Source organism: Nocardiopsis kunsanensis DSM 44524 (genome assembly GCF_000340965.1).
Lineage (GTDB): Bacteria > Actinomycetota > Actinomycetes > Streptosporangiales > Streptosporangiaceae > Nocardiopsis > Nocardiopsis kunsanensis.
Map to the genome: position 1 here is coordinate 1 of NZ_ANAY01000021.1, position 111208 is coordinate 111208.

Annotated in this window: 86 protein-coding genes, 3 tRNA genes, 1 pseudogene, 6 CRISPR repeat arrays and 1 riboswitch; of the genes and pseudogenes, 27 read left to right on the forward strand and 63 right to left on the reverse strand. The window is 70.0% G+C overall.

Annotation, left to right across the window (positions count from 1 at the left end; genetic code table 11):
* Positions 1-232 precede the first annotated feature (232 nt).
* Positions 233-928 (forward strand): 2-phospho-L-lactate guanylyltransferase, encoded by a 696-nt coding sequence (gene cofC, locus D456_RS0114695; protein WP_017576945.1) that lies wholly within the window; start codon positions 233-235, stop codon positions 926-928.
* A 43-nt stretch (positions 929-971) separates the two neighbouring features.
* On the opposite strand, the gene D456_RS0114700 is transcribed toward cofC, so the two are convergent.
* From D456_RS0114700 to leuC, 3 genes are all read right to left on the reverse strand, one after another.
* Positions 972-1253: an HU family DNA-binding protein gene (locus D456_RS0114700; RefSeq protein ID WP_017576946.1), complete on the reverse strand. Its 282-nt coding sequence runs from the start codon at positions 1251-1253 to the stop codon at positions 972-974.
* 497 nt (positions 1254-1750) lie between these two features.
* The gene (gene leuD, locus D456_RS0114705) at positions 1751-2338 is read right to left on the reverse strand and encodes a 3-isopropylmalate dehydratase small subunit (protein WP_017576947.1); all 588 of its coding nucleotides are present in this window, start codon (positions 2336-2338) and stop codon (positions 1751-1753) included.
* Between the two features lie 83 nt (positions 2339-2421).
* Entirely contained in the window at positions 2422-3825 is a 1404-nt protein-coding gene (gene leuC / locus D456_RS0114710; RefSeq protein WP_017576948.1) for a 3-isopropylmalate dehydratase large subunit, read from the reverse strand.
* A gap of 156 nt (positions 3826-3981) precedes the next feature.
* Here leuC and D456_RS0114715 point away from each other — a divergent pair, with 156 nt between their 5' ends.
* Positions 3982-4668, forward strand: coding sequence for an IclR family transcriptional regulator (locus D456_RS0114715; RefSeq protein ID WP_017576949.1), 687 nt, complete (start codon positions 3982-3984; stop codon positions 4666-4668).
* 442 nt (positions 4669-5110) lie between these two features.
* On the opposite strand, the gene D456_RS0114720 is transcribed toward D456_RS0114715, so the two are convergent.
* The 6 genes from D456_RS0114720 to D456_RS0114745 form a co-directional block, all read right to left on the reverse strand.
* Positions 5111-5186: transfer RNA gene (locus D456_RS0114720), tRNA-Glu, on the reverse strand.
* A 118-nt stretch (positions 5187-5304) separates the two neighbouring features.
* Positions 5305-5377: transfer RNA gene (locus tag D456_RS0114725), tRNA-Glu, on the reverse strand.
* A gap of 63 nt (positions 5378-5440) precedes the next feature.
* A tRNA-Gln gene (locus tag D456_RS0114730) sits at positions 5441-5512 on the reverse strand.
* Positions 5513-5643: 131 nt separating this feature from the next.
* Positions 5644-7104, reverse strand: coding sequence for a glutamate--tRNA ligase (gltX, locus tag D456_RS0114735; protein WP_083904598.1), 1461 nt, complete (start codon positions 7102-7104; stop codon positions 5644-5646).
* Between the two features lie 46 nt (positions 7105-7150).
* Positions 7151-8152 carry a GDSL-type esterase/lipase family protein gene (locus D456_RS0114740; RefSeq protein ID WP_017576951.1) on the reverse strand — a complete coding sequence of 334 codons (1002 nt, stop codon included), beginning with the start codon at positions 8150-8152 and terminating at the stop codon, positions 7151-7153.
* A 167-nt stretch (positions 8153-8319) separates the two neighbouring features.
* Positions 8320-9120: a fumarylacetoacetate hydrolase family protein gene (locus tag D456_RS0114745; protein WP_017576952.1), complete on the reverse strand. Its 801-nt coding sequence runs from the start codon at positions 9118-9120 to the stop codon at positions 8320-8322.
* Positions 9121-9288: 168 nt separating this feature from the next.
* On the opposite strand from D456_RS0114745, the gene D456_RS0114750 reads away from it, so the two are divergent.
* Positions 9289-10092 carry a DUF3152 domain-containing protein gene (locus D456_RS0114750; protein ID WP_083904599.1) on the forward strand — a complete coding sequence of 268 codons (804 nt, stop codon included), beginning with the start codon at positions 9289-9291 and terminating at the stop codon, positions 10090-10092.
* 392 nt (positions 10093-10484) lie between these two features.
* Here D456_RS0114750 and cimA read toward each other — a convergent pair whose 3' ends face one another.
* The 10 genes from cimA to D456_RS0114805 all read right to left on the reverse strand — a co-directional run bounded on the left by cimA (position 10485) and on the right by D456_RS0114805 (position 23243).
* Positions 10485-12095, reverse strand: a complete 1611-nt coding sequence (cimA, locus tag D456_RS0114755; protein ID WP_017576954.1) for a citramalate synthase — start codon at positions 12093-12095, stop codon at positions 10485-10487.
* Positions 12096-12406: 311 nt separating this feature from the next.
* Positions 12407-13525, reverse strand: a complete 1119-nt coding sequence (locus D456_RS0114760) for a branched-chain amino acid aminotransferase (protein ID WP_017576955.1) — start codon at positions 13523-13525, stop codon at positions 12407-12409.
* 235 nt (positions 13526-13760) lie between these two features.
* Entirely contained in the window at positions 13761-14819 is a 1059-nt protein-coding gene (locus D456_RS0114765; protein ID WP_017576956.1) for a 3-isopropylmalate dehydrogenase, read from the reverse strand.
* A 639-nt stretch (positions 14820-15458) separates the two neighbouring features.
* Positions 15459-15941 carry a hypothetical protein gene (locus D456_RS0114775; RefSeq protein ID WP_152442579.1) on the reverse strand — a complete coding sequence of 161 codons (483 nt, stop codon included), beginning with the start codon at positions 15939-15941 and terminating at the stop codon, positions 15459-15461.
* Positions 15942-15969: 28 nt separating this feature from the next.
* The gene (locus D456_RS0114780; RefSeq protein ID WP_239643846.1) at positions 15970-17349 is read right to left on the reverse strand and encodes a hypothetical protein; all 1380 of its coding nucleotides are present in this window, start codon (positions 17347-17349) and stop codon (positions 15970-15972) included.
* A gap of 11 nt (positions 17350-17360) precedes the next feature.
* A complete protein-coding gene (locus D456_RS0114785; protein WP_239643847.1) occupies positions 17361-18773 on the reverse strand; it encodes a hypothetical protein in 1413 nt (470 codons plus the stop codon).
* Positions 18770-20764 (reverse strand): hypothetical protein, encoded by a 1995-nt coding sequence (locus D456_RS0114790; protein ID WP_026115897.1) that lies wholly within the window; start codon positions 20762-20764, stop codon positions 18770-18772. The genes D456_RS0114785 and D456_RS0114790 overlap by 4 nt, the downstream gene beginning before the upstream one ends.
* Positions 20761-21138 (reverse strand): hypothetical protein, encoded by a 378-nt coding sequence (locus tag D456_RS0114795; RefSeq protein WP_017576961.1) that lies wholly within the window; start codon positions 21136-21138, stop codon positions 20761-20763. Before D456_RS0114795 ends, D456_RS0114790 begins: the two co-directional genes overlap by 4 nt.
* Before the next feature lie 393 nt (positions 21139-21531).
* Positions 21532-22386, reverse strand: coding sequence for an ATP-binding cassette domain-containing protein (locus D456_RS0114800; protein WP_017576962.1), 855 nt, complete (start codon positions 22384-22386; stop codon positions 21532-21534).
* A 65-nt stretch (positions 22387-22451) separates the two neighbouring features.
* The gene (locus tag D456_RS0114805) at positions 22452-23243 is read right to left on the reverse strand and encodes a hypothetical protein (RefSeq protein ID WP_017576963.1); all 792 of its coding nucleotides are present in this window, start codon (positions 23241-23243) and stop codon (positions 22452-22454) included.
* Between the two features lie 149 nt (positions 23244-23392).
* Between D456_RS0114805 and D456_RS0114810 the strand changes: the two genes are divergently transcribed.
* From D456_RS0114810 to D456_RS0114835, 6 genes are all read left to right on the forward strand, one after another.
* Complete coding sequence (locus D456_RS0114810) at positions 23393-24001, forward strand: RNA polymerase sigma factor (protein WP_017576964.1); 609 nt, start codon at positions 23393-23395, stop codon at positions 23999-24001.
* 139 nt (positions 24002-24140) lie between these two features.
* On the forward strand, positions 24141-24938 hold the full coding sequence (locus D456_RS0114815) for a hypothetical protein (RefSeq protein ID WP_017576965.1): 798 nt from the start codon (positions 24141-24143) through the stop codon (positions 24936-24938).
* A 32-nt stretch (positions 24939-24970) separates the two neighbouring features.
* On the forward strand, positions 24971-25831 hold the full coding sequence (locus D456_RS0114820; RefSeq protein WP_017576966.1) for an ATP-binding cassette domain-containing protein: 861 nt from the start codon (positions 24971-24973) through the stop codon (positions 25829-25831).
* A 90-nt stretch (positions 25832-25921) separates the two neighbouring features.
* Positions 25922-26725, forward strand: a complete 804-nt coding sequence (locus D456_RS0114825; RefSeq protein WP_017576967.1) for an ABC-2 family transporter permease — start codon at positions 25922-25924, stop codon at positions 26723-26725.
* Between the two features lie 113 nt (positions 26726-26838).
* A complete protein-coding gene (locus tag D456_RS0114830) occupies positions 26839-27642 on the forward strand; it encodes an ABC transporter permease (RefSeq protein WP_017576968.1) in 804 nt (267 codons plus the stop codon).
* A complete protein-coding gene (locus tag D456_RS0114835) occupies positions 27643-28359 on the forward strand; it encodes an ABC transporter ATP-binding protein (protein WP_017576969.1) in 717 nt (238 codons plus the stop codon).
* Positions 28360-28450: 91 nt separating this feature from the next.
* Here the strand turns inward: D456_RS0114835 and D456_RS0114840 are convergent.
* The 13 genes and pseudogenes from D456_RS0114840 to gatB all read right to left on the reverse strand — a co-directional run.
* Positions 28451-28870: pseudogene (locus tag D456_RS0114840) on the reverse strand (ATP-binding cassette domain-containing protein); the annotation flags it as partial.
* A gap of 124 nt (positions 28871-28994) precedes the next feature.
* Positions 28995-29576, reverse strand: coding sequence for a flavoprotein (locus tag D456_RS24240; protein WP_017576971.1), 582 nt, complete (start codon positions 29574-29576; stop codon positions 28995-28997).
* A gap of 26 nt (positions 29577-29602) precedes the next feature.
* Positions 29603-31009, reverse strand: coding sequence for a lanthionine synthetase C family protein (locus tag D456_RS0114850; protein ID WP_017576972.1), 1407 nt, complete (start codon positions 31007-31009; stop codon positions 29603-29605).
* On the reverse strand, positions 31006-31197 hold the full coding sequence (locus D456_RS28040; protein WP_394297280.1) for a lantibiotic dehydratase C-terminal domain-containing protein: 192 nt from the start codon (positions 31195-31197) through the stop codon (positions 31006-31008). Before D456_RS28040 ends, D456_RS0114850 begins: the two co-directional genes overlap by 4 nt.
* On the reverse strand, positions 31122-32342 hold the full coding sequence (locus D456_RS0114860; protein ID WP_026115900.1) for a lantibiotic dehydratase family protein: 1221 nt from the start codon (positions 32340-32342) through the stop codon (positions 31122-31124). The genes D456_RS28040 and D456_RS0114860 overlap by 76 nt, the downstream gene beginning before the upstream one ends.
* Positions 32343-32455: 113 nt before the next feature.
* Positions 32456-34045: a phosphoglycerate dehydrogenase gene (gene serA / locus D456_RS0114865; RefSeq protein WP_020480251.1), complete on the reverse strand. Its 1590-nt coding sequence runs from the start codon at positions 34043-34045 to the stop codon at positions 32456-32458.
* A 237-nt stretch (positions 34046-34282) separates the two neighbouring features.
* Positions 34283-35278 (reverse strand): ketol-acid reductoisomerase, encoded by a 996-nt coding sequence (ilvC, locus tag D456_RS0114870; RefSeq protein WP_017576976.1) that lies wholly within the window; start codon positions 35276-35278, stop codon positions 34283-34285.
* A gap of 73 nt (positions 35279-35351) precedes the next feature.
* Positions 35352-35876: an acetolactate synthase small subunit gene (ilvN, locus tag D456_RS0114875; protein ID WP_026115902.1), complete on the reverse strand. Its 525-nt coding sequence runs from the start codon at positions 35874-35876 to the stop codon at positions 35352-35354.
* A gap of 18 nt (positions 35877-35894) precedes the next feature.
* Positions 35895-37721 (reverse strand): acetolactate synthase large subunit, encoded by a 1827-nt coding sequence (locus D456_RS0114880; RefSeq protein ID WP_272980394.1) that lies wholly within the window; start codon positions 37719-37721, stop codon positions 35895-35897.
* Between the two features lie 319 nt (positions 37722-38040).
* Positions 38041-38184, reverse strand: a complete 144-nt coding sequence (locus tag D456_RS27520) for a hypothetical protein (protein ID WP_017576979.1) — start codon at positions 38182-38184, stop codon at positions 38041-38043.
* A gap of 8 nt (positions 38185-38192) precedes the next feature.
* The gene (locus tag D456_RS25095; RefSeq protein WP_017576980.1) at positions 38193-38636 is read right to left on the reverse strand and encodes a hypothetical protein; all 444 of its coding nucleotides are present in this window, start codon (positions 38634-38636) and stop codon (positions 38193-38195) included.
* A 175-nt stretch (positions 38637-38811) separates the two neighbouring features.
* Positions 38812-41586 carry a putative bifunctional diguanylate cyclase/phosphodiesterase gene (locus tag D456_RS0114895; RefSeq protein WP_230479935.1) on the reverse strand — a complete coding sequence of 925 codons (2775 nt, stop codon included), beginning with the start codon at positions 41584-41586 and terminating at the stop codon, positions 38812-38814.
* A gap of 477 nt (positions 41587-42063) precedes the next feature.
* A complete protein-coding gene (gatB, locus tag D456_RS0114900) occupies positions 42064-43560 on the reverse strand; it encodes an Asp-tRNA(Asn)/Glu-tRNA(Gln) amidotransferase subunit GatB (RefSeq protein ID WP_017576982.1) in 1497 nt (498 codons plus the stop codon).
* 294 nt (positions 43561-43854) lie between these two features.
* Between gatB and D456_RS0114905 the strand changes: the two genes are divergently transcribed.
* Together D456_RS0114905 and D456_RS0114910 are read left to right on the forward strand one after the other, a co-directional pair.
* The gene (locus D456_RS0114905; RefSeq protein WP_017576983.1) at positions 43855-45009 is read left to right on the forward strand and encodes a Cys-Gln thioester bond-forming surface protein; all 1155 of its coding nucleotides are present in this window, start codon (positions 43855-43857) and stop codon (positions 45007-45009) included.
* 349 nt (positions 45010-45358) lie between these two features.
* Positions 45359-46570 carry a thioester domain-containing protein gene (locus tag D456_RS0114910; RefSeq protein ID WP_026115904.1) on the forward strand — a complete coding sequence of 404 codons (1212 nt, stop codon included), beginning with the start codon at positions 45359-45361 and terminating at the stop codon, positions 46568-46570.
* A gap of 171 nt (positions 46571-46741) precedes the next feature.
* Here the strand turns inward: D456_RS0114910 and gatA are convergent, their stop codons facing one another.
* The 7 genes from gatA to mnmA form a co-directional block, all read right to left on the reverse strand.
* Positions 46742-48244 (reverse strand): Asp-tRNA(Asn)/Glu-tRNA(Gln) amidotransferase subunit GatA, encoded by a 1503-nt coding sequence (gene gatA / locus D456_RS0114915; protein WP_017576985.1) that lies wholly within the window; start codon positions 48242-48244, stop codon positions 46742-46744.
* 3 nt (positions 48245-48247) lie between these two features.
* A complete protein-coding gene (gatC, locus tag D456_RS0114920) occupies positions 48248-48547 on the reverse strand; it encodes an Asp-tRNA(Asn)/Glu-tRNA(Gln) amidotransferase subunit GatC (RefSeq protein WP_017576986.1) in 300 nt (99 codons plus the stop codon).
* 151 nt (positions 48548-48698) lie between these two features.
* The gene (locus D456_RS0114925) at positions 48699-50723 is read right to left on the reverse strand and encodes a putative bifunctional diguanylate cyclase/phosphodiesterase (RefSeq protein WP_017576987.1); all 2025 of its coding nucleotides are present in this window, start codon (positions 50721-50723) and stop codon (positions 48699-48701) included.
* A 692-nt stretch (positions 50724-51415) separates the two neighbouring features.
* Positions 51416-53662 carry an NAD-dependent DNA ligase LigA gene (gene ligA / locus D456_RS0114930; RefSeq protein ID WP_017576988.1) on the reverse strand — a complete coding sequence of 749 codons (2247 nt, stop codon included), beginning with the start codon at positions 53660-53662 and terminating at the stop codon, positions 51416-51418.
* 107 nt (positions 53663-53769) lie between these two features.
* Positions 53770-54810 (reverse strand): methionine synthase, encoded by a 1041-nt coding sequence (locus D456_RS0114935; protein WP_040699393.1) that lies wholly within the window; start codon positions 54808-54810, stop codon positions 53770-53772.
* Positions 54811-54846: 36 nt separating this feature from the next.
* Positions 54847-55374 carry a DedA family protein gene (locus D456_RS0114940; RefSeq protein WP_017576990.1) on the reverse strand — a complete coding sequence of 176 codons (528 nt, stop codon included), beginning with the start codon at positions 55372-55374 and terminating at the stop codon, positions 54847-54849.
* Between the two features lie 261 nt (positions 55375-55635).
* On the reverse strand, positions 55636-56766 hold the full coding sequence (mnmA, locus tag D456_RS0114945) for a tRNA 2-thiouridine(34) synthase MnmA (protein ID WP_017576991.1): 1131 nt from the start codon (positions 56764-56766) through the stop codon (positions 55636-55638).
* Positions 56767-57087: 321 nt separating this feature from the next.
* Between mnmA and D456_RS0114950 the strand changes: the two genes are divergently transcribed.
* Together D456_RS0114950 and D456_RS0114955 are read left to right on the forward strand one after the other, a co-directional pair.
* Complete coding sequence (locus tag D456_RS0114950) at positions 57088-58269, forward strand: DUF695 domain-containing protein (RefSeq protein ID WP_017576992.1); 1182 nt, start codon at positions 57088-57090, stop codon at positions 58267-58269.
* Positions 58270-58945: 676 nt separating this feature from the next.
* The gene (locus tag D456_RS0114955) at positions 58946-60634 is read left to right on the forward strand and encodes a hypothetical protein (RefSeq protein WP_017576993.1); all 1689 of its coding nucleotides are present in this window, start codon (positions 58946-58948) and stop codon (positions 60632-60634) included.
* 42 nt (positions 60635-60676) lie between these two features.
* On the opposite strand, the gene D456_RS0114960 is transcribed toward D456_RS0114955, so the two are convergent.
* From D456_RS0114960 to D456_RS0115015, 12 genes are all read right to left on the reverse strand, one after another.
* A complete protein-coding gene (locus tag D456_RS0114960; protein ID WP_017576994.1) occupies positions 60677-62821 on the reverse strand; it encodes an NB-ARC domain-containing protein in 2145 nt (714 codons plus the stop codon).
* A gap of 217 nt (positions 62822-63038) precedes the next feature.
* Positions 63039-63738: direct repeats of the CRISPR family, unit length 29 nt; unit sequence GGGACCACCCCCGCGCGTGCGGGGAGCAC.
* A gap of 82 nt (positions 63739-63820) precedes the next feature.
* Positions 63821-64195, reverse strand: coding sequence for a type I-E CRISPR-associated endoribonuclease Cas2e (cas2e, locus tag D456_RS0114965; RefSeq protein WP_017576995.1), 375 nt, complete (start codon positions 64193-64195; stop codon positions 63821-63823).
* Positions 64192-65127, reverse strand: coding sequence for a type I-E CRISPR-associated endonuclease Cas1e (cas1e, locus tag D456_RS0114970; RefSeq protein ID WP_017576996.1), 936 nt, complete (start codon positions 65125-65127; stop codon positions 64192-64194). Before cas1e ends, cas2e begins: the two co-directional genes overlap by 4 nt.
* Entirely contained in the window at positions 65124-65798 is a 675-nt protein-coding gene (gene cas6e, locus D456_RS0114975; protein WP_017576997.1) for a type I-E CRISPR-associated protein Cas6/Cse3/CasE, read from the reverse strand. The genes cas1e and cas6e overlap by 4 nt, the downstream gene beginning before the upstream one ends.
* Positions 65798-66604: a type I-E CRISPR-associated protein Cas5/CasD gene (cas5e, locus tag D456_RS0114980; protein WP_017576998.1), complete on the reverse strand. Its 807-nt coding sequence runs from the start codon at positions 66602-66604 to the stop codon at positions 65798-65800. Before cas5e ends, cas6e begins: the two co-directional genes overlap by 1 nt.
* Positions 66604-67791 carry a type I-E CRISPR-associated protein Cas7/Cse4/CasC gene (gene cas7e / locus D456_RS0114985; RefSeq protein WP_017576999.1) on the reverse strand — a complete coding sequence of 396 codons (1188 nt, stop codon included), beginning with the start codon at positions 67789-67791 and terminating at the stop codon, positions 66604-66606. Before cas7e ends, cas5e begins: the two co-directional genes overlap by 1 nt.
* Positions 67792-67859: 68 nt before the next feature.
* A complete protein-coding gene (casB, locus tag D456_RS24260) occupies positions 67860-68606 on the reverse strand; it encodes a type I-E CRISPR-associated protein Cse2/CasB (protein ID WP_160166730.1) in 747 nt (248 codons plus the stop codon).
* A 12-nt stretch (positions 68607-68618) separates the two neighbouring features.
* Entirely contained in the window at positions 68619-70286 is a 1668-nt protein-coding gene (casA, locus tag D456_RS0114995) for a type I-E CRISPR-associated protein Cse1/CasA (protein WP_017577001.1), read from the reverse strand.
* A complete protein-coding gene (locus D456_RS0115000; RefSeq protein WP_017577002.1) occupies positions 70276-73200 on the reverse strand; it encodes a CRISPR-associated helicase/endonuclease Cas3 in 2925 nt (974 codons plus the stop codon). The genes casA and D456_RS0115000 overlap by 11 nt, the downstream gene beginning before the upstream one ends.
* Before the next feature lie 746 nt (positions 73201-73946).
* A CRISPR array of direct repeats spans positions 73947-76479; the repeat unit is 29 nt; unit sequence GGGACCATCCCCGCGCGTGCGGGGAGCAC.
* Between the two features lie 555 nt (positions 76480-77034).
* Entirely contained in the window at positions 77035-78135 is a 1101-nt protein-coding gene (locus D456_RS0115005; RefSeq protein ID WP_017577003.1) for a FecCD family ABC transporter permease, read from the reverse strand.
* A complete protein-coding gene (locus D456_RS0115010) occupies positions 78132-79319 on the reverse strand; it encodes a FecCD family ABC transporter permease (RefSeq protein ID WP_017577004.1) in 1188 nt (395 codons plus the stop codon). The genes D456_RS0115005 and D456_RS0115010 overlap by 4 nt, the downstream gene beginning before the upstream one ends.
* Positions 79320-79327: 8 nt before the next feature.
* The gene (locus D456_RS0115015) at positions 79328-80464 is read right to left on the reverse strand and encodes an ABC transporter substrate-binding protein (RefSeq protein WP_017577005.1); all 1137 of its coding nucleotides are present in this window, start codon (positions 80462-80464) and stop codon (positions 79328-79330) included.
* Between the two features lie 24 nt (positions 80465-80488).
* Positions 80489-80676: riboswitch (cobalamin riboswitch) on the reverse strand.
* 330 nt (positions 80677-81006) lie between these two features.
* Between D456_RS0115015 and D456_RS0115020 the strand changes: the two genes are divergently transcribed.
* The 4 genes from D456_RS0115020 to D456_RS0115035 all read left to right on the forward strand — a co-directional run bounded on the left by D456_RS0115020 (position 81007) and on the right by D456_RS0115035 (position 85073).
* The gene (locus tag D456_RS0115020) at positions 81007-81672 is read left to right on the forward strand and encodes a metalloregulator ArsR/SmtB family transcription factor (protein WP_026115906.1); all 666 of its coding nucleotides are present in this window, start codon (positions 81007-81009) and stop codon (positions 81670-81672) included.
* A complete protein-coding gene (locus D456_RS0115025; RefSeq protein WP_017577007.1) occupies positions 81659-82930 on the forward strand; it encodes an MFS transporter in 1272 nt (423 codons plus the stop codon). The genes D456_RS0115020 and D456_RS0115025 overlap by 14 nt, the downstream gene beginning before the upstream one ends.
* Positions 82931-83071: 141 nt before the next feature.
* Positions 83072-84256: a sensor histidine kinase gene (locus tag D456_RS0115030; RefSeq protein ID WP_239643849.1), complete on the forward strand. Its 1185-nt coding sequence runs from the start codon at positions 83072-83074 to the stop codon at positions 84254-84256.
* Between the two features lie 109 nt (positions 84257-84365).
* Complete coding sequence (locus D456_RS0115035; RefSeq protein WP_017577009.1) at positions 84366-85073, forward strand: response regulator; 708 nt, start codon at positions 84366-84368, stop codon at positions 85071-85073.
* A gap of 37 nt (positions 85074-85110) precedes the next feature.
* On the opposite strand, the gene D456_RS0115040 is transcribed toward D456_RS0115035, so the two are convergent.
* Genes D456_RS0115040 through D456_RS0115050 form a run of 3 tightly spaced genes read right to left on the reverse strand, consistent with a single transcriptional unit; the run spans position 85111 to position 87520 of the window.
* On the reverse strand, positions 85111-85860 hold the full coding sequence (locus D456_RS0115040; protein WP_017577010.1) for an ABC transporter permease: 750 nt from the start codon (positions 85858-85860) through the stop codon (positions 85111-85113).
* Between the two features lie 2 nt (positions 85861-85862).
* Positions 85863-86621: an ABC transporter permease gene (locus D456_RS0115045; protein WP_017577011.1), complete on the reverse strand. Its 759-nt coding sequence runs from the start codon at positions 86619-86621 to the stop codon at positions 85863-85865.
* Positions 86618-87520 carry an ABC transporter ATP-binding protein gene (locus D456_RS0115050; RefSeq protein ID WP_017577012.1) on the reverse strand — a complete coding sequence of 301 codons (903 nt, stop codon included), beginning with the start codon at positions 87518-87520 and terminating at the stop codon, positions 86618-86620. The genes D456_RS0115045 and D456_RS0115050 overlap by 4 nt, the downstream gene beginning before the upstream one ends.
* A 428-nt stretch (positions 87521-87948) precedes the next feature.
* On the opposite strand from D456_RS0115050, the gene D456_RS0115055 reads away from it, so the two are divergent.
* From D456_RS0115055 to D456_RS28135, 5 genes are all read left to right on the forward strand, one after another.
* Positions 87949-88791 carry a S1 family peptidase gene (locus D456_RS0115055; protein ID WP_017577013.1) on the forward strand — a complete coding sequence of 281 codons (843 nt, stop codon included), beginning with the start codon at positions 87949-87951 and terminating at the stop codon, positions 88789-88791.
* 184 nt (positions 88792-88975) lie between these two features.
* The gene (locus tag D456_RS0115060) at positions 88976-89209 is read left to right on the forward strand and encodes a hypothetical protein (protein ID WP_017577014.1); all 234 of its coding nucleotides are present in this window, start codon (positions 88976-88978) and stop codon (positions 89207-89209) included.
* A gap of 259 nt (positions 89210-89468) precedes the next feature.
* On the forward strand, positions 89469-89699 hold the full coding sequence (locus tag D456_RS0115065; protein WP_017577015.1) for a hypothetical protein: 231 nt from the start codon (positions 89469-89471) through the stop codon (positions 89697-89699).
* Between the two features lie 156 nt (positions 89700-89855).
* A CRISPR array of direct repeats spans positions 89856-90250; the repeat unit is 29 nt; unit sequence GGGACCATCCCCGCGTGCGCGGGGAGCAC.
* Positions 90251-90796: 546 nt separating this feature from the next.
* Positions 90797-91606, forward strand: coding sequence for a hypothetical protein (locus D456_RS0115080; protein WP_017577018.1), 810 nt, complete (start codon positions 90797-90799; stop codon positions 91604-91606).
* On the forward strand, positions 91603-92454 hold the full coding sequence (locus D456_RS28135; RefSeq protein ID WP_449289281.1) for a class F sortase: 852 nt from the start codon (positions 91603-91605) through the stop codon (positions 92452-92454). The genes D456_RS0115080 and D456_RS28135 overlap by 4 nt, the downstream gene beginning before the upstream one ends.
* 55 nt (positions 92455-92509) lie before the next feature.
* A CRISPR array of direct repeats spans positions 92510-92904; the repeat unit is 29 nt; unit sequence GGGACCATCCCCGCGCGTGCGGGGAGCAC.
* 193 nt (positions 92905-93097) lie between these two features.
* Here D456_RS28135 and D456_RS0115090 read toward each other — a convergent pair.
* The 4 genes from D456_RS0115090 to D456_RS0115105 form a co-directional block, all read right to left on the reverse strand.
* Positions 93098-94426: an enolase C-terminal domain-like protein gene (locus tag D456_RS0115090; protein ID WP_017577019.1), complete on the reverse strand. Its 1329-nt coding sequence runs from the start codon at positions 94424-94426 to the stop codon at positions 93098-93100.
* Positions 94423-96114, reverse strand: a complete 1692-nt coding sequence (locus tag D456_RS24270; protein ID WP_017577020.1) for an aldehyde dehydrogenase (NADP(+)) — start codon at positions 96112-96114, stop codon at positions 94423-94425. The genes D456_RS0115090 and D456_RS24270 overlap by 4 nt, the downstream gene beginning before the upstream one ends.
* Positions 96115-96184: 70 nt before the next feature.
* Positions 96185-97111, reverse strand: coding sequence for a 5-dehydro-4-deoxyglucarate dehydratase (locus tag D456_RS0115100; protein ID WP_026115908.1), 927 nt, complete (start codon positions 97109-97111; stop codon positions 96185-96187).
* Between the two features lie 91 nt (positions 97112-97202).
* A complete protein-coding gene (locus D456_RS0115105) occupies positions 97203-98102 on the reverse strand; it encodes a LysR family transcriptional regulator (RefSeq protein ID WP_017577022.1) in 900 nt (299 codons plus the stop codon).
* Positions 98103-98278: 176 nt separating this feature from the next.
* Between D456_RS0115105 and D456_RS0115110 the strand changes: the two genes are divergently transcribed.
* The 4 genes from D456_RS0115110 to D456_RS0115125 are packed head-to-tail and all read left to right on the forward strand — an operon-like array spanning position 98279 to position 102822.
* Positions 98279-99286, forward strand: a complete 1008-nt coding sequence (locus D456_RS0115110) for a Bug family tripartite tricarboxylate transporter substrate binding protein (protein WP_017577023.1) — start codon at positions 98279-98281, stop codon at positions 99284-99286.
* A complete protein-coding gene (locus D456_RS27530) occupies positions 99283-99939 on the forward strand; it encodes a tripartite tricarboxylate transporter TctB family protein (protein WP_017577024.1) in 657 nt (218 codons plus the stop codon). The genes D456_RS0115110 and D456_RS27530 overlap by 4 nt, the downstream gene beginning before the upstream one ends.
* Positions 99940-99963: 24 nt before the next feature.
* A complete protein-coding gene (locus D456_RS0115120; protein WP_017577025.1) occupies positions 99964-101634 on the forward strand; it encodes a tripartite tricarboxylate transporter permease in 1671 nt (556 codons plus the stop codon).
* Between the two features lie 60 nt (positions 101635-101694).
* Entirely contained in the window at positions 101695-102822 is a 1128-nt protein-coding gene (locus D456_RS0115125) for an L-talarate/galactarate dehydratase (RefSeq protein ID WP_017577026.1), read from the forward strand.
* A gap of 17 nt (positions 102823-102839) precedes the next feature.
* Positions 102840-103907: direct repeats of the CRISPR family, unit length 29 nt; unit sequence GGGACCATCCCCGCGCGTGCGGGGAGCAC.
* A 186-nt stretch (positions 103908-104093) separates the two neighbouring features.
* On the opposite strand, the gene D456_RS0115130 is transcribed toward D456_RS0115125, so the two are convergent.
* From D456_RS0115130 to D456_RS0115150, 5 genes are all read right to left on the reverse strand, one after another.
* Entirely contained in the window at positions 104094-106370 is a 2277-nt protein-coding gene (locus D456_RS0115130; protein ID WP_017577027.1) for a hypothetical protein, read from the reverse strand.
* Positions 106367-107149, reverse strand: a complete 783-nt coding sequence (locus D456_RS0115135) for an SDR family NAD(P)-dependent oxidoreductase (protein WP_017577028.1) — start codon at positions 107147-107149, stop codon at positions 106367-106369. Before D456_RS0115135 ends, D456_RS0115130 begins: the two co-directional genes overlap by 4 nt.
* Before the next feature lie 13 nt (positions 107150-107162).
* The gene (locus D456_RS0115140; protein WP_017577029.1) at positions 107163-108557 is read right to left on the reverse strand and encodes a sugar porter family MFS transporter; all 1395 of its coding nucleotides are present in this window, start codon (positions 108555-108557) and stop codon (positions 107163-107165) included.
* Between the two features lie 256 nt (positions 108558-108813).
* Positions 108814-109636: direct repeats of the CRISPR family, unit length 29 nt; unit sequence GGGACCATCCCCGCGCGTGCGGGGAGCAC.
* Positions 109637-109789: 153 nt separating this feature from the next.
* Positions 109790-110050, reverse strand: coding sequence for an acyl-ACP--UDP-N-acetylglucosamine O-acyltransferase family protein (locus D456_RS0115145; protein WP_017577030.1), 261 nt, complete (start codon positions 110048-110050; stop codon positions 109790-109792).
* Entirely contained in the window at positions 110050-110334 is a 285-nt protein-coding gene (locus tag D456_RS0115150; protein ID WP_017577031.1) for a hypothetical protein, read from the reverse strand. The genes D456_RS0115145 and D456_RS0115150 overlap by 1 nt, the downstream gene beginning before the upstream one ends.
* 553 nt (positions 110335-110887) lie before the next feature.
* Between D456_RS0115150 and D456_RS0115155 the strand changes: the two genes are divergently transcribed.
* Positions 110888-111154, forward strand: coding sequence for a GntR family transcriptional regulator (locus D456_RS0115155; protein WP_017577032.1), 267 nt, complete (start codon positions 110888-110890; stop codon positions 111152-111154).
* The last annotated feature ends 54 nt before the right edge of the window (positions 111155-111208 follow it).

A 111208-nucleotide genomic window follows, 5' to 3' on the forward strand; every position in this document is an offset into this window, starting at 1 on the left:
GGTCACTGGTCGCCTACGACCACTGACCAGGGCACACATTTCCCATCAACGATCTAGGCCTTGTCCGGCGGGGACCTCCCGTCGCGAGCGGCCCCGAACTGCACACCCGCAGCTCCGGTTCCGGCACCCGGGCGGGGAAGGACCCGGCCGACACACCCGGGGCCCCCGCATCGCGCAGGCCCCGACCGCCTACCCTCGTGTCCACCGTCGTCGCCGACCCCCGGGGGAGACCGTGACCGGCCGTGGAGAACGAGGCGAACGGACGCGCGGGACACGCTGGTCCCTGATCGTCCCAGTCAAGCATCTCGCCCGTGCGAAGTCGCGCCTGGCCCGTGCCACAGGCCCCCGCAGGGCCGAGCTGGCGCTGGCGATCGCCTGCGACACGGTGGCAGCTGTGTTGGAGTGCCCGACCGTGGAGCGGGTGCTCGTGGTCACCGACGACCCCCGGGCCGGTGCGGCCCTGGAAGGCCTGGGCGCGCTCGTGGTCGCCGGCGAGCCCGGGACCGGGCTCAACCCGGCCTTGGAGCACGGGGAATCGGCCGCAGGGCCCCTGGCGCCGGGTACGGGCCTGTGCGCGCTCTCCGCCGACCTGCCCGCGCTACGGCCGGCCGAGTTGGCGACGGTACTGCGTGCGGCTCAGCGGTACGGGCGTTCGTTCCTGCCGGACTCCCCCGGGGTGGGTACCACACTGTTGGCGGCCACCGCGGGCTCGTGTCTGCTGCCGGCCTTCGAGGGGGCCTCGCGCGCCCGCCACCTGCGTTCGGGGGCACGAGAGCTGCGGGTTGCCGGAGCGGGATCGGTGCGCAGGGACGTCGACACCCCTCAGGACCTGTGGGACGCCCGTGAACTGGGGCTGGGCCCGCGCACGCGGCGGCTGCTGGCGGAACTGGAGGGGCCCGGACACGACTCCGCCCGGGTGCCCTCGTGAGGCGACCCGGGCGGTGGCAGTCCTTCGCCGTGGGGCGGAGGGACTACTTCTTGTCCCCGTTGACCAGAGCCTTGAAATCGGCACCGGCACGGAACTTCGGGACGAAGCTGGCCGGAACATTGATCGTGGCGCCGGTGGCGGGGTTCCGCGCCGTACGTGCAGCGCGCTCGGACTTCTCGAAAACACCGAAGCCGGTGATGGCGACCTTGTCGCCGGAGGCCACGGTGGTCTGAATGGTCTCGAGCACAGCGTTGACCGCTTCGGTCGCGGTCTTCTTGTCTCCGAGACGATCGGAGATCGCGTCGATCAGGTCACGCTTGTTCATAAGGTTCCTCCGGTTCCCCCTTGCTCGCACGAAATTAGGGGAAGCAGAGGCCTTTACACAAATACAAACGCCCCGGGAGAAGGCGTGTCGAGGCCTTCCCGACCTGCACGGTCACTCCCTGTTGACAGTGGAACGCGCCCGGTACCCTCACCGGAGAGCCCCCTTTTATGCCCTTCTGGGAGCCCCAAATGCCTACGTATAACCGGATTCCGGGCTCCCGGGAGCGCGAAGACGGGGACTTTGGAGTAGTGACCGGCTACTCACTCCAAGTAAAGGTAAAATCTTTTGCGGATCGGCGTGCCGTGGGCCACAGAGCACGTGATCGCCGCACCAGGAGGTGATCCAGCACCCGGCGCCGCCCCCTTCTCCCCTCACTCCGGTCACTGTCCGAAAACAGTCGGATCAGGCTTTTCCTCACCATGTGTGACCACCCCCGGGACGACGACGGGGCACCCCGGAACAGTGCTCCGGCGATGCCCCGCGGACCTTCGGACGGGTCAGAGAGTGACCGGCGCCCAGGGCTTGCGCCCGGACTCGAACTCGGCGATCTCGTCGGTGTGGCGCAGGGTCAGGGCGATGTCGTCCAGCCCCTCCAGCAGACGCCAGCGCGTGTAGTCGTCCAGTTCGAAGGACTCGTGCACGCCGGGGGCGCGCACCTCGCGCTCGACCAGGTCGACGGTGATCTCGGTGCTCGGGTCCTCCTCCACGGTCCGCCACAGGTGTTCGACGACCTCCTGCGGCAACAGCACGGTCAGCAGACCGCCCTTGAGCGAGTTCCCGCGGAAGATGTCGGCGAAGCGGGACGAGAGCACGACCCGGAAGCCGTAGTCCTGCAGGGCCCACACGGCGTGCTCCCGGGAGGATCCCGTACCGAAGTCGGGCCCCGCGATCAGGACGGTCGAGCCCGCGTACTCGGGGCGGTTGAGGACGAAGTCGTCCTCCTTGCGCCACTCCGCGAACAGGCCGTCCTCGAACCCGGTGCGGCTGACGCGCTTGAGGTAGACGGCGGGGATGATCTGGTCCGTGTCGACGTTGCTCGCGCGCAGCGGCATCGCCCGACCGGTGTGGACGTCGAACTTGTCCATGTCGATGGTCTCCTGTTGGTTCTGGGGCCTGCGCTCGGTGCACCGCGCCTCGGCCCGCGGTTCGAGGGCTTCGCCGGCCCTGCCTACTGGGCCAGGTCGGCGGGTGAGGACAACGTCCCGCGCACGGCGGTGGCGGCGGCGACCAGGGGCGAGACCAGGTGAGTGCGCCCGCCGCGGCCCTGACGTCCCTCGAAGTTGCGGTTGGAGGTCGAAGCACTCCGCTCACCGGGAGCGAGCTGGTCGGGGTTCATGCCCAGACACATGGAACAGCCGGCCTCGCGCCACTCGGCACCGGCCTCCTCGAAGACGGCCCCCAGGCCCTCCTGGTTGGCCTCCTCCTTGACCCGCATCGAACCGGGCACGACGAGCATCCGCACGCCGTCAGCGACCTTGCGCCCGCGCATGACCTCCGCAGCCGCACGCAGGTCCTCGATGCGGCCGTTGGTGCAGGAACCGAGGAAGACGGTGTCCACGGCCACCTCGCGCATGGGGGTTCCGGCCCTCAGGTCCATGTAGTCCAGGGCCTTCTCGGCGGCGGCGCGCGCGGAGCTGTCCTCGAAGGAGGCCGGGTCGGGCACGGAGCCGTCCAACGGCACGCCCTGGCCGGGGTTGGTGCCCCAGGTGACGAAGGGGCTGATCTCGTCCGCGTGCAGGACGACCTCGGCGTCGAACTCGGCGCCCTCGTCGGTGGCCAGGCTCTTCCAGTACTCGACGGCGTCGTCGAAGTCAGCGCCCTGCGGGGCGTGCGAGCGGCCCCGGATGTAGTCGAAGGTGGTCCGGTCGGGCGCGATCATGCCCGCGCGGGCACCGGCCTCGATGGACATGTTGCACACGGTCATCCGGGCTTCCATCGACAGCGATTCGATGGCCTCGCCGCGGTACTCGATGACGTAACCCTGTCCGCCGCCGGTACCGATGCGGGCGATGACGGCGAGGATGATGTCCTTGGAGCTCACCCCCGGGTCGAGCTGCCCGTCCACGGTCACGGCCATGGTCCTGAAGGGCTCCATGGGCAGGGTCTGGGTGGCCAGCACGTGCTCGACCTGGCTGGTGCCGATGCCGAAGGCCAGGGCACCGAAGGCCCCGTGGGTGCTGGTGTGGCTGTCGCCGCAGACCACGGTCGTGCCGGGCTGGGTGAGGCCGAGCTGGGGGCCGACCACGTGCACGACGCCCTGGTCGATGTCGCCCATGGGGTGCAGACGCACGCCGAAGTCCGAGCAGTTCTTGCGCAACGTCTCGACCTGCTTGCGCGAGACCGGGTCGGCGATGGGCGCGAGGAGGTTCTGCGTGGGGACGTTGTGGTCCTCGGTGGCGATGGTGAGGTCGGGACGGCGCACGGAGCGGCCGGCCAGACGCAGCCCTTCGAAAGCCTGCGGGCTGGTCACCTCGTGCACGAGGTGGAGGTCGATGTAGAGCAGGTCGGGCTCGCCGTCGGCGCGTCGGACGACGTGCTCCTGCCAGACCTTCTCGGCCATCGTGCGTGCCATGGTCGATCGCCTCTCTCGCGTTCGGTTTCGCGGCTGCTCCTGTCGGGGCCACCTCGAGTACTGGAGGCCTGACTTGCGTTTCATATTTCGAGACGGCAATATCAAGCCATGGACAACTCTAGCTCATCCAGCGGCGTCGGTGTCCTGGACAAGACGATGTCGGTCCTCGACGCCCTGGAATCGGGGCCCGCCTCCCTGGCCCAGTTGGTGCAGATCACGGGTCTGGCCCGCCCGACCGCCCACCGTCTGGCCGTGGCACTGGAGCGCCACCGCATGGTCACGCGCGACAGTCAGGGGCGATTTGTCCTGGGTCCGCGCCTGGGCGAGCTCTCGATCGCCACCGGCGAGGACCGCCTGCTCGCGGTCGCCGCCCCCGTACTGGTCCAGTTGCGGGACCTGACCGGGGAGAGCGCCCAGCTCTACCGCCGCCAGGGCGATCTGCGCGTGTGCGTGTCCGCCTCCGAACGCAGCAGCGGCCTGCGCGACACCGTGCCCGTGGGCAGCGAACTCCCCATGAACGCCGGGTCGGCCGCCCAGGTGCTGCTGGCATGGGAGGACTCCGACCGGATCCGCCGCTCCCTCGTCGGCGCCCGCTTCACCGCCGCGAGCCTGGCCCAGGTGCGCCGACGCCGGTGGGCCCAGAGCGTCGCAGAACGCGAGCAGGGCGTGGCCTCGGTATCGGCGCCCGTGTCCGGCCCCGGCGGCCGTGTGATCGCCGCTGTGTCGGTCTCGGGCCCCATCGAGCGCCTGACCCGCTCCCCCGGCCGTATGCATTCACAGGCCGTGATGTCGGCCGCGGAGAAGATCAGCGAGTCGCTGCACAACTACGAGGGCACGTACTGACCGTCACCCGGCCCCTCACCGTCGGCACCGGGGGCGGCCCCGCGTGGAGGCCGCCCCCGGTGCCGTACCGACCGTCCGTGTCGGGACCAGCAGTCACGCTTCGTGGTCCCGGAACCGCATTCGAGGTCCGGAGCGCACCGGGTAAATCAGAACGCGAAGGAACATTCCTTCTTTTCGTTTTGTCCCGCACATTGCGTACCGCCCTTCTTTCTCTCGGACAGAACACACGAAGCGTGCCCGGCGAGCGCCCGATCAACGTTTCCGGCCGCCGTTCGCACAGAAGGGGCGGTGTTCCCGGCGCCTGTGTGGAGAGGACGTCCGGGGCCGGACGGAGGAGACGGCCGGATCGGCCCGGCACGCCGGGGTGCTGGGGCGCTGTCGGGGGAGGCAGGGCCGAGCACGGACACAAAAAAAGCCCCGCCCGATGGACGGAGCCTGCGTTTGGTACCCCCGAGCGGATTCGAACCGCCGTTACCGCCTTGAGAGGGCGGCGTCCTGGGCCACTAGACGACGGGGGCCCTGAGTTCGCCGTGTGACGACCGGTGAGTCATCATACCCGGTCGAACCGGACATCGACGCTGTGCGTCGATCGAGACAAGAAAACTCCCACGCTTTGGGAGCCACCCTTGCTCTCTGTACCCCCGAGCGGATTCGAACCGCCGTTACCGCCTTGAGAGGGCGGCGTCCTGGGCCACTAGACGACGGGGGCTTCATCCGGAGCCGTGGGCTCCGCGTTCGCATCACTCGAGCTCGGCCCGGGCGGTGGAACTTGCTGGGGTACCAGGACTCGAACCTAGACTAAGTGAACCAGAATCACTCGTGCTGCCGATTACACCATACCCCAGTGCTTTCGGGGGCCGGTCCGCTTCCGCTTCCCTGTCCCCCTCGGCGACGTCCCCAACTCTAGCGGACTTTCGGAGTGCTCGCGAACTGAATCCGGGGAGGCCGGCTGTGGCCCCGGCCACCCCGCGCCGATCAGCCCTCGGAGAGGTCTGCCTCGGCCTCCTCCGCACGTGCTTTCGCCAGGGCCGAAGCCACACGGGCGACCGTGCGCTCACGGCCCAGGAGCTCCAGGGACTCGAACAGCGGCAGCCCCACGGTCCGCCCCGTCACAGCCACCCGCACGGGCGCCTGCGCCTTGCCGAGCTTGAGGCCCAGCTCCGCGCCGGCCTCCTCCGTGGCTGCCTTGAGGGTGTCGGTCTCCCAGGACAGCGACTCGTCGGAGAAACGCTCCAGGGCGGCCTCGAGCATCGGCGTACCGATACCGGGCTTCATCGCCTTCTTCCAGCTCTTCTCCTCCGTCTCGGGCTCGTCGAGGAAGAGGAAGTCGACGTTGGGCACGATCTCCGAGAGCACGGCCACACGGCTCTGCGCGAGCGGGGCCACCTGCGCGAAGACGTCGCGGTCGAAGTTCTCCGGGGGCCAGGGGGCCTCCTCACCGGTCATCGTCACCCACGGCTCGCAACGCTCGATGAAGTCGGCGGTCTCCAGGGAACGGATGTAGTCGCCGTTGAACGCACGCAGCTTCTTCTCGTCGAAGAAGGCGCTGGAGCTGTTGACGTCGGCGATGTCGAAGAGCGGCACCATCTCCGACCACGGCATGATCTCGCGGTCGTCACCGGGGGCCCAGCCCAGCAGCATGAGGTAGTTGACCATCGCCTCCGGGAGGAAACCCTCCTCCTGGTAGGACTCCAGGGCGACCTTGTCACGGCGCTTGGACAGCTTCTTGCGCTGTTCGTTGACGATGACGGGCAGGTGCGCCCACACCGGCGGCTGCAGCCCCAACGCCTCCCACAGCAGCTGCTGCTTGGGGGTGTTGGACAGGTGCTCCTCACCGCGGATGACGTGCGTGATGCGCATCTCGACGTCGTCGACGACGTTGGCGAGCACGAACAGGGGACTGCCGTCGGCGCGTGCGATCACGAAGTCCTCGATGGAGGCGTGATCGAACTCCACCCGGCCGCGGATGCGGTCGTCGACGACGGTGGGACCCTCGTCCGGCACACGGAAACGCAGAGCCCGGCCGGGGCCCGGCTCCAGACCGCGGTCGCGGCAGAAACCGTCGTAGCCCAGGTTCGGGTTGTCGCGCCGTTCCTGGACCTGCTCACGGGTGCAGTCGCAGTAGTAGGCGCGCCCCTTGGTGTGGAGCTCCTGAGCGGTCTCACGGTGCTTGCCGGCGTACTCGGACTGGAAGTAGGGGCCCTCGAAGGCCGGGTCCTCGGCGCTGATGCCCAACCAGGACATGGCACGCACGATGCCGTCGGTCCATTCGGGCTTGTTGCGGGCGGCATCGGTGTCCTCCACACGCAACACCATCCGGCCGCCGGGGCTCTGCTGGGCGAGGGCCCAGTTGAAGAGCGCGGACCGGGCTCCACCGACGTGGAACATGCCTGTGGGGGACGGGGCGAAGCGGGTACGAATCGAAGTCTCAGTCACGGGCCCCAGGGTATCCGTGCTCCCCGGTCACCTGGGGTGTCCCGCTTCAGGGGGAGATCGGCAGCGGGCGCGGGTACCCCGGTCCGATCTCGTAACCGCGGGAGAGGACGTCGGCGAAAGCCGCGGCGATCTTGAGCTCACCGTCGGCGTTGGGGTGGGTGCCGTCGTAGGTGTCGGCGGAGGCCTCCCACTTCTCCTTGTTGGCCACGTCGAGGCTGATGACGGGCGAGGTCCGGGTGGACATGTCCTGGGCCACCTCCCGCACGAGCTCGTTGTAGGCGTACACACGCAGGGCGAAGCCTTCGTCGGAGTCGGCGAGCGCGATCGGCACCACTTCTGCCAGCACCACGCGCAGGTTCGGGTTGCCCGAACGTGCGGCCTCGACGTACCCCCTCAGGTTCTCCTCCATCTCCTCCATGGAGACCGGCCACAGCAGGTCGTTGACGCCGAGCATGGCGCACAGCACGTCCGGCTGATAGGTGCGTACCTCCTCCCCGATGGAGGCGGAGGCGTCGCGCAGGGTACGGCCCCACAGGGCGTTGTGCTCCTGGTCGAAGTCGGGGTCCTCGTACTCGGCCTCGCCGGGAGGGGCACCGCCCGGCCCGTCGGAGCCGCCGGTGTCCCCCTCCCCGGGGGAAGGGGCCTCCTCGCCGGGTCCCGTGCCGTCCGGGGGCGAGGGGGCGCCGGTGGACCCGGGAGAGGGCGCCACGGGGTCCTCCCCCTCGGTGGTGGGCACCGGCAGGATCATGTCCGGGGACGCCGGATCGCTGTAGGGGCCCACGAACTCGAGGCCGTCCACGTGCGGGGACAGATGGTTCCACAGGTGGTAGCGCCAGGTGCGGTCGCCGTCGGCGCCCTGGGTCATGGAGTCGCCGGAGAGCATGATCCGCCGGGGTTCGCTCACGGGGCGCTCCTCCGCTTCGTTCTGGGGGGCGCCGCTGTCGGCGCTGGTCGTCACCCAGTATCCGACAGCACCGACGATCAGTAGCACAAGCGCGACGGCTCCGCCGACCAGGAGCGGGCCGGTGCGGCGCTGGGGTCTGTTCATCCGTGTGGTGGGTGCCTACCTCGCGTGCGAGGCATAGGGGAGAGCACCCGTCTCCTTTCTCGGTTGCCCTAGGGGGAGTGCACCGGTTCGGAGGAGGCCCCGTGCGGAGGGACCGCGGAAGGCCGAAGGCACGGGGCGGCCGCGGCGGGCCACCCCGTTCTCCTGGGTCAGTCGCGGGAGACCACACGGTTGTCGATGGAACCCAGGCCCTCGATCGAGACCGAGACCTCCTGTCCCTCACGGACCGGGCCGACGCCGGCGGGGGTGCCGGTGAGCACCACGTCGCCGGGCAGCAGGGTCATGAAGGACGACACGTGGGAGACGATCTCCGGGATGTCGTGGATGAGCTGCGAGGTACGCCCCTCCTGCCTGACCTCACCGTCGACGGTGGTGGTCAGGGCGAGGTCCTGGGCCTCCTCGATGCTCAGCCCGGTGGTGATCCACGGGCCCAGCGGGCAGAAGGAGTCGAACCCCTTGGCGCGGGTCCACTGCTTGTCCTTCTTCTGCAGGTCGCGGGCGGTGATGTCGTTGGCGACGGTGTAACCGAAGATGACGTCCTTGACCCGCTCCCGGGGCACCTCGCGGCACGGACGGGAGATGACGAGGGCGAGCTCGCCCTCGTAGTCGACCTGTTCGGAGACCGACGGGTGGAAGACGGGGTCCTGCGGCCCCGTCACGGCGGTGGAGGGTTTGAGGAAGACGACCGGTTCGTCGGTGGACTCCCCGGTGACGTTCTTCATCTCTTCGACGTGGTCGGTGTAGTTCTTGCCGATGCAGACCACTTTGGTGGGAAGCACCGGTGAAAGCAGTCGGACGTCGGTGAGCTTGGCCCGCTCCCCCGCCAGCTTGACCTCACCCAGCAAGGGGTGACCGCTCAAACGGGAGACGTAGTCCTCCCCCGTGTCCGAATCGGCCTCCACCAGACCGAAACCGACGTCGTCCCCAGACGCGAAGCGTGCGATGCGCACCCGTTGCCTCCCAATTGATCGCTTGCTGTTGCAGGGTATCCGGGTGCGGTGAACGGTACGCGAGGGTATTCGGTTCCGTTCGGGCCCCTGGTGGTGCGTCCTGGCCGTGGTTCGAGCGCGACTCTGGCATGCTTGGGTCCGTCTTCCTACTTCGAGAGGTCCAGGTACGTGCCCACCAAGCGCCCCAGGCACCGCCGCCGGCGTCGCTACCCCACAGGGATCGCGCTCGGTCTGTGTGTCGTGTCCGGGGCCGCGGCCGTGTTGATGGTCAGCGTGCCGGAGGACTCCGACGGCCCCCCGGTGGCCGACCCGTCGGGTTCGCCCGCGAGCGACGGCGTCCCCGACGGTGACCGCCGGCACGGGACCGAGGAGCAGAGCTCGTCGCCGACCGCGCCGGAGGAGGACGAGGAGAACCCGCTCCTGCGTTCCGTCGAGGAAGAGGTCGACACCGCCGACGGCGACATCGAGACGGTCCCCGGTGAGAGCGAGGTCATGGGCGAAGGTCCGTTGACGACCTTCGCCGTCGAGGTGGAGCAGGGTCTGCCCGGTTCGGAGGAGGACTTCGCCGGGGCGGTCGAGACGATCCTCGGCGATCCCCGCAGCTGGCGGGAGGACGGTGAACGCTCCCTGCAACGCGTCGACGACGCCGGCGACGCCGACGTGCGCGTGCTGCTGGCCGCGCCCGACACCGTCGACGAGCTCTGTGCCCCTCTGAGCACCAACGGCTATGTCTCCTGTGCCCAGGGGAGCCGGGCCATCATCAACCAGAACCGTTGGGTCTCCGGTGTCGACCACTTCGACGGCGACCTGGAGACCTATCGCATCTACCTCATCAACCACGAGGTGGGGCACACTTTCGGCCACGGCCACGTGGACTGCCCGGAGAAGGGCGCCCCCGCCCCGGTGATGCAGCAGCAGACCCTCGGCCTGCAGGGGTGCGAGCCCAGCGGGTGGGTCGACCTCGAGGGGTGAGCCCGCTCTCCGCTCTCCCGTCCGTGCGGCCGTGTGCGACCACTACTGTCCTGGGCGGTACAGGACCGTCCTGGGCAACTGCCGTCCGTCCCGACGTGCAGCGTTCGGTGCCCTGGGTGCCGTTGCCGTGACCACGTCCCTGGCAGCCTGCGGAGGCCCCGACGGGGGCGAGGAGGGCCGACGAGCGCCCGAACCCCCGCCCCCGGCACCACAAGAAACCCCGCTCCCTCAGCCCCGGACCACCCCGAACCATCTCGCCACGGCAAGACCGCCCAACCCCTGTCTCCCCCGGCACAGCAAGCCCCGTCCCCGTCCGAGGGCAAGAGCCCACCGGACAGAACCGGCCCGGCGCACGGGATCGACGCGCGGCCGGGCCGGTTCCGTGCGGAGGGTCAGACCTGGGGATAGCCCTGGCGCAGGAGCCCGTAGGTGACGGCCTGCTCCAGCGCCACCCAGGAGGCGTCGACGACGTTGGGCCCCGCGCCCACTGTCGTCCACTCCCCTACCCCGTCACTGAAGGTGATGAGGATGCGGGTGATGGCGTTGGTGCCCGAAGTGCCCTCGAGGATGCGGACCTTGTAGTCGGTCAGTTCCAGGCCGGCCAGCGCGGTGAAGACGTTCTCCATCGAGTTGCGCAGGGCGCGGTCCAGGGCGTTGACGGGGCCGTTGCCCTCTGCGGTGGCGATGATGCGCTCGCCCTTGACGGAGAGCTTCACGGTCGCCTCGGTCAGGCTCTCGTCGGCGCCGTCCGGCAGCCCCGCGCCCGAGGAGGGGCGGCGTTCGGTGATGACACGCCAGGACTCGGTCTCGAAGTAGCGCACCGGGCGGCCCATCTCCTCGAGCATGAGCAGTTCCAGGGAGGCGTCGGCGGCCTCGAAGCTGTACCCGGACAGCTCCAGTTCCTTGACCCGCTCGACGACTCGTCCTGAGGCCGCCCGGTCATCGGACAGGTCCAGCCCCAGCTCCTGGGCCTTGAGTTCGACGGAGGCGCGCCCGGCCATGTCGGAGACGAGCATGCGCATACGGTTGCCGACCAGCTCGGGTTCGGTGTGCTGGTACAGGTCCGGGTCGACCTTGATCGCGGAGGCGTGCAGCCCGGCCTTGTGCGCGAAGGCGGAGACCCCCACGTAGGGCTGGTGGGTGTCGGGTGCCAGGTTGACCAGGTCGGCGATGGCGTGGGCGACGCGGGTCATCTCCTCCAGGCAGCCTTCGGGCAGCACATCGCGTTCCTGTTTGAGGGCGAGGGCTCCGACCACGGAGAAGAGGTTGGCGTTGCCCACGCGCTCGCCGTACCCGTTGGCGGTGCACTGCACGTGGGTGGCGCCGGCGTCGACGGCGGCGAGGGTGTTGGCGACCGCGCAGCCGGTGTCGTCCTGGGCGTGGATGCCCAGTCGTGCGCCGGTGGCTTCTGCGACCTCGGCCACGACGCGGGTGATGTCGGTGGGGAGCATGCCGCCGTTGGTGTCGCACAGAACGACGACGTCGGCTCCGGCACCGGCGGCGGCGCGGACGACGTCGAGTGCGTGTTCGGGGTCGTGGTGGTAGCCGTCGAAGAAGTGCTCGCAGTCGACGAAGACCCGCTGCCGGTGTTCGCGCAGGTACTCGACGGTGTCGGCGATCATGGCGAGGTTCTCGTCCGGGGTCGTGCGCAGGGCGCGCTCGACGTGCCGGCTGTCGCTCTTGGCGACGAGGGTGACGACCGGGGCGCCGCTGTCACGCAGGGCGGCCACCTGGGGGTCGTCGGCCGCCCGGACACCGGCGCGGCGGGTCGCGCCGAACGCGGTGAGCCGGGCGTGCTTCAGCGTCAGCTCTTGTCGGGCACGCTGGAAGAACTCGGTGTCCTTGGGGTTGGCCCCCGGCCACCCTCCCTCGATGAAGGCGACCCCGAAGTCGTCGAGCAGCTTCGCGATGGCCAGCTTGTCCGAGACACGGAGGTTGATGCCCTCGCGCTGGGCGCCGTCGCGCAGCGTGGTGTCGAAGACGTGGAAACTGTCGTCCCTCATGGGTGGTTACTCCCGAAGGTGGATTCTGTGGTGTGGCCGACCACCCTCGCCAACAAAAAAGACCCCTCGTGGACACGAGAGGTCAGCGCGCCGGCGGGGTCCGAATCGTCAGCCGGCGCGCCTCACGATAATGAGAACCTGAGACGGCATGTTTTCAGTGTGCCACATGCTCTCGGGCTGCCGGCCCATCAGAGGCAGATGTCTCACCTGCTGAAACGCGAACCACCCGGGTCCGGTGGCCCCGGACGCCGGGTGGCGCTGTGTGCCGGTGCGGGGGCGGCTGCGCGGCGCCCCGCCTCACCCGCTGCCGCTCACTGGAAGCGGGTGATCCAGCCGTGCTCGTCGGGCCGCTTGCCGGTCTGCAGGCCGACCAGTTCCTCGCGCAGGCGCATGGTGACCGGGCCGGGTTCGCCGTCGCCGATGGCGAACCCGCCCTCGTCGCTCTTGACGAAACCGACCGGTGTGACGACCGCGGCGGTCCCGCACGCGAAGACCTCGGTCATCTCGCCGGACTCGGCGGCGCGGCGCCACTCGTCGATGGACAGCGGCTCCTCCTCGACGGGCAGTCCCAGGTCGGGGGCGAGGGTGAGGAGGGAGTCGCGGGTGATGCCGGGCAGGAGCGTTCCGGTGAGCGGCGGGGTGCGCAGTTTCGCGTTCTCGCCCGAGCCGAACACGAACCACAGGTTCATGCCGCCCATCTCCTCGACCCAGCGGTGCTCGTGGGCGTCGAGCCAGACGACCTGGTCACAGCCCTTCTCGACCGCCTGCGACTGGGCGAGGAAGCTCGCGGCGTAGTTGCCGGCGAACTTGGCCGCACCGGTCCCGCCGGGGGCGGCGCGGGTGAAGTCCTTGGACAGCCACACGGTGACGGGCTGGACGCCGCCCGAGAAGTAGGAGCCGACCGGCGAGGCGATCAGCATGAACAGGTAGCTGCGGGAGGGATGGTTGACGCCGAGGCCGACGTCCGTCGCGATCATGAACGGGCGCAGGTAGAGGCTGAAGTACTCCTTGTCGGGGACCCAGTCACCGTCGTGTTCCAGCAGCACCTCGATGGACCTGGTGAACAGGTCCTCGGGCAGCGCGGGCATGGCCATGCGCTCGGCGCTGCGGTTGAAACGGGCGGCGTTGGCCTCGGGGCGGAAGGAGGAGAGGCTGCCGTCGGGGTGGCGGTAGGCCTTGAGACCTTCGAAGATCTCCTGGGCGTAGTGGAGGGCGGCGGTGGCCGGGTCGAGGGCGAGGGGCCCGTAGGGCTCGAGTTTCGCGTCGTGCCAGCCCTGGCCCTCGGTGTAGCGGATGGTGACCATGTGGTCGGTGAATACCTGGCCGAACCCGGGATTCTCCAGCAGCTGTGCCCGCTCTTCCGGGGTCTTCCGGTCGGCGGAGAGCTGGATGTCGAACGTCAACCCGCTTGTGGTGGCGTCGTTGTTCATGCGTAGATCCTCTCGGGTACATCGGGCCGGCAGCGCTGCCGGCCTGAGATCCAGTCTGTCGGATGAGCTCACCCGGTGCCAGGGTCGATGTTTCGCGCGACGCCCGGTTCAGGGACATACGAAGCACCGACAGGCGCGCTCGGTTCCCGGGCGCGCCTGTCGACTCCCACGTCGGTGGCCGTGTGGTGCCGCCGGGCCACGCCCTTCGGGTGGCGGCCGGGCGGTCGGGTGGTGCCTAGCCCTGCTCGGCCACCCGTGCGGCGAGGTCGTCGCCGATACGGGAGGTGGAACGCTCCTCGTCGCCGCGGGTCCTGAGGTCGGCGGCGACGGCGTTCTCGACCTTGCGTGCGGCCTCGGGCATGCCCAGGTGCTCCAGCATGGTCGCGGCCGAGAGCACGGTGGCGGTGGGGTCGGCCTTGCCCTGGCCGGCGATGTCGGGGGCCGAGCCGTGCACGGGCTCGAACATGCTGGGGAAGGTGCGGTCGGGGTTGACGTTCCCGCTCGCGGCCAGGCCGATGCCGCCGGTGATGGCGGCGCCGATGTCGGTGATGATGTCGCCGAAGAGGTTGTCGGTGACGACCACGTCGAACCGTCCGGGCTGGTCGACGAAGAACATCGATGCGGCGTCGACGTGGCAGTAGTTCACGGACACCTGCGGGTACTCGGCGGCGACCTCCTTGAGTACGCGCTGGTAGAGGTCGCCGGCGAAGGTGAGGACGTTGTCCTTGTGCACCAGGGTCAGCTTCCGGCGGGGGCGCTCGGCCGCCTTGGCGAAGGCGTAGCGGATGAGGCGTTCCACGCCCACGCGGGTGTTGACGCTGTCCTGGGTGGCGATCTCGTTGGGGGTGCCCTTGCGCAGCACACCGCCCGCACCCGCGTAGGGCCCCTCGGTCCCTTCGCGCACCACGAGCATGTCGATGTCCTCGGGGGCCACCCCCGCCAGCGGGGTGCGCACTCCGGGGAACAGGCGCACGGGGCGCAGGTTGACGTAGTGGTCGAAGTCGAAGCGGAGCTTGAGCAGCAGTCCGCGTTCCAGGACACCGCTGGGCACGGAGGGGTCGCCGACCGCACCGAGGTAGATGGCTTCCTGCTGGGCGAGCTCGGACTCGACCGATTCGGGCAGGGTCTCACCGGTGCGGTGCCACAGCTCGGCGCCGAGTTCGTACTCGGTGGTCTCGAACGCCAGGTCGTGCTGGGCCGCAACGGTGTCGAGCACCTTGAGGCCCTCGCCGACGACCTCGGGTCCGATCCCGTCGCCGGGGATGACGGCCAGTTTCACGGTGCGCGCTGCCATACGGACTGCCTAACTCGGACTCGATCCCATCTCACCTGATGAGATCCGAATGAACACTGAATGAGACAACCCTACCGCCTCACCCGCACGCCCGCGCCCTCGGCCCGCATCCGACCTGGGAACGGCCCCCGGACGCGACGGGCCCGCACCCCGGGATGAGGAACGGGGGGCGGGCCGGACGCGGCGCGGCGTCAGTCGCGGCGGTTGATGGCCTCCTGCAGGGCGCGCTGCAGCTCGTCGTCGGCGGGGTGGTCGGCCGTCTGGTACATGGCAGTCTCCAGGATCGCGAGGCCACCGGCACCTGCGAGGGTCCGGTGTTGCGTGTTGGAAGGACCGCGGGGCCCGATCCGTGGGCGTCGCGGCAGAAACGCGGGCGACAGTGTCCGCGAACAAGGAGCTCAGCACCTCGGCGGGTTCGGCCGGGGTCGCCCCGGACCTCCGGTTCGAGGCACGCGGGGCACCGGGCGGCGGGACCGGGATCCGAAAGCCGGACGCCGCAGACTCCTACTAGGACGACAGACTATCGGATGTCCAACTATGTAACCAGAAGATCTCACTATGTGATACGCACGATCGGAAATCGCAGGTCACGACAGAAAGAACGCGGACCCCGAAGGGCCCGCGTTCAACCGGTCGACGTCACGTGGCCGCCCCGGCCGCCTCCGTCCGCACCACCGGCTCGGCCCCGCTGTCCCGGACCGGGGTCAGAACCCCCTCGCCGGCCCTCTCCGCCTCGGTCGGCCGTTGCGGCTCCGGGACCTCTTCCCTGGGCCCCTCGTGCCCGGGACCGTGTGTACGGGACAGGAACCCGGCCGCGTGCGACAGACGCTCCAGCAGCTCGTCCATGCGGGCCTCCACCTCCTCACGGTCGTCGGCGGCGAGCTCACCGCACTCCAGCCCCTGCCCGTCGATACTCATACGCCAGCTCCACACCTCCCGGCGCAGCCGGACCAGGTTCCGGGCCAGGTACACGACCGCGGCCAGGAGGGCCCCGTACACGGACAGTTCCGCCGCCTGCCACGGCCCGAGCGACCCGCGGAACAGGGGCAGGGCCACCGCTGCGAGCCCCGCCAGGAAGAGCGTCGGCGGCACCAGGGAAAAATGCGTTCGCAACAAATGCACGAGTCCTCCTCGATCCTCTCCCGGTCCTTCAGCGAGGACCGGATCCGCGGCCCAGGACCAACCGGGCAGCGCGCCCGCGCGTGAGCGCACGGATCCGGCGTTCCCAGCGCTGCGCGTCCTCCTTCAGAGCCCTGGACTCACGGCGGGCCTGCCGGGTGCGCTCGTCCCCCTCCCGGGGCCAGGGCGGGGCTTCCTCCACCACCGAGTGCGATTCCGCCGTACACGCGTTCCACGGCGGTGCCGTACCCCCGAGCCCCGCACCGGTCAGGCGCGCACGGGCGAGAGCGGCGGTACGTTCCCAACGCAGCTCGCCCCGTTTCCCGCACGGGACGGTCAGGAGCCCGGCCGCGCGTTCGTCGGCGGCGGCCGCCAGGGTGCTGAGCGCGTCGGGGGCCAGTTCGACCCCGGCCGGCAGCCAGAGACGGAAAGGCACCTCGGGCCCGGGTTCGGAAGTATGGTCCGCAAAACCCACGCGCGGTTCGTACCGGTAGAGCTCGCGCAGCAGCCGGACGGTCCCGGCCGTGGCGCGGTCCCGCGCGCCCCAGGGTCCCACGAGGGTGAGGACCAGGTCGGCGTCGTTGCTGTTGAGCAGGCTGTCGGCGGTGATGCGGACCTCTTCGGCGCTCACGTGGAAGGCGTCGACGACCACGTCCGTGAAGGGCACCTCCCACAGGCGTGCGGGCCGGGCCCGCCGTGCCGGGTGCCAGGGCACACGGTGTTCCAGTTCGGGGTCGCGGTCCGGGAGCGGGGGTTCGTCCGGGCCGTCGGTGCGGGCCTTCACGGTGGTTCCGGTGTCCTTCTCGGCCGGGTCCACCAGTTCGGTGCGCGGTCCCGGGACCAGAACAGCACCGAACTGGAGCATGCGGTGCAGGAGCTCCTCGGGCGCCCGTGTGTCGGCGACCCCGACCTCGGCGAGCAGGGCACGCGGGTGCGAGGCCGGTGCCTTCGGGTACACGTCCCGCAGCCGGTCGGGCCTCGGGCCGCCGGTGCCGGACTCGACCGTGGCCCGTCCCACGGCGACGGCGGCGTGTTCTGCCAGGTGGGCGCGTACGTGGCCGTCGACCTCGCTGCGCCGGGGCACGGTGCCGGGCCGGGCCAGCAGCACCACGTCACCCCCGGCCTCCGCCAGCCCCGCGCGGGCGAGCTCCCAGAGCCGGGCCGGGCCGGGCACCGTCAGGACCCGCTGTCCGGGCGGTTCGGGGTCGGTCGACGGCACTGTGGTGCACAGCAGGACGTCGAGGTCCCCGTCCGGACCGATGCGTTCCCGTACCCGCCCCATCACGTGCTCGAGCTCGCCCTCGTCGCCGGTGCCGGACGCGTCCGGCACCGGGATCACCACGGTCGCCCCGGGCCGGGGCCCCAGGGGCGGCAGCAGACCGTCCGCCCGTACCTCACGGTTCGCTGTCACGGCCACTCCCCTCATCCCAGGACCCGGCACCAGAACCGGCCCACGCGTGTGCGGGTGAGCAGGTCGAGCCGGCGCCGCAGCCGCCGTTCCCACACCCGCATCCGGGCCGCCTCGGTCTCGTGCTCGTGCAGGCGCTCCCATTTCCGGGCGCGCCGCTCGGCCCTCCTGTTCGACGGGGTGAGCAGGCGGGCCTGCCCGTCGATCCAGCGCACCGCGGGCCGGTGCAGGAGGTCGGAGGCGACGGGGTCGGCCCCGGAACACCGGTGGGCGGCGCGGGCCCGAGCGGCGGTGCGCTCCAACCGCGGTCCTCCGAGGTCGGACCCGGGCACGGTCGCGCGGACCACGTCTGCGCCGGAGCGCTGCGCCTCCTCGACCATCACCCGGGCCACGTCGGTCTCGGGCCGCAGGTCCCCGGGCATGCTGAGCACGAACGGGACGAGCGGGTCGGGTACGGGTTCGCCCTCCCCCACCCTGATCCGCGGGTCGGCCCGGAAGTGCGCGCGCAGCTCCGACTCCATGGGCGATCCTGCTTCGGTCCTCAGGGTGATACGGGTGCCGCTGGTGTCCCTCTCCAGGAGGCGGTCCACGGTATCGACCACGGTGGCGCTGTCCGTTCCCGCGGTGTCCACGACGACGTGGGCCAACGGGACCCGCCAATGCGTGCCCGGGCGTTCGGCCCGTTCCGGTGAGGTCGGAACCCATTGGGCCACGCGTGCACGGGACAGCGGTCCGGCCCCGGCCTCCCCGTGCCGTGTCCTCGGTTCGTGCCGGACCTCGGGATCGGTGGCCGGGAGCGCGCCGTGCTGGAGCAGCAGGTGGTGCAGGATCTCCTCCTGGGCGGGGAGTTCGCCCCCGGCCGAGGCGGCGCACCCCTCCAGGACGGATCTGGGTGCCGAGGCCCCGCTGCGCAGGGCGCCCGGCCACAGGGGCCCGGTCCGCTCGTACAGGACCCGCCGGTCTCCTTCCGTCCCCTGCTCACCTTCCTCGTCCTGTTCGGTCGCCTCGGGTGTGCTGCACAGCAGGAGCCCGCGCACGTGGTGGTGGCCGCGCAGGTGGGCCTCCACGAAGGTCTGCGGTATCCGGTCCCCGGCTTCGAGCCACAGCACCACCGAGGGGTCCGCGGACGCGTCCGGAAGCAGTGCTCCGCCGTCCCCGGTCTCCACACGGGTGCGTTCGGGCCGGGCCCCGTCCGGGACGTGCACACCGGTGCCGCCGGCGACCGTGACCTCGGTGAGCGCGGCCGGATAGGTCTGTGCGGCCAGGTCGGCCAGGAGTGGGGCGGGATCGGCGCCGGCGTGTTCGGCCCGGACCACGACGTGTACGCCCAGTTCCGGTTCCCAGGTCCCCAGTTCGGGCAGGGACCGTACCGTCTCCCGGCCGCTCGGCACGACGGTGTTCCTCGCTTCCGGTGTGGATACACTCATCCGGCCTCCACCACTGGTCCGGTTCCTTCACGGACGGGTTCCGGCGCGCCCCAGGGCAGGGACGAGCAGGTGACCGGCGCATCCTTCGGGTCGGGCTCCAGCAGTGGGCTGGGGCGCCACCCGGGCAACTGGCCCTTGCCCTCCCGGCGCAGGAAGTGGCCCGCCCCGACGGTCCACGTGTGGCCCTCGCTCTTGCGCCGTACCACGAAATTGCACCCGTGAGTGCGGTAGATGCGTCCGCCGGCCAGCTGCACCCCGGCCAGGCACTGGGAGTCGACCCCGCGGGCCAGCGGCCGGAACCCGCCGATCTCCTCCAGTACCCCCCGGTCGAGGAAGAGTGTGCAGCCGCTGGCGTGCTTCGCGGGTTTCTCGCTCTCCCCGGACAGGCGGACCGTGGTGTCCAGGGTCTCCAGGTAGAAGAACTCCGGGTCGGAGCCGACCAGATCGGCCCCGGAATAGGTACGTGCCGAGACCAGGTCGGCGAGGTGCTCGGGGCCGTACCAGTCGTCGTCGTCCATCTTGGCGAGCATGTGGCAGCTCGCCGTGCGCGCCGACCGGTCGAGCACCGTGCCCAGGGCGAGGGAAGGGTCGGGTTCGTGCAGGATCAGCTCACGGCCCGAGGCGCGGAACGCACGGATCTCCGCGGCGACCTCGGGGATCTTCCGGTCGAACCCGTGCAGTGCGAGCACGGTCTCGGTCTCGACCCCGCGCTGGCGTGCGATCTGGCGCAGCGCGAACCCGACCATCTCCGGGCGCCGGGTGCACAGGAGCACGGACACGGCCGGGCAGGTGTCGGTGTCCAGGCCCAGTTCGGCCCCCATGCGGCGCCACCGGGCCAGTGCGCCGTGTTCGCGCATGGCGGCCCGCCGGGTGCGGATGCTGTGGATCTCGCGTTCGTCCTCGTCGTCCAGGTCGGACATCCGCACCGACCGCAGACGGGCCAGGGTCTCCTGCCCCAGTCCGGTGGCCCAGCTCGGTGCGGGGCCGCTGACCAGCGGTACGCCGGCCGCGGCCAGGGCGGCCACGGCACGGACCGCTGCGAGCGGGCCGCTGTGCCGGCCCCACACGATCTCGACGGCGCGCAGGTCGCGGGCCCGGGCGATGTGCACGTCGGTCACTGTCCCGTCGCCGGGCACGCTCCAGCGCACGTTTTCCCCGACGACGAGGTGCCAACGCCCGTCGTGGTCCTCCAGAGTTCCGGTCACGGGTTCGGAGGTACGGGTGAACCCGATGGGGTTGACGACCCGTTCGTCCACTGGGGGGACCTGGTCGGGGGCGGGCCGTTCGGGGACGTACGCGCCGAGGGAGCCGAGGTCTGCCCAGGATGCCTCTCCCAGGGGGGCGCGGCGGGTCCGGGGCGGGGCGTCCTCGGGCAGGGTGTACCCGGAGGCGGTGGTGTCGAGGATCGCGTCGACGTGTTCGGTGCGGTTGCTGCGCGCGTCTCCCGGCCGCCAGAGCCCGGCGTCGGGCCCCCGGACCGCCGCCAGTACGGGCAGGGGCCGCTCGCGCCGGCCTCCGACCATGCCGTGGGCCAGCGCCGAGACGACCGGGATCAGGGGGACGGGTGCCCCGAAGTACAGGTCGGCGGCCCATCCCTGGTCGCCTGCACGCCGTACTCGGGAGTCGACGAGTTCGCCCCAGGGCCCGAGTCCGGGCAGGACGGGGAAGGGCGGGTCCAGGTGGGGTGCGGCCGCCGCGACGAGTACGACGATGCGCGCCGAGCGCGGGAACCCGGCGAGGTGGGCGGCGGCCCGGCGCAGGTCGGTGGGTGTGGCGGCCAGGAGCAAGGTGAGCCCGCAGGAGCGGGTACCGGAGGCGGCCGTCTCGCGCCGCACGTGCTGGACGGAGGCCGGGCGCTGGTCCAGGTCGTGGAACGCGACCTCCTCCGGCAGGTCTGCACCGTCGGGCCAGGCGCCTTCCCCGACGGTGCAGACCACGGTGCGCCCCGGCTCGCGTGTACGGAGTGCCTCCTCCAGCAGCGCCCGGATCATGTGAGCACCTTCGGGTGGTCCTCGGTCTCCCCCCGGCCCCGGTGGGGGTCCTCCCGGCGCAAGGTGTCCTCCATCTCGCAGATGCGGTCGGCGATCTCCTCCGTGCGGCCGAGGAGTTCCATCCGCTGTTCCCCGGTGAGTTCACGGATCAGGCGCACGTTCCGGTCGAGACCGGCGCGCAACTGTTGGATCTGCCGGTTCGTGTGGCGCACCAACAGCGCCAGCACCACGGCCGAGACCAGAACCGTCGTGAACGCGAGCGCGCGGGCCGCCGCCCAGAAACCGACGAGTCCCGAGCCGATGAGGACGGCGGTTCCGACGAGAACCATTGCGGAGAGCAGCAGGAGCAGCTGGGCTGACCGTGAACGAGGCATACGCACAACATCACCAGACCGGCCTCGGGCCGAAGAGTGCAGGGACGAATCCGCCTCAGAATGCCACGGAGACAGGAAGAGCCAGCGGAATTCCCGCTGGGCTCCCGCTAATTTGCCAAAAATTGCCCACGCAGATTTGCCACACATGCAGCTTTCACCATAAAAGGGAAGCCAATCGGTTCAGAGCGCGCACTTCTCCTTTTTCGCCATGAACCCGACCACACATCGGACGCGTGCCCATCCGGGGTTCTGCACGCCGCGGGGTACGCCCACAGCTCCCGCTGAGGTTGCGCCGGTGGAGCGAGGATGCCTGTCAGGCCACCGAGACGGCACCTTTTGCGCCCGCACGGATCGTCTGATCGGCGGAGCCTTCCGCCCCGGACCCGCGAGCCCTCACTCGGCACCCAAACACATCAGAGCGATGTAGCCGTCCTCCAGCGTCGGCGGAACGGGACGCCCTCGGGAAGGCGTCTCCGGGGCGACGACCCGACAGTACTCGGGTGAGGTGCCCACCACCATGGCCCGTTGTCCCACCGGCACACCCACAGGCACCTCGTAGGTACGGCCGCGCGCAACGTCGATCATGTCGCGGACCGTCCCGTGGAAACTCGGGCGACCGGCGGAAAGAACGGTCACGCTCGAGCACAATTGCGATACATCATCCAAAATGTGCGTACCAAGTACAACGGTGCGCTCCTGGCCGATATGGGCAATGAGCGACCGGAAACGCATGCGTTCCTCGGGGTCCAGCCCGGCGGTGGGCTCGTCGACGACGAGTAGTCCGGGGTCGCCCAGCAGGCTCTGCGCGATTCCGATGCGTCTGCGCATCCCACCCGAGTACTCGGCGATCCGACGCCCCCCGTGCTCCTCCAGACCGACACGGGAGAGCATGTCCCGCACTCGGGAACAGCGAACCCTCCGGCCGCCGATCCCCTTGAGCGAGGCCATGTAGTCGAGGAACTCCCGTCCGGTCAGGTCTGGGTAGAGGCCGAGCTCCTGCGGCATATAACCGATGGTGCGCTGGGCCGCGCGGCGACCGCGGTTCGTGGCAAGATCGTGGCCGTCGACGACCACACGCCCGGCAGTGGGACGCAAGGAACCGGTGAGGACGCGCATCAGGGTGGTCTTGCCGGCGCCGTTGGGGCCGAGGAGACCGACGATCCCGCCGCGGAACGCGAGATCGGCACCGTCCAGGGCCCGCACTCCGGGCCCGAACACCTTCGTCAACCCGCTCACTTCGACGTTCATGCGCTCCGCGGCCGCCGATCGTCGATCGGAGTGTCCCCGCGGGAGGTACTCCGGTCCGTGTCCAGTCACTTGCGCCTCACCGCGACCAGCACAGCGAGTGTGAGCAACACAGCGGTGAACACAGCCAGGACCGCCAGGTTGGCCAGCGCCGTTCCCGTGTCCGGGGGCGGGCTGAGGGGGCCCGTCAGCTCCCTGTTCGCCCACACGGCCCGCTCACCGAACCAGGCAGCCGCCGGATAACCCCCGACCGGGGACAGGAGTGTGCCGGTGGGGGTCACCAGCGGCAGTATCTGGGGCGAGGCGATAGTGGACCACAACCAGACCCCCGCGGTGGCAACTCGGGCAAGGGTCAGAGGGAGCACCAGCCCCAAGAAACAGGCCAGCGCGGTCAGCGCGGCCGCACCCGGTACCAACACGGTCGTAAAGGCCGCCAGTGCGGCGGCCAACGGGCGCACACCACCGTCCGCCACGGCCGCGGGGACCACACACACCATCACCACCACGAGCGGCAGGACCAGGGCAACCCCCAAAGACGCAACGAGCATCGCGGGCAACCGGAACCAAAGGCTGTGAGGGGTGGCGGCAGCGAGGTCCCCCATTCCGTGGCTCAGGCCCCGCACGAACCGGTCGGCCAAGGTCACACCGATACCCAAGGTGCACAGAATCCCCGTGATCAGGGCGGCCGCACCGACGTGGCGCACACCGCCGGTGATATCGGAGGGCGCGCCCCAGGCGATTACCAACGACAGGAGCGACAACGGCACCAACACGGTCCACAAGGCGCGATGGCGCACCACCATGAGCGCCTCGTAGCGCAGGGTGCCGCCCAGAACCGGGAGCAGGGAAGAAGCCCTCATTCTCGTATTCACTCCGTTTTCACGTGGCCCTCGATGCGTCACCGCACCCGCCCCGAGGGCGGCACCCTGATCCAGTGACCGAGCTTACTCGGGGACCGTACTCGGGGCCTCGGTGGAGTGTCGGTCGCGCGCGAGTACGGTTTCACGTCGTGGAGGTGAACCCCACGGCGCGCAGACGCTACGTACAAGATGTGGAGATCGACACCGACGTGGACACCGAACACGGTCTGCTCGCCGACGTGGCCGCAGGGGACGAATCCGCTCTGCGTGCCCTCTACGAACGGCACTCCGCTCCGATGCTGCGCTTGCTGCGCCGCCTGACCTCCGACGCCGGAGCCGCCGAGGAGCTGTTGCAGGAGAGCTGGCTCGCGGTCTGGCGCTCGGCCGCGACCTTCCGCGGGCAGTCGTCGGTGCGGGGGTGGCTGCTGGGGGTCACGCGTCGGCAGGCCCACAACCGGCTCCGTCGGATCGAGCCGGTCAGGGTCGCCCTGCACGCCGAAGAGGTACCGGAGCCGGCCGACCCCGGGGCGGACGTCGAGGCCGACGTGCTCGCCTCCGCCGGGCAGCACAGGATCCTCGAAGCGATCGGGGCCCTGCCGCTGCGCCACAGGGAGGTGGCGGCCCTGGCGCTGGTGGAAGAACTGCCGTACACCGACATCGCCGAGAGCCTCGGCATACCCGTAGGCACGGTCAAGAGTCGTATGGCCAAGGCGCGGGCGCGGCTGTGTGCAGCGCTCGCCGAGGGACAGGTGAGTTGACATGCCACATCTGAGCGAGGGAGAGGTCCTTCAGGCCGCCCGTGCAGACCGAGGGACAAAAAAGCACCCGGACGGCCTGTCCGAGAAGCGGTGCTCACATCTGCAGACATGCGCCTCGTGCTCCGCCCGTGTCTCGGGGATGCAGAACTTCGCCTCAGCTCTGCAAGCCTCCGAACCCGAGGTGCGAACACCCTCCTTCGACGACCTGATCGCGCCGGCGCTCGCCGCGGAGCGCGCGGCGCCCGCGAAGGTGTCCGGGCCGACCGCGCCGTCTCTCACCTCTGGAGGGGCGGCCCGACTGGTCGGCACCCTGGTGATGCGCCAGGCCAAGCTCGTCCCGGTGTCGCTTTGGCCGATGACGGCCGTGGTTCTGGCCGCGCTCTTCGTGTTCGCCGCGCAAGCACCCGACCCGTCCGTCGGCGCGGCCTTCTTCGGGCCCGTAGCCACACTGCTCACCACAGGGACGGCCCTGGCCGTGTGCTCCCCGAAGAGGGATCCCAGGTCCGAGATGCTGTACACGATGCTCGTACCTCCGGCGGCAGTGTGGCTGGCGCGGCTGGTACTGGTGACGGGCACTGTATTGGCGGCCTCCGCGCTGGTGTCGGCGGCCTCGGCCGCCGTGTCGGGTTCCCCGCAGGCCGCCACCGCGCTGATCGCCTCCTGGTTGGGGCCCGCTGTCCTGGGCGTGAGTACGACGGTGTTCGGCACGGTATGGTACTCGCCCGCAATGGGTGCGGTTTTCGGGGCGGGGTCCTGGCTTATGAGCGTGTTCGCCGCCCGAGGCGCCGCATCGTTGGGCCCCTTGCCGGCAGGCATGCGGGATACGATCGGCGCCCTGTGGTCGACCACTCCGCTGAGTCTGCTGATCTCGTCCGCGCTGCTGGCCGCAGCGACGTGGCTGGTCTCGCGCCCGGAGCAGTCGCTGCAAGGGAGGTAACGCTCGAACGACTCCGGGGAAGGAACGACGGCATGCGTGTCGTGGTCACAGGCCTGTCCCATTCCTACCGACACCGTCGCGTCCTCGAGGGTGTGGACCTCGAGTGCGGCCCCGGGGCCATGGGGCTCCTCGGGCCGAACGGCGCCGGAAAGACGACTCTCCTCCGGTTGTTGGCGGGCGTGCTCCGGGCGAAGTCCGGGTGGATCCAGGCCGGCAGACACGATCTGCGCACGCGTGCGGGCCGCCGGGCGCTCCGGCGCGGACTCGGTTATCTTCCCCAGGACGTCGCTCTCCCTCCGGACATGTCCACGCGCGATTTCCTGGACTACGTCGGGCTGTTGAAAGGGATGGCCGATCCGCACGAGCGCCGACGCCAGACCGCTGAAATGGTCGAACACCTGGGGCTGGACCTGGTGTCGGACCGCCGGTTGGGAACGCTCTCCGCGGGGACGCGCCGCCGGGTGGGGGTCGCCCAGGCCTTCATGGGCGACCCGGGTCTGGTCCTGCTCGACGAGCCCACGTCGGGTCTGGACCCCGAAGAGCGCATCCGCTTGCGCTCGGTGCTCGGGATGCTTGGCGGGGACCGCACCGTGATCCTGTGCACGCACCTCTTGGAGGACGTGACCGCGGTCTGCCCGGAGTTGGCGGTCCTCCACGCCGGCCGGGTCGCCTACTCCGGCTCGACGAGCGGCCTCAGAGAGATCGCGACCGACCGCACCTTCGAACTGCCCCGGCCACCGGCCGGCGAAGGCTTCGGCGACCTCGGCCCACCCCGCCGAGAACGCCTGCTCACCGACTTCCCCCCGCCCGGGGCCCGCCCGGTCACTCCGAGCGCAGAAGAGGGCTATGCCGCGCTGATGCACGATCTGCGCGGGGAACCTGTGGCGTGGTGATTCCACCGGACAACGGGCGGAAGTGAACCTCCGGGGCGGTACACGCTACGTACCTCTGTGCCAACGGAACATGTCGGAAGTGAGACGACCATGTCGATGCCGGAGCCCCGTGTACGGTCGGCCGAGTCTGCACGCGACTCCCCCTCCCTCGTCCTGCTCTTGTCGCTCGCGCTGGACCGGCTCCGCTGGGGGCTATCTCTGTGGACCACCCTGGCCACACCTGTGGCTCTGGCGGCGCTGTTCGCGGTTGCGGTGTTCATCGGCGCGGGACGTGGCCAGGAGGAAGTGTGGGACCACTGGTTCGGCCTCACGTTGTACATCTGGGCCGTGCTGACGCCCATGCTCGCCGCGCTCTACGCCGTTGGCGCCGACCAGGCCGACGAAAGCGCCAAGCGCGTCATGTACACCTACGCATTCCCCCGCCGCCGACTCCTGTTCGCTGACGTTCTGGCGCTCATGGCCCTCTGGACGGTGTCGGCCCTGATGCTCGCCGCCCTGATCGCCGCAGCCGCCCTCGCCAACGACACCCCCGGAGACGCAGGAACGGCTTTCGCCGGTGCCCTCATGCCGGTCCTGGCTGCTCTGCCGACCCTGGTGCTGTGCGTGCTCGCCACCGAGGCCTGGGGCGTCGCGGGGGCTACATGCGTCGGCGTGGCCGGGACGCTCTTCGGGGCGCTGGCCGGGGACAAGGTCTACTGGTGGGTCTTCCCGCCAGCCTGGCCCACGCGCGGGGTCATCCCCATCGCGGAGAACCAGGGCCTCGCTTCGCTCGATGCCGCCGGCGTCCCACTGCTCTCACTCTCCGTGCTGCCCGTGATCGGGATCGCGGTCCTGGGGCTCAGCGGGGTGCTGTTGGCTGTGGGCGCACTCTACGTCGACCGTCGGGAGATCTGACCGATGGCGCCACCGGAGGGAGGTTTCCGGTCCCCGCCCCAGGCCCCGGAGGCGGAACCGACCGTCACCCCGAATGCCGTTCCCCGGACACCACGACGAAACGAGGAACACCGATGACCGCTACCGGATCCGACCGCATCTCTGCCCCGACGATACGCGACGATCCGTCGCTCGCGACCGTCGTCGCCGTGGAGTGGGAGAAGCTCCGACGGGGTTTCTGCCTCTGGCTCTCCCTCGCCCTGCCGTTCGTACTGATCCTGCCCCTGGGGCTGATCGCCGCCTTCTCACCCGAGGGACAGGCCGGTGACGTGTGGGGCATCTGGTTCAGCGTCACCCTGCTTTTCTGGGGGATGTTCCTGCCGATGGGCGCGGCACTGTACGCAGCCATGTCGGTACGCGCCGACCTGGACTCCCGGCAGGTGGTATACGCCTACGCCTTCCCCCGCCACCGACTGCTCATCGGCAGGTTCCTGGCCCTATTGCTGCAGTGGGCGGTGAGCGCACTGCTGCTCACCGTACTGCTGGCGACGGTCGGTGCCCTGCTCATCGGCCCGGAGGCGGCCTTGCCCGTACCTGCAGGGGTTCTGGTGCCCTGGCTCGGAGCCGCGGCGACGCTCGCGCTGTGCCTCATGATGGCCGAGCGCTGGGGCACGGGGCCCACCGCTGTGGTCGGGGTCCTCGGGATGCTGCTGGGCGGGATCATCGCAGACACCTCCGCGTGGTGGTTCGTTCCCATGGTCTGGCCCATGCGCGCTGTGGTTCCGCTGGCCGGTATCGAGGCCAACGGGGTTCCTCTGGAACCCGGCGACCCGCTCTTCTCGACGGCACCTCTACCCGTGGTCGTCGTCCTGTCCTTCACCCTGTCGATCGTTCTGCTCGCCGCAGGGGCCCGTCACGTCAACCGCAAGGAGCTCTGAATGCCGTCGGCACTGCGCGTCAACGCGCTCACCAAACACTTCGGTTCCCACGCTGCGCTGCAGGGGGTGGACCTCGACGTCGCCGAGGGCGAGGTCTACGGGCTGTTGGGACCCAACGGGGCGGGCAAGACCACTCTGATGAAAGCAGTGGCCGGCCTGCTGCAACCGGATTCGGGGACGCTGGAAGTGGCGGGCCGCCCTTTCACCCGTGACTCCCTGCGGGGGATCGGCGCGCTCGTCAACGGCCCGGGGTTGTGGTCGCGGATGAACGCCCGGCAGCACATACGAGCGCACGCCAAGCTGCGCGGGGTCGACCCCGACGACGCGGTGGCCCGTCTGCTGCCGCTGGTCGGCATGGATCAGATCGCCGACCGCCGGGTGTCGGCCTATTCGCTGGGCATGCGCTGGCGGCTCGGCATCGCCATCGCCATGGTCGGCTCCCCCCGTCTGCTCGTGCTCGACGAACCGACCAACGGCCTGGATCCCATCGGTATGCGTGAGATGCGTGCACTGATGCGCCGGGTGGCCGAGACGGGTGCGACCGTGTTCGTCTCCAGCCACCAACTCGACCAGATCGCCCGCACGTGCGACCGGGTGGGCGTGCTCGTGCACGGCCGGAACTGCTACGAGGGCCCCCTGTCCGGCCTCGCACGCGACGGCGACCTGGAGGAGGGCTTCTTCGCGCTGGTGGAGCAGACCTCCAGCGGGGTCCGCTGAACGGGCCCGGCCGACCATGACGCGGCCCCCGCGCGATCCGGTGCTTCGCCTTGCGAGTACTGGATCCCCGCGGGGGCCGTGCTCTTGCGCCTCAGCTCGGGGACAGAAGCTGCGAGACCGCCAGGTCCCGGTAGAGCTCGTCACCCGCGACGAGCTCCTCGTGCGTTCCCACAGCGCGCACCCGGCCGGTGTCCATCACCACGATCCGGTCCGCGTTGGTCACCGTCGACAGCCGGTGCGCGACCACCATGACCCCCGCATCCCGTGCTGCGTCCTGCACGACCTCCTTCAACGCGGCCTCGTTGGCCGCATCCAGTTGCGAAGTGGCCTCGTCCAGCAGCAGCAATCGCGGTTTGCGCAAGAGCGTTCGGGCGATGGCGATTCTCTGCTGCTCGCCCCCGGACAGCGTGGTGCCGCGGTAACCCACACTGCTGTCCAGGACGTCGGGCATGCGTGCGACCAGTTCGGTGAGCCTGGACCGCGCGACCACCTCCAAGAGCTCCTCCTCGGCAGGTACCGCTCCCAGCGTTCCGGTTCGAACCACGCCATGTTGCCCTCGAGCCAGGCCAGTGCGGCGTCGACGTCCAGGCGGCGGGCTTCGGCCGTGCGGATCCCCCCGCCGCCGGCGGTCGCACTCATCCCTGTTCCCGCCCGTCCGAGGAAGGTGCCAAGTGGCGGAGCAATTCATCGGGGGTGGGCGGCGCCAAGCCCGGCACGAGCGCTTTGGCGGCAACCTCGTAAGCGGTGCAGTCCCGCGGTTCGAGGACTGCGTTGCCGTCCTCGCGCAGTTGGGCCGCGTTGCGCTGCACCGAGGGCTTGCGCCACATCACCGGGTTCATGGCCGGAACGAAGTCCACCGGCTGCTCGGAGGCCAGCAGAACCGACGTGAGCAGGCTCGGGGCGAGGCCTTGAGCGGCACAGCCGAGTACGTGAGCAGTGCAGGGCAGAACCACCACACGATCGGCCCAACGCCCCAGAGCGACGTGCCCGGGCCCGTGCTCCACGTCGGTGTAGACCCCGTCGCACAAGGCACGCATACTCTGTTCCGCCACCAGCCCTTCCGCCGTCCGGGTCAGGACTGCGGCGATCCGCTGGACCCCCGCAGTCCGGAAGGCGTACAGGTAGGACGGCAGCGTGACCGCTGCGATCGAACCGCTCACCCCGACCAACATCCGTTGCGGAAGCAGGCCCGGACCGTTCTCAGTTGCGTTGGTCATTCATCACGCTTTCTCGTCGGATGGTTTCAGCTCAGCGCCAGACAGCGGTCCCACACGGGGTCCCCGTCGCCGCCGACCGCGTCCGCAGCCGGAAGAAGGGCGCACGCCACCCCGGCTGCCCCTTCCAGGACCCCGGCGACGTCCAGCCGATGGTGCGCGGGCGCGGCCTTGCGCCAGCCCTGAGCGGAGTCGGGGACCAAATGCGCGAACAGGAACGGGGCCCGCTCGTCCGCGTGCTGGACCACCCGTTCGGCGAGCGCGTCGGCGCTCCTCCGGAGCTCCTCGTCCCCCGACTCCCGGCCGATCCTCCACAACACCTGGCCGAACCCTGCGAGCCCGTGGCAGACCGTCGGTCCGTCCAGGCGCCACTGCGAGGGGTCCCGGCGCAGACCTGAACGCAAGGGCTCCACCGCCTCGTGGCGCCAGGACGCGACCCCGAAGGCCCGGCCGGCCGCGTACAGGGCGCTCGCGATCCCGGGCGCCCCGTAACACCAAGCGGTCCGCGTCACCCCCGCGTGGTGCCGTTGTTCGGCCACTTCCTCAGCGAGGGGCACTCTGCAGGGCCAATAGCTCCCGGCCGCGTCCTCCAACCGCCAGGAGAGCAACCACTCGGCGATACGGTGCGCCGCTTCGCGCTGCCCTGCGACCCGGTGTCCCCGCCCCTCCGCAGCGGAGAGAAGCGCGAGGGGGCCTGCGATGCCGTGGGCCAGACCGAGGTTGAAATCGCCGTCGGGGTAGGACCTGCGGTCCTGCTCCATCGCCTGGAGCTCGTTCGGTACCCACCATCCGGGCACTTCCCGGTCGTGGGCGAGGACTGGCCGGGTGAGCGTGACGAGGTGCTGCAGGGTCGCCGCCACCGCCTCGGCAGCGTCCGGTTCGTCCCTGTCGGGGGCCTCGGCCGCGTCCAGGAGGATGCGTCCGGTCCCCGACAGGCCCTTGATCACGTCGTAGGCGTCCGCGTCCACACCGGGCTTTCCCGCCTCCCGGCGCGAGGCGGCCCGTCGGATGCGCCGGCCCTGGTCCTCGCAAAGCCACGCCACCAGCTTGCGGCGCAGCGTTCGGTAGCGACCGGGAACGCGCTGGTTGCAAGCCTGGACGGCTGCGAGCACCGATGCCGGCCCCGTGAACAACCCTCCGCTCGGCGAGGACGGCAGTGCCTCGGTGGCCGCGCGTATGTGCGCATGCGCCGCCCATGCCCACCGCTCGTCGTGCGCCGAGAGCTCGGCGTGGAGCAGGGCCACACCGGGGTGGCCGTGGGAGAGAGTGGTCGGCGCCCACACGGACGCGCCGAACAGCGGTTCGATGTTGTCCTCGCGCCCGGCGATCCGTGCCGTGCGTTCCGGATCAGCCAATCGTTCGGCCACCTGCTCGACAATGCCCAGTGCGCGCTCACGGGTGAGCGTACGGTCCTCGGCGGTTCCAGGTGCGTTCACGAGGTGTGCCTCCTCCTGTTTCGGTGGTCGTTCACCGCGGCGCGGACCGTGCCCAACAGGTCGCGCTCGCGGTCCGATCCGCCTCCGAACAACCGGTTGCACGTCATGTGCATCACGCTTCCGACCACCCTCGGAACCGGGGACACCGGGTTTTTCTGGTCACGGAGCAGGGCTCCGTACTCGGCCACTCTGCTGTCCCGGTCGGCGAATGCGTCGAGGAGCGCCTCTCCGCAGGGGGCCAGTCATAACCGGACGGCGCCCCGAGACCGCGGTTCTCATCGAGCGGTTCCAGGACCGGAACCAACCGGTCCACGCCGTACTGCTCGGTGAACCTCCGGTGGTATCCGCGCAGCGCACGCATGCCCAGGCGCGGTGACGACAGGCGCCAGAAGAGTTCGGCCATGTGTTCGACCTCGCTCCGGACCTGCTCGGGCATCCTGATCGTCGCGTCCAGATGGGCGTCGACGTGCACCGGTGTGCGCACCGGATGGACGGCCTCGATCCGGGAACTCAGCCTGCGGAGTTCCTCGACCCCCTTGCCGACGGGAAGAGCGTCGTACTCGTGCCGGGAGCGGTCGATCGCGACCAGTTCATCGCGCAGGTGCGCGCTCTCGGCACTGACCCCGGTTCGAGGCAGCGTCGACAGTACGTGGTCCAAGGGATCGGTCCCGTCCAGCGGAGGTCTCAGCGAGGTGATCAGGAACTCCTGTGCCACGAGAGCTGTCAACATGCTCTCGCACTTGTCGGGGCCGACGACGAACTCCTCTGCCAGCGCCGCCGAGACCGCGGAGAAGAGCACGGGACCGGCCGCGAGCTCGAGCACACGCCGGACCGGGTCCGTGGCCTGGATCGACGCCTCGGCAAACGCGGTCGAGTCGCTCAGCATGCCTTTGGACGAAGGCGCCGCCAGGACGATCCGGCCACCTCGTTCCATGAGCGCCTGGTGGGCCTGAACGGACAGGCCGCGCAGGACACTGGGGTCGCTTTCGAGGTCGCGCACGACCGCCTTAAGCCACTCCATGTCCGGCCGGGTCCGGGTTCGGTGCGCGTCACTGAAGGAGGACTCGACCTTACTTCCGAAACGGCCCACGCAGACCCCCGCGAACAGGCCGAAAGGGGTGGAGCGGGTACGCATACGAACGTCGTAGCGCTGCACGGAGACCACGGCCTTGCGAAGCCGCTTGTCGCTCAGTTCCTCCTCCCGCCCCTGCTCCACCAGGTCCAGGACCGTGGTGAGGCTGGATGAGGCCAGGGTGACTGCTTCGACCAGGTGGGGGTTTTTCACGGCAGCACGTAGCAGCGCCAGGCCGGCCTCACGGTCGCGCGGATACACACGAACACCTGGCCACTTCGGACACCTTCGTTCGGGTCGCGCCCTACACGACGGAGGACCGCCCCGCCGGTACTGATCCGGCGGGGCGGTCCTCCGTTCGCGTGAGGGCGCCTTTAGTCCTCCAGGTCGATCTGCCGCGTGATGTCGGCCTCGATCGTCTCGGAGATCGAGGTCAGGATGTCGTCGGGGACCACGGTGTCGACGGTCAGGGCGATGAGCGCCTTGCCGCCCTCCTTGTCCCGGATCACCTGCATCCCGGCGATGTTGACACCGGTGTCGCCCAGCACAGCACCGACACGGCCGACGATGCCGGGGCGGTCCTCGTAGGACAGGAACACCATGTGCTCGGCGAGGCCGATCTCCATCGTGTAGTTGTTGACCTCCACCAGCTTCTCGAACTGGCGCGGGCCCGTCAGGGTGCCCGAGACCGAGACCCGGGTGCCGTCGGCGAGCACGCCGCGCACGGAGATGAGGTTGCGCCAGTCGCTGGAGCCCTCACCGGTGATGAGGTTGACCTCGACCCCGCGCTCCTTGGCCAGCAGCGGGGCGTTGACGAAGGTGACGGTGTCCTCGACCACGTCGGTGAACACACCCTTGAGCGCGGCCAGCTCCAGCACCTTCACGTCGTGCTCGGCTATCTCACCGTGCACCTCGACATCGATGCGGGTGGCCAGCGTGCCGGCCAGGGAGGTGAAGACCCGGCCGAGCTTCTCGGTCAGCGGCAGCCCCGGCTTGACCTCCTCGGCCACGCCGGTGCCCTGGACGTTGACGGCGTCGGGCACGAACTCGCCGGACAGGGCCAGCTTCACCGAGCGCGCCACCTGCGTTCCGGCCTTCTCCTGGGCCTCGGAGGTGCTGGCGCCCAGGTGCGGTGCCACGACCACGTTCTCGAACTCGAACAGCGGACTGTCGGTGGTCGGCTCGGTGGTGAACACGTCGATGCCGGCGCCGGCGACACGGCCGGCCTTGAGCGCCCGGTACAGGGCGTCCTCGTCGAGGATGCCGCCGCGGGCGGCGTTGATGACCCGCACCGAGGGCTTGACCTTCTCGAAGGCCTCGTCACCGATCAGACCCAGGGTGTCCTTGTTCTTGGGCAGGTGGATGGTGATGAAGTCGGAACGCTGCAGCAGATCGTCCAGCGTGGTCATCTCCACACCGAGCTGGGCGGCGCGGGCCGGCTGCACGAACGGGTCGTAGGCGATGACCTTGGTCCCGAAGGCCTGCAGGCGCTGGGCGACGAGCGCACCGATGCGCCCCAGGCCCACGACACCCACGGTCTTCTCGTAGAGCTCCACACCGGTGTACTTGGAGCGCTTCCACTCACCGTTGACGAGCGCGTGGTGCGCGGGTGCGGTGTTGCGGGCGCTGGCAAGCATCAGGTTGATGGCCTGCTCGGCGGCGCTGATGATGTTGGAGGTCGGAGCGTTGACGACCAGCACACCGGCCTTGGTCGCGGCATCGACATCGACGTTGTCCAGTCCCACACCGGCGCGGGCAACGACCTGCAGACGGTCGGCGGCGGCCACGACCTCGGCGTCGACCTGGGTGGCGCTACGCACGACGAGCGCGTCGACGTCGGCGAGGGCGGGCAGGAGCTGGGACCGGTCGGAGCCGTCGACGTGACGCACCTCGAAGTCCTCTTCGAGGAGGGCGAGTCCGGCGGGGGAGAGCTTCTCCGCTACGAGTACGGCGGGTTTGGACACAACGTTTCCTTTTCGAGTGGTGCGACCCGACCGCGCAGGTAACGGCCCTGCCCTGATCGGGTGTGACGGCCGCAGGGAAGTCTACTAGGGGGGTCGGAAAGGCTGAGGGGGGTTCCCCCCTGAAACCGGGTTCCACCCGCCTCACCTCAGCAGGAACGCAACAGCGCCGGGGCGGATCGGCGACCCGCCCCGGCGCTGGGGAACCTGTACCGGGGGCCCTGCCCGCCGGTGGGGGGATCAGGCCTTGAGCCAGCTCATGAGCGGACGCAGCTCGGCACCGACCGTCTCGATCTGCTCGTTCTGCTCGGCCTCACGGCGCTTGGTGAACGTGGGCTTGCCCGCGTCGAACTCCTCCATGAGCTCCTTGGCGTAGGAGCCGTCCTGGATCTCGCCGAGGATCTTGCGCATCTCCTGGCGGGTCTGGTCGGTGATCAGGCGCGGACCACGGGTGTAGCCGCCGTACTCGGCGTTGTCCGAGATCGACCAGTTCATCTTGCTCAAGCCGCCCTCGTACATGAGGTCGACGATGAGCTTGACCTCGTGCAGGCACTCGAAGTAAGCGATCTCCGGCTGGTACCCCGCCTCGACGAGGGTCTCGAAACCGCCCTTGACGAGCTCCTCCATGCCGCCGCACAGCACGGTCTGCTCACCGAACAGGTCGGTCTCGGTCTCCTCGGTGAACGTGGTCCGGATGGCGCCGGCCCTGGTACCGCCGATGCCCTTGGCCCAGGAGAGGGCCAGGTCCCAGGCCTGGCCGCTGGCGTCCTCCTCGACCGCGACGAGGCAGGGCACGCCACGGCCGGCCTCGAACTGGCGGCGGACCAGGTGGCCGGGGCCCTTGGGGGCGACCATGGCCACGTCGACGCCCTCGGGCGCCTTGACGAAGCCGTAGCGGACGCTGAAGCCGTGCGCGAAGAACAGGGCGTTGCCCGCCTCCAGGTTGGGGGCGATCTCTGCCGTGTAGAGGTCACGCTGGATGTGGTCGGGGACCAGGATCATGATGACGTCGGCCTCAGCGGTGGCCTCGGCCGGTGTCAGGACGCGCAGGCCCTCCTCCTCGACCTTGGCGCGGCTCTTGGAGCCCTCGGCCAGGCCGATACGGACGTCCACGCCCGAGTCCCGCAGCGACAGCGCGTGCGCGTGGCCCTGGCTGCCGTAGCCGATCACAGCGACCTTCTTGCCCTGGATGATCGCCAGGTCCGCGGCGTCGTCGTAGTACATCTGTGCTGCCACTTGGGGTTACTCCTTGTTCTTGACGTGTTTGTCGGGGACGCGAGGCTCGGGACCCCTGTTCGGGCCCCGTCGCTCAGGCGCTGCGGTCGACCGCTCTCAGGGACCGGTCGGTGATCGAGCGGGGGCCGCGTCCCAGGGCGACCAGCCCTGACTTGACCAACTCCCGGATCCCGAAGGGTTCCAGATTCTTGACCAGGGCATCGAGTTTCTCGGGGTCGCCGGTGGCCTCGATGACGACGACGTCCGGGCTGACGTCCACGACATGTGCGCGGAACAGCTCGGCCGTCTGCAGCACGTGGGTCCGGCTCGACGCGTCGGCCTTGACCTTGACGAGCAGGAGCTCGCGCTGGACCGACGCGGCGGTGTCCATCTCCACGATCTTGACGACGTTGACCAGCTTGTTGAGCTGTTTGGTCACCTGCTCCAAAGGGTGGAGGTCGCAGTTGACCGCGATCGTCATCCGGGACAGGCCCGGGTACTCGGTGGTACTCACGCTCAGCGAGTCGATGTTGAAACCGCGGCGTGAGAAGAGGGAGGAGGCACGAGCCAGGATACCCGGGGTGTCCTCCACCAGCACGGAAAGCGTGTGACTGCTCATGGTGGTGCGGTGCTCCTCTTAGTCCTCGTGCTCCCAGTCCGGCGCCATGTCGCGCGCGTACTGGATCTCGTCGTTGCTGACGCCGGGGCCGACCATGGGCCAGACCATGGCGTCGTGGTTGACGGTGAAGTCGACGACCACGGGCACGTCGTTGATGGACATGGCCTTCTCGATCGTGGCGTCGATCTCCTCGGGGGTCTCGCAGCGCAGGCCGACACAGCCGTAGGCCTCGGCCAGGCGCACGAAATCGGGGATGCGGACCTTCGCGTCCAGGGGCGAGGTCTGCAGGTCCGTGTTGGAGTAGCGGCCCTCGTAGAACAGGGTCTGCCACTGCCGGACCATGCCGAGGTTGCCGTTGTTGACCACGGCGACCTTGAGCGGGATGCCCTCGACCGCGGCGGTGGCCAGTTCCTGGTTGGTCATCTGGAAGCAGCCGTCGCCGTCGACCGCCCACACGACACGCTCGGGGTCGGCGAGCTTGGCTCCGAGCGCCGCGGGCACGGAGAAGCCCATGGTGCCCAGTCCCCCGGAGTTGACGAAGGAACCGGGGCGCTGGTGGCCGATGAACTGGGCCGCCCACATCTGGTGCTGGCCCACACCCGCCACGTAGGTGGCCTCGGGGCCGACGAGGCGGCCCAGGCGCTCGATGACGTGCTGCGGCGAGAGGGTCCCGTCGTCGGTGCGGTCGTAGTCCTTGGGGTAGGTCTCGCGCAGGTACCCGAGCTGGTTCCACCAGGCGGTGTAGTCCCCCTCTCGGCCCTTGTCCTGGTCGGCGCGCACCGCCACGACGAGGTCGGCGAGGACCTCGCGGCAGTCACCGACGATGGGCACGTCCGCGTGGCGGTTCTTGGAGATCTCGGCCGGGTCGATGTCGGCGTGGACGATGCGGGCGTCGGGCGCGAAGCTGTCGAGGCGCCCCGTGACACGGTCGTCGAAGCGTGCGCCGAGGGCGACGATGAGGTCCGCCTTCTGCAGGGCACCGACGGCGGAGACGTCGCCGTGCATGCCGGGCATGCCCACGTGCTGGGGGTGCTCGTCGGGGAACACGCCCCGCGCCATGAGGGTGGTGACCACGGGCACGCCGGTGAGCTCGGCCAGGACGCGCAGCTCGGCGGAGGCGCCGGCGCGCAGGACCCCGCCGCCCGCGTAGAGGACGGGACGCTCGGCCTCGGCGATCATCCGGGCGGCCTCGCGCACCTGCTTGCCGTGGGGCTTGTTCACGGGGCGGTAGCCGGGCAGTTCCAGGCGCTCGGGCCAGCTGAACTCGGTGGTGGCCTGGAGGGCGTCCTTGGAGATGTCGACCAGCACGGGTCCGGGACGGCCGCTGGAGGCGATGTGGAAGGCTTCCGCGATGGTGCGCGGGATGTCCTCGGCCTTCCTCACCAGGAAGTTGTGTTTGGTGATCGGCATGGTGATGCCGCAGATGTCGGCTTCCTGGAACGCGTCGGTGCCGATGGCGGGCGAGGCGACCTGACCGGTGATCGCGACCATGGGGACGGAGTCCATGTGGGCGTCGGCCAGGGGTGTGACGAGGTTGGTGGCCCCGGGGCCGCTGGTGGCCATGCACACGCCGGGTTTCCCGGTGGCGTAGGCGTACCCTTCGGCCGCGTGCCCTGCCCCCTGCTCGTGGCGCATCAGGACGTGGCGCACCGCGGAGGAGTCGTAGAGGGGGTCGTACGCGGGGAGGATGGCGCCACCGGGAATCCCGAAGACAGTGTCAACGCCGACGTGCTCCAGCGACCTGATCAGCGATTGTGCGCCGGTCATCTGCTCGGTCATCTCAAGATCCTTCAGCGAGGGTTCAGAGCGCTCGGAAGCTCTGGACCGTGGTGGATTTCGACTCACGTCCTTGCGGCAATAAAAAAACCCCCACCGCGATGCGGTTGAGGGGTGGCGCGCAGCAGAAAGGACTCAGTGGGCTGCGCGCCGACCAAGTACGAGAATCAGGGAGTTGTTGCTCTGCATGTTGACAACACTGGCCGAACGTGGGGTCGCACGTCAACACGAACGCAACTTTGTCTCACCATGTGAAACAGCAATGCCACCATCCGGCCACCTCTGTCACGACAAAACCCCTGCTCATGGGGCATTAGTAACAAAAGACCCGGGCGTGTGTTCTGCGTTACACACACCCGGGTCCACGATGCGGGACGCCTCTCGGCAGTCAGTCGAACAGGGCGCCGGACTTCTCCACGGTCGCCGCACGGCGCAGCCGACCGGACAGGATCTCGGGGTCCGGCTCCTCGGCGACGCGCTCGCGTACACGATCCGGCACCGAGAGGCCGCGCGCCTCCAGGACCGCGACCACCGACTCGGCTATGGCCTTGGCTCGGCCCTTGGCCTCACCCTCATCGCCAGAACGGTCAGCAACGGATGCCGGTCGGCCTCGGCCGTATCAGTGACCGGCCGGAGCGACCCCATGGAGAAGACCACCGGTCGTACCTCCCCGCACCCCAGGTCGGTCGTCGTGGCGAACCTGTGGGCCAGGGCCGTGGTCGGTGTGAGGACCAGAAGCACCACGGGACACCGGTGGCGGTGCCGCACATGGGCCGCGTACGCGGGCCAGGAGTAGTGCTTGCGGCTGCCCCAGCCCCGCTGGGACTCGGTGATGACGGCCATGACCTTGACCGGATCGGTGCCCTCATGCTCGTAGGGCGGACGTTCACACACCACCACCGAGTCACTGAGCAGCTCCGACGGCGCGGTGTGCGTGGCCTCCACGGCCCCGTCCCTCACGTGTGTGAACTCGGGCAGCGGCATCCCGCTGACTTCACGGAAGAGCTCGACCGCGAATGCGGGGTCGTTGCGGATCAGATCGACGGGAAGCTCGTGTGAGACTGAGGGCCTGTCCGGGCACTAGCGAGATACCCATCATCGCCGCAGGTCAATGGTGGTTCACCAGGAAAAGTCACCTCGCCGCCGACACAGTCGACGGTCAGAGGTCGACGCCGACCTCACCACCGACGAGGGCCTCGACACCGCTCGCCGCCATGGGGCGCGCCACCAGGAACCCCTGGCCGTGGTCGCAACCCATCGCCCGCAACTGCTCCAGCTGCTCGGGACGCTCGATGCCCTCGGCCACCACCTGCACGCCCAGGTCCCGCCCGAGCTGGATGATCGTGTGCGTGAGCAGTGTGACGGTGTCGTCGCGGCCCAGGTCGGCGATGAAGGACGGGTCGATCTTGATCGCGTCCACACTCAGCTCGCGCAGGTGCGCCAGAGACGCGTACCCCATCCCGTAGTCGTCGATGGCGAGCTGCACCCCCAGGGCCCGCAGCTCGCTCAGCCGCGCCACGGCCTCCTCCCCGTTGTCGAGCAGGAGCTCCTCGTCGACCTCCAGGGTCAGGACCTCCGCGGGCAGCCCCGTGTCGGCCAGCACACCCTCCACGGTCGAGACGAAACGCTCGGAGAGCACCTGCTTGGCCGACAGGTTCACCGACAACCCGATGTCCCAGTCCGAGACCCGCCACACGGCGACCTTCTGGCAGGCCTCACGCAGGATCCACTCCCCCAACGGGACGATGAGCCCGGATTCCTCGGCTGCCCCGAGGAAGTCCTCCGGCGGCACCGTGCGCCCCTCGTGGCCCCAGCGCACCAGAGCCTCCACGGTGGTCACCTGCGAGCTGCCCAGGTCCACGATCGGCTGGTACTCCAGGTAGAAGTCACCGGCGTCCAGGGCCTCGCGCAGATGTATCTGCAGTTCCAGCCGGGAGATGACCTTCTCGTGCATGTGGGCGGCGTAGACCTCGACCGTGCCGGCGCCGCGTTCCTTGGCCCGGGTCATGGCCACGTCGGCATTGCGCAGCAGTTCCCCGCTGTCCATTCCGGTCTCGGCGAAGGCCACACCCAGGCTGGCGGTGAGCATGATGTCGCGGTCGGCGACCTGGAAGGGTTCGGAGGCGATCACCCGGCCCAGACGCTCGGCCAGGTCCACCACACGCTGGGCCTTGCCGGTGCTCTCCACCAGGACGGCGAACTCGTCCCCGCCCCACCGGGTCAGGGTGGAGGAGGAGTCCAGTTCCCCGCGCAACCGCCGCGCGGCCTGCCCCAGCAGGTGGTCGCCCCGTACGTGGCCCGCGGAGTCGTTGACGGCGGTGAACCCGTCCAGGTCGAGGAAGACCACCGCGACCCCGTCGACGGGCTCCTCGCTGATGGCCCGGTGTGCCAGGACGTCGCTCGCCCGCTCCTCCAGGTAGGCCCGGTTGGGCAGCCCGGTCACCCCGTCGTGGAAGGTCAGGTGGCGCACCTCGTTCTGCAGGGCCACCTGGGCGGAGATGTCGCGGGTGGTGACCAGCAGGCGGTCCGGTTCCCCGGGCTGCTCGTACAGGGACACCGTCGACTCGGTGTGGCGCCAGGTGCCGTCGGCGGCGGCCACCCGCAACCGCAGGTGCATCCCTTGGGAGGTGCGTTCGGTGAACAGACCGCTGACGGAATCGGTGCGTTCCAGGTCCTCCGGGTGGATGAGCGCCGTGATGGGGGCGGCGAGCACGTCGTCGAGGCGGTAACCGAAGGCCTCCACCGTCCCCGGACTCACGTAGTGGACGCTGGCGTCCTGGTTGAGCACCAGGATGACGTCACCGCTGTTGCGTGCCAGCTCGTTGAAGTGGCCCTCGCGGTTGCGCACCATGCGCGACAGGGTCGCGTTCTCCTCCAGCATGCCCAACACGCGGACCAGCAGCACGAGCACGGCCGTGCCCGCCGCCAGCGGCAGGACGGGGGCGATGGCGCCCATACGCAGGGCAGCCACGGTCAGCACCACCGTGGCCGCCGCCAGCGCGCCCACGGCCGCCAGCTCGGGCGCGAACCGGTACAGGCCGCGTCCGGTGATGCGCCGGGGGTCGGTGCCGGTGCGGTGCTGCACCATCCAGGGCAGGGCCGCCAACAGGGCCAGGCCCAGGAACCGGATCGGGTGTTCCACACCACCGGCCACGGGCGGACCGGTCAGGCGGGTGATGGCTGCGAGCATGTCCGCGGCGGCGATGGTGATCAGCGCACCGATCACCAGGAGCACGGCCCTGCGGGTGCTGTGCGGCGACATGAACACCAGCGGCACCAGCAGGCACAGGACCACGATGTCGGCGACCGGATAGACCAGCGCGAACCCGAGCAGCCCAGCGCCCTCCCCCAACTCCTCGTAGAGCGGGGAGAAGATCAGCAGCCACACGATCGCGAACACCGCCGCCGCACACACGTAGCTGTCGGTGATGTGGCGTGTGGCGGTGCGCACGCCCCCGGGCCAGGGCGCGAACCGGGTGAAGCCCACCACGAACAGCGGGAGCGCCGCCAGGGAGAACAGGTCGCCCAGGGTCAGGGACAGCATCGAGGTGGTGGTGAACAGGCCGGTGCTGGCGTGGGCGAACCCGCCCGCGCACCAGGCCAGGGCGGCAAGGCCCAGGAAACGCAGGGCCATGGGGCTGTCGGCCCCGTCGGCATGGCTCTCGTGGTCGGACCCGGTGGCCGCCCAGCGGCGCGAGGCCACCAGAAGCGACAGACCCGCGAACCCCGCCGTCACGGACGTGGGCCACTCGGCCATCTCCACGGCCAGTGTGTACTCGCCCAAAGGGACGAACGTGGTGGCGGCATAGACGCCGAAGAACACGAGGACACCGGCCAGCCACCCAAGACACGTCGTGGTACCCGCCTTCGGGGTCGCCTTCGGTGCGGCCGGGGGCTCCACGGCTCGGGGCCGCCGGTTCGCCTCCTCGGTCATGGAGTACACACCCTCGCTCTTGTCGGCCGGGCACCGTCCTCGGCGCCCGGCGGCGCGTCCGGCTCGCGCGGACCACGCGGGACTGGATCGGTCCCGTCCACCACGCCGGACGTGCCCTCTTGCACGCCCGGGCCCGATGGCTCCACAGCCCCCTGTGCGTCGCAACCCTACGCAATCGAGGTCACACACGGATTGAGGGACGGATGAGAGTCGGGCTCCCCCTCCGCACACACGGAAGGGCACCTCGGCCCGGGCCGGCCGGGACGGGGTGCGTCCGCGCAGCACTGCACGGCAGAGCGTTCCACCTGGGCTCGGGCGCTTGAGCCGCGCTCGGGAGCGGGGACCGGGACACGGCACAGTAGCACCTGTGGGACGCAGACACCGGCGGAGACCGGACGGCCTTCTCCGGCGTTCGGTGGGCACACAACGTGACCACCGTCGTCCGGGCCGGGCAGGGCCCGGCCCGGACACGAGGGATCAGGAGACGCCGATCTTCTCCAGGATGAGTTCACGGGCCCGGCCGGCGTCGGCCTGGCCGCGCGTGGCCTTCATGACCGCGCCGACGAGAGCACCCGCCGCGGCCACCTTGCCGCCGCGGATCTTCTCGACGACATCGGGGTTTCCGGCGATGGCCTCGTCCACGGCGGCGCCCAGGGCGCCGTCGTCGCTGACGACCTCGAGGCCGCGCACCTCGACGACCGCGTCGGGCTCGCCCTCACCGGCCAGTACGCCCTCCACGACCTGGCGGGCGAGCTTGTTGGTGAGCTTGCCCTCGGCAACCAGCGCGATGATGCGGGCGACCTGGCCCGGGGTGATGTCGAGGGAGGAGAGCTCGACCTCCTGCTCGGTGGCGCGGCGGGAGAGCTCGTTCAGCCACAGCTTGCGTGCCTCGTTCGACGGCGCGCCCTCGGCGACGGTGGCTTCGACCAGATCGATGGCGTCGGCGTTGACCAGGTCGCGCAGCTCGGTGTCGGTGAGATCCCACTCGGCCTTGACACGGGCGCGCTTGGCAGCCGGGAGCTCGGGCAGGGTCGTGCGCAGTTCCTCGACCCACTCGGCGGAGGGGGCGACCGGCACCAGGTCGGGGTCCGGGAAGTACCGGTAGTCCTGGGCCTCCTCCTTGCTTCGGCCGGAGGTGGAACGGCCCAGGTTCTCCTGGAAGTGGCGGGTCTCCTGGACCACACGCTCGCCGGCGCCGAGCACGCCGGCCTGGCGCTCGATCTCCGAACGCACGGCACGGTCGACCGAACGCAGGGAGTTGACGTTCTTGGTCTCGCTCCGGGTCCCCCACTCGTCAGCGCCGCGCTCGTTGATGGAGACGTTGACGTCGCAGCGCATGGAGCCCTCCTCCATGCGCACGTCGGAGATGCCCAGGGAGCGGGTGAGGTCGCGCAGCTCGGCGGCGTAGGCGCGGGCCACCAGCGGGGCGAGCTCACCGGTGCCGGTGATGGGCTTGGTGACGATCTCCAGCAGCGGGATGCCGGCACGGTTGTAGTCCACGTTGGAGTGGCTGGCGCCGTGGATCCGTCCGGTGGAGCCGCCCACGTGGGCGGACTTTCCGGTGTCCTCCTCCATGTGGACACGCTCGATCTCCACGCGGAACTCGCGCGGACCCTCGGGGGTGTCGACGGTGACGTCGAGGTGGCCGTCCACGCAGATCGGCTCGTCGTACTGGGAGATCTGGTAGTTCTTCGGCATGTCCGGATAGAAGTAGTTCTTCCGGGCGAACCGTCCCCACGGTGTGACGGAGCAGTTCAACGCGAGTCCGAGACGGATCGCACCCTCGACGGCCTTCTCGTTGACGACCGGCAGCGAACCGGGGAAGGCCAGGCAGACCGGGCACACCTGTGTGTTGGGCTCGGCTCCGAACGTCGTGGAGCACGAGCAGAACATCTTCGAGGCGGTACCCAGCTCGATGTGGGTCTCCAGCCCGAGCACCGGCTCGTACGTTTCCAGAGCCTGCTCGAAGGCCACCGGCGTGGGGCCGTCGTTGGTGGCAGGGCCAGGAGTTACCGCGTGGGCCATCGCCGCAAACCCGTTTCCGTAGAGGACATACCTTCCTGCTCAGCCTACCGAGGTCCGAGGGGTGACCGTCCCGGGACCGGGGACCATGTCATCGACGGATGTCACGGCGAGCACACGATTGGGCTTCCGTAGGGCAGTTCGGCGCGTAGGGGCAGGGCGTGGGCGTTACTGTTGACGCCCGAGAAACGGTTTCGCCGGTCGGCCAACGGTGGCCCGGCCGCCTTGCGCACGGGAGCTGCCGATATGACGGGCATCCTGCGTCGGTGCGCCGCTCTGCTCTCCACGGCCGCTCTTGGGGCCGCCATGACGAGCGCGCCCGCCGCCTCCGAGGACTTCTCACGAGTGAACGGCACGCCCGTACACGGTGTGCCGGCCGTGCTCGCCTCCGGGGAGGAGGAACCCACCGCCCTGTACGGGCTGCGGGTGGGAGAGCACGGCTCCGTGCACGCGTACGCGGCCTCCACCGACCACGAGGTCCAGGCCAACTCCGCCTATGTCGAGTCCGGGTGGAGCGGCGTCGAAGGGTGGTCGGGGACCGACGAGGAGACCGATCCTTCCCACCGCGCGAACTGGGTCGTCTCGAACTCCTACCCGAACGTGCCCCTGCCCGAGCTGGCTCAGGAGGTCGGCCACCCGGACCTGGACGAGGCCCAGGCGGTCGCCGCCACCCAGACGGCCCTGTGGCGGGTGCTCGACGGGGTGGAGCTCTCCCCCGAGGCCAACGACCCCGCCGTGATCGACCTGCACGACCACCTGGTCGAACACAGCGCCGGCTCCGAGACGGGCGAGCCCGCGAGTTCGGTGGAGGTCGATCCGCCCCACCTGGAGCTGGCCTCCCCCGAGGAGCCCCTCGGCCCCCTGGAGCTGAGCAGCACCGGGGACGGCCCTCTGGCGCTGTCGCTGCGCGGGGCTCCGGAGTCCTGGCTGGTCGACGCCGGCGGGCGGCAGCTCGGTCCGGTCCACGACGGCGACGAGGTCTATCTGGACGTGGCCCCCGACGTCTCCTCAGGTGTGGCCACCCTGCACGTGCGCGGCGACGGGGTGCCCCTGCCCGAGGGGCAGCTGTTCACCGGACGCGACGGGGTCAGCACCGCCCCGCTCGTCACCGCCGAGCCGGGTACCGCCACCAGCACCGCCACCGCGACGCTCACCTGGTACCCGCACGAGGACACCCCTTCGGGTGACGAGGAGGAGGAGCCGGAACCGCCGGCCGACGAGACGCCCGAGCCGGACACCGGCGGAGAGGCCAGGGAACCGGAGACCGAAACCGAGGAGACCGCGTCCGGAAACCATCTGGCGACCACGGGGACGTGGTTGAGCGGTCTGCTCGTCATCGCGGGGGCCCTTCTCGTATCAGGCCTGCTCATTTTGGTCCTGGGACGTAAACGTCGAGGCTGACTCCGCGTCGTCGAAAAATCCGGACCCCTCTCTGTCCTCTGAAATGCGGACTTGTCCCCTACGCGCTTACTTCGCGTCCGCAATCCATCACATTTTGGGGAATCCGGTTGGAAGCAGGCGCGGTGATGGCTAGTATCGGGCAAGCGGTTCAAGCCCTACACCGACGAACGCACCCCGCTCATGCGTTGGCGCGCCCCACCTCCGAATCACCTCCGTGCCCCGGGCGCATGCCCAAGACGGCTCCGCACCCGTGGAACCGCCGTCGGTGCCCACCGCTCCACCGCTCGACGACACCCCGTCCGCGAGCGGCCTCCATCCGGTCATCCCTACGACACCGGGAAGCAACAACGTGAATCTTTTCTCTCTCCCCCGTTCCGCCGGGCGCACGGCTCTCTCCGCCACCGCCGCGGCCGCCCTGGCGTTCGGCCTCGCGGCCCCCGCCTCGGCCGACACCACGGAGACCTACGAGGGTGCGGTCCGAACCCAGTTCACCGGCAATGAGCAGAGTGGCGAGAACGTCACCATGACCGGTGGCACGATCGGCACCAACCTCTTCCGCCTGGAGCAGGAGAACGGTGACACCGTCACCGCGTACTGCATCGACTTCGAGACCAACATCGTCGGCGGTGCCTGGTACCTCGAGGACGACTGGGCCAACTACCCGGGCAAGGGCGAGTTCGCCGAGCCCGGCAAGGTCCACTGGCTCCTGCAGAACGGCTACCCGTCCGTGAGCGCCGAGGAGCTGGCCGAGGCCTCTGACGCCAACAACGGCCGGACCACCGAGGCCGAGGCCCTGGCCGCCACCCAGGCCGCCATCTGGCACTTCAGCAACGACGAGGACCTGGTCCGCGGGAACGGCAACGTCACTGCGATCTACGACCACCTCGTGGAGAGCGCCGAGCCGCTCCCGCAGGGCGAGCCCGAGGCATCCCTGTCCGTGAGCCCCGACAGCGCCGCCGGCCAGGCCGGCGAGACCGTCGGCGAGTTCACCGTCAGCACCAGCGCCGAGCAGGTGCCCGTCGAGCTGACCGCGCCCGACGGCGTCGAGCTCGTCGACCTCGAGTCCGGCGAGAGCGTCGAGACCGTCGCGGACGGCTCCACCGTCGGCTTCTCCGTCCCCGAGGACACCGAGCCCGGCGAGGCCTCCTTCAGCCTGGAGACCTCCTCCACCCTGGGACAGGGACGCCTGTTCAAGGGTGAGGACCCCAACGTCCCCACCCAGACCCTCATCACCGCCGAGGACAGCACCGTCACCGCGTCCGCCTCGGCCGGTGTCGAGTGGAGCGAGGCCGACGAGCCCGAGCCCGAGCCCGAGGAGCCCACCGAGCCGGAGCCCGAGCCCGAGGAGCCCACCGACGAGCCCACCGACGAGCCCACCGACGAGCCCGGCGACGACAAGCCCGCCCCCGAGGACGAGGACGAGCCGGAGCTGCCCGTGACCGGTGGAGCCCTCGCCGGCCTGGTCGCGGCCGGTGTCGCTGCCCTCGGTGCCGGTGGCGGCGCGCTGTACCTGAGCCGTAAGCGCAAGGCCGATGCCGGGGCCGAGGAGACCGACGCCTAGAGCGTTCGGTCCCCGCACCACACACCAGGGCCCATCCGCCACGCGGGTGGGCCCTTTCCCATGCCCGGTAAGGGGCCACGTGAAGGGCTCGGCCCCAGCGCAGGCGCACGCATGACGAAGGCCCGCCACCCCTCGAGGTGGCGGGCCCGGGCCAGGAGCGGGCGGTCCGCGTCAGGCGGACGCGACCGCGTACGGGTTCCGCTCCAGCAGCGCACCGTCACGCTCGGCCAGCGAACGCTCGACCGCAGCGGCGACCCGGTAGGTCCGGTCGTCGGCCAACGCGGGCGCCATGATCTGGAAACCGACGGGCATCCCGTCCTCCGGCGCGGTCCCGCACGGCACCGACAACGACGCGTTCCCCGCCAGGTTGGAGGGGATCGTGCACAGGTCGGCCAGGTACATCGACACCGGGTCGTCCGAACGCTCCCCGATCGGGAAGGCCGTGGACGGCGTGGTCGGCGAGACCAGCACGTCCACGTTCTCGAACGCGGCGTCGAAGTCGCGCTTGATGAGCGTGCGCACCTGCTGTGCGCTGCCGTAGTAGGCGTCGTAGTACCCGCTGGACAGCGCGTAGGTGCCCAGCATGATCCGGCGCTTGACCTCGGGACCGAAGCCCTGCGCGCGGGTCAGCGACATGACCTCCTCGGCGCTGCGGCTGCCGTCGTCGCCGACCCGCAGCCCGTACCGCATGGCGTCGAACCGGGCCAGGTTCGAGGAGGCCTCGCTCGGGGCGATGAGGTAGTACGCGCTCAGGGCGGCGTCGAAGCTGGGGCAGGAGACCTCGACGACCTTGGCGCCGAGCGACTCCAGCAGCTCCACGGTCTCCCGGAACCGCCGGCGCACGCCCTCCTGGAACCCGTCGTTGTCGAGTTCCTTGACCACGCCGATGGTCAGGCCCTCGACCTCGCCGTTGCGCGCGGCCTCGACCACCGCCGGCACCGGGGCGTCGACGGAGGTGGAGTCGCGCGGGTCGTGGCCGGAGAAGGCCTCGTGCAGCATCGCGGCGTCGAGGACGTTGCGGGCGAAGGGGCCCGGGGTGTCCAGGGACGAGGCGAAGGCGATGAGCCCGTAACGGGAGGAGCCGCCGTAGGTGGGCTTGCCGCCGACCAGGCCGCACACCGCGGCCGGCTGGCGGATCGACCCGCCGGTGTCGGTGCCGGTGGCCAGGGGCGCCTCGAACGCGGCGACCGCGGCCGAGGAACCGCCGGAGGAGCCCCCGGGGATGCGGGCGGTGTCCCACGGGTTGCGGGTGACCTTGTACGCGGAGTTCTCCGTGGAGGAGCCCATCGCGAACTCGTCCATGTTGGTCTTGCCCAGGATGACCAGTCCCGCCTCGCGCAGCCGTGCGGTGACGGTGGCGTCGTAGGGCGGCTGCCAGTCCTCCAGCATCTTGGAGGCGGCGGTGGTGGGCATGTCCGAGGTGGTGAACACGTCCTTGTGGGCGATCGGGACCCCGGCCAGCGGGCCGAGCTCCTCACCGCGCGCCAGGCGTGCGTCGACGTCGCGGGCCTGCGCCAGCGCGGTCTCCCGGCGCACGTGCAGGAAGGCGTTGATGTCGCCGTCGACGGCCTCGATGCGGTCGAGGTAGGCGGTGGTCGCCTGCTCCGAGGTCACTTCACCCGCGCGGATGGCCGCGCCGAGCTCGGACGCGGTCATGCTGATGACGTCGCTCATCCGTTACCCCTCCTCCCCGAGGATCCGCGGGACCCGGAATCGCTGGTCCTCCACCGCCGGCGCCCCGGCCAGGGCCTGCTCGGGGGTGAGACCGGTGCGGGCCTCGTCGGGACGGTAGACGTTGGTCAGCGGCAGGGCGTGCGAGCTGGGCGGGATGTCGCCCTCGGCGACCTCCTGCACCTTGGCCACTGCGGTGAGGATGTCACCGAGCTGGGCGGCGAGCGTGTCGAGCTCGCTCTCGTCGAGCGCCAGCCGCGACAACCGGGCGAGGTGCGCGACCTCATCGCGGGTGATGGCGGTCATGTATGGCTAACCGTTTCTTCGACGGACGGACTATCTCGCCCAATCCTATGGCTCCGCCACGGGTACCGGCGCCGGTCCGGGCTTACCGACGACGGACGGACACAACGCTCACAGATGTGGGCGCCGGCTGGTCCCGGTTCCGGCGGAAGCTTCAGTACTTGGCGCAGTGGGCCTCGAGCCAGGTCACGACGTCGCCCGCGGGAAGTGGAGAGGAGAAGTGGTGCCCCTGGGCGGTGTGGCAGCCGGCCTCGCGCACGGCGTCGGCGAGCTCGGCGGTCTGCACCCCTTCGGCGGTCGCACGCATCCCGAGCGCCCGCACCAGGGCGATCCCGGCGTGCACGACCGTGTGGTCGTCCTCACGCAGGCGGGCCACGAAGGAGCCGTCGATGTTGACCTCGTCCAACGGCAGCCCGGCGAGCTGGGCCAGCGTGAAGTGTCCGGGGCCGAAGTCGTCCAGCGCGAGCCCCACACCCAGGTCGTGCAGCCTCCGCACGGCCTGGGTGGTGTCCTCCTCGTTGCCGATGAGGGCGCTCTCACCGATCTCCAGGACGAGCCGCTCCGGCTGCACCCCGTGGTCGCTCAGGGCGGTGGCCACGACCGAGGCCAGGCCCGGGTCCGTGAGTTCGCGCGCACCGAGGTTGACCACCACCGGCAGGTCCCATCCGTGCTCGCACCACTGCGCGGCCGCCGACAGGGTGGTGTCGAGGACCTGGCCGGTGAAGGTGCGGTAGAGGTTGGACTGCTCCACGACCGGTATGAACTCCGCGGGACCCAGCAGCCCCCGGGTGGGGTGGCGCCAGCGGGCGAGCGCCTCGAGCCCCACCGGGGCCCCGGTGCCCAGGTCCACGCGTGGTTGGTAGTGCATCTCCAGGGCGCCCTCGGCCAGACCCCGGCGCAGTTCGCTGTACAGGCTCAGCCGCGCGGTGGAGTTGCGGTCCTTGGAGGGGTCGTAGGTCTCCACGCCCGTACGTCCGGACTTGGCGACGTACATGGCCACGTCGGCGCGCTGCAGCAGGAGTTCGTAGTCGGGGGCGTCGTAGGGGTAGAGCGCGATGCCGATGCTGGCGTCGAGGTCGAAGTCCATGCCTTCCAGGCGCACGGGTTCGGAGAGGGAACCGCGCAGGCGTACCGCCACTTCCCGGGCGGATGCGGCGTCGCGCACCTTCGGCAGCAGCACCGCGAATTCGTCGCCGCCCAGCCGGGCCACCAGGTCCCCGGGGCGGACGCTGTGTGTGAGGCGGTGGGCGACGGTCTGCAGGAGGCTGTCGCCGGTGTGGTGGCCGAGGGTGTCGTTGACCTCCTTGAACCGGTCGAGGTCGAGCAGGAGCAGACCGACCTTGCTGCCCCGGTTCTGGGCGTGGGCGATCTCCCTGCGCGCACGCCTGATGAGGTGTTTGCGGTTGGGGAGGCCGGTGAGTTCGTCGTGGTTGGCCTGGTGGTCGCGTTTGACCGACAGTCCCGCGCTCGCGTAGAGGGCGCCGAGAGGGAGGGCGAAGAGGAACACGTACAGCACCGAGTGGACCATGCCCACCACGACCAGCGGGGCCAGGCTGAGCAGGACCCCGTTGACGTAGAACTGCTGGCCGATGCCGGTGAACAGTATCCGGGACAGGGGCACCCGCTCGTGCAGGGCGACCGCGCAGAGCACCAGCATGCAGTTGACCATGAAACAGACGACACCCGCGGTGGCGACGGCGGCCAGACCGGCGGGGCCGGAGGGGACCCAGGGGCCCGATTGGACCTCTGGGCGCAGCAGGCGCAGGACTGCGTCCGCCGCGCCGAAGGAGAGGACGTACTGCGCGGCGTTGAAGGCGGTGCGGTGGAGGGCGTGCCTGCGTGCGGTGCCCGCGACGACGGCGGCCACGGTCTGCAGGAGGGCGGCGATCGGCAGCCCGTAGTGGATGACCAGGGCGAACGTGAACGGCAGTGAGGTCGCCACTCCGTTGTCGGAGGGCTGTCCCGGCATGGAGATCGGTCTGAGTTCGCCCACGACGATCATGCACAAGAGGGTCCACACCAGGGGTTCGCCGACGAGGTGGCGGAGCTGGCCGAGGCCGAGGTCGACCGAGGCGAGTACGAGCAGGCCGGCACCGGCGACGGTGGTGGTCACCATGTACAGCCAGAGCGGTGTACCGGAACGGGGACCGATGTCCCTGGTGTCGGTGGGCTGCTTCATCCGGGGTCCTTCGTCCGGGAACAGGGCACAGGTGCGGGTACGGGCGGACTGGAGTACCGGCCTCGCACCGTGGAGTCGGGTCCCGGACCCTGGTTCAGGGGGCCCGGTGTATGAGTACCAGCCGTTGTCCTGGCCGGAACCCATGTGGCCTACGTCCGAATCTCGACGATGGTTGTCCACCTTACGCGCCTTCGTCACCAAGTGTCGCCCATTGCAAACGAAACGTGAGACTCGCTGGTCGAGGGCTTTTCCCGACTTCCGTGGGCCCTGACCGCCGTCCCGGGGAGGCGCGTCGGAGGTCCGGCCCGGGTCCGGGGCCCGAGGGGGGCAGGAGCTCGGTGGATCGGGGGTCCGGGGTTTGTTGTGACACAGGGGGCTTGTGGGGCTGGGACTTGTGGGGGGGCTGGGGGTCGGTGCAGGGACCTGGGGGTTCGGCGCGGGGCCGTGGGCGCTTCGGGTCGGGTGGTGAGGGGGTCCTGTGGGATCGGGGCGTGGTTCGGGGTGGCGGGGGCCGGGGTTTCTCCTGGTGCCGGGGGTGGAGGGTGCGTCGGGGCCGGACTACGCCCGACGTCCGACGAACACCATCCACCTCAGCGTGCTCCATGGTCCCGGCCGAGTACCGGACCGACAGGCCCCCACCCGTTACCACCGATGGCCGGGCGCCGGCCCCGCCCGGGGCCGGCCCCGCCGGCTCAGCCCTGCTCGGCCTGGTCGATCCGCACGGCCTCGGCCGCGTCGGCCCCCTGCCGCAGCAGCACGTCGAAGCCCTGCTCGTCCAGGACCGGAACCCCGAGGGAGACCGCCTTGTCGTACTTGGACCCGGGTGCTCCCCCGGCGACCACGAACCCGGTCTTCTTCGACACCGACGCCGTCACACGCCCGCCGCGTTCGGCAACGGCCTCCTTGGCGCTGTCGCGCGTGTAGTTGTCCAGCGACCCGGTCACCACCACGGTCACCCCCTCGAGGGTGCGGTCGACCGCCTCGGAGGCCTCTTCCTCCATGCGCACACCGGCGGCCCGCCACTTCTCGACGATCTCGACGTGCCAGTCCTCGGCGAACCATTCCCGGATCGAACGCGCGATGGTCGGACCCACACCGTCCACGGAGGCGAGCTCTTCCTCGGTGGCCTCCCGGATCGCGTCCAGGGAACGGAAGTGCCGGGCCAGGTCCTCGGCCGCGCGGGGACCCACGTGCCGGATCGACAAGGACACCAGGATCCGCCACAGAGGTTTGGTCTTGGCCTCCTCGAGCTGCTCGAACAGGGTCGAGACGGTCTTCTTCGGCTCACCGTCCTTGTTGGCGAAGAACGAGACCACCTTGGGCTCGCCCGTCTTCGGATCGGTCTTGGGTTCGGTGGTGTCGGGGTCGAGCACGTGTGTGCGGATCGGCAGGAGCTGCTCGACGGTCAGGTCGAACAGGTCCCCCTCGTCGGCCAACGGCGCCTCGGCCGGCTCCAGCGGCTGGGTCAGGGCGGTGGCGGCCACGTACCCCAGCGCCTCGATGTCCAGGGCCTTGCGGCTGGCGATGAAGGAGACCCGTTCCCGGAGCTGCCCCGGGCAGCGGCGGGTGTTGGGGCAGCGCACGTCGACGTCGCCCTCCTTCTGCCGACCGAGCTCGGTGCCGCACTCGGGGCAGTGCGTGGGCATCTCGAACTCGCGCTCGCTGCCGTCACGGCGGTCGGAGACGGGGGCGAGGATCTCGGGGATGACGTCGCCGGCCTTGCGCAGCACGACGGTGTCGCCGATACGGACCCCCTTGCGGGCGACCTCCTGGGCGTTGTGCAGGGTCGCGAACTCCACCTCGGAACCGGCGACCGTGACCGGCTCCATGACGCCGTAGGGGGTCACGCGCCCGGTACGGCCCACACCGACCTTGATGTCGGTGAGGGTCGTGGTGACCTCCTCGGGCGCGTACTTGTAGGCGATGGCCCAGCGCGGGATCCGGCTGGTGGAACCGAGGCGGCGCTGCAACGAGAAGTCGTCGACCTTGACCACGATGCCGTCGATCTCGTAGGCGGGTTCGTGGCGGTGCTCGGCGTAGTAGGAGACGTAGGCGCGGACCTCGTCCATGGTCGTGGCGACCTGGTAACGGTCGCTCAGCGGCAGCCCCCACTCCCCGAGCAGCCGGTAGGCCTGGGACTGGCTGGTGAAGGCGACGTCGCCCTCCCTGTCGGCTTCGCTGTCGCCGGAGCCCCTGCCGCTCGCGGTGCCGCCGGCGGGGGTGTAGGCACCGACCCCGTGCACGATCATCGTCAGCGGCCGCGTCGCGGTCACCCGGGGATCCTTCTGCCGCAGCGACCCGGCGGCGGCGTTGCGGGGGTTGGCGAAGGGGGTGTGTTCCTTGGTCTCGGTGATGCGGTCGTTGAGGGCGTGGAAGTCCTCGACCTTCATGAAGACCTCGCCGCGCACCTCCAGGAGTTCGGGTGCCGGGCGTACGCTCTCGTCGAGGCGTTCGGGGATCGTCCCGATGGTGCGCACGTTGAGGGTGATGTCCTCCCCGACCCGGCCGTCACCGCGGGTGGCGGCCCTCACCAGGCGCCCGTGCTCGTAGACGAGGTCCACCGCGAGACCGTCGATCTTGAGCTCGCACAGGTAGGCCTCGACCGGAACCTCGGCCGATGCACGGTCGGCCCAGGTATTGAGCTCATCGACCTCGAAGGCGTTGCCGAGGCTCTCCATGCGCACCAGGTGCTCGACCTCGGCGAAGTCCACGCTGATGGGCGCGCCGACCTTCTGTGTCGGGGAGTCCTGCGTGATGAGGATCGGGTAGCGCTCCTCGAGACGCTCCAGCTCCGCCATGAGCGAGTCGTACTCGGCGTCGGCGATGATCGGCCGGCCCATGTAGTACCGGTAACTGTGGTCGTCCAGCTCACGGGCCAACTCGCTGTGGCGGGCGCGGTCCTCGTCGGGGACGGGGCTCTTCTGGTCGGACGCGCTCACGGCCTGCCTTTCTGCTTCGGTTCTCGCCTGGGGTGGACGGTGCGGACGGGTGTCCACTGCGGGTCGGGTGGACCCGCGGTCATCGGCCTGGGGCCCGGCCCGCGGTCCTACCTTCCGGGTTCGTCTCGCAGGACACGTGCCCCGTCCCGGGCAGCCATGAGGGCCGCCCGGGCGTGCGCGGGCGAGGCACCTGCCAGCCCGCACGTGGGGGTGACCGCCACAGCGCGGGAGAGGAGGTCGGGGGTGATGCCCAGCCGGTGCCAGAGCTCGCGTACAGGGTCGACGGTAGCGGCGGGGTCGGACATTCTCGCGTCCGTGTCCGGGGTGTCGCCGGTCGAGGGGACCGTGCCCAGCATCAGGGCGGTACCGGCCTCCACCGCCGTGCCGACCATCTCGTCGTCGTCCCGGGTGAGCCGGAGGGCGTCCAGGCCGAGCGCGTGTGCCCCGCTGCGGCGCATGAGGTCGATGGGCGCCCCGGGTGCGCAGCAGTGCGCGGCCGGGACCGCACCGAGGCCCTCGATCCCGGTGAAGAGGTCGCGGAGCGCGCCTTCGACCACGACCCTGTCGACGGCGGGGTGGCGGCCGTAACCGCTGGCGGTGGGGAGCGTACCGAGCAGTACCGCGGGCAGGGAGGGTTCGTCGACCTGCACGAGCAGGCGGGCCGCCGGGAGACGCCTGCGCACCTCGGCCACGTGCGCGAGCACGCCCTCGCGGTGGGACTCGGCCAGATCGCGTACGGCTCCGGGGTCGGAGACCACGCGCTGGCCCGAACGCAGTTCGACGGAGGCGGCGAGGGTCCACGCCCCGGCGACCTGGATCTTGAGGGTGCCGGCGTACTCGTGGGCGTGTTCGGTGAGTGCGTCGAGGTCGTGGGAGAGAAAGGTCCCGGCGCGGTACAGGTCGCGGCCGGGGCGGTCGACCAGACGCCACCCGCTGGGCTGGACCTCGACGGGCAGGTCGATGAGGAGACCGGCGGCACGGCCGATCATGTCCGCGCCGACGCCGCGTGCGGGGAGTTCGGGCAGGTGGGGTAGGTCGGGGAGCTCTCCGACGATCGTGCGGGCGGCCTCGTCGGGGTCCTCACCCGGCCAGGAACCCACTCCGGTCCAGGAGGCGGCGGGCCAGGGGTAGGGATCGTGCGTACTCACGCTGACCAAGGTTAGGCCCTGTCCGGCGCTCGGTGTTCAGCCTCCGGTACGGCTCAGGCCTGCTGCGCGGTGCCCGGAGTCGCGGGGTCGGACCCGGTCGGCCCTTCGGCGGGCGCGGACGACGAGCGCCCCCACGAGGACGGCGGCGAACGCGACCGCACCCACCGCGGTCCAGGGGGAGTTCAGGAACAGGGCGACCCAGGCACCGACGAGACCGGAGACGACCGAGCCCCAGATCCCGGCCCAGGCGAGCCCGCCGACGAAGACCGCCGCGAAGTACCGGGGAAAGGCCATGCGCACGAGCCCCGCCGAGAAGTTGACTGCGGTCTGCATGCCCACGGTGAAGAAGCTGAGGGTCACCACGGGGGCGCCGTACCGGTCGATGCGTTCCTTGGCCCGGTCCAAGCGCGGGCCGAGGCGCCTACCGATGCGGCTGCGAAGCACACCGGAGCCGATCCCGCGACCGATCCCATAGGTCGCGGGCGCCCGGAGCAGGATCACCACGAGGAGTGTGGCGTAGACGATCCAGAAGGGCTGGCCTTCCAGGAAGGCGAACTGTGGCATGAACGGAACCTCGATCCTCGGCCACCACAACTTTGCATTGCCTTACCTAACTTCGGCAAGAGCTCCGCGGAAGAAACCCGGGGCCGGATGCCCTGCATCACTCCTTCTGCCCGCACGCAGAGAGGCCATCACACCGGTGCGCCCGCCCCGGCCTCCCGGGCAGCCGGAAAACGAACGAGGCGCACCGGTCGACGGGCCTGTCCACCAAGCCCCGGACCGGCGCGCCTCGCCACTCACGCCTTGTGTTCTGTTCGCCGCCGACTACACGCTCCGCACTGCCTCGGCCGCTACGGCGCCCCCGGCGGCCTCCGCACCCTCGGACCGAGCGGTCCCCGAGATCGTCGCGGACCCCAGCACCGTGTCACCGTCGTAGACCACGACCGCCTGCCCGGGCGCCACGCCCTTGGCCGGCTCGGCCAGACGCACGAGCAGCTCCGGGCCCTCCTCGGACTCGCTCTGCCACACCCGCGCGGGGTAGACCTCCCCGTGCGCCCGCAGCTGGACGTGGCACTCGGTCGGCTCGACCAGCGGCGCACTCCCGCTCCACACCGGACGCACCCCGGTGATCTCGTCGACCCGCAGCGACTCGCGCGGGCCCACGGTCACGGTGTTCTCCACGGGCTCGATCGAGAGCACGTAACGCGGGTCGGGAGCACCCCCGAGCCCCAGGCCCTTGCGCTGGCCCACGGTGAAGGTGTGCGAACCGTCGTGGGTACCGAGCACCTTGCCGTCCTCGTCCTGGATCGGACCGGGCCGGGCCCCGATCCGGTCGTTCAGGAACCCCTTCGTGTCGCCGTCGGCGATGAAGCAGATGTCGTGGCTGTCGGGCTTGTCCGCCACCGAGAGCCCACGCCGGTCGGCCTCCGCGCGCACCTCCTCCTTGGTGCAGTCACCGAGGGGGAACATCGCGTGCTCCAGCTGCTCCGCCGTGAGCACACCCAGAACGTAGGACTGGTCCTTGCCCTCGTCCACGCTGCGCACCAGCCGGCCGTCGACCTTGCGCACGTGGTGCCCGGTGGCCACGGCGTCGAAGCCGAGCGCGACGGCCCGGTCGAGCACAGCCTCGAACTTGATCTTCTCGTTGCACCGCAGACACGGGTTGGGTGTGTTCCCGGCCTCGTACTCGGCGACGAAGTCCTGCACGACCTCGCGGTCGAACTCCTCGGACATGTCCCACACGTAGTACGGGATCCCGATGACGTCGGCGGCACGCCTGGCGTCGTGGGAGTCCTCGACCGTGCAGCAGCCCCGTGCGCCGGTGCGATAGGACTGCGGGTTCTTGGAGAGGGCCAGATGAACGCCGGTGACGTCGTGGCCCGCCTCGGCCACACGGGCCGCGGCGACCGCGGAATCGACCCCGCCGGACATGGCGGCCAGTACACGCAAAGTCATAGTGCTTTCCAGCGTATGTGCCCGGGATCGGTCCCGACCACGAAAATCCGTGCCGCGGACTGCGGGGTCGGCCACGCCACCGGGACGCACCCCCGTGCGCCGGCCCGGTCCACGCGCCACGCCCACCGGGACACACGGCCGCGGACCCCGCATCCGGGCCCCCGGGAGACGGGCCCACCCGCGCGTCGGCCCCGGCGCACCGCTTTCCCGACGCGCGAACCCCGATGGGGGCGCAGGTCCGGACCCCGCGCCCCGACGCACCCGCTCCCCCGGCGTCCGGGGTCGGCCCGTGTGGTCACGGAGTTCTGCGAAAATCGGAGCATGGCTCTGTTCCGTCGTCGTCGCCCTGCCGACCCCAGTAACGCAGACACCACTTCCGCCACCAGTGAATTCTGGGAGACCTGGCCCGAGGTGCGCACCGCTCTGGCCGACGCCGTCGCCAAGGACCAACCGGTGCCCTCCGAGCTCTCCGACCGGCTCACCGCCCTGGTGCACAAGATCCACCCGGATCTGGACTGGGAGGTGGGCACCGCGCCCCGTTCCGCCGACAGCGCCGAGGACCTGGACCTGTCGCCGGACGTGGACCCGGAGAAACTCCTCCAGCAGCTCGCCGCGATGGACGACCCCTCGCACCTGACGGAGGGGCCCGAGTACGCGATGACCCTGCGCCCGGGACGCTCCGACGAGGCGCGTGTGCAGTCCGAACGCTGGGCCCGTTCCGCGCCCGACGACGACCAGTGGGTGTTCCATCCCGTCCGCCCGGCCGACCTGGACCAGCTCTCGGGCACGGTGCGCTGGGACGACCACGAGCTCGACCTCTCCCACGTACTGCTGTCGGTGCGGGTGAACCCGAGTACGTCCAAGATCGACGTGGGCGTCTACCACCCCGACAACATGTTCCTGGCGGAGGAGAGCCGCACCCGCATCGCCGAGCACGTGACGCTCCTGGCGCTGGGCGAGGACGACTACGTGCTGTGGATCGGCCGGGTCCACCCGCTCGACGAGAAGCCCATCGACCCGATCACCCCCGCGAACCTGCCGTCGGTGGCCAAGCAGATGGGCGACATGCTCGGCGGCCAGGACGGGTGGGTGCGCGGCACCTACAAGCTTCCGCTGGTCGGCGGCGGCGAGGTCCTGCTGCGCCACCCGCTGAAGCGGCGCAGCTTCCCCGCTCTGACGCTGGCCGCGCACGTCATCGTGCCGTTCACCAACACCGACGAGGACAAGCAGCCCACCGGGGAATCCGAGGAGGCGCTGGAGTCGCTGCAGTCGACCCTGGAGTCGCTGCTCGGCGACAACGGTGCACTGTTCGGGCGCCGGACCGACGGGGGCAAACGGCAGTTCCTGTACTACCTGGACCCGGACTCGGGGGTCCTGCCCCAGTTCGAGAACGTGCTCGTCGACTGGCCCGAGGGCGAGATCAAGCTGCGCACCGAACTGGACCCGGAGTGGCGGCACATCACGATGTTCCGCAAACCCTTCCGGAACCTGTTCGAGAGCTGAACGTCCGGGCGGGCCTCCCGCTCACGTCCGGCTCTGTGCCCGCATGCGTGGGATGTGCCCGGCCGGGCCGCACCCCGGGCTCGGCCGAGGGGTTCTGCTTCTGTACCCCGGTCAGTGGCGGCACGGCCACGGGTGTCGGCGGGAAACGGGAGATCGTGTCAGCGGGAGGAGTCGGCCCGGGGCCCGGCCTCTGAAGACGTGTTTTCGAGGCATTCCCCCGACGGGTTCGTGGCGTGGAACAGGGAGGGATCGCGCGTCCGGTTGCCCGGATCGGGTGTCACGTCCACGGGTTCGGCCCTGGCGAGCGTTCGCGCTAAGACGGCCGCGATGACGAGGGCACAGAAGACGAGGACTCCCCAGAAGAGTGGCGACGTGTAGACCATCGGAACACGGTAGAGCACGTGTCAAGCTTCTGACCAGGGGGTATATCAGTACGAACGCCCGTACACGCGCCGGGAACCGCGGCCACGGGCCGTCTCCAGCACGTGGGGAGCCCGGTGAAATCCCCGCACGTGCGGACACTGTCCACGTGCCCCCGCCGGTCGCCAACGGCCTTCTCCCTGTCGGAACCGGTCTCGGAACAGAGCGGGGGCCTGCCCTGTCGCACACCCCCATCGCCGAGCTCTCCGTTCCCACTACCCTGGTGCGTCATGAGCCCAGAGGACAGGGACCACCGTTGACCGCTTCCCCTTACGTACGCGCCAACGCCGCCCCCGACGCGTCCCGCTGGCGGACCTTCGACGGCCCTGTCGTCCTCGCCGTGGCGCGCACTTTCACCTCCACGGTCCGGATACTGGAGAGCCTGGCCACGTTCCGCGGCGACACCCGTGTCCTCATCGTCTTCGCCTGCGACGACACCTCGGCCTTCAACGCCGGTACCCGTGAGCTGCTCTCCGGCCTCAATGCCTGTGTCGTCCCCTGGGAACACCGCCTGAACATCGATCCCGCCCTGGTCGTCACCGCCACCGAGAACACCGACCTCTCCGAGTTCTCCTGTCCTGTGGTCGTCCTGCCGCACGGCGTGGGATTCCAGAAGTACGTGCCCGACCACCGCACCGACGAGGTCCGCCTCTCGGGTGTACCCCGCGCCGAATTCCAACACTTCCGCCACGTCCACCTGGTCCTGTCCCACCCCGCCCAACGCGAACAACTGCGCCGGGCGGGAGTTCCCATGGCCGAATGGGCCGAGGTCGTCGGTGACCTGACCCGTGACCGCATCGTCGGCTCCGTCCGGTTGCGTGAGGAGTACCGCGCTCATTTGCAGGTGGGCGAGGACCAACGGCTCGTGGTCGTCTCCTCCACGTGGGGAAGGACGGGGTTGATCGGTAGACGTCCGCGCCTGCCGCACGCGCTGGTGGGGGCTCTGCCCAGCGACGGGTACCGGGTGGCGACGATCCTGCACCCCAACGTGTGGTTCGCACACAGCCCCTGGCAGGTCGAGCACATGCTGGCCGATGCCCAGGACGCAGGACTCCTCCTGATCCCACCCGAGTCCGGGTGGGGCGCCTCCCTCGTGGCTGCCGACTGTGTCATCGGTGACCACGGCAGCGTCACCCTGTACGGGGCGATGATGGACCGCCCCGTACTCCTCGCGGCCATGGGCGAGGACTCGGTACCCGGAACGGCCGCGGCCGAACTCGCCCGCCGCGCCTCCAGGTTGGAGACCGAGGGACTACGCTCCCAGGTCGAACGCGCGATCGAAACACACCGTCCGGGGCAGTACGCGGAGGCGGCCGACCTCGCATTCGCTTACCCGGGCCGGGGAGGGCACCGGCTGGCCGACCTGCTGTACGGGCTCCTCGGACTGCGTGCGTACGACCGGGGCGCCGCGGATCGGCTGCTTCCCGGCCCCACCCCGACCAGGTCGCACCGTGCTCCGACCTCGTTCGAGGTGCACGGTTCGTCCACGGCTACCGACGAGGTCAGGATCGAACGCTTCCCCGCCGCCCCGCAGGAGTTCCCCGAGCCCGCACCGGGGACGTTCCGCCACCGGTCGGCCTACGAGAACGAACACCGCAACCAGCTGGTCACGTCGGCCTCTGTGGTGTGCCGCTCCTCCCGGCACGGTGCCGATTCCGGGGTCCGCGACCAGAACTGGACCCAGCATGCTCTGTCGCGTTACCACGGTGCGTTCGCCGTGGCCTCGCCCGTGCACGAGGGGAGCGTGGTAGCGCTGCGTGACGGGCGTTCCTATCTGGTTCGCGGCGTGCCGGACGGAACCCTCCCCCTGGCCGCGGCGGTCGTGTACACGCTGGTGCGTGCACACGGAGAACCCGCAGGGATGTGCAAGGTCCACGTGACAGGACAGCAACCGTGGGAGTGCCGGATCGACCCCGTGCACACGCCGAGTGGAGCAGGCACCTGAAGGAGGACGGCCCAGGGACACCGACAGGCCGACGCACACCGATCACCGGCCGCCGGACCGGCCCCAGGTGCGCAGCCGGTCCATGACCTCCCGCGAACGCGGGCTGCCCAGGGTCCGGTAGATCTGCTCGGCCTCCTGCAACCGGTGGCAGGCCTCCTCGTGCTGCTGCAACTCTTCGAGGACCCCCGCGAGCTGTTCGCACGCCTCGGCCCGGTAATAGTGCCACCCGCCTTCGGCCAGCTCGCTCTCGGCGGTGCGCAGGGTCCACAGCGCACTGTCGGGTTCTCCCGCTTCCGCTTGCGCGCGCCCCAGGGCCGCACAGGCACGGGCGGCCATCCGTCGATCAGGGCCCTCGGGCAGGCCGAGCAGGCGCGCGCGGGCGCCCCGGAGATCGGCGACGGCGGCCTCGTGTTCACCGGCCCTGCTCCGGGCGGCCCCGCGGAAGAGCACCGACAGCGCGGCCCCGCGCACGGCCGACGGGTCGTCGCTGTCCTCGTTGTACCGCACGGACCTGTCGTAGGCGGCGATGGCAGCGGGGAGATCACGAGCTTCCAGATGGCGCCCGTAGAACTCCCACACGGACCCGCTCAACAGTGCATCTCCCACCTGCTCGACCAGGTCCACTGCACGTTCGATACGCTCGGCGGCCGACTCGGCCAGGCCGAGATCGGTGAGGGGCCGTGAGACCAGGGAAGCCAGCCGCGCTTCGGCGGCGGCGTTGCCGGCCAGACGCGCGGCGTCCGTTCCGGCCTCGCCAGAAGAGCGCCAGTCGTGCAGGTAGCGCTGATCCAGGTAGAGGGAAGTGGACAGTTCCGCGAGCTTCCACGCATGCTCGTACAGACCGAGGTCGGCACTGTGCAGAACCACCGCGAGGAGGGTGGGACGTTCACGGGTGAGCCACTGGCGGGCGGCGTCGCGGTCCCCACCGAAGGGGTCCTCGGCGTCCGCCAGGAGGGTGTCGAGGTCGACGATGCGCAAACGTTCGCCCCGTGCCGCCCGTTCCGCGAACCCGAGAACGACGAGGTAGGCGTCCAGCATGCGGGTGAGGGTGCGCGTGCGGTCGGCGGCCCCGTCCTCGGCCCTCGCCCGCTCCCCGGCGTGCGTGCGCAGGAGATCGTGTCGGAAACGGAGTGAGCCTGCACTGTCCGACTCCACGAGGTTGGCCGTGACCAGCTCGGTCACTGCTCCGTCGGAGGTGACCGCCCGCACGGCGGATGCGTCGCAGTGCGGTCCCGGCCAGGACCCCAGCGCCCGGTAGAGGGCTGCCGCGTCGGGTGAGAGGTCCTGGTAGGTGGTCCGGAAGAGCACGTCGAGGTTGTTCCCCTTGTCACCGATGGCTTTCAGGGCGCCCTGGGTACCGCGGACCTTCGCAGCGAGACTGCGCGCACTGCCCTGCCCTTCACGGCAGAGCTGGGCCCCGACCAGGACCAGCGCCAGAGGAAGCCCGCCGCAGACGCCGGTGAGCTCGTCCAGGGAAGCACGGTCCTCGGAGTCCAGGTTCCGCCGGGCACGGTTTTGCAGCAGGTCATGGGCGGCTCGAGGGTCGAGGGGTTCGAGATCGCGCACACGTGCGCCAGGATGGAGTTCGAGCTCCCCGAGATCGGGGCCGTCCCCGGAAACCAGGACGAGGCTGCCGCGGCCGGTGGGGATGAGCCCCCGGACCTGGGCCGGCTCCCATGCGCCCTCGACGACGACCAGCATCCGCTTGTCACGGGTACGGGTGCGGTACTCACCACTCCAGGTTCGGGGGTCGTCGGGTAGCGCGTCCCGGTGTACGCCCAGAGCACGGAGGAACTGTTGGAGGGCCGCGTCACTGTCCTCCCGGGCCCCGCGGGCGTACTCGAAGGTGAGCTGGCCTCCGGTGAAGTACTCCTCCATGGCGTAGGCGGCCTGGCACAGGAGCGCACTCTTGCCGATACCGCGTGTCCCCGAACAGATCACCACCACGGGAGGGCCGTCGGGATCCAGGTTCTGACGGATCCACGCCAGGGTCTCGTCGTGGTTGACGAAGTCGCTCGGCGGCGCCTCGACCTGCATCGGGCTCTGGGACGGGGACTGGACGGGAGGTTCACCGTAGTAGTGGTGGTGCACGTCCCGCATTCTCTCGGCCATGACGAACTGGCCGCCGTTGACGTCGCCTCCGATCGTGTTCGAAGTACTGCCCGTCCGGGAGGGGTCGGCACTCATGCTTCTCCTGGCGTGGGGGCGACACCGATTCGTGGCGGCAAGCCTACCGACGCCCGGAGCAGAGGTGGGGGCGGTGTCCTCTTCCGGCCACGAGGAGGCCTGTCTCGGGGGTCGGGACGAGGCAGGGGCCACGCAGGACTTCTCCCACCCAGGAAGCGTCCACGCTCAGCCACACAAGGGGCTCAGCCTCAGCGCACGTGCGCTGAGGCTGAGCCCCTGGGCCACCCCCGCGCGTGCGGGGAGCACTACCGGGCGAGGTCGCTTCTCCACTGCCACGGGGGACCACCCCCGCGCGTGCGGGGAGCACGGATCCCAGCCCACGGCTGCGACCACGGGCGAGGGACCACCCCCGCGCGTGCGGGGAGCACATGCTGTGGGTCGACGGCTCACAGGACCACGTGGGACCACCCCCGCGCGTGCGGGGAGCACTGTGCCACGTTCTGGGGTTTCCGCGATCCTTTGGGACCACCCCCGCGCGTGCGGGGAGCACCCGCGCACAAGGCTCTGCGCCAACTGCGTGGCGGGACCACCCCCGCGCGTGCGGGGAGCACATGGTCTCCTGCTGCGGCCACGCTTCGCCGTCGGGACCACCCCCGCGCGTGCGGGGAGCACCGCCCAGTTCGGCAGGCCCTCGATGAAGGCCCGGGACCACCCCCGCGCGTGCGGGGAGCACGATCTGGGACATCTTCGCCTCCCGCTCTCTGTGGGACCACCCCCGCGCGTGCGGGGAGCACGAGGCCGCGCCGATGGAACCGCCGTCGGAGTGGGGACCACCCCCGCGCGTGCGGGGAGCACCACGATCACCGTCTCGTCACCTCCGGCCGCGAGGGACCACCCCCGCGCGTGCGGGGAGCACACCCCTATAGCAACGTTGCGTTGCGTTGCCGGGGGACCACCCCCGCGCGTGCGGGGAGCACTCTTCCTGACCTGCACACCTACCAACGAGTAACCCGAAAATCTGCAAACTTCACAGGACCTCGTAACAGGTTGATCACGACCTCACCGTCCGAACCGGCGACGCTTGTAGGCCTTGCTCCAGCCTTTGTTCTTCTCAGGGCGTTCGCCTGGCCCACCAGGTCCACGCCCTCCGACAGATCCGCCGACGCGGGGTCGTTCGATGAGCACCATCCCTTCATGGTCGACCGGGCACCACGAGTGCTCGAACGTCTCGAAGGTGAACCCCTGCTCATTGTTGGTGGTGTACGTAAGGATCGCTCGCCCCTGCCCCCGATACGTCTGCACCTCGTCCCACAGCACCTGACGCACTCGGGCCGAGGGGGTGCCGATGAACACGTTCGGAGCAATCTCCATCAACCACCGCGTGAGCAGCCCTCGCAACCCGACCGGACAATTGGTCAGAACGATCACCGTCACCAGATGACCCCCATGTTCTGTCCGGACTCCACGGTCACTCCCCCGTCGACGAGCAGGTCGACCCGGTCGCCCTCCGGTTCCTCCTCCCCTTCCGGCAGCAGGAGACCCTTGACGTCCTCCACGCAGCGTTCGAGGAGCTGTTCCTCGTGGATCCGGTCGCGCAGTGCCCGACGCGTGCGTGCCCCGAGATCGTCGGGGCTCTCGGCGGCGACCTCGAACGCCACGGGGATCGCCACCTCGACCTTGTAGAGGTCGGCGATGTCCAACACGAACGACTGCTCATGGCCGGAGTGCACGAAACCCAGGCCCGGAGAACAACCGAGCGCTGCCACCACGGACTGTGCGACACCGTAGAAACACTGCGACGCCGCGGTGATGGCCTGGTTGGGCGAGTCGTCCAGCTCGAACCGACCCTGCGTGTAGCGGCGCCCGTACCAGGCCACCCCGGTGCGTTCGGCTTCACGCTGGTAACAACGCCGGACCCGGTCGCCCTCCATGCCGAGAAGAGTGCGGCGGCTCGTGCCGCTGGTGTCCTCCCCGGGAAAACGCAGGGAGAACATGGCCCGGGCGACCTCGAGCCGTCTCCTCTGGTTCGCCCACGCCAGAGCTTGGGCCTCCACCAACGCGGACGATCGTGTGAGGGCACGCCCGCCCGAGTAGTAGCGGACCCCGCGCTCACCTACCCAGACGACCCCGGCCCCGCTCTCGCCCAGCAGTTCCATCGCTTTGTGGGTCACGCGCGTTCCCGGGCCCAGGAGCAGAGTTCCGATCGTCGCCGACGGCAGATGCCGGGTCCCTTCCCCGTCCTCGGCCGTCAGCGCGTTGGAGTCGCGGTGCACGGTGCAGCGTTCCAAGTACACGAAGGAGGTCCGGTCCCCGACCCTCGTGAGTTCGCTGGGGGTCAGCGCCTTACGGCGACCTGCGGTACTCATGCGGGGGCCAAGGTCAGAAGGCCGCACCCGTAGGCCTTGCCCTTACCGACCCCCGAGACCAGAGCGCTTCGCAGGGCCTCGGGGTCGGTGACCCTCAGGCGCCCGTCGTAGGTCACGCTGTACAGGGGAACTCTGTTGCGCTCCCCCGTCGCCCGTTCACGCTTGTCGAACCAGAGGCCGCGCCGATTGTGCACCATGAGTTCGTGATCGCGGGTGGTCTGCACGACCTCGAACCCGAGGCGTTCCTGCCGTTCGAGCAGCCACTTCGTCTGTCCGGCGACCGTGAGCTGCGCGGTGCGCTTGGTCGTCGTCTGCTTGTCGTCGGTACGTACCGACCGGACCGGGTTGGCGGCCAGGCGGAAGTTCCAGGTCTGTCCCTTCTCCAAACGGTCCAGGAGGGGCGCGTAGGCACGGGTCTGCACGGGGTGCTCGGGCCACCCCGCGTCCGAAGCCACATGGGACAGGTCGGGTTCGGTCGAGCTGACCACATACAAATACAGCTTGTTCCCTGAAGCCTGGTCGAGGCGCCACAGGACTCTCCCCTGGCCCTCCACGACCGTCTTCTTCCCGTCGAAGGCCTTGACCACGGCCCCGTGGACGGTCCTGGGGCTGGCGAGCAGCCGTCGTGTACCGGGGCGTCCGGGATCGAGCTGGAGTCGAGTGAGAAACATCAGCCACCTTCGTGTGTGTGCGGGGCGTCGTCTCGATCGAGGACCGCGATCGGGTCGTGGTCCTCGGGAAGGCCGAGGGCTGCCATGGGGTCGTGTTCGGGGACCGCCCCCGCGTCGCGGTAGGGCTTCTCCACGGGCTTTCCGTTGCTGATCCCCCGCATCCGGTACGTGCGGTGGAGGGGGTCGAAACTGACCGGCAGGTCGCGCCGTAGTTCGTCCGCCTCGTGCTCTGCCGGGGTGTCGACGAACGTCGGAAGGGGGGCCGGCACACGTGTCGGCTCTCCGGCCTCTTCGGCCCAGGGGCCCCGGGTACATTCCTCCTGGTACCAGGCGGAGGCCTGCCACTTCAGTGACGCGAGCACCGTCTCCAACCCGCCCGGGTGGATCCCCAGGTCCAAGGGGCGTGAGGGCGGGCAGGACCGCCTGCCCAGGTAGGGCATGAAGTACGGGGCCCGCAGAGCGTCGTCCAAGCGTCGCAGTAGAGCATCGTCGTCGCTCTCCAGGCCGACGACGAAAACCGCGTCGGCGAGGTAGAACCGCTCGGAAACGGGCATCGAATCGCCCGAGTCGAGATGCCGGGCGGTCTGGTAATCGCGGATGCGGTCGCCCGGCTGGTCGACACGCACGCCGAAGCGCAGGGCCGCCAGCTCCGAGAGGTCCTTCGTGCGGGGCCAACCGAGCGCTGAGGCCAGGAGGCCGACGACACCGCTCTTGGTGGGGGTGTTCTCCGTGGTTCGCCGGGCGAAGCGGGCAGAGGAACCCCAGGCCTGGAGCGGCCCCGCCAGGCACAGGGCGAGCACACTCATCAGCTGGTCCCCCGGCGCTGGGCGACGGCTTTACCGACGAGGGTGACGAGTTCCTTGAGGCCGCCGACCTCGTCGCCGAGCCCGGACACGGGATATCCGCTCACGCTCATGGCCCATCCTTGGGCATCGTCATCGCCGTAGGCGGCCTCGATCCCCTCGGCGTGTGCGGTGAGCCGGCACACGGCCTTTTCCATGTAACCGGAGTCGTGGGTGCTGGTGACGGGCTTCTCGAAGGCCCCGACGAAGCTGATCGGGCGTGCGCTGCGCATCTTGACGACCACGGCCTCGGGCAGGGTGTGGTTGCCGAAGGTGTTGGCCTTTCCCGAGGGCATGGACTCCACGAATCCGCGCACGAACGCTTCCACGGCACGGCGCACGGGCTCGCTGCCCGGCTGGTCGTCGCGCATCCCCTTGCCGAGGGTCTCGGCGAGCCGGTCGACGTCGACCGCCGCGTACCGGTACAGCGTGGCGGAGTTGAAGTCGACGGTGCCGATCATCCCCGCTCCGGTCTCTTCGTCGGGGTTCCGGTCGTCCACCGCGGTGTAGTAGTCGGACTCGTTGTCGACCTCGTGCACGCTCAGGGCGTGTGCGACCTGGGTGGCGGCGTCGACGTTGACGTCGGCGCCGTCGGCGACCATGCGGCCGAAGAGCGCGATGTCGATCGAGTGGGCGGTGTCGGCGAGGTCCTTGGCGCGCTTCTTGACGTCCTTGTCCTTGAGGAAGGCCGTGATGTCTTCCTTGCCTTCGTAGGCCAGGTCGCCGAGCGCGTCCCGCTGGCGGCGGCTGAGGAACATCAAGTACTTGGACTCGGGGGCGAGCGGACCGTCGTGGCCCTCGTCCTTGGCTTTCTTCTTCTTGCGATCGGACACCTCGACCGTGGCACCGGTAGCGGCCTTGATCACCTTGGCGGCCAGGTCCCAAGCGGTCTCCCGGGCCATGTTCTCGTCGTGTTCGAGGATGCGCTCGGCCACGTACTCCGCGACCTTCTTGGTACGCACGGCGAGCTCCTCAGGAGCCAGGTCCTCCTGGAACTTCTCCCGGGTGGCACGTTTCCAGGCCTGGCTGGAGACCCGGGAGCGTTGGACACCGCCGTAGACGGCGGTCTTGGGGCTCCCGGTGTCGTCGCGGTTGATGTTGCTCGGCGGCACGTTCTGGAGGATGTGGATGTCGAGGACGGTTCGGCTCATCGGTTCTTCCTTCCGAGTCTGCTTCGGGCAGGGGGCGCCCGGGGTTCGTCGAGTGCGGGGTTGCCGCTCTAGAGCTCCTCGGCGGTGGCTTCGCCCTCGGCGCTCTCAGCGTCGGTCTTCTCGGCCGAGGTTTCCTTCTTCTGGTGGAAGGAAGCGAACCCGTGCCCCCAGGCGTCCTTGACGGTCTCGGCACCGCGGGGGCGCTGGGCACGGTAGAGGTGCTCGGCGAGCAGCCCGTAGTCGAGGGGCTGGCGGGCCCCGCGCAGTCGTTGGACGATCTGGCGGAGTTCGCTCACCCGCTTGGTGTGCGAGGAGGCTTCGGCCGCCCTGCGTAGCCGGTTGTGCAGGGACGCTTCGATCTCCCCGACAGGCATGGCGCCCCGCACGGCCCAACCCACGTTGTGCTCCGCACGGCGTATCCCCCGACCGAACCGGCTCGGAATGTGCATGCCTTGGTCCGCGGTCTTGAGGGACTGCTGGTGCAGAGCGAACAGGGTCAGCGCCGCGTGCACCGCTTCCTCGGCTGCCTGTTCGGTCTTCTCCGTGCGTTCCTCGGCCCGGGGCCGTTCCCAGAGCCTCTCGTACTGCGCTGGGTCGACGGACATCCCCCACAGGCGGGGGCAGGAACCGAAGGTATGTCCCGCCCCCGAGCGGAGCTGGGCGAGGGTGGCGACGTCCTCGGAGTTGTCCGCGATGTAACCGCTCATGAGGTCGGTGACTCGGTCGCTGACCGCATTGCCCAGGGGACCGAGGTCCTCTCGGGGCTTCTTCTGGTTCGGGCTCTTCTTCTTTTCCGCGCTCTCTGTCTGTGCCAATGTCATCCGTACTCAGCTCGTGGAAGGAGGGGCGGGTTCGGCCGTGTTGGTCGGAAGTTCGCGTTCGAGAGCCCGTTCGAACCTCGAACGTGCTTGCGAGGTGCCCAGCCACAGATCGCCCGTGGCGGTCTCGATGACGCGCCCACGCCACGCGGTCGGTCCGGCGTTGCGGGCGAGTTCGTGTCCGAGCCGCTCGATCTCACGGCGCAGAGTGCGGCGCCACTGGCCCCGGGCGCCGTCCGGGTCGCTGTCCGCGCCGAGACCGGAGAGCCACTGGCGGTAGTGCCGGTCCAGTCGGCCGTAGGCACGGTCGCGTGCCGTGTTCCGCCGCGGTTTCGGTTCGGCCCCGCCGGCCTCGGCGAGGTCGTGGGCGAGTGTGGTCAGGACGCGCACGGCCGCGTCCGCGTCGGAGACCGCTCCGATCGCGGTCTGGCGCAGCCCGGGGCGCTGGTCGTCGAGCAGCGCGACGGACATGTCGAGGTCGTCGTCGACGACTTCGTCGATCACCGACTGCTGGGTCCCGTACTGGGCTCCGATCAACCGGAGCCGTAGGCGCCGGTGGTCCTCCCGCAGAAGCTCGTCGCGACGCAACCGGGCCACCCAGTCGAGGATCCGGGGACGCTCACCGTCGTCACTCCTGTGTCCGCTCTCGGTGAGCAAGGAAGCCAGCCCGCGCCAGGCACTGCGAGTGGGGTCGTGTTCGCGCGGCATGAGCACCAAGGGCCGCTTGTGCTTCTTCTCCTGGGCCTGGCTGCGTCGCCACCCGGTCATGGGTTCCTGGAGGTGGCGGTTCTCGTGCGGGGCCAGCGGGTCACCGTAGGTCAGCAGCACACCGTGGACGTGGTCGGCGTCGGCGAACAGGCGCACCCGTCGGCTCTGCCAGGTGTAGAGGTCGCGTACGCCGTGGGGGCGCGCGACCGCTTCGGAGGGCCTGATCGGGCCGGGGCCGGTGGGCTCGTGGCGCCAGGCGGGGGCGTCACGGTCGTCGGCCTCGATGTGTTCGTAATCGGTGGCGACGAGGTTGAGCAGCAGGGATTCCTTGAGGTTCGCCCCCTGCCACATGGTGCCGCCGATGTTGCCGGCCCAGGCCACGCCTTGCGGATAGGCCTTGCCGCCCTTGGCCCGGGGGTCCCCGACCACACCGGACTTGATCCCGGCGGTGTCGAAGGCCTGGGCGTGGACGAGCCAACGCGCGGCCTCGGCGAAGGTCAGGGCCTGGGCTCCGAGGGCCCGCATGGTGAAGAACTGCTCGCCGTTGGGCACATCGCCGACGATGCGGTCGAGGGAGGAGTACTCGCCTTTTGCTGTGTGCAGCCCGGCGACCTGGAAGAAGGGGGTCTCGGGGTGGAAGAGGTCGAAGCGGTCCCGGTACTGGTCGAGATAGCGGTCGATCTCCTGGACGGGAAGCGTGTCGGCCTCCCAGAGTTCTCCCCAGTCCTCGGGTTCGGCGGGGCCGTCGACCGCGTCGTGCAGGATCGCCAACAGCAGCCGGAACAGGGCGAACTCCTGTGTGGGGAGGTCGCCCACCAGCCGTAGGAGGCCCGGGGCCTGGCGGAGGACCTCGCGCAGGGAGAGGTCGGCCTCGGTCCCGTCCAGCCGTAGGGCACGGAGCCAGGGGCGTTCGGTGAGGTCGAACGCCGGGGGCGAGGGAGGTTGGTCGTGTGGGGGGTCAGTCGGCACGGTTCACCTTCAAGCCGTCCTCCGGGTCGTATTCGAGTTCGAAGCCTGCCAGGTGCCTACGACAATTCTCGTCGAGGACGAGAACGAGTTCCCCCGCCAACCAGGTGGATTCCTTCGCCTGCCAAGCGTCAAAAATGTCCTCTTCGAGTTCTTCGATCGCTTTCATGGCGGTTTTTTCGAACGTGAATTCGAAGGGCAGGCGCAGAGCACACGCGGCGATGGTGCGGGCGAGCCCGGAAGGCGGGACGGCTTCGGTCGGGATCTCTCTGCCGCCACGGCCGTCGGTGAGCCAGGGGACGGTGGCCAGGGACCCGTCCGCCCGGCGCTGGACCACCAGGACCTCGATGGTTTCCGGGCTGTCACGAACCTGTTGGCGGCCCGCGCGCGTGTCGTCGGCGTCCCCCGCGCCGGCCGATATCCACCCTTCCAGGGCCCGGCCCGCACGCCGGACCGGGCCGACCATGAACCCCTTGGCCCTGGCCTTCTGTGTCTCGACGTGCAGGTCGAAGGACTCACGCTCGCGCGCGACGGCCTCCTGCCACTCCTGCGGCCCGACGGGTCCATCGGCGTAGACCTCTCGTACCAGGGGGCTGATGTCGTCCGGAAGACGAACGAGCATCCGTTCTTCCGACCCGGCCCCCGAAGCGGACCAGCGCCCTTCGAGAACGGCGGCGCTGCGCAACAGCAGGTAGCGACCGTAGATGGCCGTTCCACTGACGGGTACGGGCACCTGCCCACTCCAGTCCACACCGGTGACCAGGCAACGGGCCTCACGCAACCCCGCGGGACGCTCGGCCTGTTGCTCGCCCCGCTCGTGCCGGTGCGACCGCCCCATGCGCTGTAGAAGCAGGTCGATGGGGGCCAGGTCGGTGACGAGAAGGTCGAAGTCGATGTCGAGGGACTGCTCGGCGACCTGACTGGCCACCACGATGTGCGGCCCCTCGGGGCGCTCCCCTTCCAGTTCTGCGACCTTGTCCGGCGGACCGAACCGGCGCAGCAGGTCTTCGTCCTTGGCCAGACGATCGAGGTCGAGGAAACGGGCATGGGCGACGCTGACGTTCTCCGCCCCGAACTCCGCGCGGAGCCGCTCCGCGGCCGCGTGCACACGCCCGACCGTGTTCCGGACGACCAGCGCGTTTCCGCCCTGCGTGAGCTCGTCCTTCAGCCGCGCAGCGAGAGTGTCGAGGTCGTCGTCCAGGCGCTCCACACGCACATCGGTCTTGCGGCCCGACGCCCGAGGGCGGTGCATCCGCGGCGCCTCTCCCCTGGCCACCGCGGTGACGAGCGGATAGGCCTTCTCCTCGGCCACTGCGTCGAAGTCCGCAGAACCTGCGCGCACGCCCGCGTAGGCCTCGGCGAGTTGCCGGCGCCGCTTCGGCGGAAGGGTCGCCGACAGCACCACGACCGGTACCCCGTACGCGCCCAACCACGAGAGGGCCCGGTCGAGGTACCGGCTCATGTAGGTGTCGTAGGCGTGGGCCTCGTCGACCACCACGATCTTGCCGGCGACCGCGAGGTGGCGCAGCGCGAGGTGGCGGGTCTTGAGCCCGACGAACAGCAGCTGGTCGATGGTGCCCGCCACGAAGGACGCGAGCATGCCCTTCTTGCGGCCGCGCAACCAGTGGTGGGCGACCAATTCGGCGGTGAGCCGGACCTCGTCGCGCTTGCGGTCCCGGTGGTCCTCCCCCGTCGCGTCCTGCTCGATGTTGGTGCTGCGGCGGCCGGCACGCATCATCTCCCGGAAATGGTCGTTGAGTGCGGCCTTGGAGTGGGCGAGGTTGACCGAGTGGCGTGCACCCTCGGTTCCTGGCAGGTTCTTCAGCCAGGTGGTCAGGCGCGGGAACATGGCGTTGCCGGTCGCCATCGTCGGCAGCGCGAAGAAGCACCCGCCCGCGCCGGTGCTGTGTGCCAAACACTCGGTGGCGACCAGGGCGGCCTCGGTCTTGCCCTCCCCCATGGGCGCCTCGATCATCAACAGCCCCGGCCCGCCGAGCTCGCGCGCGGCGGCCACGGCGGTTTCCTGGACGGGGCGGACGACCGCTCCGGGCGGAAGGGCGAAGCGCTGCGAGAAGACCTCGTCGAGGTCGGAACCGGGTTCCTCGGCCGACCAGGGTTCGGGCAGGTCGAGGCGCTGCCAGGCGTGTTCGACACGTTCGCGCCCGTGGCCGCCGCCCTCGGAGAAGAGCGGGAAGAGGTCGGTGTTGGAGGCGATCCAGTCCGAGACGATCACCAGGGCGGTCAGCAGTACCTGGGCGGGCTGGGAGAGCTTGACCTTGCTCCATGCCGCGAAGCGGTCTGTCACGCCGCACGCGTCGGCGGCATGGTCGAGGAGTTCGGCCTGGGTGCTCCTCCAAGCGTGTTCGGTGTTCCTGGACCACATCAGGTGCGGGTTTTCCGCGAGGTCGTCGACCTGGAGGGATTCGGGCGGGACACCGTGGTGGCCCCCGGCGATGATGGTGAACGGCGTGGTTGCCTTCCCCTGCCAGCTGTGCCGTTCCATGAGCCACTCGCGGATGACGAGTTGCCCAGCGAGGCCGTGCGGCGCGATCTTGCGGTCCCGACGGATCGTCTGTTCGAGGGGCGTCTCGAGCCCCTGCCTGCGCATGCGGTCGGCGAGCGCCTCGACCTGGCAGGCGAAGGCGGGTGTGCACTTACCGATGTCGTGGGTGCAGGCGAGGAAGACCGCGAGCGCGCGTGCGTCGCCGTCCCCGCCGGGCAGTTCCGCAGCGATGAGGCGGCGTACTTGGCGAGGGAGCCAGTGGTCCCACAGGACGCCGGCGATGGCGGCGCTGTCGGACATGTGTTGCCAGAGGGGGAGCCAGTCGTCCGTGTCACGGTCGTGCTTGGCCCACACGGACCTGGCAGCGGCCGAGAGGCCGCCGGGCCAGGCGGACTCGCGGGGGGTCGAGTTCATGAGGCCACCCAATCGAAGATTTGGGGATGCTGTACCGCAAATGCCGGGATTGGCCAAATCCGGCCAATCCCGGCATCCCCGGCGCACCTGAGGCGCTGGTGTGTTAGCACCCAGCGTCCAGCACCTCCCCACGGAGTGCACGCCGTCATACCGAACGCGCGGGCGCGATGACGAGGGACCACCCCTCGCCCCCGCGCGTGCGAGGAGCACGAGTTGGGTCAAGTCGGAGCTCTCGCAGGGCGCGGGACCATCCCCGCGTGCGCGGGGAGCATGCCATGTTCGTCTGTGACACTCAGTCTCCGACGGGGCCACCCCCGCATGCGCGGGGAACACGGGCGATTCTATACATAGCTGATGTAGACTTCCCCTCATTCACTTTGAACGTCGGAGACTGAAGGAGATCAGTGAACACGACCCCCCAGGGCGACCAAGACACCTGCGCTCCCCACTACCAGACAGAAACCTCCACTGTTAGCACTCGAACGCTCCTGATTCTTACGCTCTGTGTCGTCGGCGCATTTGCTTCGACGTGGCTCCAGTGGTCTGGCGGAGCATCGCACCAGTCGGCCATCGATAGTGGCCTTGGGACGGGATTGCTGTCCTACATTGCGCTGACTCGGCTCGTTCACTAAACCTCTCCGCGCGCGGGGGACACTACCGGGGCCCCGGGTTCGCCGGCCCCAGACCGAGACCAACCCAGCACGCGGAGAGCGCATCACCGCACGCAGGCGCGCGAGCGCACGGTCGGGACCATCCCCGCGTGCGCGGGGAGCACGAGTCCATGGTGGTCGTGTCGACGACCTCCTCGGGACCACCCCCGCGTGCGCGGGGAGCACGCCAGGCGCTTGCGGGTGGGCACGTCCTCGTCGGGACCACCCCCGCGCGTGCGGGGAGCACACGGCGCGCTGCCAGCGGATCTGGCCGTGGCGGGGACCATCCCCGCGCGTGCGGGGAGCACGTCCTGGCTGTGGCCGGGTTCGGAGGAGGTGAGGGGCCATCCCCGCGCGTGCGGGGAGCACCGAATGCGGCTCACAGCCCGACGCGGCGCATGGGGGACCATCCCCGCGCGTGCGAGGAGCACATCCCCCCGAATTCCAGGTGCGGGCGGAACAGGGGACCATCCCCGCGCGTGCGGGGAGCACATGACCGCGGTGAGCCTCGGGGCGTCCGGACGGGGACCATCCCCGCGCGTGCGGGGAGCACCTACGCCCCCACGGCCGGCCCACGCGAGGCCGGGGACCATCCCCGCGCGTGCGGGGAGCACGCTATTCGGTATTCCGGCCGGTCGCTGGTGGGGGGACCATCCCCGCGCGTGCGGGGAGCACGCGTGGACACAGGAGCGCTCCCTCGACCTGATCGGGACCATCCCCGCGCGTGCGGGGAGCACCTCCGCCACCGTGGCGGTGCCGGCCGTCGGGTAGGACCATCCCCGCGCGTGCGGGGAGCACGAGGCCCTCCAGACGTCGCTGAGGCACGCCGGGGGACCATCCCCGCGCGTGCGGGGAGCACGGTGGCTGGTGTCTCGTGCTCACCCATCAGCAGGGACCATCCCCGCGCGTGCGGGGAGCACCCTCTCAGCACGGGGGGCGCCTACCCCCCGCTTGGACCATCCCCGCGCGTGCGGGGAGCACTCCGTGCCGCTGCCGAGGTAGGACAACCTTTCGGGACCATCCCCGCGCGTGCGGGGAGCACTGCTGCCGGCGTCCTGTCCGGGGTCTTGACGCGGGACCATCCCCGCGCGTGCGGGGAGCACTGTCCGCTCCCCCTGCCCCCTCCGGTCCCTCTGGGACCATCCCCGCGCGTGCGGGGAGCACGATGGTCAGATCACGTTCGACATCCCGGGAGGGGGACCATCCCCGCGTGCGCGGGGAGCACCGCCGCCCGGTATCCGCAGGTGCGGCACAACGGGGACCATCCCCGCGTGCGCGGGGAGCACACTGGGGCGGGCCCTCCGACCACCCCGAACCCGGGACCATCCCCGCGTGCGCGGGGAGCACCGCACCCGCACCGACGACGCCCGCTACCAGGGGGGACCATCCCCGCGTGCGCGGGGAGCACCCCGCCTCGGGCACGGCCCCGCTCCAGACCTCGGGACCATCCCCGCGTGCGCGGGGAGCACCCACACTTCCCCGGCACCGACACCCTGTCCATGGGACCATCCCCGCGTGCGCGGGGAGCACGACGCGATCCAGTGGATCAACGTTTCCATCGAGGGACCATCCCCGCGTGCGCGGGGAGCACGTCACCTACAGGGATGTCCGTCGCGCGGCGACGGGACCATCCCCGCGTGCGCGGGGAGCACGGAATGGGCCAACCAGATTGCCAAGCGCGACGGGGACCATCCCCGCGTGCGCGGGGAGCACCGCAAGATCATCCTGCGCGATGATCGGGGCAAGGGACCATCCCCGCGTGCGCGGGGAGCACTGGCTCTGTCCCTGGCCTCCAACGATCACACCGGGACCATCCCCGCGTGCGCGGGGAGCACATGGACATGAGCGCCTCCAGGTCCAACGGGTCGGGACCATCCCCGCGTGCGCGGGGAGCACTACAGCCTGTCCGGTGACTGGCGTAACGGGGAGGGACCATCCCCGCGTGCGCGGGGAGCACCCCTCCTGCGCCTGCCGACGGACGTTGTCCGGGGGACCATCCCCGCGTGCGCGGGGAGCACCCCGCGCACGGCCAGGACCCCGAGCCCGCCACGGGACCATCCCCGCGTGCGCGGGGAGCACGCCAAGGGCGACGAGTACGACCGTGAGGCCGCGGGACCATCCCCGCGTGCGCGGGGAGCACCTGGTGGGCAGAGGCAGCACCCGTCAGTGGTTGGGACCATCCCCGCGTGCGCGGGGAGCACTCCCGCCCCGATCGGGCCCCGGACACGACCCGGGGACCATCCCCGCGTGCGCGGGGAGCACAGACTGTTGCTGTACGTGCTGAACGAGACAGTGGGACCATCCCCGCGTGCGCGGGGAGCACTTGGCCATGAATGTCGGCGAACTCGTCGCCACGGGACCATCCCCGCGTGCGCGGGGAGCACAAGTTCGACAGGAGGATCTGTGAGGCCGGAGGGGGACCATCCCCGCGTGCGCGGGGAGCACGCTCGTCCTAGACGACGTTCCGGACGTGGACCTGGGACCATCCCCGCGTGCGCGGGGAGCACACGGGCGAGCCCACGGGCGAGCCCACGGGCACGGGACCATCCCCGCGTGCGCGGGGAGCACTGGTAGCCCCCGCCCTCCCCGTGCGCCTCGCAGGGACCATCCCCGCGTGCGCGGGGAGCACTCTTCCTGACCTGCACGTCTACCGACGAGTAACCCGAAAATCTGCAAACTTCACAGGTTCAGATAACGCTGAGATCACGCCGTCGACCCTTCGGGCGAGGAAGTGCAGGTCTCAGTATGCGACGCACAGACCCCGGACGCATCCCTCCCCCTCACATGAACCGCCCCCGAGTCGGCCGCCCCGACCCGAGACGCACGGAGCGGCCGACCCACGGACACCTCCCCTCTCCCGGACGGGCGTCCCTGCCACAGCCGCTCGACAAGACGGCAGAAAAAATCTGAGGCGCGCGGAATACCACCCGGTCCCCTCCCGTTACACGCGGCGAGGGTCGGTGCGGTAGCAAGTGTCCCCCGGGCTCCACTCAAAGCCTTCACGGAATACCGCGCCCTCGAGGCGGACTCGGAACCGTGTTGTGCCACGCGCCGAGAGGCGACCGCCGCATCGACCCTCCTTCAAACTTCATATGTCGAAGGCCCCGTGCCGACGGACTCCATACGGAGCCCCGCCGACACGGGGCTTTTTGTATGCACGAGAGCACCCCTGCTCAGTCCCTGCTCACCCGCCCCGTCCGGTCCGGTTGCTGCGGGCCAGCAGGTACAGCAGGTACGGCGCGCACAGGATCCCGGTGACGACCCCGACGGGGAGCTCGCTCCCGCCGAAGGCCGTGCGGGCGATCAGATCCGAGACTGCCACCAACACCCCGCCGCACGCCGCCGCCGGGAACAGCCCCACGGCCCTGCCCCGCAACATCCGCCGCACGATCTGCGGCGCCACCAGCGCCACGAACGCGACCGGCCCGGCCACAGCGGTGGCCATCGCCGCCAGGGCCGCCGCGGTGAACAGCAGCGCGCCCCGTGACAGCACCGCACGGTTGCCCAGCGCGGTCGCGGTGTCCTCCCCGAACTGCAGCAGCCCCAGCGGACGCGCCAGCGCGAAAACGGCCGGTACCAGTACCACCAGGGCCAGCAGGATCGTCGCCACGTGCGGCCAGTCGCGGTTGGCCAGGCTCCCGGTGATCCAGATCATCGCGCGTTGGGCGGTTCCGATCTCCGCGCGCGTCAAAAAGTAGGAGGTGACCGCGCTCAACATGGCCGTCACCGCGATCCCCACGAGTACCAACCGTTGTCCGGACACCCCGCGCCGGTACGCGAGCAGGTACAGCAGCAGCGCGGTGGCCACGGCCCCCACGAGTGCCCCCGACGCGATCACTACCGCCGACCCGCCGAACACGACGATGGTCAGCACCGCCGCCGTCGTGGCTCCGGCCCCGACCCCGATGATGTCCGGGCTGACGAGCGGGTTGTGCGCCAACCGTTGCAGCAGGCCGCCCGAGAGCGCCAGCGCCGCGCCCACCCCGAGCGCGGTGAGCACGCGCGGGAGCCGCAGGTCGACGACGACGTGTGTGGTCAACAGGTCCGCCCGTCCGGCCAGGGCCGCCACCACCTGGTCCACGCCCATCGCGAAGTCGCCCACCGCCAGGGAGAGGACCGCCGTCGCGGCGGCCAGCACGCTCAGCGCCGCGCCGAGCAGGGCCGAGGGCACGTGTACCCGCAGTGACACTCCCCCGGACCCGATGATGCGGGTCTCCGGTCCGCGTTCCCCGGCCCGCCTCCGCCCGGCCGCACCCTTCAGGTCCGTCTCCGAACGCCCGGTCACAGCCCTGCCGCCTTCCTCCGTCGCACGAGCAGAATGAAGAACGGCGCCCCGATCAGCGCGGTGACGATCCCGACCTGCAGTTCTTCCGGGCGCACCACCACCCGCCCCGCGATGTCGGCCACCAGCAACAGCAGGGGCGCCAGCACCGCCGACCAGGGCAGCAGCCACCGGTGGTCCGGGCCGACGAGGGCCCGGGCGATGTGCGGGACGGCGACGCCGACGAACCCGATCGGCCCGGCCAGGGCAGTGGCGGTCCCGGCAAGCAGGACCACCGCGACCGCGCTTCCCGTTCGTACGAGCCACAGCCGGGTCCCCAGGGAGCGGGCGAGGTCGTCGCCGAGCGCGACCACGTTGAGCGGGCGCGCCAGCGCCACCGCCAACACCAGCCCTGCCGCCAGGAACGGCAGCGCTTGGGGCAGCGACGTGCTGTCCGCGCCGACCAGGGAACCCACGACCCAGAACCGGTACTCGTCCAGGGTTGCGCGGTCCTGCAAGACGATCGCCGAGGTCATCGACCCGAGCATGGCCGAGATCGCGACGCCGGCCAGTGCGAGCTTGACGGGGGTCGCCCCGTCCGGTCCGAGTGAGCCCACGGTGTAGACCACACAGGCCGCCAGCGCCGCGCCCAGGAAGGCGAACCCGACGTAGCCGAGCAGCGCGGTGGCCCCGAGGGCGCTGATGGCCAGGACGGCGGCCAGGGCGGCGCCGGCGTTGATGCCGAGAAGGCCCGGGTCGCCGAGGGGGTTACGGGTGACGCCCTGGACGATGACCCCGGCCGCACCGAGCGCCGCGCCGACGAACAGGCCGGCGAGGGTGCGCGGGACCCGCAGGTGCCGGACGACGAGGTCGGTGTCGGATCCGGTGTAGCCGGCGTAGGCGAGGTGGAGTTCCTCGGGGGTGAGCTGCTGGTATCCGATGAGGACGGAGGCCAGCGCGACCGCCGCCAGGAGTACTACGGCCGCGAGCAGTCCGAGTGTGCGGGCGGTGGTTCCGCCGAGCAGACCGGTCCCGTTCGTGGTGGCGGGGCCGCGTCGCGGGCGGTTTCTCGGAGGTTTCCCCCTGGGGGTGCCCGCCTGCGTGCCGACGCGGTCCCTCTCCTCGGGTTCCGGCCGGGGCTTGTGGTTCTTGCCGGTCAGGGGCGGCGCGGCCGCTGCATCCATGCGGTCGGCCGTGTGGTCGGCCATCGCTGCGCCTACTCGAACAGGTCGGGGTGGATGATCTCGGCGACCTTCGCCACCGCCGGGGCGCTGCGCACGCCCGCGGAACGGTCGGCGAAGGTGAACTCCTCGACCTGTTCCTCCTCGACGGCGGTGACGTTGGCCAGCACGGGATCGTCCATGACTTCTTCGACCTGGGGTGCGGCGTCGGCGGCGGTCATCTCGGCGTCGCAGCAGACGTCGATGAGCATGAAGTCGGGGTCGCGTTCGATGAGGTCCTCGGTGGAGACCGCGTGATTGCGTCCGTCGTCGAGGTCGGCGAAGGCGTTGACGCCTCCGGCCAGGTCGATGATCTCGGTGGAGAAGTCGGGCCCTCCGGCCACCCGGAACCCTTGGTCGTCGGGGCGGGCGATCGCCACGGTCGGGCGGTCCTCTTCGGTGATCTCGCCCTCGAGGCGTTCGGTGACCTCCCCGACGGTGTCTTCCATGTCGGCGACGACCTCTTCGGCTCGGTCCTCGGTGTCGAAGAGGGTTCCGAGGTCGCGCAGGTCGTCGTAGATGTGTTCCATCGTGACCGTGGAGGGGTCGATGGTTTCGTCGGACTTACCGTCCTCGCTGGGGCACAGCGGTGACGGGATCCAGCTCTCGACACCGAGTTCGCGCAGGGAGGCGCGGGTGCCGAGCTGTTCTTCGGTGAAGACGTCGTTGAACCCGGACAGTACGAAGTCGGGGTTGTGGCTGAGGAGTTCTTCGCGGCTGGGCAGGTTCGGGTAGTACTCCTGCTCCGCTTGAGCGTCGGCGTATTCCTCGGGGACCTGCGCGTCGAGGTAGGCGGTGCCCACCAGCCGGTCGCTGATGCCGAGGGCGTGCGCGGTCTCGATCGCGGGCTGGTAGGCGGCGAAGACCCGCTCGGGCGGGTCGTCGGCCGGGACCTCCATGTCGCAGTTGGCGATGGTCTCGTCCGCGGCACCGGTGCCGGTGTCGCCGTCGTCGGCGCCTCCGCTGCAGGCGGTGGTCAGGAGCAGCAGGGCCAGGGCCGCGGCGGCGCCGGAACGCCGTGGGGCGAGGCCGCGGGCGGTTGCCTGCTCCGGTCGGCCGGAGCGCGGGGAGGTGGTCAGGAAACCAGGCATGCGGGCAGGCCGGAGGGCCGCCCATGCGTCAGTGGGCTTCATCGAGGAACCATCCTTCGTGGTTCGATGACGCGGACGTGCGCAGCCGGTCTCCTGGCTCCCGGGGTGAGCGGCCGTGGTGGCTGCCCTGCGCGTTCCCGCCTTCCCGGGCCGTGTCGGCCCAGTGGCGTGTGGGAGGCGCTGTCCCGGTCACAGTGGCGAGGACCGCGCCGGTCTTGCACCGGCTTCCCGAACACTGCGACGTCGACGACAAGGTCGTTTCGGTTGTCGACACATCACCCTAGTACATGGGGTTCTGTCTGCTTTTGCGAGGTCGCTGCCCGCTGCCGTGGCCCGTATGAGGGGCCGTTCCCGGCGGTCGTTCCCGCACGGTCGGTCGGCGGCACCGGACCACGCGCGCGGCCGGCCGGGCGGCCTCTCCTGTTCGTGGCCGCTCCTCGCCCGGGCGTCGGCGCCACGCAGGCCGTCGAAGACACGCTCGGTTCCGCAGGGCGGGCGGCGGAGGAGGAAGGAGACACTGGTCATGGCGGTTTCTTCCGGGGCCGGGTTGGCCAGCGCCACGACCAGCACTATTATCCTCTTCCATGAATAAGTGGAATACCGAATTAGCGGACAAGACGTCCGTGTTCGAGACGTTCGCCGAGTTGGTCAAGGCGATCGCCAACGGCCGCCGCCTGGAACTGCTGGAACTGCTGGCCCAGGGCGAGCACTCGGTCGAGGGGCTCGCGAACCTGACCGGCATGGGGATGACGACGGCATCGACCCACCTGCAGACCCTGCACAGAGCGGGTCTGGTGAACCGGCGCAAGGAGCGGACCACGGTCTACTACCGCGTCAGCGGCGACGAGGTGGCGGAGCTGTACACGGCGGCAAAACGCGTGGCGCTCAACCGCTCCCCTCGACTGCGCGATGCGCTCGACACCTACATGGGGCGACCGCAGGCGCAGGGCCCGGTGGTCGACCCCGCCGCCGTGACCGCGGACATGCACGTCATCGACGTACGCCCGGCCGAGGAGTACCGGGCCGGCCACTTCCCCGGTGCGGTGTCCGTGCCGCTGGCCGAGGTGGAGGACCGGATTGCCGAGATCCCCGCGGACCGCGAGATCGTCGTCTACTGCCGCGGTGAACTGTGCCGACTCGCCCGCGAGGCCGCGGCACTGCTGCGCGCGCACGGTCTGGACGCGAAGGCCATGGACGAAGGCGTCGTGGAATGGCGCGCGAGCAAGGAGGTCGACCTTGGCGTCGCCTGAGACCACCACGACCGACGAGCACACCGCCCTCGAGGCCGCCAGGGTCCACAAACGGACCCTGACTACCGTCGTCCTCAGCCAGATCCTCGGCGGTGCGGGGCTGGCGGCCGGCATCTCCGTCGGCGCGCTCCTGGCCCAGGACATGCTCGGTTCCGACGCTCTGTCCGGGCTTCCGACGGGCCTGTTCACGCTCGGCTCCGCGCTGGCGGCGTTCCTCGTCGGCCGGTCCACACAACGTTTCGGCCGACGGCTGGGCCTGGCCTACGGGTTCATCGCCGGCGGGATCGGGGCGCTCGGCGTCGTGATCGCCGCGCTCTCCGACAGCATGGTCCTGCTGTTCGCTTCCCTGTTCGTCTACGGTTCCGGCACGGCGACCAATCTCCAGGCCCGCTACGCCGGCAGCGACCTCGCTCCGGCCCACCGGCGCGGCTTCGGCACGAGCATGGCGATGGTCGCCACGACCGTCGGCGCGGTGGCCGGCCCCAACCTCGTCGACCCGCTGGGACGGTTCGCCGACTCGCTGGGGGTCCCCGCCTTGGCGGGACCGTTCATCCTCGCAGCAGTCGCCTACAGTGCTGCAGGACTCGTCCTGTTCACCTTCCTGCGGCCGGACCCGTACCTGCTCGCCCGCCGCATCGCCGCGGACGCCGCCACGAAGGAACCCGGCGCGTCGGAGTCCGACCCGGTACCCAAGGTCGGTATCGGGGTCTACGTGGGCGCGACGGTGATGGTGCTGACCCAGATCGTGATGGTCGCGATCATGACGATGACGCCGGTCCACATGCGTGCCCACGACCACGAGATGGCCTCCGTCGGCCTGGTCATCGGCATGCACATCGGCGCAATGTGGCTTCCCTCCCTGTTCACCGGGGTCATGGTCGACAGGCTCGGCCGCACTCCGACAGTCATCGCTTCCGGGGTCACACTGCTCCTGGCCGGCGTGCTCGCGGCGGCCGCCCCGGGCGACTCGCTGGGCCTGCTCGTGCTCGCGCTCGTACTGCTCGGACTCGGATGGAACTTCGGCCTCGTCTCGGGCACCGCGCTGGTCGTGGACGCCACCGTGCCGCAGAACCGGCCCCGGGCGCAGGGCACCATCGACGTGCTCATCGCCCTGGCCGGCGCAGGGGGAGGGGCGATGTCGGGCGTGATCGTGAACGCGACCAGCTATCAGGCGCTCTCCGTCAGCGGCGGCGTCCTCGCCCTCGTCCTGATCCCCGTGTTGCTGTGGGCCAGGTCCCGCCGCACCGTCACTGCCTGACCACGGCCCGGCCGGCACCGGACCACGCGTGCGGCCGGCCGGGCGGTCCCTCCTGTTCGTGGCCGCATTTCCTCCGCCACGGGCTTTTCGGAGCTTTCTCCTCGGTGGGCCCCGCCGGAGGCGGGTCCCTATACTGCCCGGGTGTTCGGCAAAATGCGGGAGTGGACGGGACGGCACCCCGTACTCGTCGACGCGATCGTCCTCGCTCCCTTTCTGCTGTTGTACGTGAGCCTGGTCCTCACGTCCGTCGAGGGTGGGCGTACCGCCCACACGACCGTGCCCCTGCACCTGGCCCTGACCCTTGCGCTGCTGCTGCCGCTGGCGCTGCGGCGCACGTGGCCGGTGCCGGTGTTCGTGTTCGTCACCGCCGTCGCAGCAGTGCACCTGGGGTTGGACGTGGGGCTGTTCGTCCCCGGCCTCGCCGTCGTCGTCGCCCTGTGCACCGTCGCCGCGCACTGCCGCCCGGCCTGGGCGCTCGCAGCGCTGGGGGTGGTGGAGGCCTGGTGCGTCCTAGCCATCGTGCTCTCCCCTCACGCCGACTGGGGCGATTGGAAAGTCTTCGCCCTGTACTCCTTCCTCTTCATGCTGTGCTGGGTCACCGGGCTGTACGTGAGGCTGCGTCGGCGCTACGTCCTGGGCCTGGTGGAACGTGCGCAGTGGCTGGAACGCGAACGCGACGCCCGCGCGCAGGCCGCGGTGGCCGCCGAACGCGAGCGCATCGCCCGGGAGATGCACGACGTGGTCGCCCACAACCTGAGCGTGATGGTGGTCCAGGCCGAGGGCGCCACGTACGCGGTCGATCAGGATCCGGGCCGGGCCAAGGGCGCCATGGAGACCGTCGCTTCCACCGGCAGGTCGGCGTTGTCGGAAGTGCGCGGGATCCTCGGTCTCCTGCGTGCGGGGAGCAACCACGACGAGGACGAGTACGCACCCCAGGCCGGCATCGGCGGGTTGGACCAGGTCGTCGAACAGGTGCGCGCGGCCGGGCTGCCGGTGGAGTTCACCGTCGGGGGTGAGCGGCGCAGGCTCCCGACCGGGGTGGAACTGGCCGCGTTCCGTGTGGTGCAGGAGGCGCTGACCAACGCGCTCAAGCACGCCGGGCCCGAGGTGGGCCGTGTCCGGGTGGAGGTGCACTACGGCGCCGAGACCTTGGGGTTGCGGGTGTCGGATGATGGAGGCGGCCCTTCCCTCTCTCATGCCGAGGGGGAAGGCCGCGGGCAAGGGCTGATCGGGATGCGTGAGCGCGTGTCGGTCCATGGCGGGTCGTTGCGTGCGGGGCCCGGGCCGGACGGCGGGTTCGAGGTCGTGGCGTCCCTGCCGCTGTGACCCGGTCGGCCCGGTGAACGGTCGGCCTCGTGGCTGACCGGCCCCGTGGCCGTTGGTCCACAGGACGCGCGGTCGGCCGAGCAGGAACGCAGCAGGAAGGCAGGAAACCGTGGCGGAACCGGAGACCCAGCCGCAGGAGGCGACCCGTGTCCTTCTCGTCGACGACCAGGAACTGGTGCGTACCGGCTTCCGTATGGTCCTGGATTCCCAGCCCGACATGCGGGTCGTCGGTGAGGCCGGGGACGGCGTCCGGGCGTTGGAGCTGTTGGAGACGGTGGAGGCCGACGTCGTTGTTCTCGACGTGCGGATGCCGCGGATGGACGGGGTCGAGGCCGCGCGCCGGATCTGCGCCGCCGACGGAGACACCCGGGTGCTGATCCTGACCACGTTCGACCTCGACGAGTACGTCTACGCGGCGTTGCGGGCGGGCGCCGGCGGGTTCTTCCTCAAGGACGCGCCGGCGGCCGATCTGCTGTCGGCGATCCGTGCGGTCCGTTCCGGGGACGCCGTGGTCGCTCCGAGCGCAACCCGCAGGCTCCTGGACCGGTTCGCCGGTCAACTGCCCTCCGGGGACGACGCTCCCGTGAGCCACGCGTCCCTGGAGGTCCTGACGCCCCGCGAACGCGAGGTCCTCGTGCTGATCGCCCGGGGACGGTCCAACACCGAGATCGCCGAGCACCTGTACGTGTCGGGGGCGACGGTGAAGACCCACGTGCGCCGGATCCTGACCAAGCTGGACCTGCGTGACCGGGTGCAGGCGGTGGTCCTGGCCTACGAGACGGGGCTGGTCGACGCAGGTTCGGGCGGGGCGGGCTGACCGGGGCCCGGACCAGCCGCCCCGGGCAGTGGTCCCGTCAGCCGATGTCGCGACGTTCCAGTACGGCCGCCGCTCCCGCGACCACCACGGCGGTCAGGACCAGCGCCGCTGCCACGGGTACCGCCACCGCTGCGGCGCTGACGGTGCCGTCGTCGGCGAAGACCCCGGTCCCCAGCTGGGTGGCCTGGCCGACCAGGCCGTAGGGCAGAGCCGTCGACAGCACGTCCGGTCCCAGCATCAGTGCCAGCACCCCGGCGATCGCCCCCACCAGAGCCACGGCGACGGGTGCGGCGAACGAGCGCATGAGCATGGACAGGGCCGATTGCAGGGCCGCCACCGGCAGGCAGGCCACGACGATGACGGCGCTGACCAGGAGGTAGCGGGGCGGCAGGAACCCGGGGAGCCCGAACACCACCTTGCCGGCCACAATCACCCCGATCACCAGCACAGCCTGTAGCGCTGTCGCCAGAACCGCCAGAACCGCGGTCTTGGCGGCCACCACTGTGAGCCCTGACGTCGAGCGTCCCATCAAGGCGTTCCAGTTGCCGCCCTGATGCTCGGCCCGCCACACCAGGGAGGCCAATACCGCCACGCCGACAGCCAGCGGGAACAGGCCGTAGAAGACCACCACACGCATCCACAGCGTGTGCCAGCCATCGCCCAGTTGCTGGCCGGACACGATCGTGTTGCCCACCCCGGTGGCCACGGCCATCAGCGGCAGCAGCGCCACCACGGTCCAACTGAGGGAACGCTTCAGCTTGAGGAACTCCGCGCGGATCGCTCCCATGGTCAGGCCTCCTGGCGGTCGAACAGGCGAGTGGCGGCGAGGAAGAGGACCGCGCCGACGAGCCCGAGGGCGAGCACGCTGAGGTGGTGCGGATCGAGGGCGATCACCCCTGACCGAGCCAGGTCCACGGGTGTGGCCAAAGCGTAGTAGCCCCACGGCGGGAAGAAGTGGCTGAGCCACGGCGGCATCCCCGTGCTGGACAGGGCCACGAATACGCCCAGGACACCGGCGCCCAGGCCCACGAGCTGGTTGGTGACGCGGGCCGCCAGCAGGAGATGCAGGGCGAGGATGATCAGGTTCACCACCACGGCTGCGGCCGTGTAGCCCAGCCACTGGCCGGCAGGGAACTCGACCGTGATACCGGCCAGCAGGCCCAGAGCCGCCACGAGCGCGCTCTGCACCAAGGTGGCGAGGACGATGAGCGATCCGGTGGCGGCGAACTTCGCCCGGCACAGTCGGCCGGGGGCCAGCCCCGAGGTCTGCGCGAGGAGCCACCCGCTGCCCTGGTGTTCGATGTCGACCTGCCGGCTGGCCAGCACCGCCAGCAGGATGGGCGAGACCAGGGGCACGGCGAACGCGAGCCCGGCGAGCATATGGCCCCAGGGGGCCGCATCGGGGTCCTCGAGCGAGTCCGTGAAACCGGGGGCGGTGAAGGCGTAACACGACAACGCGACCACACCGACGACCATGGCCATCAGAACGGGTGCCACCCGCAGTCGGCGCATCTTGGCGAACTCGTTCGCCACGGAGGGCGCGATCACAGGCCCCCTCCCCCGGTCAGGTCCATGAAGACGTCCTCCAGGGACTGTTCCTCACGGCGTACTCCGTGCACGGCGACCCGTTCATGGACGAGGTGGGCAACCAGGTGTGCGGTCGTGTCGTGGCCGATCCCGGGGATCCGTACGCAGCCGCCGTCGCGGACCGCGCCCCACCCGGAGGTGAGGGCGGTCGCCCGGTCGGGTTCGGGCGTGTCGACGAGGACGTCGGGCACCGACCGGGCGAACAGCTGCTCCCGCGTGCCCTGGAAGAGCATGCGCCCCTCGCCGAGGATGCCCAGGACCGTTGCAGTGCGGTCGATCTCGCCCAGAAGGTGGCTGGAGACCATGACGGTGATCCCGCGGTCGGCCAGCTGGGTGAGCAGGCGCCGCATCTCCTCGATACCGGCCGGGTCGAGGCCGTTGGTGGGTTCGTCGAGGATCAGGATCCGGGGTTCGCGGGCCAGGGCCAACGCGATACCCAGGCGTTGTTTCATCCCCAGGGAGTAGGTGCGGACCCGCTTGTCGATGTGGTCCTGGAGGCGTACGGTCCGCACGGCTCTGCGCACCTGGCCGTCGGAGAGACCGAGCAGGCGCTGCACGAGCCGCATGTTCTCGCCGCCGGTGAGGTGGCCGTAGGCCGGCGGGGCCTCGATGAGCGAGCCGATCTCACGTAGGAGCCCGCGCCGGGTGGAGGGCTGCATCCGGCGGCCCATGATGTGGACCTCACCGCTGGTGGGACGCACCAGCGAGAGCAGCATCTTCATCGTGGTCGATTTCCCCGAACCGTTCGGACCGAGGAAACCGTAGACGCACCCTTCCGGGATGCGCAGGTCGAGGTTGTGGACGACCGTTCGGTCGCCGTAGGTCTTGCCCAGGTCGTGGGTGGTGATCAGATCGGACACGGCAACACTGTGTCCTGCTGGCCCGCCCGGGATCATCGCCCCGCGGGGTGAGGTTCCGGGTCCCCCTCAGGGGTGACACCGGCAGGGCGCGGCCGCCCTCCGGACACGGGAGGCCGAAGAAAGGTGATTGTAGCTACGGCCCGCCGATCAGAAGTCGCGACCGCATGGGCCATATGCTCCGAACCCGCTGGTGAGAATGGTGCGGTCCTCCGGACGCGAAGCCACAACCGCGGCCCATGAGGCGATGTGGCCCCACCTTCGTCGGTCACCCACCCAAACTTTCGTCGTCCCCTCCGCCACGGGAGGTCCACGTTCGTCGGCTTCCCGCTTCGTTCCTGCGGCCGAGGATTCAGCGCTTTTCGATTTCTAGGTTGGTCAGTGTCGGCAAGAAGCCGCTCGATCACACCCCGTACGGAAATGGAAGCGACATGTTCGGAAACCGTGGGTCCACAAAGCGAGACCGTGCCCGGGCGGTGGCGCTCGTGGGGGCGGTCGGCACCGGAGCATTCCTGAGTGCGACGGCGTTGGCCTCACCGGCCGCAGCGATCATCGGCGGGGAGGACGCCACCGAGACCTACGAGTTCATGACCGCCCTGTACGACGACTCCGGCAACCACTACTGCGGGGGCGCGCTGGTGGACGAACAGTGGGTGGTCACGGCCGCCCACTGCCTCGAGCAGGAGAACATCAGCGTCCGGGTGGGCAGCACCGACCAGACCGGTGGCGGGACCGAGCGCGAGGTCACCGAGGCCGTCGAGCATCCCGACTTCGAGGTCGAGGACCTCCAGGACGACCCCGATTACCCCCTCTCCGCGTACCTGCTGCACAACGACCTCGCTCTGCTGAAGCTCGACGCCCCCGTGGAGGAGGAGCCCGTCGAGATCGCCGACGAACGGGCCGAGCCGGGTTCCCCCGTGCGTAACTTGGGCTGGGGCATGGTCGACGAGTTCGGCGAAGAAGACGCGCCGGACACTCTGCAGCAGTTGGACTCCGAGATCGTGGCCCCCGACCGGTGCGCGGAGATGGACCCCGAGAGCGACCTCTGCTCCGAGCACCCCACCGAGGAGGCTCAGGCCTGCATCCTCGACTCCGGCGGGCCGGTGGTCCGCGGTGAAGAGGGCGACTGGGACCTGGTCGGGGTCATCAGCCGCGACGGCAACTTCGACGAGGACCCCAACTGCGTGGGTCCCCAGGTCTCCACCGACAGCGTCGCGTACGCCGACTGGATCACCTCCACCATCGCGGACGGTGACCGGCAGCCCGCCCTGTAGACCGGACGGTCCTGTTCGGCCGACCCGCCCTGTGGGCCGACCACGTCGACGAAGTGTCCGACGAGAAGACCTACCGGGTTCCGGTCCGTGAGCCCGGAAAGAGAACCGCCCCCTACTCGGGTGGTCAGCACGACCTCCCCCGCGAATGCGGGGCCCACAGATAAGTACTCATCGGAGGAATTACATGTCCTGGTCCCAGCGCATCGCCGCCGGCCTCGCGGTCGGAGCAGCCGCCCTGGCCCTCCCGTTCGCCGCAAGCCCCGCCTCTGCGGCCGAATGGGAGAAGGCCGCCGGTTTCCCCGATTACGGGACTTGCATGAAGGAGGGTGACCTCTACATGAACGACGACTACCACGACTACACCGAGTTCAAGTGCGAGCAGGGAACCAGCGGTATGTGGATCATGTGGGTACGCTGACCCCCAGCGCACCCACGGCTCCCCCACGCGGCAGCGCACCGGACGGTCCTCGCACCGAGCACGGTGACGACCGGGCTGACCCGTCCGGAACCCGGCCGCTGAACCGGGACTCCGTCCCACCGGAGACCTTCCTATGGGCATTCCGTACCGGGACTTCCTCGCACTCGCACAGGGCCGTCCCCTCGAGCGCGGGAAACACTGATCTCTCCTCACCAGACGTGGGGAGATTCCACAGAAATCCACACATTGGAGGAATTACATGTCCTGGTCCCAGCGCATCGCCGCCGGCCTCGCGGTCGGAGCAGCCGCCCTGGCCCTCCCGTTCGCCGCAAGCCCCGCTTCCGCATCGGACTGGGAGCTCGCCGGTGGTTTCGGCGACTACGAGACCTGCTTCCTCGAGGGGTACTCCTACGTCTACGAGGAAGGCAACGACGACCTCTCCGAGTTCAAGTGCGAGAAGAACGGCACCTGGCAGGTCTGGGTGCGCTGACCCCCAGCGCACACACGGCTCCCCCACGCGGCAGCGCACCGGACGGTTCCCTCGACCGGCACGATGACGGTCGGTTCGAGCTGAGCCGCCCGTACCGCAGACGCTGACACGGAGTTCCGCCCCGCCGGATCCCCTCCGGTGGGGTTTTCGGTGTCGGGGACGACCCCCGCGTGCGCGGGGAGCACGACGTGCAGTTGATCTATGTGCCCCTGAACTCGGGACCATCCCCGCGTGCGCGGGGAGCACGCTGGAGCTGGACATCAACCGCGCCGGTGACACGGACCATCCCCGCGTGCGCGGGGAGCACGCAGAGAGCTCACCGACACCACCCACCACCTCGGGACCATCCCCGCGTGCGCGGGGAGCACGACCGGAGGTGGGAGGCGATGGTGTGGCGCTCGGGACCATCCCCGCGTGCGCGGGGAGCACACGATCAACGTCTGCTGAGCCTCGGTGACGACGGGACCATCCCCGCGTGCGCGGGGAGCACGATGCACGAGGTGCTCACGCATCCTCCACCGTGGGACCATCCCCGCGTGCGCGGGGAGCACTCTTACTGACCTGCATGTCTACCCACGAGTAACCCGGAAATCTGCAACTTGTGCAGCTCCGCATAACGTGGAGGTCACGACAGTGATCTGGTCAGCCACAGGCGCCAGTATGCAGAGTCTCGGCACCAAGGGACAGGAAAGCAAGGAGAGCCGGGACGCGAGGACCAAGAGGCTGATGCACGTCGGGGCCGTCACGGAGAGCTGAGAAGTCACTTACGCGGAGAGCGCCGCCGCCCTCTCGCACCCCTCGCCCGCCCACGACCGCTCCACGAAAAACAATGCCCACGGCGACCACGGGAGCAGGGCCGCCTCCATCACAAGAGCGCACCTCACCCCCAGGAGCTGGGCTTTTCCTCCCTGGCCCCTCCCCGGCGGCGACTGTTCGGCGACGGTACAACCGCCGACCATCGGCGAACCACCAACGGCAAGACCGCCTCAACTCTCCGATATTGCTTGATTACGGACAGTTATATCCGGAAAGGTACGGGCATCTTCTTCGCAGTCCCGCAGCACTGCGGCACGCAAGACACCGAAGGAGAATCCCGCATGCGCAAGACCATGGCTGTCACCGGGGCGTTCGCCCTACCTCTGGGGCTGGCACTGACCGCTGCTCCGGCCCACGCCCAGGACCGGCCCGAGTCCGACACCGATGACACGGCAGTGCTGCACGCCCAGCTCCAGCCCCTCAACGACTCCTCCGCCAGCGGCACCGCGATGGTCGAGCTCAAGGGCACAGAGGTCACCGTCGACATCGAATCGACCGGGCTCGAGCCGAACATGAACACCGCCCAGCACTTCCACATCAGCGAGCAGGACATGTGTGCGCCCGCCTCCGAGAACGGCGAGGACGGCACCGAGGCGAACGACAGATCCGGAGGCGACTCCTTCTACGAGCCGGCCATCTCGTTGACGACCTCGGGCAGCACCCGCGCCGAGGACGGCCTGAACCTCGACAGCATGCCTCCGGCCAACGACGAGGGCGAGGTCTCCTACCGCCGCACGTTCGAGGTGCAGGAGGAGGTGGCCGACCAGCTCGCGAACGAAGAAGCCGTCATCGTCCAGCACAGCGTCGCTTCCGGCGGGGTCGACGCCTACGAGTCCAACAGTGTCGAGGAGAACGGGGACCAGGACGAGGCCGCGGAGAAGACCGCGCAGCCCGGAACCTGCGGCGAGCTGGTCGCCGCCCCGGAGAACGGCATGGACACCGGTTTCGGCGGTACCGCTGACACCGGCAGCTCCAGTGCGGGCATGGCCGGCCTCGGCACGGCCGGCATGGTCGGTCTGGGTGCGGGCCTGATCGTGGCCGCCGGCGCCGCAGCGATCAGTGGCCGTCTGCTGTGGGGGACCAAGGCGTGACCTTGTCCAACGCCGAACAGGACGGTGGCGGGGTGGGTACGGTGCCCGCCCCGCCGTCGAGCGACGAGAGGGCCGAGGCACGGGCCCGGTTCGTGGCACTGGAACGGGGCCATCGGACCCTGCATGCGGTGGTCCCCACAGCTGTGTCATCGGTCGGGGTACTCCTGGCCGGCTTGGGGCTGGCACTCGGCGGACCCGCCCTGTGGGGCGACCCCGTGCACTCGACCGCCTCCCCTGCCGCTCTCGAACAGGCGCAGGCCCCACCTGCCTCGCCGGACCCCTCGGCCGCTCCCCCTGACACTTCTTCCTCCGAGGAGGACAGGACGGGTGAAGGCGCGGAGGACACTGGAAGGCCGGAGAACCCCCACACGCCCATCATGGAGTCCTCCGACCCCGCCGGCCTGCGGGTCCCAGCCATCGACGTGGAGACCGACCACCTTCTTCCGCTCCAGGTGCGTTCCGACGGGGAGCTGGACGTGCCCGCGGAACCCGACACCGTGGGCTGGTACGAAGCGGGGGCCTCTCCGGGCCAGCAGGGCGCGTCGGTGATCGGCGCGCACGTGGACTCACCGACCGGGCCGGCGGTCTTCTTCCGTCTCGCGGAGCTGCAGCCCGGTGACGAGGTCACGGTCCCCCGCGCCGACGGCGTCGATGCGGTGTTCGAGGTCTACGGCGTGGAGCAGTACGACAAGGACGACTTCCCCACCCGCAAGGTCTACGGGTCCACCGGGGGCCGCGCCGAGCTGCGGCTGGTGACGTGCGGCGGCACGTTCGAGCAGGACGAGCACGGATACACCAACAACGTCGTCGTCTACGCGGAACTGGTGGACGCCGACGGGGCGGGCTGAATCCCCGCGTTTGCGGGGAGCACAGGATCGTCAACTGCCTGCTGGTCTACGACCTGGGACCATCCCCGCGCGTGCGGGGAGCACGAGGGCTACCCCGTGGCATTCACCAACGACCTGGGACCATCCCCGCGCGTGCGGGGAGCACCTGGAGGCCCTTGCCGAGGCATGGCACTCGGGGGGACCATCCCCGCGCGTGCGGGGAGCACTGGGTCGGGGAGGAGGGTCCTGAGCTGGTGCGGGGACCATCCCCGCGCGTGCGGGGAGCACAGGCAGTCCAGGGACACGATGTCGCGCTTGCGGGGACCATCCCCGCGCGTGCGGGGAGCACCAGCCGGCCGATCTCGGGGCGCTCGCGGCCGTGGGACCATCCCCGCGCGTGCGGGGAGCACACCACGACGTCACAGTGGCCGTCCCTTACGAAGGGACCATCCCCGCGCGTGCGGGGAGCACTCTTACTGACCTGCATGTCTACCCACGGGTAACCCGAAAATCTGCAAATTGTGCACCTCCGAATAACACCCGGGCAACGCCGACAGGCCACACGAACACAGCACCCAGTATGACGGGGGCCCGCTCCGGAGAACAGGCCCCGCCGGGGGCCGGAGTCCGGCCCCGGGCATCCCCGAAGCCTGGCGCCGGCCCCTCACCGCGCCATACACGGGCGCTTCGGGTCGAACTCCCATCCCGGGATCAGGAACTGCATCGCCACGGCGTCGTCCCGCGCACCGAGCCCTTCCCTCGTGTACAGCTCGTGTGCCTCGTCGATACGCTCACGGTCCAGCTTCACCCCCAGCCCCGGCGCGTCCGGAACCCGCACGGCACCGTCCCGGATCTGCGGTGGTGCCTGGGTGAGCCGCTGACCGTCCTGCCAGATCCAGTGCGTGTCCAGGGCGGTGATGTCACCGGGGGCCGCCGCGCCGACCTGTGTGAACATCGCCAGCGAGATGTCGAAGTGGTTGTTGGAGTGCGAACCCCACGTCAGCCCGAAGTCGTCGCAGAGCTGCGCCACCCGCACCGATCCGGCCATGGTCCAGAAGTGCGGGTCAGCCAGCGGGATGTCCACCGCGTCGGTGCGCACGGCGTGGGCCATCTCCCGCCAGTCGGTGGCGCACATGTTCGTCGCCGTGGGCAGCCCCGTGGCCCGTTTGAACTCGGCCATCACCTCACGTGCGGAGAAGCGGCCCTCCGCACCGCAGGGGTCCTCGGCGTAGGCGAGTACTCCGCGCATGCGGCGGCCGTACTCGACCGCCTCCTCCAGCAGCCAACCCGCGTTGGGGTCCAGGGTGATCCGCGATTCCGGGAACTCCTCGTGCAGCGCGGTGACGACGTCGACCTCCGCGTCGCCGGGGAGTACGCCGCCCTTGAGTTTGAAGTCGCGGAACCCGTACCGCTGCTGGGCGGCCCGTGCCAGTTCGATGACGCCGTCGGCGTCCATGGCCTCTTCCCTGCGGCGGCGCTCCCACGCGTCCCCGGTCTCCTCCCGCAGGTACGGCAGGTCGGTGGCGCCGGGATCCCCGACGAAGAACAGGTACCCCAGCATCGGGACGCTGGAACGCTGCTGTCCGGTCCCGAGGAGTTCCGCGACGGGAACCCCGAGGTACTGGCCGTGCAGGTCGAGCAGCGCGGACTCCAGACCGGTGACCGTGTGCACCGTGGTGCGCAGGTCGAAGGTCTGCTCGCCCCGCCCGCCGGAGTCGCGGTGGGCGAAGGCTTCGGAGATCTCCCGCAGGGCCGAGCGGTACCGGGCCACTGGACGGCCGGTGATGCGTTCGCCGGCCTCGCGCAGGGTGGCGGTGATCTTCTCGCCGCCGGGGACCTCACCGAGACCGGTCCGCCCCTCGTCGTCGGTGACGATGACGACGTTGCGGGTGAAGTACGGGCCGTGCGCCCCGGAGAGGTTCAACAGCATCGAGTCGTGTCCGGCGACCGGCACGATCTCGACCTGGGCGACGCGGGGTCCGTGTGCGTTCACGCGCTGTCTCCCTCGGCCATGTGTTCTCCCTTCTCCGCTGGGCTCTGTCCTCGGCCGTCCGCCGCAACGTAGGTGCCCTCGACCCGGCGGCCCAGGTTCCAGGGGTTGTCCTCCCGCACCGGCGCGGGTTGCAGCGGACCGGGCGCGTTCTGGTAGACGACCGGCCGCAGGAAACGCTCGATGGCCGCCGCGCCGACCGAGGTGGAGCGCCCGTCCGAGGTCGCCGGGTACGGACCACCGTGGACCATGGCGTCGCCGACGTCGACCCCGGTGGGCCAGCCGTTGAACAATACGCGGCCCGCCCGGAGTTCGAGCGCGTCGAGCAGCTCCTGAACCACACGGTTCTCCGATGCGGTGTCGCTGCCTGCATCGGCGTCCCGGTCGGCCCCGGTGCCGGTCTGCAGTGTCACGGTCAGCTGGCCCTCGAGCCCGTTCGCCGCCGACGGCAGCTGATCGGCCGATCCGTAGCGCACGATCAGGCAGACGGCGCCGAAGATCTCGTCCGAGAGCTCGGGGGTGGCGGTGAAGGTCTCCAGGCCGGTGGAGTACACCGCCGGTGCCGGAGCGTTCTCCTTCGGCCCGGCCCCGCCTCGGCCCACTTCGGTCACCCCGTCGAGGGCGGCGAGCTTCTTCTCGCCCTCGATGCGCGAGGAGCAGATACCCGGGGTGAGCATGGTCGTCCCGTCCGCGGCCGAGAGTTTCTCGGCGATCCGGGCGGCGAGGTCGTCACCGTCGGCCCCTTCGGGAACGAACAGCAGGCCCGGCGCGGTGCAGAGCTGGCCTGCCGAGCCGTTCAGCGAGGTCACGAACCCTTCGGCCAGTGCCTCACGGTCGCCTGCGGCGGCGGAGGGCAGCACGAAGACCGGGTTGACCGAGCTCATCTCTGCGTACACGGGGATCGGTTCCCGGCGCGTGGCGGCCGTGGCCATCAGCGCGGTGCCGCCGCTGCGGGAGCCGGTGAAACCGACGGCCTTGATCCGGGGGTCGGCGACCAGTTCCTGCCCCACGGCGTTGCCCGGGCCGAAGACCAGGGAGAAGACGCCTGGGTGGAGGTCGTGTTCGGCGACGGCGGCGGACATCGCCTGTCCGACGAGCAGGCTGGTGGCCGGGTGGGCGTTGTGGGCCTTGAACACCACGGGGCAGCCCGCCGCGAGTGCCGAGGCGGTGTCGCCGCCCGCCACGGAGAAGGCCAGGGGGAAGTTGGAGGCGCCGAAGACCGCGACCGGTCCCAGCGGGAGTTTGCGCTGGCGCAGGTCGGGGCGCGGGAGCGGTTTGCGGTCGGGCAGTGCGGGTTCGATGCGCACCCCGTGGTGGTCGCCGGCGCGGCAGACACCGGCGAACAGCCGCAGCTGGTTCACGGTCCGGCCGACCTCGCCGCGCAGCCGGGGCTCGGGGAGTCCGGTCTCGCGCATGGCGGTGGCGATGATCTCCTCGCCGGCCCGGTCGATGCGTTCGGCCGCGGTCTCCAGGAACGCGGCGCGGGCCTCGGGGGTGAGCTTGCGGTAGGTGGGGAAGGCTTCGGCGGCCGCACGGGGGGCCGCGGCCACTTGGCCGTCGCCGAGCAGGGTGAAGGTCGGTCCCGTCGGGGTGTTGCGGGCCGGGTCGACGGCCTGTGTGGTGCCGCCGGTCCCGGGGGCGGGTTCCCCGGCGATCAGTGAGTGGTGGGTCTGTTCGGTCAGTGTGCTCATTGCGCGTTTCCTGTGGCTGCGTGGGTTCCTGTGGCTGCGTCGTCGACCGGGAGGTTTGCGCGTGAGGGGGTCAGACGCCGGCCGCGGTGAGGGTGCCGACCAGTGTGTCCAGTCGCTGCTGTTCGTCGGCGGAGAGGTCGCGCAGGGGCGGGCGCACCGGGCCGGCGTCACGTCCGACGGCGCGCAGTCCCGCCTTGACGATGGAGACCCCGTATCCCTTGCCGCGGTCGCGGATGTCCAGGTACGGCAGGACGAAGTCGGTGAGCTTCTGCTGCACGGCCTCGTAGTCGTAGGCTCTGACGTTGCGGTAGAACTCCAGCGCGAACTCCGGCACGAAGTTGAACATCGCCGAGGAGTAGGTGTTCATGCCGACCTGCAGCAGTGGGAGGGCGAAGGTCTCTGCGGTGGGCAGGCCGCCGAGGTAGAAGAGTCGGTCGCCGTTGGCCGACCGCACTCGCGCCAGTTGTTCGAAGTTGCCGCTGCCGTCCTTGAAGCCGATCAGGTTGGGGTGGGCCTCCGCCAGTTGCGCGACGGTGTCGGCGCTGTAGATGGCGTTGGCGCGGTTGTAGAGGATCACGCCGATGTTCGTGGCCTTCAGGACCGCCTCCACGTGGGCCTTCAGGCCTTCCTGCGTGGTCTCGGTCAGGTACGGGGGCAGCAGGAGCAGGCCGTCGGCTCCGGCTTCTTCGGTCTGGCGGGCGAGTGCCACCGCCTGAGCGGTGTTGCCGCCCGCCGAGCCGAGTACCGGAACACCGTCGCGGACCGTTTTCACGGCCGTCCTGGTGACCAGCAGGTGTTCGTCGGCGGAGAGCGAGAACCCCTCCCCGGTGCCGCCGGCGACGAACAGGCCGCCGACGTCGAAGCTGGACTGCCACTCCAGGTGGGTGACGAGCGCGGTCTCGTCCACTTCGAGGTCCTCGTCGAAGGGTGTGACCGGGAAGGACAGCAACCCGTCCTTGAGGACGGCGGCGAGCTCGGCAGGGGTGTGGTCGGGCATCAGGAACCTCCAGGGGAAGGGGATCGACGCCTTCACGCTAGGGACGTCCTGTGATGCCTGTCCAAGCTATTATTCGTATAACGCGATACCTTCAGTGCATCGAGAAGGCGGCGTCGACCGGGTCCTCCAGCAGCGGGAGTACGTGGTGCAGGGCGGGGTTGGTCGAGGTCGACAGCCACACCGCGTGCAGCTGCACCACGTCAGGGGGCGACTCGTGCAACGGGACCATCTCGACGCCGGGCATCCCCAGGTGCTGGATGGACCGGGGGACCACGGCCACCCCGTGCCCGGCCCCCACGAGTGCGACCAGCGTCAGGATCTGGGTGGCGGTGTGGGCCACCTGGTCGGCGTGGACGTCGACGAGGTCGGCCACCAGGTCACGGAAGTACCGGGCCTGTTCGGAGTACATGATCATGGACTCGTGCCGCAGTTCCCACCCGGATACGGACCCGCCCCGCTGAGCGAAACGGTGCCCGCTCGGAACGGCCACCACCAAGGACTCGGTCAGCAGCAGTGAGGACTCCACGTCCTCCAGCTGGAACGGCGGGCGCGCCAGACCGATGTCGATCGCGCCGCTGCGCAGCGACTCGAGCTGCTGGGCGGAGACCATCTCGTGCAGCTCGACCGCTACCTCGGGCGCGGCTTCCTTGATGCGCGCGAGCACCGGCCCGAGCACGCTGAGCCCGGAGGCGGCGGTGTATCCCAGCCGCACCAGCCCGACCTGCCCGGAGGCGATCAGCCGCGCCCGCCGCGGGGCCCGCTCGGCCATCTCCAGCAGCTGGCGGCATTCGTCCCGGAACGCCTCCCCCGCTGCCGTCAGCCGCACCCCCCGGGACTCGCGGAGGAACAGCGTGACCTCCAGGGTCTTCTCCAGTTTCTGGATCTGTCGGCTCAGCGGAGGTTGTGTCATGTGGAGCCGTTCGGCCGCCCGGCCGAAGTGGCGTTCCTCGGCGACCGCGAGGAATGCGCGTGCTTGGTCGAGTGTGAGCATGCCACGACCCCCATTTTCATGCCCTGAAGGTATCAACCTATACGAATATGGGCTTAGACAGGTATTACGGCTGTTCTTTAACCTCAGAAGGACCCAACGATTGTGGCGCCGCCCACAGCAGTGCGCGACTCCCCCCACAACAATCAGCCGTACACTCCGCCCCTGAGGAGGCCCCCATGTCCTGGCCCTCGTGTTCTCGCCGCCCGCTCGCCGTCGTAGCCGCCGGCGGTCTCTCCCTGGGTTTGGTCGCCTGCAGCGGAGTCACCGACGGTACCGCCGGTGGTGGCGGATACCCCGCAGAATCCATCACCCTGACCGTCGGCCAGGACGCCGGCGGCAGTACCGACCTCATCGCGCGCGCTCTCGCCGAAGGATCGCAGGAGGCGCTCGGTGTCTCCATGCCGGTGGAGAACCAGCCCGGCGCCAACGGCGCGATCGCGACACAGGAGGTCGCCAACCAGGACCCGGACGGGTACGAGCTCACACTTCTCAACTCCACACTCATCACGGTCACCTCGCAGGTCGTCCCGGAGGAGGAGGCCGTGGCCCTGGACGACCTCGACGTACTCATGGGGTTGTCCCGCGACGACTACATCATGGTCGCCAACGCCGACACCGGTTACGCGACCGTCGACGACGTCGCCGCCGACAGCGGCGACCTCTCCTACGGCACCGCCGGTGTCGGTACAGGGAGCCAGCTGGCCCAGTTGCTGCTGTTCGAGGACGCCGGCATCGAGGGCAACGAGGTGCCCTTCGACAGCGGTGCGCCGGCGCTGACCGCCGTGATGGGCGGACAGGTCGATGTCGCCACCATCCAGGTCGGCGAGGCCATGCCCCAGATCGAGGCCGGAACGATCAACCCGATCGTGATCTTCGCCGACGAGCGCAACCAGCACCTCGAGGACGTTCCCACCGCCCAGGAAAAGGGCTACGAGGTCCCCGTCGCGCAGTACCGCGCCGTCGCGATGCCCAAGGGTGCCCCGGACGAGGTCAGGCAGACACTGGTCGAGGGCATCGAGGAGATCACCGCCACCGAGGGTTACCAGCAGTTCAACGAGGAGAACTACCTGACCCCCGAGGAGGTCTCCGGTGAGGAGGTCGAGCAGCAGTGGACGGAGCTGGCCGACCAGTACGAGCAGAGCATCGAGGACAACGGCATCGACCTCGGCGGAAGTGGTGAATGATGGCCCCCACCGAGAACAAGAACGCCCCCGCCACGGGCGGGTACGACCGGAGCGGGGACCACAGCCACGGGCCCGACGCCGCGAGGAGCAGCGCGGGCCGGTCCCCGAACGGTCCCGAACCTGAGGGCGCCGCCCCCGGCGCAGCCGGGACCGTCGCAGCCGACGGCACCGGCGAAAGCTCCGATGCCCCGGCCTCCGACCCGGATGCCGCCCCCGGTGCAGGCCGTGCGACCAACCTGGTCTGCGGCGCCGTCATCTCCCTCGTCGGTGCGGGCGCCTTCGCCGTCGCACTGGACCTCGGTCTCGGCTCGCTCTCCCGACCCGGTCCGGGCACATGGCCGGCCATCGTCTCGCTGATGCTGCTCGTGGTCGGCCTGCTCATCGCGGCCCGGTCAGCGCACTTCACCGATTCCGAACGGATCACCAAGGACGCCGTCGGGGTCGCCGCCGGCGTCATCACCCTCACCGTGGCCGTGCAGCTCATGCCCCTGGTCGGTTTCGAGCTCCCCTCCGTCGCACTGCTGGTCTTCTGGATGAGCGTGCTGGGCCAGGAGAAACTCCGGCTCTCGGTACCGATCGCGGTACTGACGGTCGCAGTTGTCCATCTGACCTTCGTCCACGGGCTGGCCGTTCCGGTACCTCGCCTGTTCTGATCCTCCTCCGAAAGGCGTTCCACCATGGATTTCACGCCCGTCATCGAGGGGTTCGAAGTCCTCCTTCAGCCCGAGAACCTGCTGTTCTGCCTGATCGGCGTGGTCGCCGGCATGGCCATCGGCGTCCTGCCCGGCCTCGGCCCCGCCGCCACCATCGCGATCCTGCTGCCGCTGACCTACAGCATGGATCCGATCCCCTCGATCATCATGCTCGCCGGCATCTTCTACGGCGGGATCTACGGCGGCACCGTCACCGCCGTGCTTCTGAAACTGCCCGGCGAGACCGCCTCCGCGATCACCGCGCTGGAGGGGTATCCCCTCGCACAGAAGGGCCAAGGGGGCAAGGCGCTCGGTGTGGGGGCCGTGGCCTCCTTCATCGGCGGCACCGTCTCCATCGTCGTGCTGACCCTGGTCGCTCCGGTCATCGCCGGTTTCGCCCTGGAGTTCGGCCCACCGGAGTACACCGCACTGACCCTGCTCGGCATCCTGCTGGTCGCCACGATCGGCAACGGCTCCAAACTCAAGGCGCTGGCCGGGGCGGCGCTCGGTCTGCTGCTGGCCACGGTCGGGCGTGACGCGTTCACCGGCGAACTGCGCTACACGGCCGGGAACCTGGAGCTCACCGACGGGCTCCAGTTCGTGCCGATCGCCATGGGTGTCTTCGGCCTGGCGGAGATCCTGTACAACCTGGAGCGCCGCCGCAAGAGCACCAGCATGCCCGTCGCGACGGACCGGGTGCTGCCGAGCAAGGCCACCATGAAGGAGTCGGCCGCTCCGATCGGCCGCGGCGGTGTTCTCGGATTCCTCCTCGGTCTTTTGCCCGGCGGCGGCGCCACTGTCTCCGCGATGGCCTCGTACGGGATCGAGAAGCGCCTGAACAAGGGATCGACCCCGTTCGGCAAGGGCGCCATCCAGGGCGTGGCCGGTCCGGAGACGGCCAACAACGCGGCGGCCACGGCGTCCTTCATCCCGCTGCTGACCCTCGGGATCCCCGCCAACGCGACCATGGCGGTCATGTTCAGCGCGCTGTTGATCCAGGGCATCACCCCCGGCCCGCAGCTGGTCGCGACCGACCCGGACCTGTTCTGGAGCGTCATCAACTCGATGTACCTCGGAAACATCGTCCTGCTGATCCTGGCGATCCCGCTGATCGGGGTGTTCGTGCGCATCCTGTACGTGCGCTCGTCGATCCTGTCGCCGATCATCGTGCTGATCGTCTGCATCGGCGCTTACACGATCAGCAACCGCATCTTCGAGGTGATGGTGGTGATCGTCTTCGGCGTGCTGGGTTACCTGATGAAGAAGTACGGGTTCGATCCCGCGCCGCTGGTGCTGGCGTTCGTGCTGGGCTCGCTGCTGGAGGACAACTTCCGCCGGTCGCTGCTGATGTTCGACGGCGACGTCACCCGCATCACCGGGCACCCCATCGCGATGACGTTGCTGGGCCTGTTCCTGCTCGTGGTCCTGATCCCGATCCTGCTGAAACTGGCCAAGGCCCGTCGGCCCGATCTGGTCGGCGCCGACCAGACCACCGCCGGGGCCGGCGCGAAGGTCCCCGCATCCGTGGCCGCCGGGACCGGCACCGGCCCGGACACGTCCGCGAGCCCGGACGGTGACCCGCAGGACCATCCGCCGAAGGGTTCCGAAGAGGCCCCCGACGAGGGTTCCGGCCCCGGAGGCCCCTCCCGGCCCTGAGGGAAGCCGCACGTCACGGACCCGTATCCACCGCATCACCACTGACGAAGGAGCTGTCCCATGCCCGCCGACTCGATCCGCTGGGTCTCGCTGTCCTCGGTCACGTTGCCGCTGCGCAACGCCATCTCGGACGCCAAGGTCTTCACCGGACGGCAGAAACCGATGACCGAGGTCGTGTTCCTGTTCGCCGAGATCGCCACGGAGCAGGACCAGCACGGGCTGGGGTTCAGCTACTCCAAGCGTGCCGGCGGGCCCGCGCAGTACGCCCATGCGGCCGAGGTCGCCGAGGGTCTCATCGGGGAGGACCCGAACGACATCGGGCGGCTGATCACCAAGCTGCAGTGGGCCGGGGCGTCGGTGGGGCGTTCGGGTCTGGCCACGCAGGCGCTGGCGGCGTTCGACGTCGCGCTGTACGACCTCAAGGCCAAGCGTGCCGGGCTGCCGCTGGCCAAACTGCTCGGGGCACACCGGGACTCCGTGCGCACGTACAACACCTCGGGCGGGTTCCTCAACGCCTCGTTGGAGGAGGTGAAGGAGCAGGCCGCCCGGTCCCTGGACGAAGGCATCGGCGGCATCAAGATCAAGGTCGGGCTGCCCGACAACACCGAGGACCTGCGGCGGGTGCGCGGGGTGCGCGAGCACATCGGCGAGGACGTGCCGCTGATGGTGGACGCGAACCAGCAGTGGGACCGTACGACCGCGCTGCGTATGGGCCAGCGGCTCGAGGGGTTCGACCTGACCTGGATCGAGGAGCCGTTGGACGCCTACGACGTGGAGGGCCACGCGCGGCTGGCCCGGACCCTCGTCACCCCCGTCGCCACCGGGGAGATGCTGGCCTCCGTCGCCGAGCACGAGCGGCTGATCGACGGCGGCGCCTGCGACATCATCCAGCCGGACGCCCCGCGGGTCGGCGGCATCACGCAGTTCCTGCGGCTGATGACCCTGGCGGACCAACGCGGCCTGGACCTGGCACCGCACTTCGCGATGGAGATCCACCTGCACCTGGCGGCCTGCTACCCGCGGGAGACGTGGGTGGAGCACTTCGACTGGCTGGACCCGTTGTTCAACGAACGCTTGGAGACCAAGGACGGTCGGATGTTGGTGCCGGACCGTCCCGGCCTCGGGATCACGCTGTCGGAGCAGGCGCGTGCGTGGACGACGGGGTCGGTGAGCTTCGGCAAGCGGTGAGCCCGGGCACGCGGGAGGATCCTACCCCCGCGCGTGCGGGGAGCACGCCGACGCGGACCTTTACTGTGACGACGCGGGTGGGACCATCCCCGCGCGTGCGGGGAGCACAGCACTGGAAGAAGGTGTGGTGGCTGGCGCTGGGGACCATCCCCGCGCGTGCGGGGAGCACGAGTTTCCGAGCACGCCCGACCAACCGACAATGTGGACCATCCCCGCGCGTGCGGGGAGCACACACCAGCGCCTACGGGCAGGAGCTACGCCGTGGGACCATCCCCGCGCGTGCGGGGAGCACTGATGTATGTGGAGGGCACCAACGGGCTCGATGGGACCATCCCCGCGCGTGCGGGGAGCACCGCCCTGGCGTGGTGGCGGCGCTGGGCGATCTGGGACCATCCCCGCGCGTGCGGGGAGCACTGGGCCTGTGGGGGCGCCTGTGGGGGTGGACGGGGACCATCCCCGCGCGTGCGGGGAGCACGGCATCGACCTCCAGCTCAGAGACCTGCCGGGGGGACCATCCCCGCGCGTGCGGGGAGCACCCGACCTCGAGCACGCCGCGCCCCACCGCCTTGGGACCATCCCCGCGCGTGCGGGGAGCACTCGTCGTCCCTGTCGGCTGAATCCTCCAGGTCGGGACCATCCCCGCGCGTGCGGGGAGCACGACGGCCGGGTCAAACCCTACGTCAACGTGTGGGGACCATCCCCGCGCGTGCGGGGAGCACGAGCCCGAGCCGTTCACCCCCTCGGGTGGAGGGGGACCATCCCCGCGCGTGCGGGGAGCACTCGCCGCCGCACGCGACCTCGGCTGGGACGAAGGGACCATCCCCGCGCGTGCGGGGAGCACCCTGCGTTGCGGAAAACGATCGGGCATGCCTTGGGACCATCCCCGCGCGTGCGGGGAGCACGACCGGGGCATCAAGCGCACCACCGGCGACGAGGGACCATCCCCGCGCGTGCGGGGAGCACAGCTCTCCGAGTTCACGACCCTCCCACTTGCCGGGACCATCCCCGCGCGTGCGGGGAGCACTGTACCTGAGCAGTGACAGTGGTGAAGATGCGGGGACCATCCCCGCGCGTGCGGGGAGCACTCTTCCTGACCTGCATGTCTACCCGCGAGTAACCCGAAAATCTGCAAGTTGTGCACCTCCGGATAACGCCCAGGTAACGCCAACAGGCCTCGTGAACACAACCCCCAGTATGCAGGGGTCCCGCTCCGGAGAACAGGGCCGCAGAAAACCGGGCACCGGCCCCGCCCCCGGAACGCCCCCGTCCGGTCATCGCCCGAACGCGTCCGTGACCGGTACCCGGCCGGGGCCTCTCCGGGTACCGATACCGACACCGTTGACCTCGACCCGCCAGGTCCCCTCCCCCGGAAGATGCAGGAGGCACTCACGCGGACAGACCTGGCTCCGGGAGCTCTTCTCGACCTCGATCGCAACCGTCCCCGGACTTTCGGCCCCGCTCCGGTGGGCCCGCACACTCACACGCCCGAAGCGGGTGGGGGTCTGCTCGACCCGGATCCCCTCCGGATGGTCGAGCCAGTCGGCCGGCGCTCCGGGAAGGATCTCCAGGGCGTCCGCGCGTTCGAAGACCAACAGGCTGCGTACCAGGCGGATCAGTTCGGCCGAGGCCCAGTTGTGCGGCATCTCGCCCCACACCTGGTCGTGCCCGGTGCCTGCCAAGGGCTGCTCTTCCCGCCACACCCGGGTGGGGGCGGCGTGGTTGCACATGCCGTAGAGCAGTTCCCGTGCCTTGTCGGGGCGCCCGGCGTAGAGCTGGACCTGGGCGGCGAACGCGGCGTAGTAGGTCCACATGGCCCGATAGGGCAGCCATCCGGTTCCTGTCGGGATCTGCTCGCCCGCGTCCAGGGTCTGCACCAGGTGGAGGTAGTCGGCCACGATGCGGTCGTCGGCCTCGAAGACCTCACCGGGCCAGATGGCCTGTGCCAACGCCCATGTCGCGCTCTCGGGACGGATCCTGCTGAAGACGGGCGGCTGCTCCCCGACCCCCGGCACCGTGTGGTGGGATCCGCTGCCCGGCAGGATCATCGGTGTGTAGGGGCGGCCGTCCGCCAACGTGCCGGCGTGTTCGGCGGCCGTGCGGCGTACGTCCTCGAGCAGCTCCTCGCGCATACGCCGCACACGGGGGTGGTCGTCGGGGGCGATGCGTACCGAGGCCCGCGCGGTGTAGGTGAGGCCGACCAGTGTCCACAGCGCGGTCGTGAGTTCGGGGCGGGCGCCCGCGACGCCGCCGTCGGGGAAGGCCGGCGGCATCAGGCCCTTGGCCGGCGAGTCCTCGGGAAGTTCCCGGGCCCGCCTGCGGAGTTCGGCGATGTGGTCGAGGGCGCCCCGCACCACGGGCCACAGACTCTGGAGCCACGCGTCGTCGCCGGTCAGTTCCCACTGGCGCACGAGCGTGGTCAGGGCGATACCCGTCTCCTTGCTGTGCGGGTGTTCGTCCAACCCGGGCAGGTCGACCATGACGTTGATCGAACCGTCGGGGCGCACGCGGTCCAGCAGGGCCTTCAGCCCGTGCCGGGCGTCCTGCTCCAGGTGCAGGTACTGGGCCGCTTCCAGGAGGAAGTGGCCGTCGACCATCCACAGTCCCCGGTAGACGGTCGGGCCGACCTGGAACACCGGGCGGCCCTCGTCGTCGAGGTCGCGGGCCTGGAGGATATTGCGCGCCGAGGCCACGAGCATGTTCTGGAGTTCGGTGTCGGGCACGGTGAACGGCAGGTCGAGCACGGGCAGGTTCTGCCAGTAGGTGCGTTCGTGTTCCACCGCGCGCTCGGCCCAGGCGGTGTCCACACCCTCGGTGCCCGCCCCGTCGAGCGGGAGCACCACGGTGCCCCCGACGCTCTGCCCGGAACCGACGATCTCCGGGGTCGTCTCGAGACCGGACGCGGGACGGAACCCCCTCGCGTGCGACAGGCGCATGCGTTGGGGACGGGAGACGAGTACGGGTTGCCGTGCGCCGGTGTTCGCGGCACCGCGACCGTCCTCGGTGTACTCGTCGACGAAGGCGGGGTAGGTCGGCATCTCTTCCGGTTCCAGCGCGTACACGTGGTGGCTGGGGGCCACACCCGCGCCGGCGTGCCGCACGGAGCCGTGTTCGTGGATGTCCACGTGCAGCCCGGTCAGCAGCTCGTCGACGCCCTCGGACACCTGAATCGTCCACTGGACGATGTCGTAGCGGCCGCCCTGGGGGCTCGAGTGCCCTGTGGTTCTCAGCACCAGTACGCAGGTGGGATAAGTGAGGGTGGTGACGGTGATCGGGGTGCGGGCGTCCTCCGTGCGCTGCTCCAGCGAGACGGGCACGTGGCTGGTCTGGGCGCTGAACTCCACGGTCCGGCGGAAGTACCACGAGGCGAGGTGGACCTGCTCGAACCCGTAGAGCAGGGCGCCGTCCTCACGGACCAGGGACTTGTGGGGATCATCGGGGCGGCAGATCGGGGTCCAGACCGAACTGGGCGCGTACCGGAAGTCGATGGTCGGCCCGGTCGGCCGGTCCTGCCGGTCCTGCCGGTCCTGGCGGCGGCTCGCTGCGCTCATGTGTCACCGTCCATGGGATAGAGGCCGGCCCCGCCGTCGACGAGGAGTGTGCTGCCCGTCATGTAGGAAGCCATGGGTGAGCACAGGAACAGGAACGTGTCGGCCACCGACTCGGGAGGCTGCAGGTATCCGAGCGGAACGGCCCGGGAAGCGCGGCGGCGGTAGTCCGGTTCGGTGTCCCACTGGTGTCTGGCCATACCGGCGTCGACGATCCCCGGTGCCACGATGTTGGCCCGGATGCCGTGGGGAGCCAGTTCTCGTGCGAAACCCCGGGCGAGCGCCCGGACGGCCGCCTTCCCGGCGGCGTAGGGGGTGATCCCGGGCCAGGGCACGTCCTGCACCCAGGAGCTGGTGAAGATGAGGTGTCCTCGGGTGCCGTCCGCGATCCAACGGCGCGCGGCCTCGGACGCGACGACGAAACCGGACCTGACGTTGAGCTGGTGCAACGCGTCGAAGTCCTCGACGGGGAATTCGGGAAGGGCGGCGCTGCGGGCGATACCGGCGTGGCAGCACACGGTGTCCGGTGGGCCCAGGGCCTCGGTGACCGTCGCGACGGCGCGGGTCGTCTCCTCGGCCGACGTCAGGTCGGCGTGCACGTAGGCGAAACCGTCCTCCGGGTCGCCGAGGGCCCGGCGCACCGTCGCTTCGTCGGCCACGTCCACGATCGCGACCCCGGCGCCGTGCTCGCGCAGCCGTGCGGCGATGGCGGTGCCGAGCGCACCGGCTCCACCGGTGAGCATGATCGTGCGGCCGGTGAGGTCGAGCGGGTCTGCGTTCACTGCTTCTCTCCCCTCACGGGTTCTCCGAGGGGTTTTCCCGCCGGGAAGACTCGGGCTCGTCCTGGGCCCGCCGCGGCCCGCGCAGTTCGGCTTCGATCTCCTCGAGGGTGCGGCCCTTGGTCTCGGGCACCTTGAACAGGACGAAGAGGAAGCTGAGGACGCAGATCACCGTGTACACCCAGAACGCCCCCGACGCGGTGATGGCCTCGACCATCGGCAGGAACACCAGGGCCACGACGAAATTGGCCGCCCACAGCAGGGCCGAACCGAAGGACATGGCCGCTCCCCGTACCCGCAGCGGGAAGATCTCCGCGAGCAGCAGCCACACCACCGGTCCCAGGCTCACGGCGAAGACCGAGATGTAGATCATCAGCAGGGCGACGAGCAGGAACCCGGGCGCATCGGTGCCGAACGCGATCCCGAGGAGGAACAGGGAACCCGCCATGCCGAGTGTTCCCCACAGGAGCAGGCGGCGCCGCCCCAGCCGGTCGACCACGAGGATGGCCACGACTGTCATGAGTACGTTCGCCGCGCCGACCCCGAACGTGGCCAGGATCGCCGAGGCAGCACCGAACCCGGCTTCCTCCAGGATGGTGGGGGCGAAGTAGATCACGGTGTTGACGCCGGTGATCTGCTGCATGATCGCCAGCCCGGCACCGACGATCAGCAAGGGGCGCAGGTTCCGGTCGAACAGGTCGCGGAATCCCCCGGTCTCCTCGCGGGCGACCGAGGCGATCTCGCGCATCTCCGGTTCGACAGCGTCCGCCTGGCGCGTGCGGCTCAGCACGCTTCTGGCTTCACGGTCCCGACCGCGGCTCAGGAGCCACCGGGGGGTCTCGGGCAGAACGAGCATCCCCACGCCGAGGACCACCGAGGGGATCAGCCCGATACCGAGCATCCACCGCCATCCCGCCATGTCGGCGAAGCCGTAGGCGACCATGTAGGACAGCAGGATGCCGGTGGTCGTCATGAGCGAGGTGAGCGACACCAGCGCCCCGCGCGCCTTGGGCGGGGCCAGCTCGGCGATGTAGAGGGGCACCAGCAGCGAGGCGGTGCCCACCCCCAACCCCAGTACGACACGTGCGGCGACCAGGACCGGATAGTTGGGGGCCAGCCCGGCCATCAGCGCGCCCACGCCGAAGATCACCGCGGCGATCAGGACCACGGTTCTTCGCCCGTAACGGTCGGAGAGCCATCCGCCGTACAGGGAACCGAACACGGCCCCCACCAGCAGCGAGCTGGTCACCACGCCCTGTTGGAACGCCGACAGGTCGAAGTCGTCCCTGATGAAGAGCAGTGCTCCGGAGATGATCCCGGTGTCGTAGCCGAACAGGAGTCCCCCGACCCCCGCGATCACCGCGATGCGTATGACGTTGCGCCTGGCCCGGGCTTCCGTCATGTGTTCCATCGGCGTTTCCTCACCCGTGCGACCCCGGTCGCACGACCGCAGCTGTGAAAGGTCGCCGCGCTCGGTCAGGGTGGCGGTGCGGTCCTCTCACCGGGTCGACCAGGAGCGCGCGTACTCACCTTCCCAAGCCTGCTCACGCGCGGCCGGGAACGCCTCGCGAGCACCGGCGGGTCGATGCCGGGCCCGGTGCGTATCGCGGTGGGCTCCGCGCGTGCGGGGAGCACGGGCCGCCGAGCAGGCCATGAGGGGCATGACAGGGACCATCCCCGCGCGCGCGGGGAGCACCGCTTTGGGAGGTTTCCGCCCTTTTCCCATCTGGGACCATCCCCGCGCGTGCGGGGAGCACCATCAGCGAACGCCTTGCATTCGGCCTTGGTCGGGACCATCCCCGCGCGTGCGGGGAGCACTGCCGGCGCCCTCGAGGGGGTGGCCGCGTGACGGGACCATCCCCACGCGTGCGGGGAGCACCGCTGATGCCCGGGATCGTAGGTGCATGCGCTCGGGACCATCCCCGCGCGTGCGGGGAGCACTGGCGGACCTCCGCGCGGAAATTACGCGGCTCGGGACCATCCCCGCGCGTGCGGGGAGCACATATGGCTCAGGATTGGGGGCACCACAGTGGTGGGACCATCCCCGCGCGTGCGGGGAGCACTCGACGGAGAGTGGGTGGACATCAGCGGGGATGGGACCATCCCCGCGCGTGCGGGGAGCACCGGGGTGGGCTCGCACTCGGCGACGATCGGCCGGGACCATCCCCGCGCGTGCGGGGAGCACGCTCTCGCGGGCCGCCTTCATGCGCCGGTTGCGGGACCATCCCCGCGCGTGCGGGGAGCACCTGAGAGAGGGGTGGACAGATGCCTTCGGCCGGGGACCATCCCCGCGCGTGCGGGGAGCACACACCCGCGCCGGCGTCCACGCGGAAACTCACGGGACCATCCCCGCGCGTGCGGGGAGCACTTCTCCGTATTCCACCCGGTCAAGATCCAGGTGGGACCATCCCCGCGCGTGCGGGGAGCACTTCTGATTCTCCCGGCGGCGGCTGTCCTGAAGGGGACCATCCCCGCGCGTGCGGGGAGCACTCTCCCTGACCTGCATGTCTACCCGTCAGTAACCCGAAAATCTGCAACTTTCACAGGTCCGGATAACGGGAAGGCAACGGCGGCAGGTTCAGAGGACACAGCCCCCAGTATGCAAGGGGCCCGCCCCGAAGAACAGGCCCCAGGCACCAGAGGTCAGCGCGGCCCCGGGTCGATGAGATCGCACTCGCTCACACGCCCGGGAACCGGAGGATCGGACAGTGCGCGGTCGAGCAGCTCCAACGCCTCCTCCACATCACCCTCGCTCCGGGCCAACGCCAGCGCCTGGCGCACGACCTCGGCACGACGGCGCAGCCCACGCACGAGAAGGAAATCGGCGACCGGATGCGGGCCGGGTGGCACGTCCAAGGCGTCGCAGGCCGCGTCCAGGAACTCAGCGGTACGGATGTCCAGCATCACGCAGCCTCCCCTCCGGCAAGCACCGCGCGCTCAGCGGGTTCGGCGGGCTCGGTGCGGCAGAAGGCTCCGATGGGTCGGAAGGGCCCGGCGAAGATGCCCTGGCGGGGCAGGCTCGGGCTCTCCAGGAAGAGGGACTGTCCAGGAACGGAGCCCTCATCAGGGACACGCCCGTACGCGCGTTCCGACGCCCGCCCCTGCCCCTGGTCGGCGAGCGCGCACAGGACGGTGAGGGCGAGGTTCCTGCTCTCAGCCGGGCGCGCGCCGGTGTCTCGGTCGGTCATGAAGCACCGTCCACGCACGATGGCTGCGGGAACAGCAACACTTGCAGCAGGGGTGGAGGCATCGGTCTCGGAGATTGCGGTTCCGTGTTCGGCACTCGTGTCTGACACGTGCTGGATCTGCGCGCTTTCGGTGGGCGAAGCGGTGTCCGCATACGGAGCAGCGTCAGCAGGAGGCCGTGGGGCGGGAACCCGATACGGCTCGGTTTCCTCTGCGGCACCGTCTTCGACACCGAGGAAGGGTGTGTGCTCGGCGTAGCGCCGGACCCGACGCGATCGGTGGCGCCGGAGCTCACCGGAGAGTCCGCGCGCGTACCCGTCCGGACTCGCGTGGATGCCCTGCGCGGCGCGCATCATGCGCAACAGCAAGCAGAGCAAAGCAATAGGGTGGATCATGTCGTCCTGGTCCTTTCAGGTCGGCCATGACCCCCGGACGTGTTGGCCCACGTCGCGGGGGTTCACTCTTTGTGGAACCTTTAGTATAGCGACTCGTATCGATACGTCTAGCCTTGTATCTCTTGGATTAGCCTTGTGGTCCCACGAATAACTTCGGTTCATGACGTTCGATCCAGACGCAGAGATCCAGCACGACGGCCCGATCACGCCATATCGACAGCTTGCCGACATCATCCGAGCACGCATCGCCCGTGGGGACTGGGCATCTGGTCAGCGCATCGCCACGGAGAAGGACCTCGTGCAGGAGTACGGGCTGGCACGCTCAACAGTTCGACGCGCGATCGCGGTCCTCGTCGATGACGGAGACGTGTACACCGTGCCCCAGAGAGGTTCCTACGTAGCTGAGAAGCCTGAATCGGACAGCTAGTAGTACTTTGTTAACTCGTGTCGGGGGTGCTGCTGTGCAAGCGGTTGGTGACAG

What these genes read in the sequence shown, in the direction of transcription:
- D456_RS0114700 (WP_017576946.1), bottom strand. Translation starts at nt 1,253, where the DNA reads ATGAACAAGCGTGACCTGATCGACGCGATCTCCGATCGTCTCGGAGAC.
- leuD (WP_017576947.1), bottom strand. Translation starts at nt 2,338, where the DNA reads ATGGACAAGTTCGACGTCCACACCGGTCGGGCGATGCCGCTGCGCGCG.
- leuC (WP_017576948.1), bottom strand. Translation starts at nt 3,825, where the DNA reads ATGGCACGCACGATGGCCGAGAAGGTCTGGCAGGAGCACGTCGTCCGA.
- D456_RS0114715 (WP_017576949.1), top strand. Translation starts at nt 3,982, where the DNA reads ATGTCGGTCCTCGACGCCCTGGAATCGGGGCCCGCCTCCCTGGCCCAG.
- D456_RS0114740 (WP_017576951.1), bottom strand. Translation starts at nt 8,152, where the DNA reads ATGAACAGACCCCAGCGCCGCACCGGCCCGCTCCTGGTCGGCGGAGCC.
- cimA (WP_017576954.1), bottom strand. Translation starts at nt 12,095, where the DNA reads ATGAGGGACGACAGTTTCCACGTCTTCGACACCACGCTGCGCGACGGC.
- D456_RS0114760 (WP_017576955.1), bottom strand. Translation starts at nt 13,525, where the DNA reads ATGAACAACGACGCCACCACAAGCGGGTTGACGTTCGACATCCAGCTC.
- D456_RS0114765 (WP_017576956.1), bottom strand. Translation starts at nt 14,819, where the DNA reads ATGGCAGCGCGCACCGTGAAACTGGCCGTCATCCCCGGCGACGGGATC.
- D456_RS0114785 (WP_239643847.1), bottom strand. Translation starts at nt 18,773, where the DNA reads ATGAGTGTATCCACACCGGAAGCGAGGAACACCGTCGTGCCGAGCGGC.
- D456_RS0114790 (WP_026115897.1), bottom strand. Translation starts at nt 20,764, where the DNA reads ATGATCCGGGCGCTGCTGGAGGAGGCACTCCGTACACGCGAGCCGGGG.
- D456_RS0114795 (WP_017576961.1), bottom strand. Translation starts at nt 21,138, where the DNA reads ATGCCTCGTTCACGGTCAGCCCAGCTGCTCCTGCTGCTCTCCGCAATG.
- D456_RS0114800 (WP_017576962.1), bottom strand. Translation starts at nt 22,386, where the DNA reads ATGAACGTCGAAGTGAGCGGGTTGACGAAGGTGTTCGGGCCCGGAGTG.
- D456_RS0114805 (WP_017576963.1), bottom strand. Translation starts at nt 23,243, where the DNA reads ATGAGGGCTTCTTCCCTGCTCCCGGTTCTGGGCGGCACCCTGCGCTAC.
- D456_RS0114815 (WP_017576965.1), top strand. Translation starts at nt 24,141, where the DNA reads ATGCAGAACTTCGCCTCAGCTCTGCAAGCCTCCGAACCCGAGGTGCGA.
- D456_RS0114820 (WP_017576966.1), top strand. Translation starts at nt 24,971, where the DNA reads ATGCGTGTCGTGGTCACAGGCCTGTCCCATTCCTACCGACACCGTCGC.
- D456_RS0114825 (WP_017576967.1), top strand. Translation starts at nt 25,922, where the DNA reads ATGTCGATGCCGGAGCCCCGTGTACGGTCGGCCGAGTCTGCACGCGAC.
- D456_RS0114830 (WP_017576968.1), top strand. Translation starts at nt 26,839, where the DNA reads ATGACCGCTACCGGATCCGACCGCATCTCTGCCCCGACGATACGCGAC.
- D456_RS0114835 (WP_017576969.1), top strand. Translation starts at nt 27,643, where the DNA reads ATGCCGTCGGCACTGCGCGTCAACGCGCTCACCAAACACTTCGGTTCC.
- D456_RS24240 (WP_017576971.1), bottom strand. Translation starts at nt 29,576, where the DNA reads ATGACCAACGCAACTGAGAACGGTCCGGGCCTGCTTCCGCAACGGATG.
- ilvN (WP_026115902.1), bottom strand. Translation starts at nt 35,876, where the DNA reads ATGAGCAGTCACACGCTTTCCGTGCTGGTGGAGGACACCCCGGGTATC.
- D456_RS25095 (WP_017576980.1), bottom strand. Translation starts at nt 38,636, where the DNA reads ATGCCGCTGCCCGAGTTCACACACGTGAGGGACGGGGCCGTGGAGGCC.
- D456_RS0114895 (WP_230479935.1), bottom strand. Translation starts at nt 41,586, where the DNA reads ATGACCGAGGAGGCGAACCGGCGGCCCCGAGCCGTGGAGCCCCCGGCC.
- D456_RS0114905 (WP_017576983.1), top strand. Translation starts at nt 43,855, where the DNA reads ATGACGGGCATCCTGCGTCGGTGCGCCGCTCTGCTCTCCACGGCCGCT.
- gatA (WP_017576985.1), bottom strand. Translation starts at nt 48,244, where the DNA reads ATGAGCGACGTCATCAGCATGACCGCGTCCGAGCTCGGCGCGGCCATC.
- gatC (WP_017576986.1), bottom strand. Translation starts at nt 48,547, where the DNA reads ATGACCGCCATCACCCGCGATGAGGTCGCGCACCTCGCCCGGTTGTCG.
- D456_RS0114925 (WP_017576987.1), bottom strand. Translation starts at nt 50,723, where the DNA reads ATGAAGCAGCCCACCGACACCAGGGACATCGGTCCCCGTTCCGGTACA.
- D456_RS0114940 (WP_017576990.1), bottom strand. Translation starts at nt 55,374, where the DNA reads ATGCCACAGTTCGCCTTCCTGGAAGGCCAGCCCTTCTGGATCGTCTAC.
- mnmA (WP_017576991.1), bottom strand. Translation starts at nt 56,766, where the DNA reads ATGACTTTGCGTGTACTGGCCGCCATGTCCGGCGGGGTCGATTCCGCG.
- D456_RS0114950 (WP_017576992.1), top strand. Translation starts at nt 57,088, where the DNA reads ATGGCTCTGTTCCGTCGTCGTCGCCCTGCCGACCCCAGTAACGCAGAC.
- D456_RS0114960 (WP_017576994.1), bottom strand. Translation starts at nt 62,821, where the DNA reads ATGAGTGCCGACCCCTCCCGGACGGGCAGTACTTCGAACACGATCGGA.
- cas1e (WP_017576996.1), bottom strand. Translation starts at nt 65,127, where the DNA reads ATGAGTACCGCAGGTCGCCGTAAGGCGCTGACCCCCAGCGAACTCACG.
- cas6e (WP_017576997.1), bottom strand. Translation starts at nt 65,798, where the DNA reads ATGTTTCTCACTCGACTCCAGCTCGATCCCGGACGCCCCGGTACACGA.
- cas5e (WP_017576998.1), bottom strand. Translation starts at nt 66,604, where the DNA reads ATGAGTGTGCTCGCCCTGTGCCTGGCGGGGCCGCTCCAGGCCTGGGGT.
- cas7e (WP_017576999.1), bottom strand. Translation starts at nt 67,791, where the DNA reads ATGAGCCGAACCGTCCTCGACATCCACATCCTCCAGAACGTGCCGCCG.
- D456_RS0115000 (WP_017577002.1), bottom strand. Translation starts at nt 73,200, where the DNA reads ATGAACTCGACCCCCCGCGAGTCCGCCTGGCCCGGCGGCCTCTCGGCC.
- D456_RS0115010 (WP_017577004.1), bottom strand. Translation starts at nt 79,319, where the DNA reads ATGGCCGACCACACGGCCGACCGCATGGATGCAGCGGCCGCGCCGCCC.
- D456_RS0115015 (WP_017577005.1), bottom strand. Translation starts at nt 80,464, where the DNA reads ATGAAGCCCACTGACGCATGGGCGGCCCTCCGGCCTGCCCGCATGCCT.
- D456_RS0115020 (WP_026115906.1), top strand. Translation starts at nt 81,007, where the DNA reads ATGAATAAGTGGAATACCGAATTAGCGGACAAGACGTCCGTGTTCGAG.
- D456_RS0115040 (WP_017577010.1), bottom strand. Translation starts at nt 85,860, where the DNA reads ATGGGAGCGATCCGCGCGGAGTTCCTCAAGCTGAAGCGTTCCCTCAGT.
- D456_RS0115055 (WP_017577013.1), top strand. Translation starts at nt 87,949, where the DNA reads ATGTTCGGAAACCGTGGGTCCACAAAGCGAGACCGTGCCCGGGCGGTG.
- D456_RS0115060 (WP_017577014.1), top strand. Translation starts at nt 88,976, where the DNA reads ATGTCCTGGTCCCAGCGCATCGCCGCCGGCCTCGCGGTCGGAGCAGCC.
- D456_RS0115065 (WP_017577015.1), top strand. Translation starts at nt 89,469, where the DNA reads ATGTCCTGGTCCCAGCGCATCGCCGCCGGCCTCGCGGTCGGAGCAGCC.
- D456_RS0115080 (WP_017577018.1), top strand. Translation starts at nt 90,797, where the DNA reads ATGCGCAAGACCATGGCTGTCACCGGGGCGTTCGCCCTACCTCTGGGG.
- D456_RS24270 (WP_017577020.1), bottom strand. Translation starts at nt 96,114, where the DNA reads ATGAGCACACTGACCGAACAGACCCACCACTCACTGATCGCCGGGGAA.
- D456_RS0115100 (WP_026115908.1), bottom strand. Translation starts at nt 97,111, where the DNA reads ATGCCCGACCACACCCCTGCCGAGCTCGCCGCCGTCCTCAAGGACGGG.
- D456_RS0115105 (WP_017577022.1), bottom strand. Translation starts at nt 98,102, where the DNA reads ATGCTCACACTCGACCAAGCACGCGCATTCCTCGCGGTCGCCGAGGAA.
- D456_RS0115110 (WP_017577023.1), top strand. Translation starts at nt 98,279, where the DNA reads ATGTCCTGGCCCTCGTGTTCTCGCCGCCCGCTCGCCGTCGTAGCCGCC.
- D456_RS27530 (WP_017577024.1), top strand. Translation starts at nt 99,283, where the DNA reads ATGATGGCCCCCACCGAGAACAAGAACGCCCCCGCCACGGGCGGGTAC.
- D456_RS0115120 (WP_017577025.1), top strand. Translation starts at nt 99,964, where the DNA reads ATGGATTTCACGCCCGTCATCGAGGGGTTCGAAGTCCTCCTTCAGCCC.
- D456_RS0115125 (WP_017577026.1), top strand. Translation starts at nt 101,695, where the DNA reads ATGCCCGCCGACTCGATCCGCTGGGTCTCGCTGTCCTCGGTCACGTTG.
- D456_RS0115130 (WP_017577027.1), bottom strand. Translation starts at nt 106,370, where the DNA reads ATGAGCGCAGCGAGCCGCCGCCAGGACCGGCAGGACCGGCAGGACCGG.
- D456_RS0115140 (WP_017577029.1), bottom strand. Translation starts at nt 108,557, where the DNA reads ATGGAACACATGACGGAAGCCCGGGCCAGGCGCAACGTCATACGCATC.
- D456_RS0115145 (WP_017577030.1), bottom strand. Translation starts at nt 110,050, where the DNA reads ATGCTGGACATCCGTACCGCTGAGTTCCTGGACGCGGCCTGCGACGCC.
- D456_RS0115150 (WP_017577031.1), bottom strand. Translation starts at nt 110,334, where the DNA reads ATGACCGACCGAGACACCGGCGCGCGCCCGGCTGAGAGCAGGAACCTC.
- D456_RS0115155 (WP_017577032.1), top strand. Translation starts at nt 110,888, where the DNA reads ATGACGTTCGATCCAGACGCAGAGATCCAGCACGACGGCCCGATCACG.